The sequence below is a fragment of the Pseudomonas sp. LB3P25 genome, from assembly GCF_054897985.1.
On the sequence record NZ_CM142711.1, the window covers coordinates 4,921,928 to 5,034,954 of the forward strand.

Genomic DNA, 113,027 nt, shown 5'->3' on the forward strand with positions numbered 1-113,027 from the left:
CGGCATTCAGGCTGCGGGTGCCCTGCGGGTGGTATTTGCAGGCTCGAATGCTCTCGGCCAAGGGTTCGGGGCCTTCGATCATCGGCAAGACAATGCCCTGGGCGCCGCCATCGAGCAGGCGCAGCAGGGTTTTCGGGTTGAGGTCCGCCACCCGCACCAGCGGGGTCAGCGCGTAGCTCTCGGCGGTGCGGATCATGTTCTCCACGGTCTCGGGGTTGATCAGCACGTGTTCCATATCGATGATCACAAAATCGAAACCGGCCTCGGCAATCAGTTCGACGGCCGCTGGCGACGGAATCGAGCTGATCAGGCCGTAGACCGGCTCACCTGTTCTGAGCTTCTGCTTGAGCAGATTGGTCCTCAGCATGATTGCGGCCGGAAGGCGTGCAGCGGATTCGGCACCGATTTGAATCGACGTTCGCCGTCGCCCAGCAGACGGCGCTTGGTCAGCTCCTCCACTTCATAGAAAGGCGCGAAGACATCAAACGCTGCATAACGTGGGCGGTGTTGCGGATGGTCGGCCTGGTAAGCGGTGATGACCTCGGCAGTCATCTGCCAGAAACCGGCGTCCTCCAGTTGGTAGTGCTGATGCAGGAAGATAGCCATCTCGGCCAGAGCGATGAAAAAGAACGAATCACAGGAAAAATCCCGGACCGCATCCAGGTCGTCGGTGAGGATGAATGAGTTGCGGTTGAGCTTGGCGTGGCTGGCGGGCAGCGGCACCAGGGTCGGGCACAGTTCGGGGCGCCCCAGGTGCTGCGGCGAATAGCGCACGCCGTCATGGAAGTCTTTCAGGGCAATACGTTGCGGCCAACCCTGCTTCACGATCAGGACGATGTTCTGACCATGAGACTCCATGCCGATGCCTTCGGCGTACAGCATGTGAATGATCGGCGACACCGCGACCTGCAACAGTTGACGGGTCCAGGCGTGCAATCCGTGCTGAGCAATCCACGCATCGATGAACGGGGTCTGCTCACCCGATCCGTAGCGATTATCCACGGAACTCAAACCATTGAACGGCACCGCCTGTTCGTCGTCTTGCAGGTACTGGTGAATGCTCTCGCGCCACAAGGTGCCCATCGTGCCGTAGGCCTGGGACATCCGCGTGGCGGGCAGGTGATCGTAGTCAAAACTGACGCCGACCACTTCGCCGAGAATCACAAAGCCAAGGTCACGGGCAGTGCTGTCGCTGCCGATCAGCTGCTGTAACCAGTCGGTGATGATCGGGCCGTTCATCACCGTATGCCGGGCCAGAATTCGGGTGCTGGAGGTATTGGTCATGCTCAGCGCGAGCTTGACGTAAGGCCGCTTTTTCTCAGTGACGTTGGCCAGGGTGCGGATCGACTGCTGCGCCTGATAGCGATCATCCGTGGTGCCCAGATAGATCACTTCACCGCTGACCAGTTCTGGGTAGAACACGGGAACGATGACGTTTTCCCACTGCCATGGGTGCACCGGCATCAGCCAGTAATCGCCCATCGCCTTGCCTTGGTCGGTGAGGCTCTCAGCCAGTTGCTGCCAGCGTTGAAGTCCGAATTCCTGCTGGATAAATCCGTCGTAATCCAGGTGCTGCGAGTTGTTCATCGCCCCGCAGGATTTGGCCACGGCCAGCCAGACAATGGCGATGGGCGCGGCAAATTCCGGCCCGTAACGGGCGTTGTCCTTGAGCGAGAAACCGATACGCGATTTGTAGCAAGGGTGATAGCTGTGGGCGTCCATGAAGTGCTGTTCCAGCGCATCGACATCCAGCTGATACGGCGGTTTGACCGCTTGATAGCCCTGACTGCGCGATTGCAGATCCTTGAGCATCGTTTGTTCAAGCTCATGGGTGAAGCGTGGCAGGTGCGGGCTGTCCTGAAGTTCGTTCAGCAGCTCTGCCAATGCTTGATGAAGGTGCGGCCGGCTGCGTGCGCCCAACGCATCTACGCGTTCGAGACTGGCATAGTCGAGGCGGATCAGCTCGAAGCTGGCGCTGAGCAATCCGCTGCAGTGGTACTCCACCGGTTGTTGCTGCGCATCGAAGCCGCTGACAACAAAACGGTACTGGCCGTCATCGAGGGGCGAATGGCGATACGGCAGGACGTTTTCATACAGCAGCGTTTGCAGCAGTTGGCCCACCACGCGCTGCTCCACTTGCTGATAGTGGCGGGGATCGGCCGTCGTCAGCCAGACGCCTGGCGCTGAATCCGCAGCCTGATGTGTTGCCTGTGAAGAAGTCGCCATAGTCATAACCTTGTCGGTGAAAGAATTAACGGTGTTCGAGGGCTGAGGGCAATGCCTCGGCCGGCTCGTCGGATGCGGGAACTGGAAAACGCCAGGCACAGGGCAATGCCAGCAGGATGAGGATGCCGGTGGCCATGAAGACCTCGCTGATCGCCCCCGGGGTCGCCACCGAAACAACCCCGCCGCCCGTCTCGGCGGCCAGGCGAAACTCCAGCCAGAGCGAGGCAATCACGATGGCCAGTGACGAGACGAGACGACGGGAAATGTTGTTCATCGCCGCGCCCTGGGTGACCATCGGTTCAGGCAGTGCATCGAGCCCGGCGGTGGTGATGGGGATATAGGACAGGCCCAGCCCGGCACCGCGGACCATCATCAGAAAAAACACCACACCGATTGAAGCGCCAGCCCCCAGCAGGCCCAATCCCAACGTGGCGCCCCCGGTCAGCAGCAACCCCCAGAGCACTACGCCGCGCGGGCCGTGCCGGTCCAGCCACTTGCCGCCGAGATGCCCGAACAGGCTGGCGAACATTGCCGTGCACAGCAGCGACAGACCGGTCCAGATAGCGCTGTAGCCCATCACCACTTGCACCAGCAGCGGCAGCAGCACCAGGCATTCGAACATGCCGACCGACTGCACCACGGCGATGATCACGCTCAAGCGATAACCACGCAGGGCAAAGATGCGCAGGTTGAGCAACGGCGCGGCCCGGTTCAGTTCCAATCGTACAAACGCGACCAGGCACAGGATGGCCGCCAGCAACAGACCGAGGTTGAAAGGGTCGGTCAGGGCCTGGGCATGACGCAGACGGCCAACGGCGATCATCAGCAGGCCGATGCCCGTCGCAATCAGCAGGTAACCCGCCAGGTCGAAAGGTTTACGCTCTGACGCTTCAGAGGCCGGAAGCACACCGACACCCAGGATCAGCGCCAGCAGGCCAATCGGCACATTCATCAGGAACAGCGAGCGCCAACTGAACCACTCCAGCATCAGGCTCCCGCACAAGGGCCCCAATGCCGGCGCCAGCATGACCGCCGCGCCCCACAGGCCGGTGACCCTGCCCCGCTCGCCCTTGGCGTACACCGAAAAAATGATCGCCAGCGATAGCGGAATCATCAGCCCGCTGGCGATGCCTTGCACCACGCGCGCGGCAATCACCAGCGCGATGGAGTTGGCCAACGCCCCGAGCAACGAACCGCAGACAAACAACGCCACGCCCCACAAATAGAGGGATTTGCGCCCCACCCGCTGGCTGAGAAAACTGGTGAGGGGCATGGTCATGCCCATGCTCACCATGAACGCCGCCACAATCCAGGTGGCCAACAGCGGACCGATCTGAAAGGCCTCCATTAACGCCGGCAACGCCGGGTTGAGGGAGCTGTTGTTCAGGCTGACCGTCAGCGTGCCCAACAGCACGTTAACCACCACCAGCCAGCGCGGCACGGCAAACGTCAATCTCACGGGGCGACTCCGGCCTGTTGCACAAACACCTGCGGCGGTCGCGGGTGACAGAGGAAGTCAGCGTGGGAGATGTTGTAGCCATAGGCCCCCGCCAGCGGCAGAACCAGCATGTCGCCGACTTCGACGCCCGTCAGCGGGCAATCGCGGCTCAGCACATCCTTGGGCGTACAGAGCTGCCCCACGACGGTCCAGTCCTGTTTTGTCGCCGCTGACGTTACGTGATGCCGGGGCAGATGAACGACCGGGTGATCATGTCCCTGAGCAACCGGCAAACGGAACTGATGGGTGCCGCCGCGACAGACCAGGAAGTGCTTGCCGTGACTGGTTTTCTTGTCCAGCACCTCAATGGCGTAGTAGCCGCAGAAGGCGCTGATGAAACGACCGGGCTCGAAACGCACGATCGGCGCATCGGCACACGTTGCCAGGGACTGGCCCAAATGCGTACACAAGCGCTGCCAGTCGAATTGTTGCGGCCCGAGGTAATTGACCCCGATGCCACCGCCCACATTGAGGTGGGTGATCGCCGCGGGATCGGCCGACAACGCTTTCCATTGCGGCCAGCGCTGCAGGTACAGATCGAGTAATTGTTCATGTCGCTCCACCCGCGACTGATGGGACATCGCATGCACATGGAAACCCTTGAGCCGCAGGTGGCTGGCGTTATCGACCCAACTGACCGCCTGAGCCAGTTCCGACTCATCAATCCCGAACGGTGTGGCTGTGCCGGCCATCGCCAGTTTGCTGGAGAGCGGCGAAGGCAGTTCGGGGTTGATCCGCAGCAATACGTCTTGCACGCGTCCCGCTTCCAGTGCCAGCCGCTGCAATCGGACGATTTCATTCAGGCTTTCGATGTGAATCGCTTCGACCTGATGTTGCAGCGCCGAACGCAGATCGGAGTCCAGTTTGCCGGGGCCGGAGAAGATGAACGGCTTGCGCGTCGGGCAGGCCTGGAGACGATCGATCTCGCCGCCGGAGGAAATCTCGAACCCGTGCACCAACGGCGCGACGGCGGCCAGGATTTGCGGTTCGCTGTTGGCTTTGATCGCGTAGTAAAGCTCTACACCTTTGGGGAGTGCCGCCATCACCTGCGTCACGTGCTGTTTCAGCGCGTCCAGGTCATAGATGAACAGCGCCAACGGATCTTCGTGTTGCGTGCGGGCTTCGTCGATAGCGGCCAATACTGCGGCGGGCAGCTTATCCATGTTTGGCCTCCTTGCCCCACGGGGACACCAGACTGACGTAGCTGGCTTGGCGATCAGCCTTGGCTGCCAGACGGACTTTCAGGTTGGTTTTGCAGGCAATCGGTTCACCGGAGATCAGTGCGTCCAACTCCGGCGCAGCGCGGGTCAATTCGGCGCGGATGCTGATCAATTGCTGCTCCACCCGTTGCCACATCAGCGGCGCCAGGTGCGGACGCTCCCAGCTCAGGGCCAGCACAGCCTCGGACAAGTTGTTGACGAACAGGCAATAGACGATGCGATTCCAGCCTTGCTGGCGGGAATAGAGCAGCGACTCACGCACCCGTGGATGAACGTCTGCGTCGATCCGGGAGGCCCCCAGTTCGTCGGTCAGTTTGACCCCTTCGAAATCCCGCAGCAGCAAGCGCTGTGGACGACCGTTGTCATGCACCAGCACGCTGTTCTGCAAGTGCGGTTCCATCACGATGCCGTGATTGAAGAACAGCGCCAGCACCGGCCGTAGCAGCAGCGCCTGATAGTCGTCGAACCAGCTCAGCAGCTGTTGATCGTCGATGTCATTGCCGTTGAACCGACTCAGGAACTCATGCACCAACGGCGGTAAATGCAGGCCACGAGCGAACAACGTACCGGCCATGATGCTGCAGTCGGTGCCGGTGTCGAGGCAGAAGTTTTCCCGCAGGATCGCCCCGGTCTGTTCACGGAACCAGTGGTTATCGGCTTCGCTGGCCTGTTGCGGCGCCCAGCTCAGATTGCCCGGCTCGGCCACCACCGAGAGCCCGCCAAGGGTTTCAGGCCGGGTCAGTTGGAGGTTACGAAAGACTCGGTCGATCATCAGTGCGCTTTCCAGTTCGTACCAGGCGTTTTTCCTGACACAGTTGGTGATGCGCACGTTCAGCGAGCCCTTGATGAAAAACTCATGGCCCTCGATGTACCAGGTTCGGATGGACGCAGTGGGGTTGGCCATCAGCCCTGTGGCGCCAAGATCGACGATGGCCGTGGATTTCAGCAGACGCTGCACACGACCGTCCTGCATGAACAACTGCGCCTGAACCGGGTGCATGCAGATAACGGCGTGGCCTGGCCGCGCCTGCGCTTGATCGGCAAAACCAGCCAGCACTTGGGCTTTGCTCAGGCCGTTGGCCCCGACGCTCAATCCTTCCAGCGGCACCTCGAACAGGTGCAACGGCGTGCGGGCCTGGAATTCCGGGGCGTAGGTTTCCTGGGCCAGATGAGCTGGCCACAGACGCGCCTTGGGTGCCGGGTGGTTCGGATGACCGAACCACAAGCCCTGCTCGCTGGCGAGGTAACCGCTGAGCGGTGCCGGGTGCTGGCCGTCCATGTTGTGGCCGACGATGGCCGCGGTCAGTAACTGGCTTTGCAACACCTGATCCAGCAACTCGTCGTTGCTGGCGCGGGTCATGTATTCGCAAGCCGCGAGCAACTGCTCGACGAACTGGGCAAACCTCAGGCACGACCAGTCGCCCTCGCCCCGTCGGGCATAGACGTCCGACAGGTAACGGTGACTGCCCAGACCATCACGACGGTCCACCATCACAAAGAACTGCTGCTGGTTGGGCAGGTTGATGGTCAGGGGAATGCCCTTCCATTCCAGACCCTCGAGGTAACTGCCCGGGGCGATACCTTGCATCTGCGTCGGCCAACTGTAACGAAGGCAGTTTTCCGGCAAGGCGAACTCTTTGATCAAACAATTAAGCAACGCGCGCGTCGTCGCCAATTCACTGACCATCTTCGATAAAACACTACGATCTGGATGATTCATGGGTGCTCCACAGTAGCCCATCAGGTCACTGAATACGTTGTCTCGCGGAAAAATTAGTTGCTGTACGACCGATTTAACAGCCGACAGAACCCCACGTAACGACATCACATCGCTAAACCTTTTAAACAATCAGACAACTATAAAAGTTACCGGCGCCAACCCCATCAAACTGCAACTCGGCGGAGTGTTAACGCAACTTCGATTGACTCGCTCAAGGGCGCAACTGCAATAACGCCGCCGCCATCGCGTTATCAAAACGCTGGATCACTTGCTGGCATTGTTCATCATCGATAATCAATGGCGGCAACAAGCGGATGACATTGCCCTTACGCCCGCCACGTTCAAGCAACAGGCCTTGTTTGAAGCACTGTTGCTGAATGGCCACGGCCAACGCCGGGTCCATCGGGAAATGCCCGTGACGATCAGCCGGCTGGCGCTCGTCGACGATCTCGATGCCCAGCATCAGGCCGCGACCGCGCACCTGCCCAAGGGCCGGATAATGCGCCTGCAACTCGACCAGTCGGTCCTTGAGCCACTGGCCTCGTCGCTCGGCCTGGGCGGCGAGGTTTTGCTGTTGCAGCACCTGCAACGTGGCCAGCCCGGCGGCCATGGCCATCTGGTTGCCGCGGAAAGTGCCGGCGTGGTTGCCGGGCTCCCAGGCGTCGAATTCACGACGGATGCCCAGCACCGCCATGGGCAAACCGCCACCGACTGCTTTGGACATGACGATCAGGTCCGGCTCGATGTCGGCGTGTTCGAAGGCAAACATCTTGCCGGTGCGGGCGAAACCGGTCTGCACTTCGTCGAGGATCAGCAGGATGCCGTGCTTGCGCGTCACCTCGCGGATCGCCCGCAGCCAGCTCGCCGGGGCACAGTTGACCCCGCCCTCACCCTGCAACGCTTCAAGGATCACCGCCGCCGGCAGTGACACGCCGCTTTCGACGTCTTCGATGAACTGGGTGAAATAGTGGGTCAAGGCCTCGACCCCGGCCTCACCGCCAATGCCCAGCGGGCAACGGTATGCGTGGGGGTACGGCATGAACTGCACCCCGGGCATCAGGCTGGCGATGGCATTTTTCGGCGCGATGTTGCCGGTCAGGGCCAGGGCGCCATGGGTCATGCCATGGTAGGCCCCGGAGAAACTGATGATGTTGTTGCGCCCGGTGTAGGTTTTGGCCAGTTTCAGCGCGGCCTCCACCGCATCCGCCCCGGACGGCCCGCAAAATTGCAGGCAGTAATCACGGCCCTGGTTCGGCAGCAGGCTGAGCAGCGTTTCGCTGAAGGCGTCCTTGACCGCAGTGGTCAGGTCCAGGGTGTGCATCGGCAGGCCTGAGGCGAGGAAACTGTCGAGGCTGGCCATGATGGCCGGGTGATTGTGCCCCAAAGCCAAAGTGCCGGCGCCGGCCAGGCAATCGAGGTAAGTATTGCCCTCGACGTCGGTGACCCAGACCCCGTGCGCCTTGGCGATGGCCAGCGGCAACTTGCGTGGATAACTGCGGACATTAGATTCGAACTTGCTTTGTCGAGACAAATAGTCGGCATTGGTTTTTTGCAAAGGATTAGAGTGCAATACGCCATCATTCAACATCGTTTCACCCTCGTTAAATTCGATATGCAACTTATTCTCATTAACAAGTTGTTGCAACTAATTCTTACAACCGATTTGGAAATTTACATATAGCGATTTGAACTATTTTAAAAATAATCAGACACGCAAAAAACCAAGTTAATGAACCTGGTATAAACTCCGGAAGTGCCATGATCTAGCCATGATCTTTTAATGCAACTGACAACTTCGGTATAGGCTACCGACAGATAGCGACTTATACGCAAGTGTCTTGAATGTTCACTAACTGATGGGGTGCATATGTCCTTCCACTATATGAAACAGGTCATGGTCCAACGATGGCGCCCCGATCCCTGGGGCGCATGACACGGGTGGATCAGAAGTCAACGGTCGCCGAAAGGAGGTAGGTGCGCGGGGTCGACAGCGTCAAGCCAGGCTCGCTGTCATCCGAGGCCCCGGCCGAACTCCAGTAGCGCTTGTCCGCCACGTTCTCGACATTGGCACGCAGGGTGATGTTCTTTTCCTCGACCTTGAAGGCGTAACGTGCGCCCACGTCGAAACGCTCCCAGGAGTCGATTTCCTTGTTGTTGGACTGGTCCAGATACTGCGAGCTGGAATAGATGCCGCGGCTGGTCAAGGTCAGGCCCTGCACGGTCGGCACGTTCCACTCGGCGCCCAGGTTGACGTTGTATTTCGGCGTGGCCGGCGCCCGGTTGCCGTCGAAGGTGCCATTGGTGGTGTTGCTCAGCTCGCTGTCGATGTACATGACACCACCGAGCAGGCGGAAACCATCGAGCGGTTCACCGAACACACTCAGTTCCACACCGGTGTTCTCACGCTTGCCGTTCGGGCCGAAGACACGTGTCGTGGCGTTGGTCTCGTAGGCTGGCTGCTTGATCCGGAACACGGCGGCGGTGACGGCGAACGCACCGGCGTCATACTTGGCGCCGACTTCGACCTGGCGGCTGATGAACGGCGGGAAGATCTCGTCTTCGTTCACCGAGGTCGACGGCGCGATCTTGCCCTGGCTCAGGCCTTCCATGTAGTTGGCATACAGCGACAGCTTGTCAGTGGCCTTGAACAGGATGCCGCCCGACGGCGAAACCTTTTCCTCGTCGTAGGCGGTGTCGCCTCTGACGTTATCGGTCCAGTCGTCAACCTTCACGCGCTGCCAGCGGGCGCCGAGGGTCAGCAGCAGCCGGTCATCGAAGAACCCCAGGGTGTCGGACAACGCCACGCCGGTGGAGCGGTTCTCGGTATAGACCTCCGAATCCTGTCGAGTGGGTCTGACAGGCGTTGGTGTTTCAACGGGGTTATAAATGTTGCTGTTGGCCGCAGCATAACGGGCGCCGCCGTTTTCAAAGTCCATGTAGTAATAGCTGGCAGCCAGGTTGACTTCATGGCTTACCGGGCCGGTATGGAACCAGTTGCGCACTCCCGCCGTGGCTGTCCGGACATTTTCGTCACGGGTGAAGTCACGGGGTAGAACGCTGAAATTGCCGGCGTCGTTGGTGACCGAAACCGCATGGCGGAGGAAGTCATGGTTACTTTTGCGCGCGCCCACGCCGCCGTACAACATGACGGAATCGTTGACATCGAATTCAGCGTTCACCGTGCCGAACGTGTCGTTGGTACTCGCCTTGCTCCAGGGCTGCGCATAGTTATGGCGCACATCGCTGGCATGCGGAACCTGCGCGTTAGGGCCAACCTGTACGCGCTCCTGCGGTGCGTCGGTATCACGCTCGGTGCGCCCGATGTCCGTCGAGAGTCGCAGGCGTTCACCGCGAAAATCCAGGCCCAGCACGGCCATCTCGCGGTCGACATTCTGGTGATCCCATTCGGTGTCGCCGGACTGCTTCACGCCGTTGAAACGAAGGCCAAACTTATTGTCTTCACCGAAGCGCCGGCCGACATCCACGGCACCACCGACCTGACTGTCGGACGCATAGCTGCCGGTGAATGAAGTGATGGGCTTATCGGTCGCGCGCTTGGGCACCACGTTGATCCCGCCACCCACGCTGCCACGCGGCGAGATGCCGTTGATGAGCTGGCTCGGGCCTTTGAGGACGTCGACGCGGTCGGCCATCTCCATGTCGATCGTATAGGTCGGCAGGACGCCGTAGAGACCGTTGTAGGAAACATCACTGTTGAACAGGCTCAACCCACGAATGGTGAACTGCTCATAGCGCCCACCCGCCGGGTTGGTGGCGCGAACCGAGGGATCGTTGGCGATCAGGTCGCCCAAGGTACGCGCCTGCTGGTTTTTGACCACCTCACTGGTGTAGGTGGTCATGCTGAACGGCGTTTCCATAAAGTCTTTCGAGCCTAGCAAGCCTTGCGACCCGCGACGCGCGACCTGGCCGCCGACATACGGATCGCCGTGTTCCGAGTCAGTGGCACCGACAATCGAGGTGGCGCCCAGTTGCAGGCTGCCGCCTTCTGGCGCCGGGGTCAGGATGTACGCCTCTTCGCCTACCGGCTGCAGTTGCAGACCGGAACCCTGCAACAGTCGGGTAAAGCCCTCCTCCACCGCGTACTCGCCGGAAAGTCCAGGGCTGGTGCGACTGCCCACCAGCGCCGGGTCCACTGACAGATTGACCCCGGCCAGCCCGGCGAAACGGGTCAGCGCTGCGCTGAGGCTTCCTGCCGGCACCTGATAACTGCGTCGAGGCGCGTCTTCGGCCCAACCGGCAGTGATGAACAACGGACAGGCACTCAGACTCAATATCAGACTCAAGTGCAACAACGGGCGCAGCCTGGAAGAACCCAGACGCGTACTGCAGGGCATCACTACGGGCATTGAGAATCTCTCTGATTTCGTTTCACCTGCTTTGAATGACAAGCGACGCGAAAAAAGGGGACAGACCTCAGACACTATTTTTGCGCGGCAGTAACGTAACCCAGTAGCGGGTTCGCTTATGCACCTCCAGCGGCAAGCTGGCCGCCAGCAACGTCAGGATGCGATCGGTGTCTTCCAGTCGGAAACTGCCGGTGACTCGCAGGGATTCGAGCTCCGGTTCCCAGCGCAACAATCCCGGACGATAGCTGCTGAGTTCGCGTAGAAAATCGCCCAAGGGCTGGTTCTGCGCCATCAGCACACCGTCCCGCCAGCCTGGGGCAAGCATATCGAAAGGTTCGACGCGTCCGGCCCCCATCGCCTGAAGGCTGACTTGCTGGCCTGTGCGCAATGAAAAGACCGGTCCGCGCATAGGCTGCAACTGCACCGCGCCTTTAAGCACTGACACCTTGCAACCCATCTGCCCCTGACGAACGCACACTTCGCTCTGACTGACGAGCACTTGCCCGAAGTGCGTCTGGATCGTCAGCGGCGAGGTCCCGGGCACATTCAGCGCTATTTCGCCTTCCACCAGTGACAGTCGCCGGTTCTTCAGGTCGATATCGACGGCACTCGCGGTATTCAATTGCAGCGAGCTGCCATCGGCCAACTGGACTTTTTTGCCCTCCCCGGTTGCGGTTCGCAGGTCGGCGCGCCAGACATCCAGAGGTAGCTGCCGGCTGATCAGCCAAGCGGTTGGCACCAGCGCCACCGCCCCGATGGCGCGTTTGAGCACCGTGCGCCGACTCGTCTGCGGCCGATCCAGGCTGGCCATGGCCAGTGCCGATGGCAGGTCGGCAAAGCGCTGGCGCAGGAGTTGAGCTTTCTGCCAGGCCTGTTCATGACTGGGGTGGCTGTCACGCCAGTGCTGCAGATTGGCATGATCGCGTTCATTGGCGGCGCCTGATTCCATGAGTGCCAGCCATTGAGCGGCAGCCCGCACGACTTGCCGGTCTTGTGCCGAAGGTGCCGAACCGATCACAGATCCACCAGCAGGCAATGCTCATAGGCTTGCGCCATGTAGCGCTTGATCGTGCGCTCCGAGACTTGCAGGCGTTCGGCGATCTCGTGATAACCCAAGCCCTCCAACTGACTCCAGAGAAACGCCCGTCGCACCGCGGTCGGCAATCCATCGAGCAATTCGTCCAGGGCTTGCAGGGTTTCCAGCAGCAACCAACGTTGCTCGGGGGATGGCACGCAGTCCTCGGGCAGCAGCGCCAAGGCGTCGAGGTAGGCCTGCTCCAGGCTGCGGCGCTTATAGAAGTTGGTCAGCAGCCGTTTGCCGACTGTCGCCAGATAGGCGCGGGGTTCTTGCAGGTCAGCGATGTGCTGGGAGCTGGCGAGTAAACGCACGAACGTATCCTGGCTCAAGTCCGCCGCATCATGGCCATTGCTCATGCGTCGTCTCAACCAGCTTTCGAGCCAGCCACGATGGTCGCGGTACAGGTCGTGGAAGGTTTGCGCCGCCGGCATCGCTGCATCACTCATCTAAAGGAACCCTGCGCGAAGAAATATTTTAAATGCGACTCATTCTAATTAGTGTTGAGACTTCAAACCAAGCGCTTTGTGCGTTTTGCCCCCAGGAAAAATTTGAACAGGCGAATGAAAGACAGGTGTTTCTGCCACGCAGCCACCGGTTAATCAGGGCTGAGCGTTATTGAGGGAAATCGTCGAGAAGAGGAAGAATTCGATGCTCGGCCGCATTTGGCCAGCAGACACGAATGCCCGTGGTTACGGGTCAAACATGAAAAGCCAAATCGCAGACACAAAAAACCCCGGTCTTTCGACCAGGGTCTTTGCTATCGACTCGAAGCAGACACTGGCTTTACCAGCGGCTTACTTCGTAGCTCCAAGGCGTTCAGTGGGCCTTGAGGCAGATATGGCGCAGCGGACGGGACTCGAACCCGCGACCCCCGGCGTGACAGGCCGGTATTCTAACCGACTGAACTACCGCTGCGTATCGCTTTGGACTTACGTCCAAGTAACTCGTCTGACTGGAAAGCTTCGAGGCTTTTCAATCTCGAGGCAGGCGAACCTGACTCGGAAAATATGGCGCAGCGGACGGGACTCGAACCCGCGACCCCCGGCGTGACAGGCCGGTATTCTAACCGACTGAACTACCGCTGCGCGTCGGTGGAGGCTTTTAAAAGCTTCCATCTTGCTTTCGCAAGACTCTCGGAAGTGGTGGGTGATGACGGGATCGAACCGCCGACATTCTGCTTGTAAGGCAGACGCTCTCCCAGCTGAGCTAATCACCCGTTTGCATCTCCGAGGCCGCGAAATTTACGCAGGTACCGAAGCTAAGTCAATACCCCGCTTGAAGTTTTTCTGAAAAAGACAAAATCGTTGCATTCCACACCAAGGTCGCAAACCGTCAGACCGCTTTCGCGAGCAGGCTCGCTCCCACAGTAGACCGCGTTTCGTCAGGCAACATGCTTTCTAAATGTGGGAGCGAGCCTGCTCGCGAAGGCGGCACATTCAACCTGAATGCTAAAGACAGCACCCCTGCCCTATTACTCGCTGTAAATCATCTTCTTGGTCATGCCGCCATCGACCACGAACTCCTGGCCCGTGACGAAACCGGCGTTCTTCGACAACAGCCAAGCAACCATCGCCGCCACGTCCTCGACCGTCCCTACCCTGCCCGCCGGATGCTGGGCATGGTCGGCATCGGTCAGTGGTTCGGCACGACGTGCGGAGGGATCCCGCGCATCGATCCAGCCCGGGCTGACCGCATTGACGCGAATTTCCGGTCCGAGGCTGATCGCCAAGGCATGAGTCAGGGCCAACAGGCCGCCCTTGCTCGCCGCGTAAGCCTCTGTGTCCGGTTCCGACTGCCCGGCACGGGTCGAGGCCAGATTGACGATGGCGCCGCTGTGAGCGCGCAGGTACGGCGCACAGTGCTTGGCCAACAGCATCGGGCCGCTGAGGTTCACCGCCAGCACTCGATTCCAGTAGGCCAGATCGAGGCTTTCAAGGGTGATGTTGTGCGGATCGGCAACCGCCGCGTTGCACACCAGCGCATCCAGGCGCCCGAACTGCCCAAGCACCTCGGCGACGCCCAACGCCACCTGCCCTTCGTTCGCGACGTCCATGGCGATGAACCAGGCGTTATCGCCGAGCACCTTCGCCACTTTCGAACCGCGCACCCGATCAAGATCAGTCAGTACCACCTGCCAGCCTTCGCTGATGAGCCACGCCGCGATACCCAGACCAATGCCGCGTGCAGCACCCGTGACCAGTGCAACGCGGCCATTGGTGCCAGCAGACGGTGTAGACAACTCGATCACAAAGCAGCCAACCCGCGCGCCAGATCGGCTTGCAGGTCGGCTACGTCTTCCAGACCGACCGCAATGCGGATCAGGCTGTCACGAATGCCCGCTGCTTCACGCTCTTGCGGCGCCAAACGGCCGTGAGAGGTGGTACTTGGGTGCGTGATGGTGGTTTTGCTGTCACCGAGGTTGGCGGTGATGGAAATCAGACGGGTCGCATCGATAAAGCGCCAGGCGCCCTCTTTGCCGCCCTTGACTTCGAAACTCACGACCGCACCAAAGCCTTTCTGCTGACGCAGGGCCAACTCGTGCTGCGGATGGCTTTTGAGACCGGCGTAATGGACTTTCTCGATGCCTTCCTGCTGCTCCAGCCATTCGGCCAGTTGCTGGGCATTGGCACAGTGAGCCCTCATGCGCAGGCTCAGGGTTTCCAGGCCCTTGAGGAAGATCCAGGCGTTGAATGGGCTCAGGGTCGGCCCGGCAGTGCGCAGGAAACCGACGACTTCTTTCATTTGCTCGCTGCGACCGGCCACAACACCGCCCATGCAACGGCCCTGGCCGTCGATGAACTTGGTCGCCGAGTGCACGACGATGTCCGCGCCCATCTTCAGCGGCTGCTGCAACGCAGGGGTACAGAAGCAGTTGTCGACCACCAGCAACGCGCCTTTGGCGTGAGCGATTTTCGACAGCTCGGCGATGTCCACCAACTCAGCCAGTGGATTGGACGGCGATTCGACGAAAAGCAGTTTGGTGTTGGCCTTGATCGCCGCATCCCAGCCGGACAAGTCCGCCAAGGGCACATAATCGACTTCGATACCGAAGCGTTTGAAATACTTCTCGAACAGGCTGATGGTCGAACCGAACACGCTGCGCGACACCAGTACGTGATCGCCGGCGCTGCAGAGGCTCATCACCACCGCCATGATCGCGGCCATGCCGGTGGCCGTGGCCACGGCTTGCTCGGCGCTTTCCAGCGCGGCAATGCGCTCTTCGAACGCGCGCACGGTCGGGTTGGTGTAGCGCGAGTAAACGTTGCCCGGCACTTCACCGGCAAAGCGTGCCGCCGCATCAGCAGCAGTACGGAATACGTAGCTGGAAGTGAAGAACATCGGATCACCGTGTTCGCCTTCCGGCGTGCGGTGCTGACCGGCGCGTACGGCCAGGGTATCGAACGCTACGCCTTCGAGGTCGCTGTCCAGCCGACCGGCATCCCAATCCTGACTCATGCTGTCACTCCTTGCCCTGCTCTTGATTTAGAGAGTCTTTAGTAGATACAAAACCGGCCCCTCAGGGCCGGTAGTTACTCAGTTGTTATACAGATCAATGATCGCACTGACTGCCTGCGTCTTGACCTTGGAGGCATCGTTACGTGCCTGCTCGATCTTGTTCAGGTAAGCCTCGTCGACGTCGCCGGTCACGTACTGGCCGTCGAACACCGCGCAATCAAACTTCTCGATCTTGATCTTGCCGCCACCGACCGCTTCGATCAAGTCAGGCAGGTCCTGATAGATCAACCAGTCAGCGCCGATCAAATCAGCTACGTCCTGGGTCGAACGGTTGTGAGCGATCAACTCGTGAGCGCTCGGCATGTCGATGCCGTAGACGTTCGGGTAGCGAACGGCCGGTGCCGCGGAGCAGAAATAAACGTTCTTGGCGCCGGCTTCGCGGGCCATCTGGATGATCTGCTTGCAAGTCGTGCCGCGAACGATGGAGTCATCCACCAGCATCACGTTTTTGCCGCGGAATTCCAGCTCAATGGCGTTGAGCTTCTGGCGTACGGATTTTTTCCGTGCAGCCTGGCCCGGCATGATGAAGGTCCGGCCGATGTAGCGGTTCTTCACGAAGCCTTCGCGGAACTTCACGCCCAGGTGGTTCGCCAGCTCCAGGGCCGCAGTGCGGCTGGTGTCCGGGATCGGGATGACCACGTCGATGTCGTGTTCCGGACGCTCGCGCAGAATCTTCTCGGCGAGCTTCTCGCCCATGCGCAGACGGGCCTTATAGACCGAAACACCGTCGATGATCGAGTCCGGACGCGCCAGGTACACGTGTTCGAAGATGCACGGGGTCAGGGACGGGTTGGTCGCGCACTGACGGGTGTGCAGCTTGCCGTCTTCAGTGATGTAGACCGCTTCGCCCGGTGCCAGGTCGCGAATCAGGGTGAAGCCGAGCACGTCCAGGGAAACGCTTTCGGAGGCGATCATGTACTCGACGCCTTCGTCGGTGTGACGCTGACCGAAGACGATCGGGCGGATGCCGTGCGGGTCACGGAAACCGACGATGCCGTAACCGGTCACCATCGCCACGACCGCGTAACCGCCGACGCAACGGTTGTGCACGTCAGTGACGGCCGCGAACACGTCTTCTTCAGTGGGCTGCAACTTGCCGCGCTGGGCCAGTTCGTGCGCGAACACGTTGAGCAGCACTTCCGAATCGGAGTTGGTGTTGACGTGGCGCAGGTCAGATTCGTAAATCTCCTTGGCCAGCTGTTCAACGTTGGTCAGGTTACCGTTATGCGCCAGGGTGATGCCGTAAGGCGAGTTGACGTAAAACGGTTGAGCTTCGGCCGAAGTCGAACTGCCCGCGGTCGGGTAACGCACATGGCCAATACCCATGTGGCCGACCAGGCGCTGCATGTGACGTTGATGGAACACGTCACGCACCAGGCCATTGTCCTTGCGCAGGAATAACCGGCCATCATGGCTGGTCACGATACCGGCAGCGTCCTGGCCGCGGTGCTGGAGGACGGTTAGCGCGTCATACAGCGCCTGATTGACGTTCGACTTACCGACGATACCGACGATGCCACACATGCGACGCAACCCCTACTTAATGGATCTGAACTGAACACAACTCACTGAGGCGTTTTGACCATCGGCAAGAGGTGCTCCTTGAACGGTATCTCAGCGGGTACGCTGATACCGCTGGCAAGCCACTGACTGCTCCACCCAAGAATCAGGTTTTTGGACCAGTCTGCGACCAATAGAAATTTTGGCACGAGCTGTGACTCTTGCCACCACCCGTCCTGCTGTACCGGCCCCAGGCTCAACAGCCCGACCGCCACGACCACCAGCAACACGCCACGCGCGGCGCCGAAGGCCATGCCGAGGAATCGATCGGTCCCGGATAGCCCGGTGACGCGAACCAATTCGCCGATAAGATAATTGATCATTGCGCCTACGATTAACGTGGCGACAAACATGATGGCACAGCCCGTGATCACACGAGCCGACGGCGTTTGGATGTATCCGCCGAGGTACTCGGACAATGAACCACCGAACATCCAGGCGACGACTCCTGCGATGATCCAGGTCACCAGCGATAGTGCTTCTTTGACGAAGCCGCGGCTCAGACTGATCAATGCGGAGATGGCGACGATTGCAACGATCGCCCAGTCAACCCAGGTAAATGGCACAGTGCAGCCTACAGACGGATAAGGCGGCGCATTTTAGCAGAGCCCATGCTTATCGGTAAGCTGCGATTGTCAGTGCATTTCAAATAGGGCCAATAGTTTTAACCCCTATAGAGGCTGCACCCGTCCCTGTAGCAGCTGGCGAAGCCTGCGTCTGGCTGCGCAGCAGCCGTAAAATCAGGCAATTCGGTCTATCCGGCACACCGTGCAAGCAGGGTTTACGGCTGCTTCGTCCGAACGCGGCCCGAGCCTGACGCAGCCTCGCGGGCTCGGCAGCTGCTACATGAAGCTGATTGACGAATCGTTAGCCACGCTCAGGCTGAAAACGCACCACAAAACCCTTGAGGTTCTGCTGGCGACCCAACAAGTCACGCAGACGATCGGCTTCTGCCCGCTCGATCAGCGGCCCGACAAACACCCGATTCTTGCCGTCGGCAGTACGAATGTAAGCGTTGTATCCCTGGCTACGCAGGGATTTTTGCAGGCTTTCTGCACTTGCACGGCTCGACAGGCTGGCCAATTGCACCGACCAGCTGACCGACAGGCCATTGGCATCGACGCGGCTTTGAGTTGTGTCCGGCTTGCCCGGTGCGGCCGTGATCGGTTGAGTAGGCGCTGTCGCAGACTTGGCGACCGGAACAGGAGCCGGAGCAACCGGTTTGGCGGCAGGCGCAGGCGCCACCGGGACACTTGGGGCAATCGGCGTGGACAGTGCTTCTTGCTGAGCGATTTCATCATCACTCGGCACAGGTTCCTGAGGCAGCGCTTGCGGCTCAGGCACCGCCACCGGCTCGACCTGCACTTGCGGCACCGCAGGCGCTTGCGGCGCAGCCGGGGCTTCTACCGTCACTTGACGCTGCTCATCCTGACGGGAAAACAGCATCGGCAGGAAAATCACCGCCAGCGCCACCAAAACCAGGGCGCCAACCATGCGCTGTTTGTATGCCTTATCCAGCAATGCCATTTGCCGCTTCCTCCGTGGAGCGCCGGGCCAGCCATTCAAGGGCCTCGGCGACACAATAAAATGATCCGAACAACAGAATCTCGTCGTCGCTCGTCGCCAGCGCGCACTGCCCTTCCAGGGCGGCGGCCACGCTGTCATAGGACGTTACCGAGGCGCCAAGGTTCTGCAACGCCCCGTGCAAATCGGCAACCGGGCGTGCTCGCGGTGAATCCAGCGGCGCGACGGCCCAATGCTGGACACTAGCATTCAATTCACCGACAACACCATCCAGATCCTTGTCCGCCAACAATCCGAACACCGCCAGACGTTTGCCGGCCGGTGGTCGACTGGCCAGACGGCGAGCCAGATACTCGGCCGCATGGGGGTTATGCCCGACGTCCAGCAACAGGTTCAGGCGCTTGCCCTGCCAGTCGAACTGACGGCGATCGAGACGACCAACCACCCGCGTCGCTGTCAGCGCCTCAATAATCTGTGCATCCACCCAAGGCAACCCGAGCAACAGGTAAGCCTGCAGCGCCAGCGCGGCGTTTTCCATCGGCAGATCGAGCAACGGCAGATCATGCAGCTCGACCACACGCCCTTGAGCGTCGAGCCCTCGCCATTGCCAGTTGTGATCGGTGATACCGAGATCAAAATCACGCCCACGCAGGAAAAACGGGCAATTGAGCTCGCGTGCTTTATCCAGCAGAGGCTGTGGAGGATTCAGGTCGCCACACAGCGCAGGCGCGTCCTGGCGGAAGATGCCGGCCTTTTCGAACGCTACGGACTCACGGGTATCGCCCAGATAATCCGCGTGATCGACACCGATGCTGGTGACCAGCGCCATATCGGCATCGACCACGTTGACCGTGTCCAGACGCCCACCCAGCCCGACTTCCAGCACCACCGCATCGAGACTGGCGTGTTGAAACAGCCAGAACGCCGCCAGGGTGCCCATTTCGAAGTACGTCAGGGAAGTGTCGCCACGGCCCGCCTCGACCGCTGCAAAGGCTTCGCACAGCTCGGCGTCAGTGGCTTCGACGCCATTGACCTGCACCCGCTCGTTGTAACGCAGCAAGTGCGGAGAATTGTAGACACCGACGTTCAGGCCCTGCGCCCGCAGCAACGAAGCCACGAATGCGCAGGTAGAACCTTTGCCGTTGGTGCCGGTGACCGTGATCACCCGAGGCGCCGGCTTGCCCAGTCCCATGCGGGACGCTACCTGTTGCGAGCGCTCCAGGCCCATGTCGATGGCCGAAGGGTGCAACTGCTCAAGGTAGGCGAGCCACTCGCCGAGGGTACGTTCGATCATATGTTGGCGGGTACCGGTGGAACGACGATTGGCTCGATTGGCGCGGCGACGAACTTCGGCGTCGGCAGGCCCATCATTTGTGCCAGTAGATTGCCCAGACGCGGACGCAGTTCCTGACGGTGAATGATCATGTCGATCGCACCGTGTTCCAGCAGGAATTCGCTGCGCTGGAAACCTTCCGGCAGTTTTTCACGCACGGTTTGTTCAATAACGCGCGGACCAGCGAAGCCGATCAGGGCTTTCGGCTCACCGACGATCACGTCGCCAAGCATCGCCAGACTGGCGGAAACACCACCGTAGACCGGGTCAGTAAGTACGGAGATGAACGGAATGCCTTCTTCACGCAGACGCGCCAGCACCGCAGAGGTCTTGGCCATTTGCATCAGGGAGATCAGGGCTTCCTGCATCCGCGCACCGCCGGAAGCGGCGAAGCAGATCATCGGGCAACGGTTTTCCAGCGCGTAGTTGGCGGCGCGAACAAAACGCTCACCAACGATGGCGCCCATCGAACCACCCATGAAGGAGAATTCGAAGGCCGACACCACTACCGGCATGCCCAGCAGGGAACCGCTCATGGAGATCAGCGCGTCTTTTTCGCCGGTCTGCTTCTGCGCAGCGGTCAGGCGATCCTTGTACTTCTTGCCGTCGCGGAACTTCAGACGGTCAACCGGCTCCAGGTCCGCGCCCAGTTCGGCACGACCTTCAGCGTCGAGGAAAATATCGATGCGGGCGCGTGCGCCGATACGCATGTGGTGGTTGCACTTGGGGCAAACGTCCAGGGTCTTTTCCAGCTCCGGACGATACAGCACAGCCTCGCAAGACGGGCATTTGTGCCACAGACCTTCAGGCACCGAGCTCTTCTTGACCTCGGAACGCATGATCGAAGGGATCAGTTTGTCTACTAACCAGTTGCTCATGCTTTCTTTCTCCAGTACCGGCGGCCCGAACACTCTGGTTCGCAGCCCCGCGTATGCCCTTGAGCTAAATTCATGTGTGTGGCGATGATCGATGGGTTGCCGGATCAGCGAAACGTGACCTGCGTACACCCCAAAAACCCTCAGCCATGCCTGTGGACGGCGGCAGTGTGCCAGCCGTCACATCAGCTACTGCGTACCGCTTTAATGAATGCCTGAATCTTTGCATGATCCTTGATGCCCTTGCTCGCCTCTACCCCACCACTGACGTCCACGGCGTAAGGCCGAACCCGGGCAATCGCCTCGGCGACGTTGTCCGGCGTCAAGCCACCCGCCAGGATGATCGGTTTGCTCAAGCCTTGCGGTATCAGAGACCAGTCGAACGCTTCACCGGTTCCGCCGGGTACGCCTTCAACGTAGGCGTCGAGCAGGATACCGCTGGCACTTGGAAACGCATCGCACGCAGCCGCGATATCGTCACCGGCCTTGACCCGCAGCGCCTTGATGTACGGACGGTGCCAGCCTTCGCACTCGGCCGCGGTTTCGTCGCCATGGAACTGCAACAGGTCCAACGGCACGGCGTCGAGGATTTCCCCCAACTCGCAGCGGCTGGCGTTGACGAACAGCCCCACGGTGGTCACGAACGGCGGCAACGCCTTGATGATCGAGCGTGCCTGCTGAAACGTCACCGCCCGCGGGCTTTTGGCGTAGAACACAAATCCGATCGCATCAGCCCCGGCCTCAACCGCTGCCAACGCATCTTCTATGCGGGTAATCCCACAAATCTTGCTGCGAACGGCCGACATGTCGATAGAACCCCAAGGTAAATCCGAGAAAGTCCCGGATGGTAACAAAAGCGTTCGAGGGCGTCAGCCGTCAAGTTCCGAGAAGCCGGTCAGGAAGTGCGGCCCGATGTAACGCTCGGGCAATTGGAACTCATCACGGTACTCGACCTGCACCAGATACAGGCCGTACGGATGCGCCGTCACCCCGCCGGACCGGCGAATGCGGCTCTCCAGCACTTCTTTCATCCACTCCACCGGGCGCTCGCCGGCACCGATGGTCATCAGCACGCCCGCAATGTTACGCACCATGTGGTGCAGGAAGGCGCTGGCACGGATGTCCAGCACGATCATCTTGCCGTGGCGCGTGACGCGCAGGTGATGCAGCTCCTTGATCGGCGACTTGGCCTGACACTGGCCGGCACGGAAAGCGCTGAAGTCGTGGGTGCCGACCAGGTACTGCGCCGCCTCGGCCATGCGCTCGACATCCAGTGGACGGTGGTTCCAGGTGATTTCTTCGTTCAGGTGCGCCGGGCGGATCTGATCGTTGTAGATCACGTAGCGATAGCGCCGGGCAATCGCCTTGAACCGCGCATGAAAATGCGCCGGCATGACCTTGGCCCAGCTGACACTGACGTCGTGGGGCAAATTGATATTGGCGCCCATGACCCAGGCTTTCATCGAACGCTCGACCTGAGTATCGAAGTGCACAACCTGACCGCACGCATGCACACCGGCATCCGTACGCCCGGCGCAGAGCAGCGACACCGGTGAGTCGGCGACTTTGGACAAGGCCTTTTCGAGGGTTTCCTGCACCGTGAGCACGCCAGAGGCCTGGCGTTGCCAACCGCGATAACGCGAGCCTTTGTATTCAACGCCCAACGCGATCCGGAAAAAGCCGTCGGCCGCCATTTCGGCGGCCGGGTTATCTATATTTGCCAAGGAGTGACAGCCTGCTGATGTACGCAAAGGCGGGCATTATAAGGCCGCCGGACGGGGATGCCAGAGGCGTGTGTTTTTTGTGCTCTGCCGGGTCGAGAGTTATGTTGGAAGTGCCGGCCTCTTCGCGAGCAGGCTCGCTCCCACAGGGGGTTTGTGAACACCACAGATCCAATGTGGGAGCGAGCCTGCTCGCGAAGGCGGCCCGACAGACGCCAGCTCATTCCCACTGAAACAAAAACGGCAGCCTCAATGGGCTGCCGTTTTGTTTACGCCTTACCGATCAATCAAGCCAGACGCGACAGCAGTTCCTTGGCTTCGCTCTTCTGACCAGCATCACCCTCGGTCACCACCTCGTTGAGGATGTCCCGGGCGCCGTCGGTGTCGCCCATGTCGATGTAGGCCTGGGCCAGATCGAGTTTGGTCGCGACTTCGTCGGTGCCGGAAAGGAAATCGAATTCCGGCTCCTCAGCTGCGGAGGCCATGGCGTCTTCCGCCGTGAAGCTCGGCTCGCCAAGGCTCTGGGACAGACGATCCAGTTCGGCGTTGACGTCATTCAGTTCGGCGGCAAACGCGTCCGGAGCGTCAGGGGCGTCCATTTCGTCAGCCAGCGACAGGTCGAAATCGGCTGGCAGCTCCAGATCGTCCAGCGCAACCTCTGGAACAGCCGGTGCTTCAGCGGTAGGTAAATCCAAATCCTTGACGCCGTCATCCAGGCTCAGCAGGAAGTCGTCTTCGGCCAGGGTCGCCGGCGAGGCATCTCCACCGAGATCCATATCCAGGTCGAAGTCCGACAGGTCATCAAGGTTTTCCTTGATGTCGGTCTGCTGCTGCAACACCGACTCGAAGCTCAAGTCGTCGTCCAGCGGGAAATCTTCCAGCTCAGATGTAGTCTCTGGCTTTGGCTCTGGCTCTGGCTCTGGCTTTGGAGCAACCACCGCAGGAGAGGCAGTTTCCAGATCATCCAGGCTCAAATCGAAGGCACTGTCGAAGTCATCCAGCTCTGGCCCTGGTGCAGCCACCGCAGGAGAGGCAGTTTCCAGATCATCCAGGCTCAAATCGAAGGCACTGTCGAAGTCATCCGGCGCTGCCTCTGCCTCTGGTGCAACCACCACAGGAGAGGCAGTTTCCAAATCATCCAGACTCAAATCGAAAGCACTGTCGAAGTCATCGGGCACTGCCGGTGCCGGCGCTTCAGGCTCGTCCAGCAGCAGATCCTTGACGTATTGCGCGTCCAGTTCGGCTGCGATCGCAGCGGCGGCGATACCACCGGCTGCCGCAATGACCATGGCCGGGAAGCGGCTCTTGAGTTTTTCGACCTGAGCAAAGTTGTCACCGTTGGCCACCAGTTGGCGTTCCTGGGCAACGAATGCATCGCGGTCGCCTTGCTGACCGTAGACTTCCATCAGCTTGAGGCGCAAGTCACTGCGTTGCGGCTCTTGCTTGATCCCGTCTTCCAGCAACGCAGCCGCCTGATTCAGACGACCGGCGGTGATGTGCGACTGAGCCTTGCTCAGTACGTCGTCATCGCGCTCGGCAGCAGGCGATACCAGTGGCGCGGCGATCGGCGGCGTTACCACAACCGGAGCAATTACCGGCGCCGGCGCGGGTGCAGGGGCGGGTGCAGGCGTTGGGGTTGGCGCGGTAGCGAGCTTCACGCTCGGCGGCGGCACATCCAGGTCCTCGAAGATGCTTTTTGGCAGGTCGAGCTCAGCGGAGAACGCCTGCTCCTCGGCCAAATCACGGGCCATGCGCAAATGCTTCTCGGCTTCTTGCTGGGCTTTGCGGCGACGCGCCAGCAACAGCAGCAGGAACAGCACCACCACCGCCCCGCCACCTGCCAGCCCCAGTAGCCACGGATTGGTCAGCAGTTCTTTGAATTGCTGATCGTCGGATGCTGCCGGCGTCGGCTCGACAGACTTCTCGACCGGAGCCGGAGTGGCCTCAGGCGCAGGTGCAGTCGGAGCCGCGTCCGCAGGCGTTGTTGCCGCAGGGTTGGCCGCCAGTTCGGCTGACATTGCCGGAGCGGTCGCACCTGGTGCCGGCGCACCCGCCGCACCTTCCGCCTGCAACTTGGCCAGTTGATTGTTCTTCAGCTCGATCAGGCGTTGCAGCTTGTCCAGCTGACTTTGCAGATCGGTCATGCGGCTTTTCAGTTCGGCGTTGTCACGACGGGTCGTGTCGAGGCTTTCCTGGGTCACGGCCAGCTTGTTGCTCAAGTTCTTGGCATCGCCCGCGGCGCCTTTGCCACCGGCCTTGCCGGACTCGGCAGAAACCAGGCTCAGCTTGTCTGCCGCCGTTTGCGACGAAGAGCCTTCGCCGCGAGCGCGCTTGGTGGCGTCGAGCTGCTGCTGTCCGGTCCCGGACTTCGCCACATAGCGACGACCTTGACGCCACGCGGTGTTCTGCGCGGAGACTTCGGCAATGGCCTTCGGTTGCGGCAGGCCGGTGCTCTGCGCCTGATCCGGCAGACGCAGCACCTGACCGGCTTTCAACCGGTTGATGTTGCCATCGATAAAGGCATCCGGGTTCAACGCCTGGATGGCCAGCATGGTTTGCTGGACCGAGCCGCCATTGCGCGCCTTCGCAGCGATGTCCCACAGGGTATCGCGCGGCGCGGTGGTGTATTGGGTTGGTTTGGTGCCACCGGTCACCGGTGCGGTGACGGTTTGCGTCGGTGCAGGCTGCGCAGCCGCATCAGCGGTTTGCGGCGAGAATTTGGACGGATCGAGCAGCATGCTGTAATCGCGCAGCAGGCGACCGTTAGGCCACATCACCTGAACCAGGAATTTCACCATGGGTTCGGAGAGTGGTTTGCTGGACGTCACACGCAGGATGCTTTTGCCGCTGGCGTTGAGTACCGGGGTAAAGGTCAGGTCATTGAGAAATGCCTGGCGATCGACACCGGCCTTGGCGAAATCTTCGGGCGAAGCCAGGCTCGGCACCACTTCGGCAGCGGTGAGGTCCTTGACGTCGAGCAACTCGATTTCAGCCACCAGGGGCTGGTTCAGCGTCGACTTCAGGGTCAATTCCCCGAGCCCGAGGGCATGCGCCATACCGGAGGACAGCGCCGAGGCGGCCGCTATTGCTAACACCAGTTTGCGAACTTGAACCATAGCCTCATCCTTTGTTTGAACATTCCTCGGCCAGCGAGAAGGTGTTGATAGTCGCTGCCGTAAGGCATTGCGTGCGGCGACGAAGAGTCATCGCGCGCGATCATTTCATTCATGCCAAGCAAAGCCCCGCAGGGTGGCCCGCCTTCAGCAGTCCGGCCAAGCATAGCGCCCGGCCAGATTCATTCGACAAATTGTTGCCAAGTATCTTTTACAGCAGGTCTTTTATCAACAATTCAGCCACCTGCACAGCATTGAGCGCGGCGCCTTTGCGTACGTTATCTGACGTCAGCCACAAATTAAGTTCCGACAGGTCGTCGATCCCGCTGCGAACCCGACCAACGTAGACCACGTCCTGCCCTACCGCATCGCCTACCGGCGTCGGGTAATCGCCGGCTTCAACCAGCTCTATACCGGGCGCGTCTTCCAGGGCGGCGTTGACTTTTGCCAGGTCGATGTCGCTCGATGACTGCAAGGTCACGTTAAAGCTATCGCCAAAAAACACCGGGGCTTGAATGCAAGTGACGGAAATCTTTAATAAAGGCAGCGCCATGACCTGACGCAGCTCGCGTACCAGGCGTTTTTCCAGCAGCGTGTGCCCCTGATCATCGGGCTTGCCAACTTGCGCCAACAGGTTGAAGGCCATCTGCCGATCGAAGAAGGTTGGCTCCAGCGGACGCACGTTGAGCAGCTCGGCCGTTTGCCGTGCCAGCTCGGTCACGGCTTCGCGCCCCTGGGCGGAGACGGCCAGACTGGCGGTCAGATTGATGCGTTGCAGGTCGAGCAAGCCGAGCAATGGCGCCAGCACGACCGCCAGTGTGGTGGCCGAAGGGCTTGGACTGCTGACCTGGAACGGCTTTTTCAAACCGGCCAGTACCTGCGCGTTGGCCTCGGGCACGACTTGAGGCGCCTGATCAGCCGGCAAGGCGCCGGACAGGTCGATCAGCGAGCAACCGGCCGCCGTGGCACGCGAAGCGAAACTCAGGGTCACCGCCGGGCCGGCCGCGAAGAACACCAGCTGGACTTTACTGAAGTCGAACTCGTCGACTTCCCGCACCCGCACGTTCTTGCCGCGAAACGGCACCGAATGCCCGGCCGATTCACTGCTGGCGAGCAGGTGCAGATTACCTACCGGGAAGTCGCGCTCTTCGAGAATCTGCACGAGCGTTTCGCCGACAGTACCGGTGGCGCCGATCACGGCGATATCAAAGGACTGGCTCATGGTTCTACCTCTGGCGAAACGGGGGGGAGCGGCACTTTACCGGGTGGTTGGGATGCAGGCAATTCGGCGGGGATATGCGGTGGCAGAACCGGCCCCTTCGCGAGCAGGCTCGCTCCCACAAGGAGATCACCAAACCCTGTGGGAGCGAGCCTGCTCGCGAAGAGGTCGGCACAGGCAACAGATCAACACCAGACTGCCGGACATCGGCATAGGGGACGGCCTTCATAGGCCGTTCCCCTGCCACACCACCCGGCATGCGGGTCCGCACCGGGCGGTTCGAGAGATTGAGGTCAGGAGAGACGCGGTAAACCCGTTCTGTCGAACCACGCTATATCGAGCACTCGGTTGAGTTCAAGAGCGCTATTGCGCCACCAGCAGCGAGAGCTTCCCGCCACTTTGCGAGCAGTAGCCTCACTTGCACCCAACCTGCGCAGCTCTCGATAGATCGTTGAACTACGCCGCCATTGCTTGAGCTGGATTGCTCGTAGTCGGTGTCGTATCCATTCATCTAACTCTCGCCAGATTCTGGGAGTTTGCGACAAGCCGAAATATCCCTTCCAGCCAAGCATGTAGGGCCTTAATCGGTCGACAACTTGTTGCAAGCTGCGGCCACCTGAGCGCCGGGTAAACCAGCGGATGCACTGTTTGAAGCGCTGACGCGCTTTGACCGCTACTGTCCTTTTGACGCCTTGTGGAGAAGCCCAGAACGCGTACCCCAGAAACTTGCGACCAAATACACTCGCCACCGCACTCTTGCTCTCGTTGACGCTCAAGTGCAGCTTTTCATACAGACGCTTGAGCAAGGCCATCACTCGCTGCCCGGCCTTCTTGCTGCGAACATACACATTCGCATCGTCGGCATAGCGCACGAAGCAATGACCTCGACGTTCAAGTTCCCGATCCACTTCGTCCAGCAGCACGTTCGCCAGCAACGGCGACAGCGGGCCGCCTTGCGGCGCCCCGCAGCGGCTTTTCTCGACTACGCCATTGATCTGCGTTCCCGCATCCAGATACGCCCGAATCAGCCGGATAACCGCCCGATCCGCAATCCGCTTGCGTAAACGATCAATCAAAATATCGTGATCGACCCGGTCGAAGAACTTCTCCAGATCAACATCCACCACCACTCTTCGCCCTGAAGACACATGGCGCTGAGCCGCCAAAACAGCATCCTGCGCGCAACGTCCCGGGCGAAAGCCGTAGCTGTGTTCACTGAAAGTCGGATCGAGTTCTGGTTGCAAGACTTGCAGCAACGCTTGTTGGATCAAGCGATCGGTGACCGTTGGAATTCCCAACTCGCGCTGACCGCCGTCAGGTTTGGGGATGACCACACGTCGTACCGGGCTGGGCCGGTAGACGCCTGAAAGAAGCTGTTCGCGAATCGCCGCCCACTGGCTCAGTAGATGTTCGGCGGTCTGTTCAATATCCAGACCATCGACGCCCGCTGCTCCCTTGTTGGCCTTGACCCGCTTCCATGCCCGCTTCAGGTTTTCTCTCGCAAAGGCCCGATCCAGCAGCCCTTGCCCTGCGTTGTCGGATTCATCTTGCGGGCGATTGACCTCGTCGCTGATGGGGCTTCTCACGGTTTCACCGCTCGCGTCCTCACATCCGCCCCGCGTTTGGCAGGCATCTGACTTCCGGTCGTTCGCATCAACATGGCCTATAACGCTTTCTCTCGTTCGGCCCTTCGTCAAAAAAAAAAAAAAGACTACTACGGCCTCTGCTGACTTCTCGCTCCGGCTTGCACCGTCGCCCTTTCAGGCACAAGGCGAGATCTCCCCAGGTAAGAACGCAATCCTTCACCACACAACCGCCGGATTTACGCAACCTGATCCTTGACCACAAGAGCTTCGCGGTTTTATGCCCGCTCGCCCTGATCGGCTTCGCCTTCTATCCGGTTCTTGTACATCGGCTCATGGCTTCGATCCACGCTTCCTCCCCACACTCGGTCGCCCTCATGCAGTTGCGCTTCACTTCGTTCGCTGTGGTCAGCTTACGGCGGGACTTTCACCCACAAGATTGCGCCCATGCTGGGCGCACATAAAAAAACCCGCACCTCTTTCAAGGCGCGGGTTCTTTTATTACTTCAATCGATCAACGCTCAAGCAAGATCCGCAGCATGCGACGCAGCGGTTCGGCCGCGCCCCACAGCAGTTGGTCGCCGACGGTGAACGCGCCAACGTACTGCGTGCCCATGTTCAGCTTACGCAGACGGCCAACCGGTACGTTCAGGGTGCCGGTGACTTTCGTCGGGCTCAGTTCCTGAATGCTGGCTTCGCGGTTGTTCGGCACCAGTTTGACCCAAGGGTTGTGCTGGCTGATCAGCCCTTCGATATCGGCGATCGGCACGTCTTTGTTCAGCTTGATGGTCAGCGCCTGGCTGTGGCAACGCATGGCGCCGATGCGCACGCAGATACCATCGACCGGGATCGGGCTCTTGAAGCGACCGAGGATCTTGTTGGTCTCGGCCTGGGCCTTCCACTCTTCGCGGCTCTGACCGTTCGGCAGTTCTTTGTCGATCCACGGGATCAGGCTGCCGGCCAGCGGTACGCCGAAGTTTTCGGTCGGGTACGCTTCGCTGCGCATGGCCTCGGCAACACGGCGGTCGATGTCGAGGATGGCGCTGGCCGGGTCGGCCAGTTGATCGGCGACAGCGGCGTGGGTCGCGCCCATTTGCTTGATCAGTTCACGCATGTTCTGCGCGCCGGCACCGGAGGCCGCCTGATAAGTCATGGCGCTCATCCACTCGACCAGGCCGGCTTCGAACAGACCGCCCAGGCCCATCAGCATCAGGCTGACGGTGCAGTTGCCGCCGATGTAGTTCTTGGTGCCCGCGTCGAGCTGCTGGTCGATGACCTTGCGGTTCACCGGGTCCAGAACGATCACCGCGTCATCCTGCATGCGCAGGCTGGAAGCGGCGTCGATCCAGTAACCCTGCCAGCCAGCTTCGCGCAGCTTCGGGAAGACTTCGCTGGTGTAGTCGCCACCCTGGCAGGTCAGAATCACATCGAGGGTTTTCAGCTCTTCAATGCTGTAAGCGTCCTTGAGCGGAGCAATGTCCTTGCCCACGGACGGGCCTTGGCCACCGACATTGGAAGTGGTGAAAAACACCGGCTCAATAAGATCGAAATCCTGCTCTTCCAGCATCCGCTGCATGAGCACGGAACCGACCATACCGCGCCAACCGATCAGACCTACACGTTTCATCGCAACTACACCTTCTTTAAAAAGTGGGCCGCTGCTTTCAAGAGTGAAAGTTGCAGCGGGCCCGAGAGATTACAGATTCCGCAGCGCGGCGACTACTGCGTCGCCCATTTCCTGCGTACCGACTTTAGTGCAACCGGCCGACCAGATGTCGCCAGTGCGCAGGCCCTGGTCCAATACCAGACTGACGGCTTTCTCGATGGCATCGGCCGCATCCTGCAGATTGAAGCTGTAACGCAGCATCATCGACACCGACAGAATAGTCGCCAACGGGTTGGCAATGCCCTTGCCAGCGATGTCCGGTGCCGAACCATGGCACGGCTCGTACATGCCTTTGTTGTTGGTGTCCAGGGACGCCGACGGCAGCATGCCGATGGAACCGGTAAGCATCGACGCTTGGTCGGAAAGAATGTCGCCGAACAGGTTGTCAGTGACGATCACGTCGAATTGCTTCGGTGCACGCACCAGCTGCATGGCGGCGTTGTCGACGTACATGTGGCTCAGTTCGACTTCAGGGTAATCCTTGGCCACTTGCTCGACGATTTCACGCCACAGTTGGCTGGAAGCCAATACGTTGGCCTTGTCCACCGAGCACAGCTTCTTGCCGCGCACCATGGCCATGTCGAAACCGACACGGGCGATACGGCGGATTTCACTTTCGCTGTACGGTAGCGTGTCGTAAGCCTGACGCTCGCCGTTTTCCAGAGTGCGGGTACCGCGTGGCGCGCCGAAGTAGATACCGCCGGTCAGTTCACGGACGATCAGGATGTCCAGGCCAGCCACGATTTCAGGCTTCAGGCTCGAAGCCTCGGCCAATTGCGGGTACAGGATCGCCGGACGCAGGTTGCCGAACAGGCCCAGTTGCGCACGAATCTTCAGCAGGCCGCGCTCAGGACGGATGTCACGCTCGATGGTGTCCCATTTCGGGCCGCCCACGGCGCCCAGCAGTACCGCGTCGGCGGCTCGTGCACGCTCCAGGGTTTCGTCAGCCAGCGGCACGCCGTGCTTGTCGATGGCGGCGCCACCGATCACGTCATGGCTCAGCTCGAAGCCCAGGCTGTACTTGTCGTTGGCCAGCTCCAGCACCTTGACCGCTTCGGCCATGATTTCCGGACCAATACCGTCACCTGGGAGAATCAGAATCTGCTTGCTCATGCTTTCCTCATGTCATCAGTCGGTGCGCCCTTGGCGCACCCGGAAAAAGTCTATCGCTTGGCGGCTATCGTTCAGAGCTTATCGTTCAGCCATCAGCACCAGCACATCGGTACTGAACGAACCATCGGCCTCAATCTCAAAATATTCGCGTACTTCATTGCCCATCGACTGCTGCAATTCGCGGATCGCCGCGCGCATCACCTCTGGTGTGCGCATGCGCTCGACCCAGGAGGTGTACTCCAGACGCAGCCGTTGACGGGTGGTGCTACGGGTATGCAACCCCGCTTCGCTGACCTGACGCAACCACTCACCCGCGGAATAATCACGCACATGGCTGGTGTCGCGCAGCACTTCGACACTTTGCAGGTAAGTGTCGAACAACGGACTGCCCGGTGACAATACGTCGATGAACGCCGCCACGCCGCCCGGCTTCAGCACCCGGCGAACTTCTCGCAGGGCCAGGCCGAGATCGCTCCAATGGTGCGCCGAATACCGGCTGAAGACGAAATCGAATTCGCCATCGGCGAACGGCAGGCGTTCGGCGGCACCCAGCACGGTGGACACGTTGGTCAGACCACGATCGACGGCGGCATCGGCCACCACGTCGAGCATCTGCTGTGACAAATCGTAGGCCACCACTTCCTTGACCAGCGACGCTACGTGGAAACCTACGTGACCCGCGCCGCAGCCCAAGTCCAGCACACGGGCATCGCCCTGCCCTGCCAGTTCAGCCTGTAGCAGCGCGAACTCGGTGCCTTGCGCGTGAACGGCGCTGCTCAGATAGGCCGAGGCCTGTTCACCGAATTGCTTTTGTACGACTTGGCTGTGCTGGGCGTTGCTGGTCATGGGACTTCCTTTTTGGGGTGAGTCTTTGTGTTGTTTATTCGGGCCTCATCGCGAGCAGGCTCGCTCCTACAGGGGAACGCATTTCAAATGTAGGAGTGAGCCTGCTCGCGATGGCGTCATTCGCCATACGCGAATTATGCGTCGCGAAACAACCACGGCTGGCTCGCACGGTGTTTAGCTTCAAACGCCGCGATCGCCTCATGGTCCTGCAAGGTCAGGCCGATGTCGTCCAGGCCGTTGACCAAGCAATGCTTGCGGAACTCGTCAAGTTCGAAGCTGTAGACCTTGCCGTCAGGCCGAGTCACGGTCTGGGCTTGCAGGTCGATCTTCAACTCGTAGCCAGGATTCGCCTCGACCTGCTGGAACAGCTCATCCACTTCAGCGTCGCTCAAGACGATCGGCAACAAGCCGTTCTTGAAGCTGTTGTTGTAGAAGATGTCGGCGTAGCTCGGCGCGATGATGCTGCGAAAACCGTACTCTTCCAGCGCCCACGGCGCGTGTTCGCGGCTGGAGCCGCAACCGAAGTTCTCGCGGGCCAGCAGCACGCTGGCGCCTTGATAACGCTCGGCGTTGAGCACGAAGTCCTTGTTCAGGGGACGCTTGGAGTTGTCCTGGTAGGCATAGCCCACATCCAGGTAGCGCCATTCGTCAAACAGGTTCGGGCCAAAACCGGTGCGCTTGATCGACTTCAAGAACTGCTTCGGAATGATCTGGTCGGTGTCGACGTTGGCACGGTCCAATGGCGCGACCAAACCGGTGTGTTGGGTAAAAGCTCTCATGTGCGGTTCCTCAGATCAGTTCGCGAACGTCGATGAAACGACCGTGGACGGCAGCCGCCGCGGCCATGGCCGGGCTGACCAGGTGCGTACGGCCACCGGCGCCCTGACGCCCTTCGAAGTTGCGGTTGGAGGTCGAGGCGCAATGCTCGCCCGACTCCAAGCGGTCCGGGTTCATCGCCAGGCACATCGAGCAACCCGGTTCACGCCACTCGAAACCGGCTTCGAGGAAAATCTTGTCCAGGCCTTCGGCCTCGGCTTGCGCCTTCACCAGACCCGAGCCCGGCACCACGATGGCTTGCTTGATGGTCGAAGCGACTTTACGGCCCTTGGCGATCACCGCCGCAGCGCGCAAGTCTTCGATCCGCGAGTTGGTGCAGGAACCAATGAACACGCGGTCCAGTTGAATGTCAGTGATCGCCTGATTGGCGCTCAAACCCATGTATTTCAAGGCGCGCTCGATGGAACCGCGTTTGACCAGGTCCATTTCCTTCGCCGGGTCCGGCACGTTCTGATCAACCGCCAGGACCATCTCGGGCGAAGTGCCCCAGCTGACTTGCGGCTTGATCTGAGTGGCGTCGAGCTCGACGACGGTGTCGAACACCGCATCGGCGTCGGAAACCAGGTCTTTCCAGGCTTCGACCGCCATGTCCCATTCCGCGCCTTTCGGGGCAAATGGACGGCCCTTGACGTAAGCCACGGTTTTTTCGTCCGCAGCCACCAGGCCAACACGAGCGCCGGCTTCAATGGACATGTTGCAGATGGTCATGCGGCCTTCCACGGACAAGTCGCGAATGGCGCTGCCGGCGAACTCGATGGCGTGGCCGTTACCGCCGGCGGTACCAATCTTGCCGATCACCGCGAGCACGATGTCCTTGGCCGTCACGCCGAACGGCAACTTGCCCTCGACCGACACCAGCATGTTTTTCATCTTCTTGGCGACCAGGCACTGCGTGGCGAACACGTGCTCGACTTCGGAAGTCCCGATGCCGTGGGCCAATGCGCCAAACGCGCCGTGAGTCGAGGTGTGCGAGTCGCCGCAAACCACGGTCATGCCCGGCAAGGTAGCACCCTGCTCCGGACCAATCACGTGAACGATGCCCTGACGCACGTCATTCATTTTGAATTCAGTGATGCCATATTCGTCGCAGTAGTCATCGAGGGTCTGAACCTGCAAGCGCGAGACCTGGTCGGTAATCGCTTCGATGCCGCCCTTGCGATCCGGCGTGGTCGGTACGTTGTGGTCCGGGGTCGCGATGATCGAGTCGACGCGCCAAGGCTTGCGCCCGGCCAGACGCAGGCCTTCGAAAGCTTGGGGCGAAGTCACTTCATGGATGATGTGGCGGTCGATATAAATCAGCGACGACCCATCGTCGCGCCGTTTCACTTCATGGGAATCCCAAAGCTTGTCGTAAAGCGTTTTGCCGGCCATCAGACGGTCCTCATCAGCTTGTTTCTATGCCGGAGAGGTCTGTGTAGCGAGTCTTGTTAGTCAACTTCGGCGCCAGTAGCCCATATCCTGCGTTGCTGCTCCTCGCCACAGCGCGCTATGACTCGTCGCAGCGCCTTGGCTATGGACTTCTGGCATCCGAGTTTGAACTAACAAACTCGCCACACAGACCTCTGGGTTTTGAACAACTCAATAACCCCTTGGCTTGTGAGGTCGATCCTAGGGGGTTACATTAAATAACTCAAATTCATATTTTTTATGCTTTGGATAACCAACTGGAATACTGCAATGGACCTCGCCAACCTCAATGCTTTTATCGCGATTGCCGAGACCGGCAGCTTCTCCGGCGCTGGTGAACGGCTGCACCTGACGCAACCGGCCATCAGCAAGCGTATCGCCGGATTGGAGCAGCAATTGAAGGTGCGCCTGTTCGATCGCCTGGGCCGTGAAGTCAGCCTGACCGAGGCCGGACGCGCCTTGCTGCCGCGGGCCTATCAGATTCTGAATGTGCTGGACGATACCCGCCGCGCCCTGACCAACCTGACCGGCGAAGTGACCGGCCGCCTGACGCTGGCCACCAGCCACCATATCGGCCTGCACCGCTTGCCCCCCTTATTAAGGGAGTTCACCCGACGTTACCCGCAAGTGGCGCTGGATATTCAGTTCCTCGATTCGGAAGTGGCCTACGAAGAAATCCTCCATGGCCGCGCCGAACTGGCGGTCATCACCCTGGCGCCGGAGCCCCACGCACTGGTCAAGGCCACGCCGGTGTGGGACGACCCGCTGGACTTCGTGGTCGCCCCGGAGCACTCGCTGATCAGCCACGGCCCAGTCAGCCTGTCGGACATTGCCCTGCACCCGGCGGTATTCCCCGGCGGCAACACCTTTACTCACCACATCGTCCGGCGTTTGTTCGAAGCCCAAGGCCTGACGCCCAACATCGCCATGAGTACGAATTACCTGGAAACCATCAAGATGATGGTCTCAATCGGCCTGGCCTGGAGTGTGTTGCCGCGCACCATGCTTGATGATCAGGTTGCTCGAATACCTTTACCGGGCATACAACTGACTCGCCAGCTAGGCTATATCCTGCACACAGAGCGGACGCTGTCGAATGCGGCACGGGCCTTCATGGCCTTGCTGGATGCACAAATCGATCTGCCAGGGACTCTCGGCTAAGCTGTGCTACTTCTATAGAGCCTCGAGTTACTGTCACTAACACCCCACTCAGCCAAGGCTTGCCAATGCCGAAATCTGTCGACCGTATTCCGCCGATGCCGCGTATACAGGCGCTTGACCCAAAACGGTCCGAGCAGAGCTGGGAAAGCGCCCCACAATTGCTGGCCGCCCTCAACGGTGCACGTTTGGGCGCCTGGTATTGGGACATCGAACGTGGGCAGATCAGTTGGTCGCGGGGCACTCAGGCATTGTTCGGCTTCGATCCCCGGCAACCGCTGCCGGCGGACCTGGAATACCTCGACTTGCTGCCGCCAGAGGATCGGGCGAAAACCATTCGCGCCTTCGACGCGGTGATCGCCGGCGCTCCGCTGGAACAGGCGATGCACCACCGCATTCGCTGGCCCGACGGCAGCCTGCACTGGCTGGAGATCAATGGCAGCCTGCTGCCGGACAAACACGGCCGGCCACGGATGATTGGCGTGATCCGCGAAATCACCCACCAGCGCCAGCGCGAACAGGCGTTGAGCAGCTCGGAAAAGCGCTTCGCCACGCTCTTCCACCTGTGCCCGAACATGGTCCTGCTGACCCGCCAGGAAGACGGCCTGATTAGCGAAGCCAACCAGTATTTCGAAAGCCTGTTTGGCTGGCCAGTACAGAACGCTATTGGTCGCACCACCCTGGAACTGGGCCTCTGGGTGCATCCGGAGCAACGGGCGCAACTCGTCACAGCCACCAAGGCCAAGGGCGAACTGGTCAGCATGGAGGTGCAGTTTCGTGCCAGCAATGGCCAGGTCCATGACGGCATTCTCAGCGCGCAAAAGGTCGAGCTCGAAGGTCAGCCTTATCTGCTGAGTACGTTTCTTGACACCACCGAACGCAAAGCCGCCGAACATGCCCTGAAAGACAGCCAGGAGCGCCTCGACCTGGCGCTGGATTCAGCGCAACTCGGCACTTGGGACTGGCACATTCCCAGCGGCATGCTGTACGGCTCGGCTCGCGCCGCCCAGCTGCACGGGCTGGAAGCCATACCTTTCCATGAATCCTTCGACGAGTTTTTCGAAGGTGTGCCCGTCGAAGAGCGCGGCACCATGCGCGACGCCTATCGCAGCCTGCGAGAAGGCCCTGCCGGCAATTATCAACTGACCTACCGCGTGCAACTACCGGACGGCAGTTCGCGCTACCTGGAAAGCCGCGCCCGACTCTATCGCGATGAAAACGGTGTCCCGCTGCGCATGGCCGGCACGCTGCTTGACATCACCGATCAAGTCGAGCGGGAGCAGCTGCTGGTGGCGTCTGAAGAGAAGTTCGCCACCCTGTTCCAGGTCAGCCCGGACCCGATTTGCGTGACCCGTCAGGACACCAGCCAATTTATCGAGATCAACTCCAGCTTTACCCAGACCTTCGGCTGGAGCACCGCCGACGTGATTGGCCGCAGCGCCGACGAAATCGGTCTATGGGACGCTTCGGCGCAAAGCCTGCGACGGATCGAGCAGGTCATCCGCGAACAGGGTCTGAACAACGTGGCGATCCTCGTTCAGCACAAAGACGGGCAAGCCCTGACCTGCGTGATTTCCAGCCGCCAGATCAGCGTCGGCGATCAGCCGTGCATCGTCACCACCCTGCGCGATATCACTCAGCAGCAACGCTCGGAAGCAGCGCTCAAGGCCAGCGAAGAGAAGTTCGCCAAGGCCTTCCACTCCAGCCCCGACGCCATCACCATCACCGAGCGCGACACCGGGCGTTATCTGGAGGTTAACGATGGCTTCTGCCGCCTGACCGGCTACCGCGCCGATGAAGTGGTCGGTCGCACGGTGTATCAGGTCGGCATCTGGGCCGAGGAAAAACAACGTTCGGCGCTGCTCGCCGAACTCCAGATCAAGGGCCGCGTGCATCACCAGGAAATGCTCGGGCGCAATAAACGCGGCGAGTTGCTGACCGTCGAAGTCTCGGTAGAACCGATCACCCTCAACGAAACCGCCTGCCTGCTGCTGACCGCGCGGGACGTCAGCCTGCTGAAAAACGCTGAAGCACAGATCCGTCACCTGGCCTACCACGACCCGCTGACCAACCTGCCCAACCGCGCCCTGCTGATGGATCGCCTGAGTCAGCAGATTGCCTTGCTCAAGCGCCACAACTTGCGCGGCGCTTTGATGTTCCTCGACCTCGACCACTTCAAGCACATCAATGATTCGCTTGGCCATCCGGTGGGCGATACCGTGCTGAAAATCATCACCGCGCGCCTCGAAGCCAGTGTGCGCATGGAGGATACCGTCGCCCGCTTGGGCGGTGACGAATTCGTGGTGTTGCTCAGCGGGCTGGAAGGCTCGCGCAACGAGGTCAGCGAGCAGGTTCTGGAACTGGCGGACACCTTGCGTGAACTGCTGTCGGAGCCGATGTTCCTCGACGGCCAACGCCTGCAAGTGACCCCGAGCATCGGCATCGCGCTGATTCCCGATCACGGTTCGACCCCGACCGACCTGCTCAAACGCGCCGACATCGCCCTCTACCGGGCCAAGGATTCAGGCCGCAATACCACGCAGATGTACCACAACACCATGCAGAAGGCGGCGAGCGAACGCCTGCGCATGGAAACCGACCTGCGCCTGGCCCTTTCCCGGGGCGAGTTCCGCGTGCACTACCAGCCTCAGGTGGACGCCCGGAACGACCGCATCGTCGGTGCCGAGGCGCTGGTGCGCTGGAACCATCCGGAACTCGGCGCGCAATCGCCCACCGAGTTCATCAAGGTGCTGGAGGACAGCGGACTGATTTTGGAAGTGGGTACCTGGATCGTCGACGAAGCCTGCAGCGCCTTCAAACAACTGATCGCCAAAGGCCTGGTCGATCCGCTGGACTTCAGCCTGTGCGTCAACATCAGCCCGCGGCAATTTCGCCAGAACGACTTCGTCGAACGCATCGAACACAGCCTCGTCAGCCACGGTCTGCCCTGCTCGCTGCTGAAACTGGAAATCACCGAAGGCATCGTCATCCAGAATCTGGAAGACACCATCAACAAAATGCGTCGCCTGAAAAAACTCGGCGTGAGTTTTGCCATGGATGATTTCGGCACCGGTTATTCCTCGCTGACCTACCTCAAGCGTCTGCCGGTCGACACCCTGAAAATCGACCAATCGTTCATCCGCGACGCCACCACCGACCCCAACGACGCCGAGATCATCCGCGCCATCGTTGCCATGGCCCGCAGCCTGGAATTGAAAGTGATTGCCGAAGGGGTAGAGACGCCGGAGCAGCTGGAATTCTTGCAGGGGCTGGGCTGCCATTTTTATCAGGGGTATTTGCACAGCCCGCCGCTGCCGGTGGAAGATTTTCAGAAACTGCTCAAATGAAGCGGACCTTGTAGCAGCTGCTGAGCAGCGCGAGGCTTCGTTCGGTTTAGGCCGCATTCGGACGCAGCAGTCGTGAATTCTGCCTGCATGGTTTTCCTGAATAACCGCGAACTCTGACTTTACGACTGCTACGCAGCCGAACGCAGCCTCGCGCTGCTCGGCAGCCGCTACAAGCATGCGCAATGCTTGAAATCATCTGGATAACGGGCACAAAAAAGGGCGCCAGTGGCGCCCTTTTCATTGCTCTGCCTTAGTGCTGCAGCGCTGGCTTTTGCGTCCCGTTGATCGGGATGCGTTTGGCTTTCGCCTCTTCCGGAATCACCCGCAACAGGTCGATGCTCAACAAACCGTTGCTCAGACCAGCGGCCTTGATTTCGATATGGTCCGCCAGACGGAAGGACAGTTTGAAGGCACGCTGTGCGATGCCTTGGTACAGATAGGTGACGTCTTCGTTCGCGTCACGCTTGCCGCCACTGATGGTCAACACACCTTTTTCCACTTGCAGTTCCAGGTCTTCTTCCTGGAAACCGGCGGCCGCTACGACGATGCGGTATTGGTCGTCGCCGTGTTTTTCCACGTTGTAGGGTGGGTAGGTGCTGCCTGGCTCGTTGCGCAGGGCAGTTTCGAACAGGTCATTGAAACGGTCGAAACCTACCGAGGAACGGAACAGTGGTGCCATGGAAAATGCAGTACTCATGATTCAAATCTCCTGAAAACAATCAGCAAGTTTTTTTGTCTCCGCGACCCGAATTCGGCATCGCGTAATCCTTAAATAAGGACCGCTGATTACTTTTCAAGAGATTATTTACAGATTTTTTTCAGGCTGCTTCGGACACCTGCAAACCCAGTAAACGCGAGACCTGATCCAGTTCGGTCTCTCGACGCAAGACAGTGAACAGCTCGACCGCTTCGGGATAATTGCGGGTCAGCATCGCCAGCCACTGCTTCAAGCGACCCGGCGATTGGCGTGGCGTCATCTGCGCCTTGGCTTGCAGCCAGAAGTCCTGAATCAGCGGCAGAAGTTCGGCCCAGGTCATCTCGACGACGTCCTCACCGGCCCGCGCCGCTGCGATTTGCCGCGCCAGGTCTGGGCGCGAAACCAGGCCGCGACCGAGCATGATGTCCTCGACGCCGCTGATTTCGCGGCAACGACGCCAGTCTTCGACGCTCCAGATGTCGCCATTGGCGAACACTGGAACCTTGACTACATCCTGCACCCGGGGGATCCATTCCCAATGGGCTGGCGGCTTGTAGCCGTCAGTTTTGGTCCGCGCGTGAACCACGATGTGCGCCGCGCCACCTTCGGCCAGCGCCGTGGCACAAACCAGCGCGCCGTCCGGGCTATCGAAACCGAGGCGCATCTTGGCAGTCACCGGAATGTGCGCCGGAACGGCACGACGAACATGTTCGACGATCTGGTTCAGCAGCTCAGGCTCTTTGAGCAGTACCGCACCGCCACGGGACTTATTCACAGTCTTGGCCGGGCAGCCGAAGTTCAGGTCGATGACCTCGGAACCCAGTTCGCAGGCCAGCGCGGCGTTTTCTGCCAGGCATACCGGATCGGAACCGAGCAACTGCACCCGCAGCGGCACGCCGGACGCGGTGCGGGCGCCGGTCAGTAGTTCTGGGCCGAACTTGTGGTAATAGGCAGGCGTGAGCAGTTGATCGTTGATCCGAATGAACTCGGTCACGCACCAATCGATACCGCCCACACGGGTCAGCACGTCCCGCAGGATGTTGTCGACCAACCCCTCCATGGGCGCCAAAGCAATTTGCATGAAAAACACACTCAACGAAAAACGTGCGGCAGTTTACTGGATTGTGCGAAGAATCTGCAGAACATCGCAGATCCCCTGTGGGAGCGAGCCGGCTCCGGGCGGCGTTCCGACGAAAGCGGTGTGTCAGTCGAAACATAAGTTGTTTGACACGCCGCCTTCGCGAGCAGGCTCGCTCCCACATTAGATTTTGGTCGTATCCAACATCTGCAACGCCGGGCCGTAGCCGTCGATAAACTCTGTCGGCATGCGCTTGGGCTTGCCGGTCGACAGCTCGATGCAGACAAAGGTGGTTTGGGCTCGCAGCAACGTGGTGTTATCGCTGGGGCGCTTCAACTGGAAGTGTCGGGTCATTTTCAGACGCTGGTCCCAATCGACGATCCAGGTCGCCAATTGCAACTCATCGCCTTCATAGGCGGCTGCCAGGTAATCGATCTCGTGCCGCACCACCGCCATCGCCCGATCCAGCCGACGATACTCGACCAGATCCAGGCCAAGTCGCTGGGAGTGGCGCCAGGCACAGCGTTCGAGCCAGGTCACGTACACCGCGTTGTTCGCGTGACCCAGGCCATCGATGTCCTCTGCGCCGACTTCCAGATCAATGATAAATGGTGTTGCCCGATCCCAGCCCATGCCCCACTCCCGGTCAGAAAATTTTCACCGGGGCAGTGTAACGGATGCTCAGGCCGATTGGCGCGCTTGCAGACTGCGACCGGCCAGCAGCGAGAGAACACCTTCGATCACCCGAGGGTCAGCCAGAACCCGTTGATGACCACCCTCTTTCAGGCGCAGTAAACGGCTGTCGAACCAGGCTTCGTTGATCAGCTGCGATTCCTTGACCGGAACGTAGCAGTCATCTTCGGCGTGAACGATCAGACCGGGCATGTCGAGCTGATAGTGCGCGACATCCAGTGCCGCAGCGCGCATGCCGACGTCTTTCTCGACCTGACGAATGAACGCCGAACGAGCCTTCGGTGGCAGCCGCACGTAGCGGGCAAAACCGCGCAACACGCCGAGAATCCGAGCAGGTGCGGCGATTGTGACCAGGGTTTCGGTGCGCAAGCCCAACTGAACGGCGAGCATGGCACTGGCGCCGCCCATGGAGTGACCGATGACCGCTTGTAGCGGCGGCAACTCGGCAGCGGCTTCAAGCATGGCTCGGGCGAACAGCACCACATTGGCTTCGCGACCCGGCGAGCGACCGTGGGCCGGGCCGTCCAGCGCAACCACGGTGTAACCGGCATCGACCAGCGCGGTGATGAGAGTCGCAAACTGCGTCGGCCGACCTTCCCAACCGTGCATCAGCAACACCGCAGGGCCTTGCCCCCAACGCAGCGCCGAGAGGCCGAAGCGCAGGGTGATTCGCTCGGACTTCGCCAACAGCGGCAATTCCCAATCACGCGGCGGCAGTTCCCGCGGTGTCATGAATGCCAGTCGCATTTTGCTCGCAACCAGTTTCGGTGCGAACCAGCCCAAGGTGCCATTAACGCCACGAACCCACTTCAACGTGCTCATCGCTCTCACTCCTCAGACTAATGCCTTTAGGTCACAGCACCGCAGACTTGGCGGCGCGCAGCAATCGATCGGACAATTCTCCCGGCCCCAACGCGCGAGCCAAAGCCAAACCACCGACCATCAAGGCCATGTCGGCCAAGGCTTTATCGGTGTCTTCCGGGCTGGCCGCCAACTGCGCGACCATCATTTCCACATGCTCATTCAGCGCCACACGAAATTCGTCCGGCAGACGACCCAGCTCACCGACCGAAGCCGGAATCGGGCAGGCTGACTCAGAGGAATCACGGTGTTTGCGCGACAGGTAAAACGCAGCAACCAACGCACGACGCTCTTCGCCGGTCAATTCGGCGTCCATGTCGGCGATCAAGCCACGACGCTGATCCAGCAGTTGCTTGAACGCTTCCAGCATCATCGCGTCCTTGCTTTCGAAGTGCGCATAGAAGCCACCGACGGTCAGGCCGGCCGCGCCCATCACTTCGCCCACGCTCGGTTCGGCCGGGCCGCGCTGAATCAGCGCTGCGCTGGCAGCCTTGAGGATGCGTTCGCGGGTTTGAGCTTTTTTATCGTTCATCGTTGCCTCCGAATATTACGACTAGAATATTATTCTCATAATAATTTTCCGCAAGTCGTGGATGTGACCGCTGGTCTGAAGAACAGTTTGAAAGAATTAGGGGATTTGGCCAAACGCCAGACAAACAAAAGGGCCATTCAATAATTGAATGACCCTTATAAAATCCCGCAGAGCGGGTAATCGTGGCGTCCCCTAGGGGACTCGAACCCCTGTTACCGCCGTGAAAGGGCGGTGTCCTAGGCCACTAGACGAAGGGGACGCAAAACCTTCTATACAACTGATCAGTGCTGAGAGCTGATCGATTCAAGGCCGGTGTGGCCAGACCTTGAACTGTAAAATTGGTGGAGCTAAGCGGGATCGAACCGCTGACCTCCTGCATGCCATGCAGGCGCTCTCCCAGCTGAGCTATAGCCCCGGATTTTTCGCCTCGCGGCGGAGCGACATCTTGCAACATCGCTTCTGTAAAACTGGCGTCCCCTAGGGGACTCGAACCCCTGTTACCGCCGTGAAAGGGCGGTGTCCTAGGCCACTAGACGAAGGGGACGCAAACCCTTCTATACACCTGATCAACGCTGAGAGTTGATCGCTTCAAGGCCGGTGTGGCCAGACCTTGAAGTGTAAATTGGTGGAGCTAGACGGGATCGAACCGTCGACCTCTTGCATGCCATGCAAGCGCTCTCCCAGCTGAGCTATAGCCCCTCATCGCTGAGGACGGGGCGAATCTTAATGGCGCATCGGAAAGCTGTCAAACTTATTTTTAACAATTTCCAAAATTTTTTGTCGCCATAACAATCACTTACCGCCCTCCCCCGTAAATCCGGGGGTGTATCCGTTCCTGTAGCAGCTGCCGCAGGCTGCGTTCGAGTGCGCAGCACTCGTCATTCGGCAACCATGTCCTTTCAGACAAATGCATATCAGCCATTGAGGGCCGCTGCGCAGCCCAACGCAGCCTTCGGCAGCTGCTACAGGGGGACGGTGTGAATCAGGCGATGTTGCCCAAGAGTTTTTCCCACTCCTTGTTTTCCTTCTTCGACACGCCACCCAGCAAGTCGATCGCCTGGCGCAGACGGAAACGGGTCAGGTCCGGGCCAAGGATTTCCATCGCATCGAGCACCGATACCGAACTGGCCTGACCAGTGATCGCGGCAAACATCAGTGGCATGGCATCACGCAACTTCAGTTCCAGGGATTCGACCACCGCTTGAATGGTTGCGGTGATGCTGTCCTTCTCCCACTGGCGCAAGCTTTCCAGCTTCCACAAAATCAACTGCATCAACTGACGCACCTGATCACCCGACAGTTTCTTGGATTCAAACAGTTTGGCGTCCGGGTTCACGCCACCGGCGAAGAAGAAACCGGCCAGCGGTGCGACCTGGCTGAAGGTTTCAACCCGACCCTGCACGTGCGGCGCGATCTTCATCATGTATTCCGGGTTCAACGCCCATGTTTGCAGGCGCGAAGCGAACTCTTCCACCGGCAGGTCACGCAGCCATTGGCCGTTGAGCCACGACAGCTTCTCGATGTCGAAAATCGGCCCCCCGAGGGAGACGCGGCTCAGGTCGAAGTGGTCGACCATTTCCTGCAGCGAGAACTTCTCGCGCTCGTCCGGCATCGACCAGCCCATGCGACCGAGGTAGTTGAGCATCGCTTCCGGCATGAAGCCCATGCGCTCGTAGAACGTCACCGAGGTCGGGTTCTTGCGTTTGGACAGCTTGCTCTTGTCCGGGTTACGCAGCAGCGGCATGTAGCACAGCTCGGGTTGTTCCCAGCCGAAGTATTCGTACAACAGAATCAGTTTCGGCGCCGATGGCAGCCACTCTTCGCCACGCAAAACGTGAGTGATGCCCATCAGGTGGTCATCGACGACGTTGGCCAGGAAGTACGTCGGCAGGCCGTCGGTCTTCATCAGCACTTGCATGTCCATGCGATCCCACGGGATCTCGACGTCGCCACGCAGCATGTCCGGCACCACGCAAACGCCTTCGCTCGGCACTTTCATGCGGATCACGTGCGGTTCGCCGGCGGCCAGGCGACGATCGACTTCTTCCTTGGACAGCAACAGCGCACGGCCGTCGTAACGTGGGGTTTCGCCGCGGGCCATTTGCTCGGCGCGCATCTGGTCGAGTTCTTCAGCCGTACAGAAGCACGGGAAAGCGTGGCCCATTTCGACCAGCTGCTGGCAGTACTTCTGATAGATGTCGCCACGCTCGCTCTGACGGTAAGGACCGTGCGGGCCGCCAACGTCCGGGCCTTCGCTCCAGTCGATGCCCAACCAGCGCAGGGCGTCGAAAATCTGTTGTTCGGACTCGCGGGTCGAACGCAATTGGTCGGTATCTTCGATCCGCAGGATGAACTCACCGCCGTGCTGCTTGGCAAAGCAGTAGTTGAACAAAGCGATGTAAGCGGTACCTACGTGGGGATCCCCGGTAGGCGATGGCGCGATGCGAGTGCGGACGGTGGTCATGGCAAGTCTCGAAATGAAGATAAAACAAAGGGCGAATGGTAACAGGCGTTGCCCGCCCGGCTCCAGTGAGCAGGGCATTTAAGCCAAGGTTGCGTCTACAACGGGCTCTAGCCTCGGTGAATGGCCGATTATCAGCCGATGGCATTTACCCATCATTCGCTGTATGCCAGATTCGACCGCTGATAACTTCCTTACAATTTCTCGACTACAGTCTGCCCATGCCTGCCCAACTCAAGCGTCGCCTGTTTACTTTCCTGCTGCTCGTCCTGCTAGTAGCCGGGGGCTTTTTCGCCCAGTGGTTTTTCAAGGGGCGCTTTTATGAAAGCACCGACAACGCTTATGTCCAGGGCGAGATCACCCGCGTGTCGAGCCAATTGGGCGCGCGCATCGATCAGGTGCTGGTGCAGGACAACCAGCACGTCGAGAAAGGCCAGTTGCTGATCAAGCTCGAAGGTGATGACTTCCACCTTGCCGTCGACCGCGCCAACGCCACCCTCGCCACCCGCCAGGCCGAACGCCTGCAAGCCCAGAGCAAACTCACTCAGCAAGCCAGCCTGATTGCCGCCAGCGACGCGCAAGTCGCGTCCAGCCAGGCCAGTCTCGGTCGTTCGCAGATCGATTTGTCCCGAGCCCAGACCTTGCGCAAACCTGGCTATGTCTCGGAAGAACGGGTGACCACCCTCTCCGCCGATAACCACATCGCCCGCTCGCAAGTGACCAAGGCCCAGGCGGACGCCCAAAGTCAGCGCCAACAAATCAACTCCCTGGCCGCCGAGATCAAACGCCTCGACGCCATGATCGCCAACGCCAAAACCGATCTGGCCCAGGCCGAGCTGAACCTGACCCGCAGCGAAATCCACGCGCCCATCAGCGGCCTGATCGGCCAGCGCGCTGCCCGTGAAGGCCAGTATGTGCAGGCGGGCGCCTACCTGATGTCGATCGTCCCGGATCAGGACATCTGGATTCAGGCCAACTTCAAGGAAACCCAGATCGGCCACATGCAGCCCGGCCAAACAGCCGAACTGACTTTCGATGCGTACAGCAACACGCCCATCGACGCGCGGGTAGACAGCCTGTTCGCCGCCTCGGGCGCACAGTTCAGCCTGTTGCCACCGGACAATGCCACCGGCAACTTCACCAAAGTCGTACAACGGATTCCGGTAAAACTGACCTTCGCCGCGGACAATCCGCTGCAAGGCAAGATTCGTCCGGGCATGTCGGTCACCGCCAAAGTGAACATCGAAGACGCCCCTGACGATGGCCGGTGATCAACTGATCCGTCCGGCCGGCGAACCGACCCGGCGGGACTGGATCGCGGTAATGAGCGTGATGCTCGGCGCCTTCATGGCGGTGCTCGACATCCAGATCACCAACTCGTCGCTCAAGGATATTCAAGGCGCGCTGTCGGCCACCCTGGAAGAAGGCTCATGGATTTCCACCTCGTACCTGGTGGCGGAAATCATCATGATCCCGCTGACGGCGTGGCTGGTGCAGCTGCTCTCGGCGCGACGGCTGGCAGTGTGGGTGTCCCTCGGATTTCTCGCTGCCTCCCTGCTCTGCTCCATGGCGTGGAGCCTGGAAAGCATGATTGTCTTCCGCGCCTTGCAGGGCTTCACCGGCGGCGCGCTGATCCCGCTGGCGTTCACCCTCACGCTGATCAAACTCCCCGAGCACCACCGCGCCAAAGGCATGGCGATGTTCGCCATGACCGCAACGTTCGCGCCCTCCATCGGCCCGACGCTGGGCGGCTGGCTGACCGAGAACTGGGGCTGGGAATACATCTTCTACATCAATATTCCTCCAGGGCTGATCATGATCGCCGGTCTGATGTACGGCCTGAAGAAGAAAGAAGCCCACTGGGAACTGCTGAAAAGCACCGACTACCTGGGCATTCTCACGCTGGGCGTCGGCCTCGGTTGTTTGCAGGTGTTTTTGGAGGAAGGCCATCGCAAGGACTGGCTGGAATCGAGCCTGATCGTGACCCTGGGCAGTATCGCGCTGATCAGCCTGATCACCTTTGTGATCGTGCAGACGTCCAAACCCAATCCGCTGATCAACCTCGGCATCCTGCGCAATCGAAACTTTGGTTTATCGAGTATTTCCAGTGTCGGGATGGGAGTCGGATTGTACGGCTCGATCTACTTGTTGCCGCTGTACCTGGCACAGATCCAGAACTACAACGCCTTGCAGATCGGCGAAGTGATCATGTGGATGGGTGTGCCACAGCTGTTTCTGATTCCGCTGGTGCCGAAGCTGATGAAGTACGTCTCGCCAAAATGGCTGTGCACGTTGGGTTTCGGGCTATTTGGATTGGCGAGTTTTTCATCGGGCGTACTGAACCCGGACTTCGCCGGGCCGCAGTTCAATCAAATCCAGATCATCCGCGCGCTGGGCCAGCCGCTGATCATGGTGACCATTTCGTTGATCGCCACAGCGTACATCCTGCCGCAGGACGCGGGGTCGGCGTCGAGCCTGTTCAACATCCTGCGCAACCTCGGCGGCGCGATTGGCATCGCCCTCCTCGCCACGCTGCTGGATGCGCGAACCAAGACTTACTTTGATTATTTACGTGAAGCGATTGTGCCGACCAACCCGCAGGTGGCTGAGCGGATGGCGTCTTTGACGGATCGGTTTGGCAGTGAGACGGCTGCGCTGGGCAAGCTCAGTGAAATTGCGCATCAGCAGGCGTCGATCATGGCTTACAACGATGCGTTTCACTTTGTCGGGATTGCGCTGGGGATCAGCATGCTGGCGGTGTTGCTGACCAAGGCGTTGCCGGCGGGATTGAAGGCCGGGGAAGCACACTAAACCGAGGCGCCCCTTTCGCGAGCAGGCTCGCTCCCACAAGGTCCAGCGTAATCCCTGTGGGAGCGAGCCTGCTCGCGAAGAGGCCCTCTCAGGCGCTAGAGATCAAACAGTGATCAACCGCTCCCGCAGCTTGCCAATCTCATCGCGCATCTGCGCCGCTGCTTCGAATTCGAGGTCGCGGGCGAGCTGGTACATCTTCTCTTCCAAGGCTTTAATGCGCTTGGCGATTTCACCTGGCGAGCGCAATTCCGCTTCGTACTTGGCGTTTTCCTCGGCGACCTTGGCCATGCCTTTGCGCTTCTTGCTGCGCGAGCCCGGCACGGTGGCGCCTTCCATGATGTCGGCAACGTCCTTGAACACGCCCTTGGGCGTGATGCCATTGGCCAGGTTGAAGGCGATCTGCTTGTCGCGACGACGCTCGGTTTCGCCGATCGCCCGCTCCATGGAACCGGTGATGCGATCCGCGTAGAGAATTGCCCGACCATTGAGATTTCGCGCCGCGCGGCCGATGGTCTGGATTAGCGAGCGCTCGGAACGCAGGAAGCCTTCCTTGTCCGCATCGAGGATCGCCACCAGTGAGACTTCCGGCATGTCCAGGCCTTCACGCAGCAGGTTGATCCCCACCAGTACATCGAAGGTACCCAGACGCAGATCGCGGATGATTTCGACCCGCTCAACGGTGTCGATGTCCGAGTGCAGATAACGCACCCGCACGCCGTGGTCGGCCAGGTAATCGGTCAAGTCTTCGGACATGCGCTTGGTCAGCGTGGTGACCAGCACCCGTTCTTCCAGCGCCACGCGCTTGCCGATTTCCGAGAGCAGATCGTCGACTTGCGTCAGCGCCGGACGGATTTCGATTTGCGGGTCCACCAGACCAGTCGGACGCACCAGTTGCTCGACCACGCGACCGGCGTGTTCCGCCTCGTAATTGCCCGGTGTGGCCGAGACAAAAATCGTCTGCGGGCTGATGTTTTCGAACTCGTCGAAGCGCATCGGCCGGTTATCCAGCGCGGACGGCAGACGGAAGCCGTATTCCACCAGCGTCTCTTTACGCGAGCGGTCGCCCTTATACATGGCGCCGACCTGCGGCACGCTAACGTGAGATTCGTCGATCACCAGCAAGGCGTCGGCCGGCAGGTAGTCAAACAAAGTTGGTGGCGCCTGGCCGGACTCGCGGCCCGACAGGTAGCGCGAGTAGTTTTCGATACCGTTGCAGTAACCCAGCTCGAGGATCATCTCCAGATCAAAACGGGTGCGCTGCTCCAGACGCTGGGCTTCCACCAGTTTGTTGTTGGTTCGCAGGTAGTCCAGGCGCTCCTGCAACTCGACTTTGATCCCTTCGACGGCACCCAGCAGGGTTTCTCGCGGGGTTACATAGTGGCTTTTCGGATAGAAGGTGAACCGCGGCAGCTTGCGGATCACTTCACCGGTCAGCGGATCGAAGGCGGACAGGCTCTCGACTTCGTCATCGAACAGCTCGATGCGGATCGCTTCGAAATCGGATTCCGCCGGGTGGATATCGATCACATCGCCACGGACCCGGAAGGTCGCACGGGCAAACTCCATGTCGTTGCGGGTGTATTGCAGGTCTGCCAAGCGACGCAGCAACGCACGCTGATCGAGCTTGTCGCCGCGGTCCACGTGCAGAACCATCTTCAAATAGGTTTCCGGACTGCCCAGACCGTAGATGCACGACACCGTGGTGACGATGATCGCGTCTTTGCGCTCCAGCAGTGCCTTGGTCGCCGACAATCGCATCTGCTCGATGTGATCGTTGATCGAGGCGTCTTTCTCGATGAACGTATCCGATGACGGCACGTAGGCTTCGGGCTGGTAGTAGTCGTAGTACGAAACGAAGTATTCGACCGCGTTGTTCGGGAAGAACGCCTTGAACTCACCGTACAACTGCGCGGCCAGGGTCTTGTTCGGCGCCAGCACCAGGGTCGGACGCTGAATCTGGGCGATCACATTGGCGATGCTGAAGGTCTTGCCCGAGCCGGTCACACCGAGCAACGTCTGGTGCGCCAGCCCGGCTTCGATGCCCTCGACCATCAGGCGGATGGCTTCCGGCTGATCGCCGGCGGGCTCGAAACGGGTGACTAGCTGGAATTCAGACATGAAATACCTCTCGGTTTTCGAAGCAGGAGTCGCGCCTTGTACGGTCACACCGGACAGCAACGAGAAAGACCGCAAACGACCGATGTCGCCCGAGGAAAAAACTGGATTGTGCTCAATGTGGCGTCGATTGCCCGCGCTTTCAAGGCAAACGTCCTACATCGGGTAAAACCTTTGACGATACCAATCGACTAACGGTCGAAAAATAATCGGAAAAACTTACGCTAAAAGCTGATTCGTCTGTCGCCATCGCTCGCGGATGGCCTCTATACTAGCTCCCCGTTTGTGCACCGCTCTAGTGCATTCGGCTGGAGCGCGACACGTCCCTCCACTCTCCATTCAGAGCCGCCGCAAAATGAGCCTGTTCTCCGCTGTCGAAATGGCACCACGCGATCCAATCCTGGGCCTCAACGAAGCATTCAACGCCGATACCCGTACCAACAAGGTCAACCTGGGGGTCGGTGTTTACTGCAACGAGGAGGGGCGAATTCCACTCCTGCGCGCCGTTGTCGAAGCCGAGACGATTCGCGTCGCTCAACACGCTTCCCGTGGCTACCTGCCAATCGATGGTATTGCCGCCTACGACCAGGCCGTGCAAAAGCTGCTGTTTGGCAATGACTCGCCACTGATCGCCGCTGGCCGCGTCATCACCACCCAAGCCGTTGGCGGTACTGGCGCGCTGAAAATCGGTGCCGACTTCCTCAAGCAATTGCTGCCGAACGCCGTCGTGGCGATCAGCGACCCGAGCTGGGAAAACCACCGCGCACTGTTCGAAACGGCCGGTTTCCCGGTGCAGAACTATCGCTACTACGACGCCGCGACCCACGACGTTAACCGCGCCGGCCTGCTGGAAGACCTGAACGCCCTGCCGAACGGCTCGATCGTTGTGCTGCACGCGTGCTGCCACAACCCGACCGGCGTGGACCTGAGCCCGGCGGACTGGAACAACGTGCTGGACGTGGTGAAAGCCAAAGGTCACGTGCCGTTCCTCGACATGGCCTACCAGGGCTTTGGCGATGGCATCGACGAAGACGCCGCGGCTGTACGTCTGTTCGCTGAATCGGGCCTGACCTTCTTTGTCTCCAGCTCGTTCTCCAAATCCTTCTCGTTGTACGGCGAGCGCGTGGGCGCCCTGTCGATCGTCAGCGAATCGAAAGAAGAAAGCGCGCGCGTGCTGTCGCAAGTCAAACGCGTGATCCGCACCAACTACTCCAACCCGCCGACCCACGGTGCAAGCATTGTCGCCGCTGTTCTGAACAGCCCGGAACTGCGTGCTCAGTGGGAAGAAGAACTGGCTGAAATGCGTCTGCGGATTCGCGGCATGCGCATCCAGATGGTCGACCTGCTGGCGAAAAACGCGCCACAACGTGATTTCAGCTTCGTCGGTCGTCAGCGTGGCATGTTCTCCTACTCCGGCCTGACGGTTGAGCAAGTGACCCGCCTGCGCAGCGAGTTCGGTATCTACGCCCTGGACACCGGCCGCATCTGCGTGGCCGCGTTGAACCAGAGCAACATCGACGTTGTGACCAAGGCCATCGTTGCGGTGATCTGAGTCGTCGAGCGGTAAAAAAACGGGAAGCCCTTGGGCTTCCCGTTTTATTTGCCTCAGATAATTCCCAGCGCAGCGAACGACCGCTCTAGACTGCACGCAGATCAAATGTGGGAGCGAGCCTGCTCGCGAAGGCGTCGTGTCAGCCAACATCAATGTTGAATGTAATACCCCCCTTCGCGAGCAGGCTCGCTCCCACAGGTTTTATGTACACCCCGAAATTCTGACGAGAGCCCACATGAAAAACGATGACCTACGCGCCGACCGCGATGAGCTGGACCACTTCGCGCCTCGCACCCCGGCCAAACGCAGGAGTAACCTGGTGATGCAAGTCGCTGCTGGCGTGTTTCTCGGCGGCCTGGCCTTGTGGCTGGTGCAACTGGCCGCAACGATGCTGTACGCCAAACTGATGCTCGCCACCGTCACCTTCGGCGGTTAGGCCAGTTCGGTTGCGCGCTGGCTGGCAGCGTCGTCATAGGCGACGTAGAGCGATTCGGCGACCTGGCTTTTGATGGCCTTGGTGCTTTCCAGGCCCAGGACAAACCCTTCGGCCTTGCCACCGGCACGGTTCAATTCGTCAGCGGTGCTGGCCTGAGTGATTGCGTCGAACAGTTTTTCGGCGTGAGGGCCGACGCCTTTGGGCAGGCTGATCTGAGCGATGCTCATGCGAACACCCCGTTGTGGCGAGGTGTGTTGGTTGGGTGATTCATGGCGCGTACCTTTTCGGCGAATGGCCGGCAGCGCGTGTAACCACTTCCGGGCGGCCATGGTAGACCTCTGAGGCGATTCTGGTAACCGCCCACGGTCGATAAACCACCGTCCGTCCCCATGAACCCGTCAAGTTGCTAACAGGTGCTTGACTTCTCTTTTTGAATCAGTAACATACACGCCATTCCGCGATAGCTCAGTTGGTAGAGCAAGTGACTGTTAATCACTGGGTCCCTGGTTCGAGTCCAGGTCGTGGAGCCAGACAGCAATATCGAAAAGCCCCTGAATCGAAAGGTTCAGGGGCTTTTTTGTGGCCAAAAGATCGCAGCCCCGCTTCACTCGACAGCTCCTACAGAGAATTGCGTTCCACTGTAGGAGCTGTCGAGTGAAACGAGGCTGCGATCTTTTGATCTACCAGCCTTTTAAGCGAATACAACTGTCAGACATGCTCACTGCTTTTGGCATGAGCCGCTCGATGCTCGCTCGACTCATGGCCCGCCTCCACCACCGGAATCTCATTCCCGTCGCAGTCACGCAGTTTGCCTTCGCTGAAATAATCCCCTTCGCGCAACGCTGCCAGATCCTGATAACGCAGGACGCGCTCAGTACCGGCCGCGAACACCGACTGTTGATCCGAGTTACCGGCAGTGAGGTGGTTGAAGGTCAGGTTCAGCACGATGGCCATGATCGCCGAGGAGCTGATGCCAGAGTGGAAGATCGTCGCGAACCAGCTTGGGAAGTGGTCGTAGAAATTCGGCGCAGCGATGGGGATCATGCCGAAGCCGATGGAGGTGGCGACGATGATCAGGTTGACGTTGTTTCGGTAGTCGACCTTGGACAGCGTGCGAATACCGCTGGCCGCCACGGTGCCGAACAGCACGATACCGGCGCCGCCGAGCACCGAGGTCGGCACAGCGGCGATGACCCGGCCCATAAACGGCAGCAAACCGAGGATTACCAGAAACAAACCACCGGTAGCGACCACGAAGCGGCTCTTGATGCCGGTCACCGCCACCAGCCCGACGTTCTGGGCGAAGGCGCTTTGGGTGAAGGAGCCGAAGATCGGCGCGATCATGCTCGACAGCATGTCGGCGCGCAGGCCGTTGCCCAGGCGTTTGGAATCGACCTTGGTGCCGATGATTTCACCCACCGCCAGGATGTCGGCTGAGGTTTCCACCAGGGTCACCATCACCACGATGCACATCGACAGGATCGCGGCGAAGTGGAAGGTCGGCATGCCAAAGTGGAACGGCGTCGGGAAGCCGAACATCGGGCCTTGAGTGACGGACGAGAAGTCTGCCATGCCGAGGAACACCGCGATCACCGTACCGATGACCATGGCCAACAGGATCGACAAACGAGAGATGGTCGCGCTGCCGATCTTGCTCAACAGCAGCACCAGCACCAGCGTCACCGCCGCCAGACCAATGTTCGCCATGCTGCCGAAGTCCGGGGCATGGCTGTTACCACCCATGGCCCAGCGTGCAGCCACTGGCATCAGCGTCAGGCCGATGGTGGTGATCACAATGCCCGTGACCAGCGGCGGGAAAAACCTGGTGATTCGCGAGAACACCGGCGTGATCAACAGGCCGATCAACGACGCGGCAATCACCGCCCCGAGAATCGATTGAAACCCGCCCTCCCCGCCGCTGCTGACAATCGCCACCATCGTCGCGACGCCAGAGAACGACACGCCCTGTACCAGCGGCAATTGGCAGCCGAAAAACGGTAAACCCAGGGTTTGCAGTAATGTCGCCAAGCCCCCCGCAAACAGTGAAGCAGCAATCAACAAACCGATGTCCGCCGGCGAGAGCCCGGCAGCTTGGCCGATGATCAAAGGCACCGCGACGATGCCGCCGTACATGGTCAGAACGTGTTGCAGGCCGTAAGCCATATTCGCGCCGACCCCGAGATTTTCATCCTCAGGCCGTTGGTGTGAAACATGGGGCGTTTTCATGGTTTGGGGGGTTCCCTGGTTTTTGTTGTGCGCACACTGTATGCAAGACTCAAGACAAATGTCTATAGAGTTGTATACAACCAATCAGTCAGATTATGGACACGTGTCCATGCGGTCCTTTTCCTGAGCAGCCTCTCCCCTCCAAAAACTTTTGAAATACATCCTTCCTTTGCCTCCTCCCTCGCCCGCTAGTCTTTGCAGTTCCAAGCGACCGCCGGCACGGACGCCTCTCGCTTATACATATAAAGTATGCATAATGAAGCCATTCGAGATTCAGTATCACAAGGCAAAGAACGCAGCTAACAAATTAAAGCATCAAGGGATCAGCCTCGCGGAAACGGAGGCCGTGTTTTATGACGAGAGAGCCCTCTCGTTGCAAGACAACCATCACGATGAGCAGCGGTGGATCATCATGGGGCTGGATGCCAAAGGTCGTTTGTTGGTCGTTGCGTACACCTATCGCGATCCGAATTTTGTTCGAATCATTTCTGCGCGCATCGCCACCAAAAACGAGCGTCGGAGCTATACAGAGGTTTGATCAATGAAAGACGAATACGACTTCAGCAATGCCAAGCGCGGAGCAGTTGCTTCCGGCAAAGGCAAAACCCGAATTACCATCATGCTGGATGATGTTGTCATAGAGGCTGCTCGCTCTATGGCCGAGAGCGAGGGATTTGGCTATCAGACGGTGATCAACAACACCTTGCGCCAGGCCTTACTGACCGATAAAGGCAAAACGGCGGAGCCGGATCAGTGCACCGCTGTGGCGAACGCGGGACATTTCAAAGAAGGGATTACGTCCTCCGAACTGCGCAGTCTGGAGAAAAAACTCTCAGAGGTACTCAGCGAAATCCATCGAGTGATGGAGTCTTGATCCTGCCTCATGAGCACTGTCGAGCGATTCACGCCCGAGTGCCGCTGCGTGGTACTAAAGATGAGCTAGCTTGATTCAATCAGCCCTTCAAACACCCGCTTCAACCCCGCATGCACCGGCACCCGAATTCCGAACTCACGCTCCAGTAACCCGATCAACTCATCCACATCCGTCACCTGCCGCCGTTCAGTTTCACTGCCGATCCGATGAATCGCAAAACTGCCGTTGTTCAGCGTGCGCCGCCACCCTTCGCCGGTGCGCGCCACCATCAGTTGTCTGGCGAAAGACGATTCGGGATGAGTCGAGACATACCAATTGCCGACGGCGTAATCGATGTCTTCCTGGCGCTGCAAATCGAAAATGTACATCGCCCGCCATTCACCGGCGACGTTGGCGCGCAGGGTGTAGCCATCCTGGTGCTGTTCGATGCGATAGGGTTCGTGGGGGGTGAGCTGTTCGGCCGGGGTATCGAGCATCAGCGGTGCGGTGGGCACCATGCCGCCGAAGCCGACGTCGGTGATGTAGCGCACTCCGCTCAGGGTGACCAGGCTCAAGCGGTGCGTACGGGCTGTCCACGCGCCTTCGGGCTGGCCCATGACCACTCGGCCGGAAATTCCGCGAGCGTCGAAGCCCAGTGCCTGGAGCAAGGCCAGGAACAGGTTGTTGAGTTCGTAGCAGTAACCGCCACGACCGTCGTGCAGGACCTTTTGTTCGATGGACGGCAGGTCGATGAGTACTGGCTGGCCCGACAACGTGCTGAGGTTTTCGAACGGAAAGGCACCGGTGTGGCGCAATTGAAGTTGGTGCAGGGTTTCCAGGGTCGGCGCCGGCGGCGCGTCGAAGCCCAGGCGCTGCAGGTACAACGCAAGATTCGTCAGGTGTGTCTCGCTCATTGCTCAGTCCTTATGCAGAGGGCCGCGGATCTCTCCGCTGACGAGCGCCATGTATAAGGGAAAAAGCGGTTCGACCGACAATTGATTTAACCAATCGCCGCACACGCCAATATCAACGCCGCTTGCGCGAACTCAACCGAATCCACGTCGGCGCGTGATCGCTGGCATGCGGCTCGTTGCGAACCCAGGCATCGACTCCGGCCTCGTGCAGATAAGGGCTCAGCGCCGGGTTAAGCAACAGATGATCGATGCGCAGCCCGGAGTTTTTCTGCCAGTGCTGGCGAAAATAATCCCAGAAGGTATAGAGCCGATCCTCTGGATACAGATGGCGCAAAGAATCGGTCCAGCCCTGGGCCAGCAGGCGCTGATAACACTCGCGGCTTTCAGGTTGCAGCAACGCGTCCTTCAGCCAGGATCGCGGGTTGTAGATGTCCAGGTCGGTGGGCACCACGTTGTAGTCACCGGCCAGCACCACGGGATGCTCACTGGCCTGAAGTGTCTGCGCGTAATGGATCAGCCGTTCGAACCACGCCAGCTTGTAATCGAACTTCGGCCCCGGCTGCGGGTTGCCATTGGGCAGGTACAGGCAGCCCACCAAAATCCCATGCACGGCGGCCTCTAGATACCGGCTATGGGTGTCGCTGTCATCGCCCGGCAGGCCTCGACGACTCTCCAGCGGCTGCGCATCCCGCGCCAGAATCGCCACGCCGTTCCACGAAGACTGACCTTGCCAGATCGCGCCGTAGCCAGCGGCCTCAAGCTCGGCGGCGGGGAATGCACTGTCGATCGACTTGAGTTCCTGCAAACAAGCGATGTCCGGTTGCTCTCGCGCAAGCCAGGCCAGCAAGTTCGGCAGTCGGGCACGCATGCCGTTGACGTTGAATGTCGCGATTTTCAGGTTCTTCATGTTCCAACGCTCGCAACGCAGGATCGATATCCAGTTGTGACCGGGGGGGCACCCCGGCAGTTGCCTCTACGAGCGAGACAGGCGACTAAAGGCACGCCCCTACACTGGAAACTCGTCATGCGACGCCTTGAGCAATGGCAGCAACGCCTGCTTTTCCATAGGCCGACTCAAGTAAAAACCCTGCACCTCATTGCACTGGTCCGAGACCAGGAAGTCCAGTTGCTCCAGGGTCTCGACGCCCTCTGCCGTCACGGTCAGCCCCATGGCTTTACCCAGGTTGATGATCGCCTGCACCACGGCGCGGTCATTGCCGCCGCCGCTCATGGACGAGATGAAACGTTTGTCGATCTTGATCCCGTCGAACGGGTACGTGCGCAGGTAACCCAGGGACGAATAGCCGGTACCGAAGTCGTCCATGTTCAACCGCACGCCCAGCTCCTTGAGCGCATTCATGGTCGCCAACGCGCCCTCCACATCGATGAGCATCACGTTTTCGGTGATTTCCAGCTCCAGACGACTGGCCGGTAAACGGGTCTGGATCAATGCCTCCCTGACGTCCTCCACCACATCGCTGCGGGCAAATTGAACAGGCGACAAATTGACCGACACCATCAACGCACCGGGCCAGGTCAGGGCCGTTTCACAGGCTTCGCGCAACACCCAACGCCCCAAAGGCACGATCAGTTCAGTCTGCTCGGCCAAAGGGATAAACTCGTCGGGGCTCAACAGTCCCTGTTCCGGATGCTGCCAGCGCAGCAACGCTTCCACCGAGACGACCTGCTTGCCGCCCATGTTGTAGCGAGGCTGATAATGCATCACGAACTCATTGTTCTTGATCGCCCGGCGCAGGTCGTTTTCCAGTTGCCGACGGTGCTGGATCTGATCGTTCATATGCGGCGCAAAGTAGCACCAGGTCTTCTTGCCGTCGGATTTAGCCTGATACAACGCAATGTCGGCACACCGGATCAGCTCATTAGGGATGTGACCTTGACGCCGACTCAAGGCGACGCCGATGCTCGCGCCGATGTGCAGCGTGTGATGCTCGTAATGAATCGGCTGCTGCAGGCTCTCGAGCAAGCGCTCGCAGAACCGGTCGATTTCGGCGTGGCTGTCCATGCCGTTGAGCACCAGCACAAACTCATCACCACCGAGCCGGGCGACCAGATCTATGTCCCGCGTGCACTCGCGCAATCGGGTGGCCACTTCCAGCAGCACGGCGTCGCCGGCCGGGTGACCGAGGGAATCGTTGATCGGCTTGAAGTTATCCAGATCGATCATCAACAGCGCCAGCGCCGCCGAATGCCCTTTCTGCGCCAGGGCCTCATCGAGGAAACGCGCCAGTTTGTTGCGATTCGGCAGCCCCGTCAGGGCATCGTGCAACGACAGATGCTGGATCTGGGCATGGGCGGCGACTTCATCGGTGATGTCGCTGGCCGTTCCGCGATAGCCCAGCACCGCGCCCTTGCGATGGATCGGTCGTGCCGAAACCCGGCAAATACGCTGTTGCCCCGACTGATCGCGATAGGAGCAGCGCAAATGGCTGACGGGTTGTTCTTCATTGAGCTTATGCAGCCACAACGACAAGGGCAGCGTATCGCAATTGAGCAGTTGCCCGATGTCCTGCCCTATCCATTGCTGATCGGAAAAACCAGTGACGGTGGCGAAACGTCCTGACAGATAAGAGATGCAATGCTTGTCGTCGATCTCCCAGATCCAGTCGGAAGCAGCCTCAGCCACTGCACGAAAACGTTCTTCACTGGCTTCCAGCGCCTGGTTCGACAAATCGAGGTTGGTGTAGCTGGCATCCACGTGCCCGGACGTGCGTAAGACATACCGGAAAAAATAAGCCGTTAACAACGCCAGCACCAACAGCGCGCCGCCCAATGGCGGCAGCAGTGACCAGAGCAACTGATGACCCGGTTGCTCAAGTCGGGAAACCAGGCTGTAGCCGGTGTTCGCCAGTGCCACGGCTGGCCTGCCGGGCGAGATGGCGTCATCAGGTACCAGGTTTAAATCATGCAAGCCGTAATCGGCGCTCAAGGCGCTGAGCTTGTCAGGGCTTAATTGGTCGACGAACACCAGCACCGAGGTGCTTTGGGGGTCGGCCGCCGGCCTTTCGTCATTGGGGACGATCGCGGCAGCCGTCAGCAATGCCGGTTTGCCCTCGAACAGCGTGAACTGGCTGACGGGATCAATGAGGCTTTCCTGACTCTGGACAGCCTGTATCAGCGTCTCTATTGATGCCGAAAGATAGCGGGTCGCCGCCTCCTGCACCTGTAGCCCGCGCACCACTGCGTATTTGGTTTGCTGATGATCGACCACGAAGACGCCATCGTAGTGATCGATGCTGAACAAGGTTTTGCCCAGGTTCTGCTCGACGTAAGCCCATTGCACATCGACCTTGCCGTTCAAGTGGTCGTAGGCGGACGTCCAGTTTGCATAACTGGCGACGTAGCTTTTCGAGGCGGTGATGCGGTTTTCCAGCGCACGCTGGGTGTAAAAAGTGGTCTTGGCCAAGTCCTGGGTGTCCAGCCGCCCGGCAATGTTGAACAAGGCCAACAGGGCGATCAGCACACCCAGAACAAACAGCAAGCCGACGACAAACACCAGGTTGCGAGTGATCGGCGTATGACGGGGAGCGGCGACGGTGGTAATAGAGGTCATATCCATACACTTTCCTGTCAATCGATTGCCTGATCGGGATGCGACGCATCGCGATGCTTTGTTACCAGGGCACTGGCCGAACGCTCACTGACCATAGCAGCCATGCTGGGCCTTGGCGCCGGGATAACACAAGTCATTGCCGCAATTAAAGAGCCGTCCACACAACCCTTGCCAATCGACGGCCGCGGCCCTGTAATTGCACGCATCGCCCGCGTACCTTTTCATGCCGAGAATGCCTGCTCATGGACACACTGGAAGGTCAACGAATCAGCCTGCGCCCCCTGCAATTGATTGATGCTGATGCGCTGGTCAATGCCGCGCAGGACGGTGAACTGTGGAACCTGACCGTCACCGTTGTGCCCTCCCCGACCACCGTCGACAGTTACCTCAAGAAAGCCCTCGACGGCCGGGATGCCGGCACGGTGCTGCCCTTCGTCATCGTGCTCAAGGACACCGGCGAGGTCATCGGCTCGACGCGCTTCTGGAAAATCGACCGGCTCAACCGCAAGCTCGAAATCGGCAGCAGCTGGATCTGCGCCCGCTGGCAGAAAACCTTCGTCAACACCGAAGCCAAATACCTGATGCTGCAATACGCCTTCGAAACGCTGGATTGCGTGCGAGTGCAATTCACCACCGACGAAAACAACCAGCAGTCGCGCAACGCGATCCTCAGACTCGGCGCACAGCAGGAAGGCATCGTGCGCCACGAACGGATCATGCCGGACGGACGCAAGCGCAATTCGGTGCGGTTCAGCATCATTGATGATGAATGGCCGCAGGTGCGGCAGAACCTCGAACGGAAGCTGGCCGAATAAAACCTTCGCTGACACCTGCACGTGGACGACTCATCTTTGGAGACGCACCATGATGATCATCAAAATGACCTCGCTGTTATTGGCTGGAGTGCTGTGCGTCGCATCCATGGTCACACTTGCAGCCTCCGGCGATGGCGCTGACACCACCGGAACCAAGCCTGGCTCAACCGGCGGTTCGACAATGGCGCCCAACAACAACCTGGCCGAACCTTCAGGCGGACACAACGTTGACGGCGGTAATAGCGGGCCGGGCTCGTCGCGCGGCGGAAATGGTGGCAATGCCGGGAACAGCGGCTCCGGCGCGGGCGGCGGCACGGGGGCTGCTGGCGGCGGGACTGGCGGAGCCGGAGGCGGGACGGGCAGTTGGACGCGTAAAAGCAGCCGATGATTAGAGATCGTCGGCTGCTGTCAGTTGGGTACTCCCTCAAAACGCATGGTCAGATTGATCCACCCCTTCTGCTACCGTTGACCACGCGAGCGAGGGTTGGAACCTTCCACGTCATCAGTGTCTGCGCGTCTTCGGGCACGGTCTGAAGCGCTGCTTTGATTTCAGGCTCCAGCGCATCCATATTGAACGATTTTCCGGGTTCGATACCGATACGCTTCATCTGCGCCAGGATTGGTTGATCGGTGATGTGCGCAGGGTGCATTTTGAGCAATTGGACGGCGTAGGCGAAATAGTCGGCCACCGACATTGTGTCGACCTGAATCTTTGGCGGGGTCTTCAGGTCCTCGGTCGGGTCGTCTTTCACGCTGGCCGGCTCTGGGCTTTTACCCAGCAAGGACAACGGTGTCACGGTGTAGCCAGCCTGAATTTTGTGCAATGCCGCGTAGTCCGCGGCACCGTCAGCCTTGGTGCGGCCAATGCCCCAGACAAAGGGTGTAGGCGCCGGCAGATGGTTCAGCCCCGCAGGCACCGTCCCGGTCCAGTCCGGCGGTGTCACCAGAAACTGCCCCGCTTGTGTACCCGTAGTGAGCCAGCCCGGTGAGTCGAACACATCGGTCAACATGTCGAGCATCGGCAGCAAGTAGAAACGCCCGGCCGTATTGGGCGCTGCGATTACCAGCGGCTCTTTGGTCAAATCCAGCCAGGCAATGGAATACACGGTGTCGACGTCCGAGTGCACCACGCCGTTGAAGTCTGCGGGAGGATACTGCGGCACGCTGACAAAAGTATTCATCGGACCTTTACCGAATTCCTTGCCCGGTTCGATGTTGGTGAATTGCTTGCGGGTGATGTCCATGGTCAACAGCGGGTAAAAATAAAGGTAGGCATCCACGCCGATGGCGTGTGCTTCTTCGGCTGTGACTTTCGATTGAGCGTGGCTCGCGAGCGGAAAAATGGCGGTGACTGCAACGGTTAGAGCAACGGCTGTCAATGCTTGAGTAATCAACATTTTGACGATCATCCGTGCGGTGGGGGGATCTGCCGGGATCGGCAGCGCTACCGCAACTCTAGACGATCAATTCAAGAGGATCTGACAGGCAGACAGCCGGCTGGCCGGGGTGTTGCACGGGTGAAACACCCTCGAGACACACCTCAACGATCCGAACGCATCAGTGCCTCGACACCGCCCTCCATCGACAGCACCGCCGAGCGGTTTCGCCCCGAATGCTTGGCTTGATACAACGCCGCATCCGCACGCTCGATGAACACTTCCATGCTGTCCCGCCCCGTCGGCACAAACGAATAACAGCCAAGACTGACCGTCACGAAGCCCGTGGGTGAACCGCTGTGGATGATGTTCTTGTCCATGACGCTGCGGCGGATCTGCTCGGCAATCACCATCGCGCCGTGAATGTCGGTGTCGGGCAGCAAAACCGCAAACTCCTCACCGCCGTAACGCACAGCCAAATCGGCTTTTCGATGGCAGCAGCCCTTCACCGCCCGCGCCACTTCAGCCAGGCAATGGTCCCCCGCCACGTGGCCGTAAGCGTCGTTGTAGGGCTTGAAGTAATCGATATCGAGCATGATCAGGCTCAGCGAACTCGACTGCCGGGCGCCACGGCCGAACTCGATGTCCAGCGCCCCCTCGAACAGCCGGCGATTGCCCAGGCCGGTCAGGCTGTCGTGGGTCGCGATCAGCTTCAGTGCTTCTTTCGCCTTGCGCAAATCCGCCTCGACCCGTTCGCCAACACGCACCTGATAAAGGAACATCCAACCGAACAGCCCCACGCCCAACACCACCAGGCCAACGATGACCGTGGAGCGAGACGCCGTGTCGTTCCAATCCTTGAGAATCGAATCCCTGGACGAGGCGGCAGACACGACCAGCGGATAAGTGTCGAGCTGACGGTAGCCATACAGCCGAACAACACCATCGACCAGCGAGCTGAACATTGCGTTACCGGAAGGCGCGTTGGGCAGCAATTTCTCAAAGATCTCGCCCTTGGCCAGTGATGTGCCAATCAGCGATTCCACAAACGGCCGTCGCGCCAGCAGCGTTCCGTCGGTCAGCCCCAAAAACATCGATCCGTTGTCATCAATGCTGAAGCTTTTGAAGAACTGATCGAAGTAGGCCATTTTGATTCCGGCCAACAAGACGCCCTGGAAATTGCCATTCTTGTCGTTCACCCGTTTGGATATCGGGATGATCCACTCGCCATTTTCCCGACTGCGAATCGCTGGCCCGATGTGCGCCAGGGACGAGACGTTCTGCTGGTGAAACTTGAAGTACTCGCGATCCGCCACACCCGGGCCACGTGGCAGATTTTCAAAGGAGCTAACGATCCACTGCCCCTTCTGGTCGAACAGAAATATCCCGTGCAATTGATTCAGCGCCTGTACCCGCCGGGCGAATGTTTTCTGCAAGCGTGACTTTTGGGGCGCGCCGAAACCGTCAGCCTGAATCCAGTCTGTCAGACTGGTCAGCACCAGATCGGCTTGCATGAAGGTGTCTTCGGCCTGCTGCGCCATGGCCCGCGTCAGGTTTGAAGACGCCACTTGCGCCAAGGCCAGGTCATGCCGGCGCGATTGCTCCAGTTGCAGGTACAGCAAACCGCACAAACTCAGGCACACGACCGCTATAAACAGCACCGCTGCTTTGCGCAGAGGTAACCGTTTCAACGTGACGCCGGTGGCATTGTGCGGATCGTGAAGAGGGATTGGCAAAAGCGCGTCCTGTAAGGGTAAGGCATGGGCAACGCCCCAAATCCCTTATTTTTTGTGAGCTTAGTCTACGGGGGGGTGTGGGGCAAATGTCCTTTGGCCAGTCGCCGCATCGCACTGTGTAAATGCGCCCGAGCACTTTCGGCATCCCCCAGGCACATTTGCTCATAGGCCCGCAGGGCAATCTCATGGGGCACCGGTTTGAGTTCGCGCTGGGTCGCCATCGCCATCAACTGCACCTGGGCGGCACGTTCAAGGTAATACAGATCGTCCCAGGCTTCGGCGATGGTCGGCCCGGCGACGATCACCCCTGTGGTTCTTCAAAAACAGAATGTCGGCATCGCCCATGACGCTGGCAATCCGGTCGCCTTCAGACTCGTCAAGCGCGAGACCGTTGTAGTCCTCATCCACCGCCGTACGGCCGTAGAATTTCAACGCCGTCTTTGCCCCAGCCACAGCAACGGCGGGCGGCGTTGATCAGCCGGGAGGGCGCGCTAACCGGATTACAACGGGCGTTGGTGGAGTTTTTGCGGGACGAGCTGGGTCAGGCATGATCACAAAGAATGGGCATACCACGAACGCCCATTCCTTCACGATAATCACCATCAAGGCGTGAGCTTCAAATGCCCGTTGACTCTCCCGCTTGCAGGGTCGACAAACCAATACTCATTATTGGCGACCTTCACTTGGCTGCATTCGGTGGGGTACCCATTAGGTATGACGCAAACAACACCCTCTTTCAGAGTCCATCGTTCTTTTTCCGGCGCGTTGGGCGCCATCTCGAACACATCGACACCATTGGGTAAAAAACTGATCGAGTAGGGGTGACTGCCTTGCCGGGTAGTTCCATAAAACTTCTTGCCCACTAACGTGCTGGTGATTTGCCCATCATCAAGCGTTACCGCTGATGAAGGCACCGGTGGCGGTTCATAGTTGCTGGTGGTGACGCAGCCCGCCAAACAGACCATCAGGATCGACGCGCCGAACTTTAATAAAGTCATGCCACACCTTCCTTGTAAGCCCCGGAAGAATGTCCGGATAAATCAAAGCTTAGGCGACGCTTATTTGCAGATCCGACGCAGGTGCCGAACGGTTGACGATCGATAAATTGCAAACAAAAAAAATGGGCGCCCCGAGGGTAATGCCAGTCAGTTAACCAATTTGTGCAACGACTCACTCTTTGTAGCAGCTGACGAAGCCTGCGTTCGGCTGCGAAGCAGTCGTGAAATCCGACAATGCGGTGTATCAGGAAAGCCGCCTACTCAGCATTTACGACTGCTTCGCAGCCGAACGCAGGCTTCGCCAGCTGCTACAGATCGCATTACGGCTTAACTGACCGGCATTGGCCCCGAGGGCGCCCATTTCAATAAAGCACGAACAATCTTTAGATCATCTTGTCGATCTCATACAACGTCACTCGGGGAATGAGCTCACCCGAAATCCTTGAGGAACTGGACAGGTTGTAGACTTGAAAATCATCATCCACGACGTACTTCGACAAGATCTCGAACGACGGCAGGATTCTCGTATAAAAATGCTGATCGAGCTGGCATGGCGACACGAACGTGTCGGCCCCTTCGTAAAAACGGCTCACTGACTGATACAAATCGACACCGACCAAAAACACCTTGGTAAACCCCACGTGATAGGCAATCTGCAAAGCCAGATAGGCCACCGTACGGGCATCAAAAAAACCGCGTTTAAGGTTCTTGCTGAAACCAAGGGTTCTATTGCGGCCATTTCCGAGCTTGCGACTTCTGACGAGTTCTTTATCGGCCCTGAAAACCAGGTCCGTCCAGGAGAGCTTGGGTGCTCGGCCGAGTAAATACAGTTCGCCCTCAGGCGCTACCGTCGTATGCCAGATGTGCTCTTGCCACAGTGCAACCCGCTGACTGATGCGCATGGCTTCTGAAAAAAATTCAGGCTGCTGTTGGGAAAAACCTTGATCCGTACAGGCATAAAAGAACGGTTTGATACCCGACCCGGAGAACATGGAGATGGCGCCATTCATCGTGATCATCGGAACGTCTGCAAACTTTTCCAGCGGAAAATCTTTAGCGGACGCCCCCGAGGCAATGATAAACACGGCACCTTTTTGGATGTTGCGGCACTCATCCAGGTCATGCACATCAAGCATACCCGTAATGAGTGACGATTTTTTTTGCGCATCATCCATCTTCAATTCCCTATCCCTTCCCGATGACCTGCCCTTTCCATACGGGCGACAAGTCCCAACTCCTTCATGGCTACTGCTGGTATTGCTCCATCGCGACAGCGGAAGTTCCTGCTCGTCGCACATCCAGAAGGGGCAGCTCCGAAGGCAGATTCAATCCCCGCAGTACCGCAGAATCGTATCCGTATACATCGGGTTTAAACATCACTCGACCATCGTTACTCAGGTCCACCGTCCAGTAAGCCAACAGCACCGGCACCTTGACGGGAAGCCGGATGTTTTCGGTCTTGCCGTTAGCCAACTGCGCTTGTATCCCGGCGCTATTCCAACGAACCGGGTCGTTGAACAACAGTTCTACCAACTGCAGCGGGTTCTCTACTCGTATGCAGCCTGAACTGGTGGCACGGCGCGATTGAGCAAACAACTCGCGATGCGGCGTGTCGTGGAGATAAATCGAATAGTCGTTGGGAAACCGAATGACCACCTGACCCAACGAATTATCCGGCCCGGCATCCTGTCGCAGCGTGATACCACGCGGGTTATCCCAGTCGACGGTCGACGGATCGAGTACATTCCCCTCTCGATCAAGGGCTCTTATACGGTTGGCGGCAAGGTAGCCAGGATCTCGTTGAATCTTCGGCAGCATGTCCTGGACGAGGATCGTCGGTGGCACGGTCCAAGTGGGGTTGAACGTTACATAAGTAATTTCGGCTTGAAACACCGGCGTACTGCGGAACGGCTTACCGACCTGAACCCGGGAACGCCATATCGCCTTACCGTCGCGATAGAGCGCAACTTTGTAACCCGCTATATCAACGATGACAAAAGTGCCCTGAAGTTTGTACAGCAACCAACGCGCGCGCTCCATGTTTACCCGAACCTGATCTATCCGTGCCTCTACGGGCACATTCAACGCAGCCAGTGTCGCGGCCCCCGCCACGCCATCCGCCCCCAGGTATTGCTCGGTTTGATACTTTTTCACCGCCGCGGCGACGCTGTCGTCGTAATCAGTGCGTTGCTTCTTTGATGGGGCCAGATAACCACCCGCCACCAAGCGTGCTCGCAACTGCGCGACAGAGGCGTCATCCATGCCTGGCTTGAGCGATTGGCCTTCGGCAATCTTCGGCCAGCCGCCAGCGTCCCGAACCTTGCGCAGTTGCGCCAGGCCCACGCGCAGGCTGCGGTAAACCGCCTCTTGGGGTGGCGCCTGTGCGAAGGCGCGCGCCACGTCATGAGCATCGAGCGCGGCGAACAAGTTATTCATGTCTCCACGAGGGTCGGCGCCGACGGGGTCGAAGTTCCAATGGATGTCCAGACGCGAAGGGTCAACCTTGCCGCGACTCAACTGCAGCAGCGCCGTGATAAAGGTCCGGGTGGCCGCGATATCGAACGCCGCCCGTTGCGCCACCGTCGGCTCTGTTGCCTGCATCGACGCCCTGGCGTTCGCCAACTCATCAATATGAAAGTCCGCGGGGTCCAGCCCGTCGGCCTGGGTGTCACTCAGGCTTTTCAATAACTGAATGACATCGCTGTCGTTCGCCCAGGCTGAGCGATAACCGCGATGCACGTAAAAATCCATGACCACGCGACTCGGATCCAGCCGTTGATGGCCACGTGAAGTGAGCAAGGGTGGAAACGCTGAACTCAATGGCTCAAGTGCCGCCTGAATCGTTTGAGCGACGAAGTCGTCGGGTGCGGCGCCAGGTCTGCTGATGACTGGAGATACCGGCTCAATCGGCGAAGTTTCTGCGATCGCTGCGCCGCTGATCAGAAAGCCCATAAAAAAGATGCGGCTTATGACGAATAACCTTGTTAACTGCCCCATGGATAATCCTTAATCGCCCCGTATTCAACGGCTAGCATCCTGCACACTGCTAGACTCGAAACATTAATGTGAGACTTACATATGGCGCCAGACCGCTTTGGTTTTCTATTCACGGCCTTGCTGCTGACGTCAGTTTCGGTACCGGCAGCCTACGCCGATTCACTTGAAGCCGCGCTGCTCAAAGCAGCACCAGGCGCTAACGCCAAAGTCATCGGGCTGGCCGTACGCGCTACCCAATGCAGCTTGGCCCAAGGTAAAGCACCTGTCCAAAGACTTGCCGTCATCGATTACTCACTGCCTTCGACCGAACAACGGTTGTGGGTGTTCGATCTGAAGAAACGTAAATTACTGTTCCATGAACTGGTTGCCCACGGTCGCAACAGCGGCGAGAACATGGCGGTCAAGTTCTCCAACCAGAATGAAAGCTTTGCCACCAGCCTTGGTTTGTACCGCACCCAATCGAGCTATGTCGGGCAGAACGGTTATTCCTTGCGTATGGAAGGACTGGAACCGGGCTTCAATGACAACGCATTTGAGCGGGCGATCGTTATTCACGGGGCGCCCTATGTCAGTCCGGTTCTTGCCCGAGCGAATGGCCGGATTGGTAGAAGCCTGGGGTGTCCGGCTGTGCGGCCGGCGATTGCGCATAAGTTGATTGATTCGATGAAAGATGGACAGTTGTTGTTTTCTTATTATCCGGATCAGCGTTGGTTGAAGTCGTCTTCGTATATCAATTGCGGTGGCAGCACCGTAGCCGCAGCCTCAACGCCCGATACACGCCAATAAATACGGCATGAACCTGTCAAAACTGTAATCCCCGCCTCAGCCTGCTGAAAGGCACCGCCCGTTAGCCTCGTCGTCAATCTCTTCACGCTGACGGACCGGGAAAACGGCATGCATTCCAACACATCAAGACGCACCTTCGTGAAGGGGCTGGCCGCGGGCGGGCTCCTCGGCGGCCTCGGGTTATGGCGCACGCCTGTCTGGGCGGTCACCAGCCCTGACGAGCCTCAGGTTTTGGCGGGCACCGATTTCGACCTGCTCATCGGCGAAACCCCGGTCAACTTCACCGGCAACCCGCGAACGGCGATGACCATCAATGGCGGTATTCCCGGCCCCCTTCTGCGCTGGCGAGAAGACGACACCGTTACATTGCGGGTGAAGAACAAACTCAAGGACAACACCTCCATTCACTGGCACGGCATTTTACTGCCGGCCAACATGGACGGTGTGCCGGGCCTGAGCTTTCACGGCATCGAACCGGGTGGGATGTACATCTATCAATTCAAGGTTCGGCAGAACGGCACTTACTGGTACCACAGCCATTCGGGTTTTCAGGAACAGTCCGGCGTTTACGGGCCGTTGGTGATCGATGCGAAGGAGCCGGAGCCTTTCCAGTACGACCGCGACTATGTGGTGATGCTGACCGACTGGACCGACGAAGACGCCGTCGACCTGATGAAGACGCTGAAAAAACAGTCCGATTACTACAACTACAACAAACCCACCGTGGGTGATTTCATCCACGACGTCAGCGAGAAGGGTTGGGGGCCCACAGTCGCCGATCGAAAGATGTGGGCCGAAATGAAGATGAACCCCACGGACCTGGCCGATGTCAGCGGCGCGACTTACACCTACTTGATGAACGGCCAGGCGCCGAACTCGAACTGGACGGGCATGTTCCGTCCGGGCGAGAAATTGCGCCTGCGCTTCATCAACGGCTCCGCCATGACGTATTTCGACGTGCGCATTCCCGGGTTAAAAATGACGGTGGTCGCTGCGGATGGGCTGCACGTCAAACCGGTGAGTGTCGATGAGTTTCGCATTGCGGTGGCGGAGACCTTCGATGTGATCGTCGAGCCAACGCAAGAGGCTTACACCCTCTTCGCCCAATCGATGGACAGAACCGGCTATGCGCGCGGCACCCTCGCGGTAAAGGTCGGCTTGTCTGCGCCAGTGCCGCCACTGGATCCGCGGCCGCTGGTGACCATGGATGACATGGGCATGGGCGGGATGGATCACGGCAGCATGGCGGGCATGGATCACAGCGCCATGGCCATGCCCGGCATGCAGTCTCATCCCGAGACGGAAAAAGACAACCCGCTGGTGGACATGCAAGCCATGAGCACCGCCCCCAAACTCGACGACCCCGACCTGGGCCTGCGCAACAACGGCCGCCGCGTCCTGACCTATTCCGACCTGCGCAGCACCTTCGAAGACCCGGACGGCCGCGAGCCCAGCCGTACTATCGAACTGCACCTTACCGGCCACATGGAAAAATTTGCCTGGTCGTTCAACGGCGTGAAGTTCTCCGATGCCGAACCTGTGCGCCTCAGATACGGCGAGCGGGTTCGGGTGGTGCTGGTCAACGACACGATGATGACCCACCCGATCCATCTGCACGGCATGTGGAGCGACCTCGAAGATGAGAACGGCGAGTTCATGGTGCGCAAACACACCATCGACATGCCGCCTGGTTCCCGACGCAGCTATCGGGTGACCGCCGACGCACTCGGCCGTTGGGCCTATCACTGCCACCTCCTGTATCACATGGAAATGGGCATGTTCCGTGAAGTTCGCGTGGAAGAATGAGGCGCTACCCATGACCAGACTCACTCCAATCTCATTGGCACTCGTGACCGCGAGCCTGACGCTCTCTTCGGCGATGGCCGCCACCGACGACATGCAGAACATGGATCACAGCCAGATGCAGGGCATGGACCCTAGCCAAATGCAAAGCATGGACGACGGCCAGATGCAGCCCGCCGCGCCGACCGAAAGCCGCACGCCGATCCCGGCCCTGACCGATGCCGACCGCGCCGCCGTGTACGCCAGCCCGACCGGCCACGGCGTGCATGACACCGCGCTCAACTATTACTTGCTCGCCGACAAACTCGAATGGCAGGACGCTGATGACGGCAGCACCCTGGCCTGGGATCTCTCCGGCTGGATTGGCGGCGACATCGATCGCCTGTGGCTGCGCTCCGAAGGCGAGCGCACCAACGGCAAAACCGAAGACGCTGAAATCCAGGCCCTGTGGGGCCACGCCATCTCCCCTTGGTGGGACGTGGTGAGCGGCGTTCGCCAGGACTTCAAACCCGGCGACCCGCAAACCTGGGCCGCGTTCGGCGTGCAAGGAATGGCGCTGTACAACTTCGAAACCGAAGCCACCGCCTTCATCGGCGAAGGCGGCCAAACCGCTGCGCGACTGGAAGGCGACTACGACATCTTGCTCACCAACCGACTGATTCTGCAGCCGACCGCCGAGCTGAATGTCTACGGCAAAAACGACCCGCAACGCGGCATCGGCTCAGGACTATCCAACACCGAAGCCGGCCTGCGGCTGCGCTATGAAATCCGCCGGGAAATCGCGCCCTATATCGGCGTGACCTGGAACCGTACCTACGGCAAAACCGCCGACTACGCCAACGATGAAGGTGAGGATCGCAGCGAAGCACGCCTCGTTCTTGGCGTTCGGCTGTGGTTCTAAACGTATTAACTCAACAACCAAAAAAACAACCGCTTCGCGCGGTAAAGAGGCCTTGCATGCGCACAATCAAAATCACCGCTGTTGCCCTCGGATTGCTGATGAGCACACTCGCTCAAGCGCACCCGAAACTGCTTTCCTCCACTCCGGCCGAAGGCGCGGATGGCGCAGCACCCGGCACCATCGAACTGCACTTCTCGGAAAACCTCATGACCCAGTTCTCCGGCGCAAAATTGGTCATGACGGAAATGCCCGGCATGGCGCACTCCCCCATGCCCATGAAAGCCAAAGTCTCTGGTGGTAGCGATCCGAAAACCATGGTCATCACACCGCTTTCGCCATTGCCCGCCGGTGGCTACAAAGTCGAATGGCGCGCGGTGTCTTCGGACACCCACCCGATCACCGGCAACGTCACGTTCAAAGTGAAGTGATCAATGAGCGACTTGGTCAGCATTGCGCTGCGCTTTGGGTTGTATGTGGATTTGATGTTGCTGTTTGGCCTGGCGCTGTTTGGGCTGTACAGCCTGAAAGAACGGGAACGGGTGTCAGGCGTAGCACTGCCGTTTCGGTCGATGTTGACGTGGACGGCGGTGCTGGGTGTGCTGTTTTCTGCTGCCAGCATGGTGATGATGGCGAGCGCCATGAGCGGTGAGACGGACTTTGCCGAGCTGCGTCCGCATATCGAGATGATGGTGTTTGAGACGGACGTGGGGTTGGCCTGGGTCGTGCGCATCATCGCGCTGGTTATCGCCAGTTTGGCAGTGATGCTCAATCAACGCGCGCCCGGATTCAGCCTGCTGATCGCGTCTTTTGTCGGCGCTATCGCCTTGGCCAGCCTGGCCTGGAGCGGTCATGGGGCGATGGATGAAGGCAGCCGTCGTTATTGGCATTTCATCACTGACATCTTGCATCTGTTGGCTTCGGGGGCCTGGCTCGGTGCGCTGGTCGCGCTTGCCTTGATGGCAAAGATCAACGATCTGCAAACCGAGGAACGCATCAGATTGCTGGCTCGGGCTGTCAGCCGATTTGAATGGTTGGGCGCGGTGATCGTGGTCGTCATCACGGTCACGGGAGTCGTGAATTACCTGTTCATCGTGGGCCCAAAGCTCGACGATGTGTTGCTCAGTACCTACGGGATTTTGCTGTCCATCAAGATTGCGCTGTTTGCCGGGATGCTGGCACTCGCCGCGCTGAACCGGTTTCACCTGGGACCGTTTTTGGAGCGGTCGTTGCGTGAGGGTCAGTATCGGGTGGCGGCGAATACGTTGCGGCGCAGCGTGGTGGTTGAATTGACAGCGGCGGTGTTGATTGTGGGGTTGGTGGCTTGGTTGGGGACGTTGAGTCCGGAAATGGAGATGACGGGGCAATAGTTCTTGCGGCGACACTCGAAAAGTGCGACGCCTGACGGATGAGCAACACGCGTGGATTATCGACTACTGCAAATACCGGTTGGGAATCGAGACTGATTTGAAAACTCAGGATGATGTTGAGCGCTGCAGTAAAAAATAAGTACTCTCAGCCCCCACTCCATCATGGAAGCCGGATAACAATGAACAACCTAAAAAGCACAATGATGCTCGGTGGCCTGCTCGCTCTATCGTTTGGCGCTCAGGCAGAGCAATCGCATCTGGACAGCGTCATCCAACAAGGCCAACTGCGCGTGTGCACAACAGGCGACTACAAACCCTATACCGTCAAAGCCGAAGACGGCGAATACTCGGGCATCGACATCGCCATGGCCCGCTCGCTGGCCGACAGCCTGGGCGTCAAAGTCGAGTGGGTGCAGACCACCTGGAAAACCCTGATGCCCGACATGCTCGCGGGCAAATGCGACATCGGCGTCGGCGGCATCTCGGTCACGCTGGAGCGCCAGAAAAAAGCCTTCTTCAGCACCACGCTGGACGTCGACGGCAAGATCCCGCTGGTGCGCTGCGAGGAGCAGGCGTTGTACCAGACCGTCGAACAAATCAACCAGCCTTCGGTTCGCTTGGTCGAACCGGCCGGCGGCACCAACGAAGCCTTTGTTCACGCCTTTCTACCCAAGGCGCAATTACGGCTTCACGACAACGTGACCATCTTTCAGGAGCTGCTGGACAAGAAGGCTGACGTAATGATCACCGATGCTTCGGAAGCGCTGTATCAGCAGAAGCTTAAACCCGGTCTGTGCGCGGTGAACCCGAAGCAGTTCATGCAATACGGCGAAAAGGCTTACTTGCTACCGCGTGATGACATGACTTGGAAGTTGTACGTCGATCAGTGGTTGCACCTGGCCAAAGTCACGGGCAACTACCAAAAAGTTTTGGGTCAGTGGATAGCGACACCCGAGCCCAAATAACCGCCACGCACACACTCCCAGTAGCAGCTGGCGAAGCCTGCGTCCGACTGCGCAGCAGTCGCCAACCCAAAGCACACGGCACATCAGGCAAAACGCAAAACGGCGGAAACACTTCCGCCGTTAATCGTCGTGCAACAACCCCGAACTGTACTCGCCGAAGCTGTTGCCGAGCGCACTGCCATGGAAATTCATCTTATTGGGGTTGTTGGTAGGCCCCGGACCAAAACCGGCAGACGGCAGGGTGGCTTCCGAATATTCGCTATGGGTGCTTGCACCCGAACAGGCGCTCAATAGCAACGCACCACCGATCAGCACGACTTTTAAGAGATTCGAGATCATTTTTCAGTTCCCTGTGGGTTAGAAGCACGGTGACCTTAGGTCCTTATCCTATGCCACAAGACCACAAGGAATTATGAAACTTTGCTCGGCGACAGCATTGGTTCAGGTACTGATTGCTTGAGGCAAAAAAGGGCGTTCCCCAGACAAACTGTCAAAAGAGCAACGTCCTACACGACTCTGGGAATTGTCCGTACACTTGCGCATTGCTGTGCTTTTGTCACGAGGCCTATAGTCCACCCAACGCCAAAATGGCGTGTCGGGTTTGGCGACTCGATGGCAATTGAACTGAATCCTTCGACTATTTTCGAAGCGTTTCGGAACGCACTTAGCTGCCTGTTTTATGGTGGCTGTGCGCGGGAGACCTTAGGGTCTGCCGGTTTCTCCATTGCCCGGTTCGCCAACCCGCGTACGGCTACCACCCATTCGTTTGGCGACGATTGAGTAGTAGTTTTCACAAATTAATGGAGCTTCACATGAAAGAATTTATGGCTTTAACCAGCAACGCCGACGACCTTCCCTCGCTGTATGTAAACACCACCCAACCGCTGCACTCACTGCTTAGCACCGCACGCTACCGAATTGGCGCGGTAACGCAGATCCTGGAAAACCTCGCGATGCGCGGCGATATCACCACGGACTCGGTGATACTCAGCGATTTTGCAATGCTTTGCTGCATACCGTTGCGCGATGGCTGCGATGTGCTGGATGTCATTGCGCGACGTATGGATGCTGAACCGTCCTGACGTCACAAAGGGGCGCCCACCCGGACGCCCCTCCGCCCTCACAGGGGGTTGGCAGCATAAGCCGTCCTGTTTACCGCTCTTGCGGTTTGCCCGAGTACTATCAATCACATTAACTAGTCAGCATAAATACGCACCCTTCGGAATCTCCGATGACCACTACCAAAAAAACCGATAAACGCTACAGAAAAGTCATTCGTAAAGAATTGACGTTCCTGGATATTCGGGAAGCAGTACGTGATGGGCAGAAAGTGTTCGATACGTTTGTGATCACTGGCAAGCTTCCTAGTACAAAGTAGGCCTGAATGCCGGTTACGAAAAATTACGAAAAATAAATCCGTCCCCTTTTCTGTTCACTGTTCCACGTCAGCGCCGGCGCTCCTGTCGACGCAGCACTGGCAATGGCTTCAGATCTACTATTCCTAGCAAAGGCGCTTTCAAAGGATGCCGCCTATGACAGAGAAACTGACCGTTTTTCGTGGGCCGCGCACTATTTGACGGCTCTGGGGAAAGCGGTGAGTGATGATGTGGTCAAAGCGGTTACGCCTCGACCTGTTAGGCCGAGTATGAAAGTCGCAAAATAGCGGCCATTCACTCCAGATGTTTGCCCCGACCTTGTCGGGGCCTCTGAACAAATGCCGCAGTGCATGAGCAACGACCCTACCTGAAACGCCACATTTACTTTTTCGCGCACATCTCGACGTCAGCCTGCGTCTTCACTTCCGTTTCAATGCCCAATCTGTATTTGCAATAGTCGATGATGTCCTGGCGTAATTCATCGTTCAGCTTCTCTACCTTCCGGTAGTCACCGTCGTTGGCGTGAATATTGAAGAACTTCATTCTCAACGTAGGCGTCTTTTTCACGAAGAAGATGGTGTTGACCTCACCGTCTGCAACCTCGTTGTAGTAGCCAATATTTTGAACAAAGGGGACGGATCTATTTTTCTCATAGAAAACAAATCCGTCTCCTTTAGCTTCTAAAAGAGGGGCACATCTAAACTGGATATGGCCCTCTTTTTTATTTACCCCCGGACGAGACTTGTTAGCCCGTCGGCAATGGCCCACACGGCTCAATGCGGCGACTGTCGGTGCGACTGCTATCAATCTCACCCTGTGGCCCAATGTAAATGTCAGTATTAGGCCATGTCGGTTTGACGCGGATGCAGTGCGATTTGCCTTCGTTGTTCCAGTCAAACTCCATGAAAAACTTCTTATCAGGGAAGATGTGACCGGGACCTCCAGTCACTTCGCCGGGGTAAATTTCGCCCTTGGAGATGTCGTGCTGGACATTCAAGATGTAGCCAAGCCGACCCTGGCCTTTCTCGGAAAAGTAGAAATTCACCTGAGGCGTAGCGAAATACCAAAAGATGATGGGCGCCAGGAACAGCATGATAAGCCAGCGCCAGATGTGCCGCGGGCGGGATTTACTTACAGATGTGGTCACGGATGCCATCCCCCCAGCTTGAGCGCGGTAGAGCTAACACTTCGCTCATCAACATTTTCGCTGTTATCCCGCCGTTTGGGTGCTGCCTGTAGAGTTTGACGCCGATGCTGATAGACACTCTGTCTCCAATATCATCCCACGCCCGCATCCCTTCGATGTCTGCCGACCGGTGCGGCCCCTGTCTTTTATCCCACTTTTGAATTTTGCGGATGGAGTCCGAGGCGATCTGCTCAACACCTGCGCCATCCAGCAGAACGCCTTCGGAAAGTCCTCCCGCCATGCCGACGTATCCGTAATGTACGTTCGACCAGATGTCATAGAAATAATCAACCTTGCCCTGTTTCTGCCAAGGCCCGCCAAACTGTTCTCCTATCGTAACTTTGTGATCCCACGGTCTGTTCTGGCCAACCCGCTCTGCCCAAAGAGCCATTGCGGCGCCCTTGTTCCCAAGTTCCATGGCTTCGAAGTTGGGCGGAGACAGGCGGGCATACCAGGCCTTTTGCTGAAGCTTCTTATATTCAGTAGCAGCGTCAAAGCTGTTGAGCTTCTTCATCTTCACCACTGACGGGTGAGTAATGTTGCGGTTCATTTCACCAGCAATGTAACTCGCGACCTCTTCCATTAAGTCAGGGTCTTTGCAAACGGCAGGCTCCGGTTTCTTCTCTTCTACCTTAGGTGCGAAAGGTGGGGTTGCCTGAGCAGCAGGGTCTACCAAAGCATTCGCAGCAGAGGCCTTCTCTGTCAGCTTCGGATCAGCCAGCAGGGTTGCCATGCGTTCTTCATCCACGGAGCCATCAGGACGGATTGCACCCAGGACGGCAAAGTTGATGATTGATGCACCAGGAGCGGCCCCCATGACAAAACCACCGCCGACATCGCCTGATCCGGTGATGATGGTTCCACCATGGCTGGTAGGGCTACCCAAGTGCGCCATGGGGCGCCCATTCACTTGAATGGAAGGAAACCCTGTAGTGATAACAGCGCCACAGCCGCAGGTATCACCAACACGGGCCGAGCCCATGAAGTTAATGTTCGTGTCAGCGCTGGCGGAGGCAATGGGCGTAGTGCCGTGTCCCGGCAATGGGCAGACATGCTTATCGCCCAGTCGTGCAGAAGAGATCATTCGTCGTCCTTGATACATCTTTGAATCCCGGCCTGAGGCTGGGGGCAGCTTCACATTACTGGGAACTCCAAGTGCTGACTGTAGGGAAATTCCTAAAAGCCACCCTCGATTCCCTGCTCCATGTCATTGATGAGGTGAATGATAACCGCTCTGGTACGGCGCGTTGAATGATGGCAGATCGCTTTCCGCGAATCGGAATCAATGTTGTCCATTTCTGATGACCCCGGCTGGCTCCTCCACTGAAAAATGGGGACAGACTTATTTACTCATAGCGATCCAGTCGATTTCCTCCCATACCGTTGCTCAGATTTCCTGAACAATCACAGTAAGCCTCGCCTAAACCCCACAACCCCAATCCTGATAAACTCCCCACCTCCCAGCCTCACCCATTTCAGAACCGCCAATGCCCCCAATCACCGCCACACCCGCCCCGCTCTCCCGCCGCTTCTCCGTCGCCCCGATGATGGACTGGAACAACTTTCCACACTGCACCAGTAAATAAAGGCCTAAAGACGCATTCCTAAACCCATGACCAGCATCGTACCAGCAACATTTACACCCCCTCGAATCCCGGCCCCTCTCTCATCCGCTAAAGCAGATTTTAAGCAACCGCTTTCGGCTCCAATCCTGGGCATTGTCGCTGCTATGCTTGGATTTTCTCGAAAGGAGTCGACGTCATGCCTGATGACTATTCACTGTCGGATGTACTGCAAAGGATTTACCAGAACCAACTGGCGCTCGAGGCAGCAGTGATGGAGCTGACGTTACGAGTGGAAAAGCAGGGGGTGGCCGAGATTGGTGACAATGTGCGCGGAGCACTTCAAACCATCAGTGAAAATGCAGGCCATATCAAACAAGGCCTGGCACGACTGAAGAGACGGGATATCGATTAGCAGATTGCGCATAAGAGGCTTGCCAGCTGCTTCAGGGACGAGCTGATTGGACTGCAACTGGCGAGGCGCTTGCCTGAAGCTGATGGATCGGGACTGACCCACAGCGTTTCAAAGCCGCGAGAGGAAAATGATCTGCCCCTTCGGGAGCTCAGGTCTAAACTTTAATATGGGCTCCTGCGATGAGCTTAAAGAGACTATCAAGCACCTGCTTTCCGGACGCTTTTTCAACCCAGCCTGACAACAGTCATATGGCTGACTCCGTCGAGGTACGCCGCCATGTTATCGACTCTAGAACTACGCCACCTCGTAGAGCAAAGCTTCCTCCCGATCCGCTGCGAATGTACTGTGGACGTGCCGGCAGCGCTGACCGTTCGTTTTTATCAAGGCGCCTCGAATCAAGAGGTCCTCATTGTCACCGGGATCTCGATTGCCCAGTTCAACAACGGTTATGCCATCGAAACCCTTATCGCGGATCTGCGATCCGACCTCGAACGTGTCAGTTCTGCTCCTCTTTACACATTCCGTGAATAGGTAGCCGCGCAGCCAGCGCCCCCCTACTACCCCACGCTACCAAAATTACCCTTTGCCATGCCTTTCCTGAAAAAAGCTTACACTGGACATTCAAACCCACGGTTAATCCGAAGAAGGAGTCCTCAGTGACCGTGAATTGGGATGATGTGCCTACCGCTCGACACGTGGTCATCATTGAGGACGAACCGATGGTTCGGATGCTTTTGCAAGAATCGCTAGCTGAGATTGGCTTTTCATCAGCGACTTTTGACAATGCTGTCTCAGGACTAACTCATCTGTTCCGCGTACAAGGCGATTGCTGCCTGATCATTGCAGATCAGGGACTGCCTGGAGGGATAGAAGGCACCGAGTTTATCCGCATGGTCAACGAAAGGTGGCCATCCATTCCATCGATACTCACCTCTGGTTACTTCGTAGAAGAGCAACTGATCCCGCCATCGACTGCTTACCTGCATAAGCCTTACACCCTGAAGCAGTTAGAGAAGAGCATCGCTATTGTCATGCGTCACGAATAAAGCTGGCGTTAGCTTCGCTGATATACGCCACCTTGTCCCTTAGCTATTCGCAAACCCGAACGGTTCTGGAGGCTTGGATGCATCAGGCCCACGTCCGCAGCGAGGGCTTCTTGTTTCCGACCCGGTTGCACGACTCAGACCATCTCTCCACCTGACAATACGCTCGAATAGTCAACGCGTGGGTGACCGTCATTGGCCTTGACCCAACCATGTACGGTACTCACACACTACGGCGAACCAAGGCATCGCTGATCTATCGCAGGACGAAGAACCTGAGAGCTGTCCAGCTCCTGCTTGGTCATACGAAGTTTGAAAGCACCGTCAGATACCTGGAAATTGAGGTCGATGATGCCCTGGAAATGGCGGAACAGACGGAAGTCTGACCACCCACCGCGACGGTCTATTTTAGATCGTCGATGTCCGGCCATAAGCGGTCGCCCCAATCACACCACTCATACGGCCTGGAGAGAAATGTCAGTTTCTCGGACGAGTCGCTCAACGAAGAACTCCATATGCCCTCTGGGGACAGTCAGCAAAGGCCAAGTGTCGACCTTTAAAGCGATATTCTGAAATGCTTGGGCGCACTTGGAACGCGGAAAGTGTTCGTAGACTGCTCGCTGCTTCTGCACTGCCCTACGCGCACATTCATCGTACGGAACCGCTCCCACATACTGCAGGGATACGTCGAGGAAGTGATCGGTGATCTTGGTCAATTTAGCGAACAGGGCGCGACCTTCCTGCGGGCTCTGCGCCATATTGACCAGCACCCGGAAACGGTCCATTCCGTAATCACGATTAAGCAGTTTGATCAGTACATAGGCATCGGTGATCGAGGTTGGTTCATCGCAGACCACCAGCAGGACTTCGTGGGCCGCCCGGACGAGACTGACCACCGACGCGCCGATGCCCGCAGCTGTGTCAATCACCAGCACATCGAGACTGTCACCGATTTCACTGAAGGCCTGGATCAGGCCGGCGTGCTGAGCCGGAGACAAATGCACCATGCTCTGGATGCCTGAAGCCGCGGGGACGATTCGCACCCCGCCCGGACCGCGCACAAGTACATCGGATAGCTCACAGCGACCTTCGATTAAATCGGCAAGCGTGTACTGCCGGGAGAGCCCCAACAGAACATCGATATTCGCCAAGCCAAGATCGCCATCAAGCAATACGACTCGCCTTCCAAGTTTCGCCAGCGCCAATGAAAGATTCACTGCCACAGTCGTCTTGCCGACGCCGCCCTTTCCGCCGGTCACAGCGATAACTTGTACAGCACGCACACCATCCATGTTATTGATTCCCTTCCATGTGCAACAGGTGCGAGTAGTCGGCTCCAAAGCCCTAGACTGCGTCGCTACGGTTTGTAAAACAAACCCAATTAAAGCAGGTGATCTCTCTTTAGCAATGATTACCGTTGGCCCACCGGGGCTGGAGATTTCGACCCCGAGAAACCGACACGTGCAAATGGCACCAGAACCTCCCCGCTTCGCTACGCGTGGGGCCTGTTTCTGGTCCTCGATATTTTTCCCAACTAGACTGCACTATCGACGCAGGGCCTCTGGATTGACGCAATGCCGGGCATTTGCCCGGAAGGAGATTCACCTATGCAGCGCCTCGTCAACTCGCATGAGCGGCGTGACCCACGGCCCGTGCGCCTGCCGACCCCTGCCCTGCAACGCGCTTGGCAACACGCGCAATTAGGCATAGATCGTTCCACGAATACGCTGCTGATCCTGCACCATGTATCAATCGCCCAAGGCTTTGTCTGGGCCGTGCAGATTAGCGATCTGGTGACTGATGACGAGGCCCGGGAGATGAACGTGGCCATCAGTCACGCCGAGCGCGCCGCCTTCTGGCGCCTCGCGGGAGGCGAACGACAACCGGCCGTGACCGTGGATGCCGCCGCGAACGAGTGACCATGCGTTACCCATAACGGCGTTTATGTCAAACAGGCCTCTACACTTTGCGTCGGTGTGGGGCCCTTTTTTTGCCGCGCGGTAACCATGGCCCCCGGCACTGGTCTACCGAGACACGGCCCTCTGGTTTGACGCAGAGGGGGGGGCACTGATTAAAAAGGGAGATTCGTTCATGGCGCACACCATGCTTCCCCAGCACTACTATCGCGCCGTCCAGGACGGGCATGACCAGTTCATCGCTGGCCATTTTTACAACGGGCGGTTTTACGATCGCCATCAATTCATCGGGCAGATCGATGACGACGGCGCCTTCCGTTATTTCGAAGGCCAGGACAACGGCCGGCCGACCTTCCCCGAACACATCGCCGGCCACGTTCAGGGCCTGGTGTTGATGCTCAAGGATGGCACCCTGTTTAACCTGGTCGAGGTGGATCGTCATAGTTTGGAGGCGCCATGAGTGCGCATGAGCGGGACGCGGCGCGGCAGCGGTTGAATGAGGGGGTGCAGGCGTGGACCGACCGCTGGGGGATGGTCAATGGTGTGCTGATCTGCGTCAAGTGCGGCACCCGGCAAAGGCCCAGCGAGGCGAACGTCCCGTTTTCGCATTCTATAACCTGCGCGCTGCGCGATGACCTTGCGTATCGGCAGCCCTGGCTAAAGCTGGCCGACCTGTTGCGCGATTTACCCGCGGGCGCGGGCGCATGATCGGCGCAGGCCTTCATGAGGACGCGCTCGCGCACTTGGTGGGCGTCAACGCGGTGCGGGAATTCATCGTCGGCCGTGACGCCAGTGGCACCAAATGGACCGTTTCGGTGCGCTTGGGCGGGCCGTCGTCGCGTCTGGTCCCCATACGCTCCCGGCGCGAAGCGGTGCGCACCTGGGCCAGCCTGACGGCCGTGGGCAAGTTCGCCGACCACCTCGGCCTCAAGGGCTTTGCCGTCGAGTTGTGAGCCGCTTAGACGCCCAGGGCTGGCGCCGCTGGGGCCACGGCGTCGACGACCCGCCGACTCGGATTGACTTACAGCGACTGCTCGTCGCCTCCCTCTCGCCACGGCCATCACGCTTCGATTACTGTATATAAAACCAGTATTGTACAGCGAACCCGTTTTCATGAATTTCGACCAGGCTAAAGCGCTGAGACTTCAGCAGTGGCGCTCGACCCTCGACGACCACGATTTTCGCATGCAGAACCCCGAGGCCCACCGCCAGACCCTTCACGAAATGAGCACGGCCCTTGTCACCGAGGGGTTGATCGATGAGCTCCAGCGGTTCGACCTAAACGAAATGACGAACGCCGCCTACTGGCACGCCGTGGAAGAATTGCAGAGCACACCGGGCCGCTACTGCGGCGCCTCGGCCTACGATGTCATGCGCCACGGCTGCACCGAACTGTTTGGCAAGATTGGACAGTCAATTTTCTATGCCGCGAGTACGCTGGCCGACGGTGAGCGATCCGCCTATGACGGGAAGATTTACCGCGATGCCACGGGAGCGAACCTGGTGTTCACCCCGTCCGGGGCTGTGGCGAGAATTACCGGGCTGACGTTGACCCTGCGGGATGGGCAGCAGTACGACCTCATCGAAACGGGAAGAACAGTCGAGGGCGTCACCCACGAGCCGATCGAGGATCCGGACCTCTACCGCGCCTTGGTGGACGCCGCCCAAGTGGCCCAGGAGGGCCGCGACCTGCGCACCTTCGAAAGAGTGCGACCGCTTATCGACTTGGCCAGGTTTGGCACCTGTCCGGCCTGCCTCGATCGTTTTGACCGGTGTGAAGATTGCCCGACCTGCGCCGGCCGAGGTTTTGTAACGAAGCCGGCGCCCCCTGGTCTACCCTGAATACACAGCCGGAGGGTGCAATCATGTGCGGACGCCTTTCCCAGTACCGGGGCATTCACGACTTCGTCGCGGCGCTCAGCATCCCCAACGCCCTGCTCAACTATGCCGGCGACCAGCCTTTCGAGCGCTATAACGCCGCGCCGACCACGCAGCTCGCCCTCTTGCACCGGGATGGTGAATACCTGCGCGCTGACATGGTGCGCTGGGGTTGGCGTCCGCACTGGGCCAAAGACCGCGCCGCGCCGATCAATGCTCGGGTGGAGAAGGTCGCCCACGGGCCATTCTTCAAAGCGATCTGGCCGCACCGAGCCATCATCGCGATCGACAACTGGTTTGAGTGGGTTTACGAAGGCGGACCGAAGAAGCAGCCCTACCTGATCCGCCATCGTGACCGGACGCCGATCCTCTGTGCTGCGATCGGTCAGTATCCCATCGGCGAACATGAGCCCGGCGAGCATGACGGTTTCGTGATCATCACCGCCGACAGCGCCGGCGGTATGGTGGACATCCATGACCGGCGGCCAGTGACGTTATCGCCGGAACTGGCCCGGGAATGGCTGGACCCGGGCACGCCCAAGGAGCACGCCGAACAGATAGTGCTGCTTCAGGGAGAGCCGACCGAGGCGTTCGAGTGGTACCCGGTGGACCGGGCGGTGGGCAATGTGCGGAATCAAGGGCGAGAACTGATCGAACCGGTAGGAGAGCTAGAAAGCGGCCAACAGCCTTGACTGCAAAATAAGTAGCCGCTGATGCAGCTATTTTTTCTTCGGTGTTGTCGGTTTGGGTATCGTCTCTACTGTCGTAGTTTTCGGATTTTTTTTAGCTTGATCAACAGGAATAAACTGTCCACTTCCCGAGTCTCTTCCGCGTTTGTTCGCAGGCATACAAAGCTCCCTTGATGTTGGCTGTAGTCATCTTCGACCACCGCTACACAGCGTAGCCCACGCCGCGTTGAACGCGACCTAGAATAATCCTCCCAACGCTGCCGGCTCCCAGTTCGTGATCACCAGTTCACCACTGATCTCGGCCTTGCCCTGCCGCTGATTGGTGTTGCAATAGCGGATGTCCAGCATCTCGAAATGAAACCCCTCAAACACCCGCCGAATGTCTGGATGGTCATTGATGCTGACCATCACCTTGCCTTTGCAGCGCCGCATGAAGTCAGCCATGCGTTCGTAGTTCTCAAACGGAAAATCGACGCCATAGCCGGCGGTCTGCCAGTAAGGCGGGTCCATGTAGTGGAAGGTATGGGCACGGTCATAGCGTTCCGCGCATTCAAGCCAGGGGAGATTTTCGACATAGGTACCGGACAGACGCTGCCAGGCAGCCGAGAGGTTTTCCTCGATCCGCAACAGGTTGATGGCCGGGCCAGTGGTGGCGGTACCGAACGTCTGCCCGGTGACCTTGCCGGCGAAGGCATGGTGCTGCAGGTAGAAAAATCGGGCGGCGCGCTGGATGTCGGTGAGGGTTTCGGGGCGGGTCATCTTCTGCCACTCGAACACCTGGCGTGAGCTGAGCGCCCATTTGAATTGGCGCACGAACTCTTCCAGGTGGTTCTGTACGACGCGGTACAGCGTGACCAGGTCGCCGTTGATGTCGTTGAGGACTTCAACCGGCGCGGCCTGGGGTCGCATGAAGTACAGCGCGGCACCGCCGGCAAAGACTTCGACGTAGCATTCGTGCGGTGGGAAGAGCGGGATGAGGCGGTCGGCCAGGCGGCGTTTACCGCCCATCCAAGGGATGATGGGTGTAGACATTGAGAGCAAGACCTTTACTGTATGGATAAACAGGTGCTAGGCTCGCCGCGCTTCGTGCACGGAGTAAGAGCCTTGGCTGGACTTGCAGGGGCAATCTGCAGGGACGGCGACTGGGTTGGATGTTGACGCATCCACCCCAGTCGCTCTTTTTCACTTCGCTGTTGAGACTTCTTTGGCGTAGGCCTGACAGGCCGCGAGGGCGATCAGTCCTTGGTCGCCGGCATCGGTGATGCCGATAATTCGTTGAGCATGCGCTGGGTCAAGTTGGAATCTTGTGGGGCCATGAACCACGCCGCCGGTTGGGGTGGCGGCTGACACTGTGTCTCCCCTGGCTGCATCGGAGGCGTCAAGTAGGACTGACAGCCGCAGATCAGCAGTGGCAAGGCGATCGCGCAGGCGAGCCTGGTTGGTTTGAGCATCACTCAGTTCCTTGTAGTGGGTTTGTTCACTGTTCGACAGCCGCTGTTCCAGTGCCAGGCGCTTGTCCTGTGCCGTGCGCACCTGGGCAGCGGCGGCGTTGCTGATGGCGATCAGATCGTCCTTGTGCAGTCCGGCCTGTTCAGCGAGTTGCTGGCCGTAGCGCCAGTCCTGAACCTTCCAGGCCGACGCGGCAGATCCGCCGACCAATGTGGTCAACAGCACACCAACGGCTAGCAGCCGGTACGGTGCGGGGATCAGGTCGACGACACGCATAGCACTGCCCTCGCCCGTTTCCACAGCTGCAGCCGATCTTGCAGGCCGTTGATTCCACCGTTGATCTTGCGGGTGATCGCCTCGAACTCATCCCGATCTGCCAGGGCATTCAGCTCTCGCACCCACCAGAACCACGCCGCCGACTCGGCCGCCCATTGCGGCAGTTCGAGTAGCTCAGGGGTGCGCAGCAAGCGTTCGTCACCGAACAGCGCCAGGCTGCAGCGCAGGTAGTTGCTATGACCAGTCACCTGGATCAGACCGCGCCCGCGATAGCGCTGGCCATCTCCATCCGGTTCCAGGGTGTTGCCCAGTTTCGCGGCCAGGTTGCCGGTGTCGTATTTGCTCAGGTACTGATCGCCGCCCAGCTCTCGGACGTACTGCAGCTGGCCAGACTCGTGGCCGACCTGGGCCAGAAACGCAGCCTGCCGCGTCGGTGTGTTGATCTGCCGATGCGCCATGGCCGCATTGAGGGCGGATACAAAAACGCCCGCTTGGCGGCGGGCGTTCGGGAGGATTCGCAGCAATTGCTGTTCCGTGATGGACATACAAACTCCTGGTATAAAAAAACCGCACGCAGCGGGTTATTGGGGACGCGATAGCGTTAGGCGAGACTGACGACCTTGACCGGCTTCACCTCCTTCTTTTTCTTGCCCTTGGCTTTGGCTTTGCCCTTGTTGCCGCCGTTGCACTCGACCGTGGTCGACCAGCCGGCTTGGGTGTAAGTCTGCTCCACCGAATCCGCCAGATACTCGCCATCGAGCCCGACCTTGAAGCCCTGGGCGTTGATCGGCCGCTCGGCAAACAGGTCCGTGCGACCGGGCATTTCGAAGCGCACCCCCGCGCCGGAGCGGTTGAACGCGGCCAAGCGCGCTTTGGCCGCCGACTCGGCGGCGGTCTTGTTCGGGTGAATGTGCCGATCGGTATGCACCGAGGGCAGGCCGGCCGGCGCGTCCTCATTGTCCAGGGACACCACCGCGAGCTTGCCGCCCTTCTTGTCTTGGTGCTTGGTGGCCACCTTGCCGTGCGTGTTGCGATCGCCCAGGCGGAACTGCCAGCGGCTGACGTCCTGGCGGGTGATGGTGATCGCGCCGAACGCCTTGCCGCTCGCGCTCTGTCCGCCCTGGCGCGGCATCACCAACAATTTGCCATCGGCGACCTTGGCCGTGCAGTCGTACTGCTTAGCCAGGCGCGTGATGAAATTAAAATCGGACTCGCTGAGCTGGTCCGCCCGCGCGACCTTGGTGGCCACCGGACAACTCGGCTCCCAGCCGTTACGTGCGGCGATATCGCCCACGATTTTCGACAGTGGCACATCCTCCCAGCTCCCGCTGCGAATGGTCTTGCCACTGCCGCGCATGTCGCTGGCCTTGCCCTTGATCACCAGCGTGTCCGGCGGACCCGATACCGTGATCTCGTCGACCACGTAGCGACCCAAACGGGCCAGCCCCGTCTCGACATAGCCCAGGTAGATCTCGATCCCAGCACCGCGCCGGGGCAGCGTCACCAGCCCGTCACGGTCATCAATGCGTAACTCGAACTCGTCGGAATCCATCCCGGGTTTGTCGGTGGTGCTGAGCTGGATCAGCCGATCATTGATCAGGCCGGTGATGTCGGCACCATCGGCGACGACGCGAAACATGGGGGTCATGGGGATATCCAAAAGAAAACCCGCGCAAGGCGGGTTTAGGGAAGGAGCGTTACGCGTAACGCCATCGAGCGCCGGCGGCGACTCCGGACGGGGTCAGTCCCAGAGCGTGACGGCCTCGGTGACCGGGCTCGGCAGATCCGGCAGAACGATGATCAAGCCGGCGCGAAACGGCTGCTCTTCCTCGGCCAGCCCCTGATTGGCATCAAGTACCGCCTCGACGCTGCCATTCAGGTGGCCGTAGTAGTTATGGCAAAGGGTGTCCAACAGATCCCCCTCAGATGTTCTGCATGTCATCGCCATAGCGTCCGAACTCCAGGGTGAACTCTTGTTTACGCGGAATCCCGCCTTGCATCAGCGCGCTTTGATCTTCGTCGACGCTCTTCAGGCACCAGGTGCCCAGCACGTCGCCATAGCCGGTGGTCAGCGTCAGCGGCTGAAGCCGGCCGCCGATCGAGCGCAACGTGTCGAGCTGCTTCAGCCCACCCTTGAAGCCCGGGAAAATCTGGCCCTTAAGGGTGATTTTCTCGTCGCCCATGCCGACGCCCTGCTGCGCCGGCCGGCGCGACAAACGCTCCTGCGAGGCCCAACGGAATTCGGTCGAGCGGCGCAACGAGTCAAAGGCCGCCGTGTCGAGGTTGAAGTAATACGGCTGCGCCTTGGGGTCGAGCGGCTGAATGATCAGCAGGTGCGGGAATGGCTTCACCGCCTCCGGTGCTGGCGTGCCATCGGTGACAAATGCCCACGACGGCAACACATTGGTCAACGCCGGACGGGGCTTGCCGGCGATCTTGCTGATGGCCGCCGCCGCCAGGGCCGCCTGCTCCTTCAGCACCCCCACGCGCTCGTCAATTTGCGACACCGCCCGCGAGGCCTTGTTGTAGGTGGCCACCACCTGCCCGACCTTGGCCTGAGCCGCCTGCACCCCACGCATCACGCGCTGAAGCTTGGCCCCGACCGCCGGCCCGACAAAGGGCAAATCTTTCAGCTCGGACGCCGCGCCGGTGATGTCGCCGATCGCGCCATTCACGGGCCCCAGCATGCCGTCCAGGCTACGCCGGCCGGTTTCCCCGGCCGAGGCCAGGTACTTCAAGCCCGACTGTAACTGCTGCAATGCAGTCTTTTCCTGATCAGACATATGCCCTCCCGATTAAACATGCGGTTCGTCGTACAGCTTGCTACTGCCCACCTGCTTGGCCATGTCGCGATAGTGCTGATCGAGCAACGGCTTGAGCTGGTTATAGAGCGTTGCCGCGTCCTTCACGTCGCCGTTCACCACCAGCGAAAACGGCGCCTGAACGTCCACTTTCGATTCGATGGTGGTCGGTGCCGGCTTGGCCACCATCGCCAGCGGCCCGGCCGGCAGGCCCGCGTCCGCACTGGCCGGGGGCAACATCATGGCCCGGGCGGCGTCACCCGGTTGCGGCGCCGGGGCTTCCAGCCCGGAGCGAATGACCTTGGGCCGACGCAGCTCCGAACCCGGAAAGCGCACCTTGTTGGCAAAGTGCGGCAGCAGCATGGCGTCTTTGGAGTCGAGGTCGCGCGGGTCATACGACACCGGCGGCGCCGGTGGCGGCTCAAACGCTTTCGGCACCGTGTCGAACGATTTGGCGATGTCGCCCATCACCGGCGGCACGTTCTTGCCGGCATTGGCCATCATCAGCGGCCCGGCCGCCGGCATGCTCTTCAGCGCTTCGTCCGTGCCGAACATCGACTTGCCGAGGTAACCGCCCAAGGCGTCGCCGCCCATGTTGCCGAGAACACCGCCGACCAGTCCGCCAATAGCGGTGCCAATGACCGGCAAAAGCATCGTGCCGAGAGCGGCCCCAGCCGCAGCCCCGGTCAACGTTCCAGCCAAACCACCCGCCGCCCCGCCATAGCCTTCGGCTTTCTCGTCCCGCGTCTCGGCGTTCTGGTAAGTGTCGTAGGCCTTAAACCCGGCATCCACCACCGCGACTACCGCCGCGGCTTTTACCGCCGAGCCGACACCGAGACCTCGACCACTGCCGCCACCCTTGCCACCTTTTTTGCCCTTCTTGCCATCGGCATCGAGGTCGCCGGCACCTAGGCCGTCACCGCCGCCCAGGGCCCCCATGTTGGTCACGATCACCTTTTGCGGGATGTTCGGATTGCCCATCAGCGAGCCACGACCGATGTTCAGCAGGCCCTTGGCGATCTTGAAGGTACTCATGGCCGACTGGAAGGCGATCACCGCCGCGACGGCCGCACCGATGCCGGTCACCACCTTAGGCGATTCGTCCGACAGCTTGCTCAGCCCCTTGGTGACGTAGGTCAGCCCGTCCGCCACCTTATCGGTCACCGGCCGGAAGGCATCGCCGATCGCGCGCATGGCGTCGTCCATGGACTGGGCCATTTCCGACCACTTCTGCGCCGACGACTGCCGACGTTCCTCCAGGTTCTTGTCCAAGATCCCGGTGGCATTGGCCGACTCCGATTTCAGCTTGGTGTACAGATCCTTATTCTGCATGAACGCGGTCAACGCGCCCTTGACCTGCATGTCGGCGAACAGGTCGCCGGTGCGCAAGGCTTGCTCCAGGGACGCAATCATGGCCTTGGCTTTTTCCGGATCGGTCTCCTGGCTGATCTCGGCCGTGGCCTTCGCCATGGCGGCGGCCTTCTTCGGATCGGTCGCCGCAATGTATTTCTGGGCCAACTCAAAGCTGGATTCCAGCGTCGATTTGCCATTCTGCAGCCCGGTGTTCATCGACGCCTGATAGTCAATTCCGGCGTCCTTATAGGCCTTGACCGTGTCGCCCGAACCGATCTTTTCCATCCAGTTCTTGAGGTTGCCGGCCGCCTCATCCGAGCCGCCGGCGGTCTTCATTTGCACCTGAAGCATGGCGCCCAGTTGCGTCACCGAATCCATGCCGGTAATGCCCAGCTTGCCCATACCGGCCAGCAGCTCGGGGAACCAACGCGCCATGTCGGCCGCCTCGAAACTGCCCGCTTGCCCTTGGTAGGCGATCGCCTCCAGGGCCTTTTGCATCATGGCCGGGTCGGTGATCTTGGCGTTCTGCCCCAGAGCATTGATCATGCGCGCCGTTTCGCCGCCGTCCGAACCCTGACCCACGGCGAACTTCGCCGCCGTCGGGGCGTATTGCAGCGCCTTGTCCAGCTCCATGCCGGCGCCCACCAGGGCGTTGACCACCTCGGCCACCTGATTGCGCGCCATGCCCGTGTCGCGTGACGTGTCGATGATCTTCCTCGACATGTCACCCTCTTCGGGCTTGTTGGCAATGTTCGACTTGATCGCAATGTCACGGATGATCGCGCCATAGTCCGCGCTGACCTTGGTCGGAATCGCCATCGCCGCCGTGGCGGCCACCGCTTGGCCGACGCTGCTTTTGAGCTTCTGTTTGCCTTCGTCGAGTTGCTGGTGACCTTTGGCCTTCAGCTCGGCCTTGTTCGCCGCCTGACCCATGGCCGTGTAGGCCTTGGTCAGATTGCGCACTTCCACGCCTTCTTTCTTCAGGCTGCTGAGATTGCCCTCAAGCTGTTTCAGCAGGGCGCCGGCCCCCTTCTCGCCCGCCATGTGTGCCTTGCGCCACTCTTCGCTCAGGCGAATGGTGTCGCCAATGGTCTTTTCCAGTACCCGGGCTTTTTTGCCTTCCGTCTCCAGGCGCTTGATGCGACTGGTGACATCCTTGAACGCCGAGCCCACCGTGGAGCTGACCGCCCCGCCAATGACCAGGCCGAGCGCGAGTTTGTTCGCCATGTGCGTGCCCTATACGTCGGATCAATCAAAGGCGGCTCAATCCGTGAGCCACCACACCATCTCAGAAAACGGCATGGCCTTGATCTCGGCGGCCGAGAAACCAGTCTCTTTTGCCAAGCGTCGGGCCAGTGCCTTGAGGGTGGTTTCGTTACACGTCGTCTTCTTCAACCAGACGAAAATAGCCGGCCTGCAAGCGGTTGTAGTCTTTGATTTTCAGGGCCGCCAGATCCGTTTCGCTGGCCATGATCAAGCTGCAAAACAGGTTCTTTTCCATCTTGTCGTATTCGCCACCGCCGGCCGCCTTGGCGGCCTCCATGTCCTTCACGCTGGGCGCGCGCATCGTCACCTTGTCGACGAGAACGCTGCTGATATTGGCCTTGTAGGCCAGCGTTACGGTAACGCCGTCGGCGGTGAGCTCGAGCCACTTCGGCAACGGTTTGTTCAGGCTTACTTGAGTCATGTTCTTTAGTCCTTAGAGGCCGACGGCCGAGCGTTCTTCTGCCAGTTGATCGACACCGTCGACCACCTGAATCATGTTGAGCGGGTCGATTTCGTACATCACGCGACCGCCGATTTCGAGCTTGTAATAAACGGCCTTGATCGCGTGCTTGATTTCCGCCTTGTCGCCCGACTTCCAGTCGCCCATGTCGACCTCTTTGATACCGCCGCGCAGCGTCACCACGACCGGCGTCACCTCCCCTTTCAGGCCCCGGAAGGCGCCACGAAAGACGATGGCGCACGCGGTCTGATCGGCCAAGCCGAAGTACTTCAGCGACTCACGGCGCACGCCGTTGGTGGTAAACGCCGCTTCCAGCTTTTCCAGCCCAATGGCCATTTCAATCGGGGCGGACATGCCGCCACCCTGATAGTCGTCGGTCTTTTGCGTCAGCTTGGGCAGCGACAGGGTTGGCACGTCGCCGGCGAAACTCACACCGTCGACAAAGGCGTTCATGTTGGAGAGAACTTGAGGAATCATTGAGCGGCCCCTTAGGCGGTTTCAAGAACTTCGGTCAACCATTCGTTGGTGACTTCAATGAGGAAATTCGGGTTTTCGGCCGGCGGCACGTCAGTGAAGCGGATGCGCCAGTAAATTTTGCCCTGCTCGATTTGGCTGGCCGTGTTCTTTTCCTTGTCCGCGTAGACTTCGAAATTGATCACCGCGCCGGCGTTCTTCTGGTCGCGCATGAACGCCTGAAGCCCCTCGGTCACGTCCGCGACATAGGTCTTGGTGATCGAGCGATCGACCGCCCATTTATGCCCCGCCTGGATCGCATCCATGAGGATGTCGCAGGTCCGCACCCGGGTGACGAACGCCCATTTCGGGTCGCTGGACAACGTGCGGTTACCCCACAGGCGATAGCCACCATCCCGGATGATCGTCGCGATGTTCGCGTTGTTCAGCAGGTTGGCTCGACAGGTTTCGTCGCCGTCCAGGTACTCGATCGGGCGAGTGGTGCCGGTGATGCCGACAAACTCCTTGTTCGACGGCGATGCCCAGTAGCCGTAGTTGGCATCGGTCCAGGCAAACAAACCCGCGACCCAGGCCGAGCCGGGCGCGTCGACGGTCGCGCTCAAGATCGTGTCCCAGAACTGCACCCCCGGATCGACCATGTACAGGCGCTTACTGCCGAACTCCAGGGCGTAGGCCATGGCCGCCTCATCGGTGGTGTTCGGTCCGTCGAGAATGGCGATCGCACGCAACTTGCCGGCCAGGGCATCCATGGCGGTGGCCACCGCTTGAGTGGCGGAGTGTTTCGGCGCGATCAGCAGTTTCGGCTGGGCGTTGTGCTTGCTCTTGCCGTCGAGCAACGCCTGAAGGCCGGTACGCTGGCCACCGGCGAGAACGCCACCAATGATGGCCGACGTTTGCAGCGCAGCGTCCTCCAGCTTGGGTACGCCGACAGCGACAATCACCGCCTTGGCCCGCACATAGATCGCCGCTGCCGCCTTGGCAATCGCCGAATCCGCGCCGAACGCGGCGATGGCTTCACGCTCAGACGTGATCAGCTTCAGCTCGCCGGCCAGGGCTGTGCCGCCGCCGAGAATGCCGGGGGTGAAGGTGTCGCACAGACCGATGATCGACGACGACGGCAGCGAAATAGTCCGCGCACCGTTGTCGATCAACGTGGTGGTGACGCCGTGAAAGAAACTCATAAGGCTCAATCTCCAGAAACGAAAAAGCCCCGCATGCGCGAGGCTGGCAGGGATGTTCGAATTGCGCGTAACGGAAAAGAAAACGCCCCGTCAGTGCGGGGCGTTATTGGGCCAAGCTGGCAATCCATGCCGGGGGCTGGGGGCGGCCTGACTGATCAGGGAACAGCGTCACATCCGGCCAATCGCGCAACGCCTGGCGGTAGGCATACAGCTCGGATCGCTGCTCAGCGGTGATCGGATAATCCGGCATTGCCAGATAGTCAGTCGCGGCGACTTGTGCATTGCGCCATGCTCGCTCGCCCGCTTGCGCCGCTGCAATCTGCGCCGCCGCATCCAGAACCCAGCCCCCATCAGCCCACACATAGAACTGACTTGGCCAGGGTTTGGCGGTCAGTCCTTCGGGCAGAGCGCCAAGCTCGAAATGCTCTTCCTCGACACCGCTATCCGTGTGGTAAACCATGCCGCGATAGTCGGCCAATTGTTGCGGCTCCCCCTCGACCAGCGCCCATACGTGGCCAGCCTCGGGTTGGCTCAGAGGATTTTCCAGCTGAATGGTATTGCCCGGCAGATACTGGCCAAATCCAGGGACCTCTGGAAACTCTGACAACTCAAACGGCCCGGCCAGGATGCCGAGCGGGTCGAACACATAGATATTCATTAGCACCTCAGATCACTTTAATTCGGCCCGGATAGGCAATGTTTTTCGGAACCGTCTCAGCACCGCCAGCGGCGCCAGTGCCACCACCGGCCCAGGTGGCATAGGTGATGCTCCCGCCGCCCATTGCCTGCGTGCCGTAACCGCCGGAACCGACATAGTGGTTGTGACTCTTGAAGTCATCGAGACGATAGCTACCCGCAGGACGGCCCGGATCAATCCCGGCAGCCTCGTCAAGGGGTCGGAAGAATTTACCGCGCGCATCTGGACAGCGGAACGTGGTCGCACCATCGCCCGAGGTCCAGCCGCCCTCCATACCCGCGCGAGCGGCTTCCGTAGTCAGCATTCCCGACTGCTGAGCGTGGTCCCACAACCATGGCCAATCGGCACGAATAAAGACGGCATTGCCCAGCGGAGCGTGACCACCCGGATTCAATACGGTCGTCGTTTCAAACACGGGCCGCCCGAGTGCCGTACCGTCTAAGCGCGCAATCGGTATCCAGTTGCCCTTGCCATCACTGCGCAAATGCCAATAATCCCCGGCCCCCATCAGGTAAAAAAACGAATAGCCGGCCGCATTCAGATGGGTATGGAACTTGATTTTGTTGCTACCGGCCGCCTTGATCACCAACCGGTTAGTGGTGTTATCGACCCGGCGCACCACCACACTACGAACACCCAGCGCCGAGTTGGCATCAGGCAGATCAACCGTCAACGCCCCTGCGCCGGCATCAATCAGGACAAGCCCCAACTCGGCCGCCAGCAAGGACCTTGAGGTGTTGACCTCCACTAAAGGGATTTGGCCAGTGCCGTTAATCAAGTCGATTGTTTCGGTCTTGGTGAAGACGTCCGTGATCCCATAACCGGCCAGCGTGGTCGGGTTGGTCCCGCCTACCACCCGACCGTATTTGTCCACGGTTACACTGCGGTACGTTCCGGCATTGATACCGGTGCGCCCGGCCGCCATTTCAAACAGCAGATCCGTCACGCCCAGGACAATCGGTGCATCCGTCACCAGTTGCCAAATGCTGTCGCCGTTGGTGGTGCCGCGCTCGACATGCACCAACAACCCGGGCGTCACTTCCAGACTGCTATCGGCATCCGCGCTACGCGTCCACACACCCGCCGCCGACACGCTGTACAGGCCGTTGTCCTTGGGCACGGTCTGGTTTTTCACCAACACCCGCACGTCAGCGCTCAAGGCCACACCATCAATGGTCTGAAGGCCGCTTAGCACCACAGGGGCGGTGGTAGCCGCCCGCACCGAGTGCTTAAAGTCCTGCTTGCCCAGCTCCTCCAATACCTTTTGATCGACGTAGTCACGCGTCGCCAACACCACACTCGGATCGATCTTAAGCGTGATGTTGCCGGTACTGGTGACAATGAAGTTCATCCGCACAATCTGGGTGCGGCCTGAACCTTGCGACAGGATCGGCTTGAAACTCGGCGCGCAGTTGGCCACCGCGACCAGATCGCCGTCGATGTCATACAGACCAATTTCGCGAATCCACTTACCACCCTCATCGGCCGGAATAATCTGCTCGGCGATCAGCACCGCCGGGTTGGCCGGATCAGTCTTGAGCTGATTCAACGGCCGGCGGCGCCATTCGCTGATCAGGTGGGTTTGCGTTGCGCTGGGGATCGGGTCGGTGCCGTTGGCATCCCCGACGCCCATTTCGGTGATCTTCCAGGGAATGCCGAGCGCGTCGGCGTTCGCCTGTTTGGCCATCCCCACGTTTGTGAGGATCGCGAAAAACTGCGAATTCGCATCAATCATAATAAACGTCCAGGGTGTCTATGGAGTGTTCGCGGCCGACCACACCGAAGCGGCCCGTGACCTCAATGTCACGCATCACTGGCGGGTACACGTCGATTTCGTCGCCTTCGGAGAGGGAAACGGCAATGTTCAAAGCGCCTTGGGTTTCCAGGCTAATCGCCAGACCGGTCAGCTTGCGGCTGACGGGCTTGGCGTCATCGATCAGGCGATCCAGCTCCTGATACATTTCCTCGGTGATCCCGGTGTCCAGCACACCCACCTTCAGCGCGAAGGTGCCCGGCTCCCCTGTCGGCACCGTCTTGAACCATTCGACGACTTCGATCAGGTAGCCCAAGGGCTCGACCACCCGACGCAGCGCGCCGATGGTCCCCTTGCGGGCATGGATGTAATACGACGCGGCAATGGCGCTGCGCTTGGTCGCCTCCGACCATCGGTGATCCCAGCGATCGACTGACCACGCCCATGCCAGATGCGGCAGCAATTGGACTGGGCAGGTCTGAGGGTTGTAGAGGGTGCGCAGCGGGATGATCGTGCGCTCGTAAAACGCCGCTTCCAGGGCGCGCTCCAGTTGCGTGCTATTGCTCGGCAGCAGGCTTTTCATGTCGCACCCGCCATCACCACGCTGCAACCGGTACAGAACGCCGCCTGCGCCTTGCTCGGGGCCAGGTCGACCCATCCGGTCAACTCAACCCGGGAAACGCCAGCCACGTGTAGCTGAGCATCGACAGCCGAGCGCGCCACCTCCACCCCCAAGCGCTTGCGCGGGTTGATCCAGGCCGCCAAGCGTTTGGTGGCCTCGGTCAGACTGGCGTCGCCCTCCGGCCCGCCGCCGTTCATGTGCAAAATGGCGTCGACGCGATAGTGAATAATTTCGGCGCTTTGCACCGTCACGCGATCACCGAGCGGCCGCACGTCCTCATCATTGAGCCCCGCCGCCACGGTGGCCAACAACTCGGGACTGGCCAGCCCTTCTCCTTCCGAACTCAATACCGTTACCGTAACGCATGCGGCCGACGGGCTTTCCGCCGAGGCATCCGCCACCAGCCCCGAGGCGTTGCGCGCGTGCAGGATGTAGCTGTTACGCGGCCCCGCCGTGGTCAGCCCCTCAAAGGCCAACTGAATGCGCTCGCGAAACGGATCGTCCTTTTCCTTGATCTCCGGCACCGGCGGCACTGCCAGCAGATCCTCGGCCTGAATCACCAGGCGTTTCAGATTGACGTTGGCCCCCAGTTGGTCAAGGTCACTGCCGATGGCGTGCGCCAGTAGCAAGGCCTTGGCCGCGTCATTAACCCGGGCCCGATTACCCAGTTTGATGTAGGCCCCGACCTCGATCACCTTGGTGACCGGGTCGCTCTCCAGCGTGGCAGTCCAGTTGTCGCCCATGTAGCCGCGAAACGTTTCTAGCCCTTCCCCGTAAGTGTCTTCGAAGTCCAGAGGCTCCAGCACTTCCGGCGCCGGCAGCGCCGACAGATCCAAGCCACTCATACGCTCACCTCAAACAGAAAACCGTCGCCGAGGTATTCGCCGGCAATGCTCAGATTGATTTTCCCGCCCAGCACCGACAGCACGCGCACGCCCCCCAGCTTCAGGCGCGGCTCCCAGCGCAACAGGGCCCTGGCCGCCTCCGCCTGCACCGAACTTTTCCAACCGGCATTCACGGGTAAGTCGACAAAGGCGCTGAGCTTGCTGCCGTATTCCGGTCGTTGCCGGCGACTGCCGAGCGGCGTGCCCAAGACGTCGGCCATGGATTGCCGCAAGTGCTCGATGCCGGAAATGGGTTGGCCGGTGTGGCGATCCATTCCGATCATTTGATTACTCCGGCAATTGCTCCAGATCTGGATGCGCTTTCAAAAATGCATATTGATCGTCACCACATGCAGCGACACGACCAACAATAACTGGCAGCGTGCCGCCGCCGGGCATAATCAATGTCCGCGAGGTGAAAACCTTGTCGCGAAAAACGCGCAGCGGCCCGATGGGCTCAACAGCTTCTGCAGTTGCAGGGAAACCGAGCGGCGCCGGTTTCAATCCCGGCACGGCGATAGCTTCGGTGGTCTCGGTCAGATCGCCATCGGCTCTAGACTTACTCATAAGGCACGCTCCAGCTGTGAAAATGCCCGCGCTGGGCGGGCTGTATTGAGATGAAATTAATGCGTGTGGTGATTGCTGTTACCACTGGTGTCGAGGATCTTGCCGGCACTGGTGATGTCCTTCGTTACGTGTAACGTGCCGTCGATCAGCACCGCGCCGGTCAGCTTGATGGCCATCGACTTAAGCGTGGCTGAATCGGGTGTCAACGTCGCCTCGGTGCCACCGACTTGGGCCGTCACGGCGTTATCCGTAACGACCACCTGCGTGCTGCCGACCTTGATGGTGACCGTGCCACTCGGCAGGGTGATGGTGTAGCTCTGGGCATGCCAGTCGTAGACCAACGAGCCGCCATCGTCAAAACGCCAGACTTCCACATGATCGCGGTTATCCGGCTGGCCACCGGCATCCCCGTACAACCCCGGGATAAAGGTGCCCATGCCGGCTTGCCCGCTGGGGTTGAACAACACTCCCTGCTCGCCCAGGCTTGGTGCCCGCCAGTGCCGCGCCTTACCGGCCGCGAGGCTGTGCCAGCGCACCCAGGCGCTGGTCCATTCGCCATTCGACACTCGCACTGCCGGTGCCTCCAGATCCACCCCGACCACCACGCACGGCATCAACATGGCTGCAATCATGCGGTCATGCTCTGCACTGGCGTAGCTCACGGCAGATCCTCCGGTGAAACAGGCCCATCCCCCGGTTCAACATCAAGCACCAGCGAGCCCGGCGGTTCGTCCGGCCATGGCCATTCCTCAACGCCCAGGTAAATTTGGTGCGTCCATTCCACCAACCAGACCACGTAACCATCCAGCTCCGGCTTGGTCCAATCCTGCATTGCCCGGACAAACTCAGCAGGCTCGACCGCAACGCCCCAGGTTTGCATGCGCAGCAACACGGCCAATTGCGCCGCCAGGTGCGCGGCCTGCTGATGATGGTGAGGCTTGATTGGGTCGACAATGATCCGCGCCTCGAACTTGCAAATCAGGGTTGTCTCCCCGGTGCCGATGTCTTTACCAGGCTCCAACTCGGCCATTTCAATGAACACCACCGGCAGTGCAATCCGATCCTTGATGTTCGGCCAGGCCGTCACCGCTTTGATCCCCGATAGGCTGCTCAGCAGGTGCTGTTCAATCGCCTGATAGAGCTGATCAAGACTAAAAGGCTCGTCAGACATTGGCCGTCCCCTTCAAATACTTCTGCAGCTCAAAGTTGAACTCCTGCTGCAGGATTTCCAGCAAACGCGCATCAGCGCGTTTGACCCACGTGTCGAAGTGCGGACGCGCCTGCTCCAGTGACACCTTGGCTTTGGCCAGCGGAAAGCGATCGCCGTTTTCTGCGACCCATCCCGAACTGGCGCCGCCACCCGACGACACCGTGCTATCGGGATAATCGTCTGCGTTGAAATGCTTGCTCGCCGTACGAATCCAGATATCGGGCTTGTTGCCGTAAACCTTTTTCAGAAAGGCGCCCTGGTAACGCCGCCCAGCGACCGACACACCGCTGCCTGTCTGCCGTGCGCGGCCGATCCGGCTGGACTCAATCGCGTTGAGACCGAACCACAACTTGCCGCTGGTGGCCCCGCCGGAGACCGGGTAGCTGCGCAAGCGCTGACGAACCGCCGCGACGGCAATGCGTTCTTGCCGGCTGACGGCCCGCGCAATGTGGGTGCGCAGCCAACCCAACGTTTTATTGATCGCTCGACGTTGAGCCGAGGCGGCTGCTTTGGGCACCACCTTGGCAAACTCTTCGAAGGCTTTCAGATCCGCCGCAGAGGACTGGATCGAGATCATCCCGCCACCGGCTGATGGCTTGACGTAGCTACCAACACTCATGCGCGCATCCTCAGGATCAAGGCGACCAAACCGTCGCCACTCGGCTCCAGCTGCAGCAGGTCATACTCGCCACCGCCGTCCAATGCCGGCAGATCGATGGTAACCAACAGGCCCTGCTCCAGGCCCTGCGAATCACTGACGCGTATCTCAAATCGAGGCTCGCGTAATCCGGTGTTGAGCTTGCCGAACTTCGGCTGCAACCAGGGGGCTGCGAACATGCCGAGAACCGGCTCGTCGCGACCCTCAATCCGAGCGGTGTCGCCCAGCGTTTCGAACACCACCGCGTCGACCTCGGCGATCAGATCGCGAAAGCCCACGGTCAGAGCTCCAGGAGGATCTGTGCACGCGGTCGAGTGCACAGGTGCAACGGGTTGGACTGGGCTTCACCGGCCATGCCTTTGTTGAACGGCAGTGGCTCGATCATGCTGTAGTACGGAATGCCCTGAGTGTTGACCGTCTCCATGTAATCGGCCGGAGCGAACACCGAGATGTACAGATCCGGCACCCCCTCAGGGACCAGCAACGCCTTGTCGTCGTGGACGAAAGACACCCCGGCGACTTTGCCACGGTAACGTTCCCAGATAATGCCGCCGAACTCGAAGCTCTCCCGGGCATCACCACGCAAGGCCGCCGCCTGTTGGCTGTTGAGGTAGGTTTCCTTGACCGTCTTATGAACGATCAACTTGTTCCAGAAGTTCTTGCCGCAGAAGGCGCGAGAGCCGGTACTGGTCACACTGCCCAGCGCGTCCTCCTGCATATCCAGTGCTTCGCCGCACTTAACCCGCAGCTCCGTGCTAGGGTCCGCCAAGCCCATGGGCAGCTTCTGACGCTGCACACCGAAGCGGTCGTAAAGGTCCAACAGCACCGTCGAACCATCAGCATCGAGGATCAGACCATTAAGTGCGCCCATGCGCTGGAACTCATGGGTCGCGTCCAACTGACGGCGCGCTTTGGCCAGGCGGGCATTGACCACATCCTGCACCGCCTGCAGCTCGGTGCGAGTACCGAAAGCACGAATGCCCTGGATCTCGTCGGCCTTGATGGTGAAGCGCTCCGGCAGGTGGACGGTGTTGAACGGTATCAGGTTGCGCTTGCTGGCCGCGACTACCAGGCCAGAGCCACCCCGCTCACCGGCAGGCACCAGTGCCAGGGTGTCGCCGTCCTTTTCGATCTGTACGGTCAGGGTGGTGATACCTTCCTCGCGAAACAGACCCAAAGCGCTGATGCGCCCTGGCAAATAGGGTTGATCGTTGAGTGCAGCAGTCAGCGCAGTAACGGTAAACGCTTCGTCGTCAAAAATGGCGATCTCGGCCATGGGGACTCTCCAGAAATGAAAAAACCCGCTCAAGGCGGGCTGGGTAAACGCGGCTGATGGTCCTAGCGGACGATCAGGAAATGGGTGGCCAGATCCTTTTCAGCCTCAGGATCAAGCCCGGTCAAATGCACTTCGCTGACTTCAGCCAAACGCACCACAGCGCGACCACGGCGCACGATGTCCGACTCTCCCAGCTGCCCGTAGAGGATCGCCACGGCAGCCTGAGTACCGTCTTCGGCGGCTGGGTCATACGGCGCAAACTCGCCCGTGGCCGTCACCAGACCGAGGACTTGGCCGGGATTCAGCGCAGGGCCAGCGGCAACGTTGATCGTTTCCCGCGAAATGTTCCCGGCGCCCTCAGACAGGAGAAACTCACCCGCGTGGATCGGCTCTTTTTTGATGGTCATGGTCTTGTTCCTTTAGCGCCGTGCGCAGTTCCAGATTGAGCCGCTTGTCGCGAAGCCCAGATCGAGGTGGGATCAGGTTGTTTGGCCAGCACCTTAGGTGCTGGGTCGTTGTCCAGCGGCAGGCTGTTGTCGATTTCAAAGCCCTTGCCGCTGGTGACGATTTTGTCGAACAGACGCGCCCGGACCGCCGCAGCGTCCAGCCCCGCTGAAACGTACTCGGCGCTGAACTCCGGCAAACGCGCCGCCACGCAAAGGTCATTCACCGCCTTGGCGCGTGCCAGGCCGGCCAGAACAATCTCTTCGCTTTCGAGCTGGGTCGAGTTGAGCAGCGGCTCGACCAGGTTGCTGATGCCCGCTGCCGTGCAACGCTGGGTGATCATCAGTGCCAACTTGGCCGAGTCGACCACCACCGGCACTAACGGCGGATCGATCGGCTCCAGCTCCGGATCCGGCTCGGGTGGCTCGTCGAGCTGAGCCAGCAGTTCAGCCGGTGCGTGCTGGTAACGCTGCAGCACGCCACCTTGGCCGAGACAGGCCTTGACCTTGATCCCATCGCCAATTTCATCGGCTAGCCCCAGGGCCAGAGCTTCATTGGCGGTCAGCCAGGTTTCAGCGGCGACCAGCCGCCGCAACTCGGCCTCATCAATGTTCGGTGCCTTCGCCTTGTAGGCCGCGATGATGGCCTCCATCGTCTGGTCAAGGACGTCAGCCACCTTACGGAAGTCTTCGGCGTCACCCGCCGCGTAGGTCCAGGGGTTATGGATCATCAGTATCGCGCTTTCGGCGATGACGACCTTGTGCGCGCCGCACACCGCCACGCTGGCCGCACTGGCGGCCAAGGCATCAATGCGCCCGGTACACCGCGCGCCCAAGCGCCTCAATGCATTGTGCATGGCCAAGCCGTCGAACAGGTCCCCACCAACGCTGTTGAACGCGGCGATCACCTCCGAAACACCGTCGTCCATGGCACGCAGGTCCTGCACGAACTGATTAGCGGTGATCCCCCAGGCGCCGATCTCGCCGTAGACGAAGACTTCGATCACTCGCTCGACAGCCTCCCCGCTGGCGTGCACGGCGTACCAGGTTTTGTCCTGCACCTGCACCTGCTTGCCTGCGCGGTTGTAAATGCGCGGTCGCGCTTTCTTGCTCATGGTTGCTCCTTGTCGTCGTTGGTGACGACGGCGTCGAGGGTGTTGTAATTAAGGCCAAGGGTCGTGGCTCGTTGCAGATCAGCAGCGTTTTCCGCGTCGACCGTTTCCGCGTCATAGCCGGTGCGCAGCACCATCTCGCTGCGTGAAGCGAAGCCCGCCTGTACTTCCATGCGCCGCGCCTGTACGTCCTGTACGGGCTGGATGTAGGCCCAACCTTGCGGCACCCAACGAGTACGCAGGTATTCACGGCGCCGCTGGGTGTAGTCCTCCAGCACCAGGACACCCGACAACACGGCCATGTCCATCCAGGCCGCCCGCACTGGGCGGCAGAGTTGGTGCACGTAGACACCGAATTGCAGCTGCTCAAGCCGACGCCGAAACTCGTTGAGCACCACACGCAGCGCCCGGTCGTTGACCTCGCGCATGTCGCCGGTGAGAATCTCGTAAGGCGTGCCCGTCCCCGCCGCCGCAGCCATCAGCTGCTGCCGCATGAAGTCCGGATAGTTGTTGCCCGCATCCGGCGGTTTGGAGAACTCCACCTCTTCACCCGGCCCCAGCTCCTGCATGGTGCCGGGCTCCAGCGCGACCATCGGCGTGAAGCCGTCGCGATCGAGATCCAGAAGTTGGCCGGTGACCGGATCCCGTGGTGTCTGCCCCGAGTCCGGTGCCGGTCGACTGATGAAGCCGGCAAATAGGTTGGCCACCTCCTGGCGAAACAACACCGCGTCGTCGTAATTGTCGAGACTGCGCAGGCGCTTCAGCACCGGTGACAAGCGCGGCACACCGCGCAACTGGCCTGGCTCGACCGGCTCAAAAATATGCAGTACCTGCGAAGCCGGCACGCGCACCAACTGGTTGTAACCGGCGTTCAGCGACGATGCATCACGCGGGTGCGACAGGTACATCCAGTACGCCACCCGCTTGCCACCCGGCGTGAACTCAATGCCGGCGCGGATGATGTTGCCGGTTTTGGTGGTTTCAAACTTGTCATGCGGTACGAACTCCGGGGCCAGGATCTGGAGCTGCAGCGGTACCGCGAGGCCTTCGTCCAAAGCGCGAGGTCGTAGCCGCACAAAACATTCACCCGAGGTTTCTACCGTGCGCGCCGCCAGCGCCTGCTGGCCGTAGAAGTCGGTGCGCTCATCGGCATCCGACTCATCGACCCAGTCGTCCCAGAGTTCCTGCAGCAATTTGCGCAGGACTTCGTCGTCGGTTTTCGGTCGCGGCGTGAGGCCGGTGCCGATCAAGTTGCTGACGCGCTTATCGATTACGTTGAAGGCATACGGGTCATTGCGAACTGCTGCCCGGGAACGTGAGCGCAGGTTGCGCAGTGCCGGGGTGTTGATGCTGTTGATACCGTTGTCGGGCGCATCCCAGCCAGTGGATCGACGGCCCTCGCCGGCACCTTCGTAACTGGCCTTGATGTTCGACGGCAACACGAATCCGTTGCGGGTGAGCGTCGGAAAGTGACGGGCCATTAGAGTCCTTTGCCTCCGTGGGTCAGCCGAACCACCCGCGAGCGCGGCCCGGCTGCGCTGATCAGTGACGTACGGATTTCTTCGCGCGCCTTGAGCAGTTCGGCGATGGTGCGGTATTCCACGGTACGGTCGGTGTAGCGCACGACTTTTTCACCGCGTGCGATGGCCGCCTCAACCGCGTCGAGGTGCTTCTGGGTAAAGGACATATCAGCGTCTCTTCAAATAACCGCTGGTGGAGCTGCGGCGTTGAGGTGGCGGTGCTGCCGGTCGCGATTGCACGATCGGAGCAGTAGGTTGTGGAGTCGATTGCGGTGCAGCAACTGGTGTTGCTGGTCCGGTAACGCGTTCGCCTTGAACAGGTTTGATGCCCAATGCGTCGTCGAACAGACCGGACTGCGCCAGGGACTGACGCACTCGCTCCCAGTCGTGTTCCTTGTAACGGTTGAGGCCCAGGTAATGCGCCATGGCCAGGCAATACACCATCAAGTCGAGTGCTTCGTTACGCTCGGCCTTGCCCTTGACCCACTCAATGCGCTTGTGTCCGCGTATGTAGCGCGCAACCTTGCGCTCCGCGACACACTGGTCGAAGAAGTCATCCGGTAGGTCATTGGCAAAGTGCAGTGCACCCGGGCCAAATTCGAACGGATAGCGGTTGTAGATCCAGTCCTTGGCCGTGTCGGTACCGACGAACCACAGCTCGGCGCCGTTGCGTTCGGTCTGGCCCTTCCAGGTCACGTCGACCATCGACGGGCGCTGAGCAATCACCGGCTTACCGGGTTTGCTCGCACCCTTGATGGCGAACACATTCCGCCAGCGGCGAACGCGGCAGAACTGGTAGACCTCATCGGTGTGGTGGCCCCCGGAGTCGACGGCTACCGCGAGAATGCCAAGGCCTACACCACACGGGTGGCGGTATTTGGCCTTCAGCAATTCGTCCAGTGCAGCCCAGGTGCGTTCGTCTGAGGGATCCCCGGAAACCACCTGGTAGTCGACAACCCAGCGCTCCATGCCGACGCCCCATCCCATGGCCATGAACTCCAGGCGGTTGGCCTGAACGTCGACGGATCCGGTGATCATCAGCACGGCAGCCGACAGCGAGCCTAGGGTGAAGTCTTCCAGCCGCGCTCGTTTTCTCAGCACATCGGCTTTGGTTTGCTCTTGGGCTGCGTCCCAGACCTTCGCCAGACGGGTGTTGTAGAACACCTGCATCGGTTCAAGATCGCCCTTCGCCTGGGCCTTTTTGGCTTTCTCAAATTGCTTGGCCAGTGACTTCCAGTCCATCCAACCTAGCGGCGAATACAGCGCATTGAGGTGAAAGCCGATCGTCTCACCGTCGCCCTCGGCATGGGCACGCCATTCGCCTTTGGCAAGCATCTCGCCCTTGTGGTACTCCTCGATCAGAACGTCACAATCAGGACCTGCGCACTCGTAATGCACAACGCTGTAATCTTTCGAGTAATGCAGTCGCTCCCACTCCAGAGTCTGCATATGTCCGCAGCTCGGGCACGGGACGTAGTAGTAACGCTGGTCGCTTCCCTCGAACAGATCATTGATCCGTGATGCGCCTTTGATCGTCGGCGAGCTGGAAAAGTAGAACTTCGCGTTGCGGCCGAAGGTACTGCCTCGAGTTTCGGCTAGCTCAATTGGGTCACCCTCTTCACCGATGTCTACTTCCCAACGATCGATCTCGTCGCCGTACACGTAGCGCGCCGACAGCTCGGCCAGGTTGGCCGCCGAGCCGGCAGTCGTGACGTACAACGACCCGCCCTCGAATTCCTTGGTGTCCATGGTGTTGCGCGAGTCTCGCGATCGGCTGGACGCCACACGCTCTCGCAATACAGGTGTGGCCTTGATCGTCTTGCTGATCCGCGAGGACACCCGCTTGGCCAGGCCAAGGCTTGGCAACAGAGTCAGGATGTTCGACGGTGCCATATGGATCAGCCCGCCGATCCAGTTCAATGCGATCTGCGTTTTCATCAACTGCGAGGCCACCATGGTGACCACGCGCTTACAGGGGTGAGCCGGCGACAGGCAACGCATGGGCTCGCGGGCGTACGGCGTGCGCGAGGTACGGTACTTACCGGGCTCAGCGGCGCCGGTGTCACGCGGGATCCGCATGTATTCGTCGGCCCACTGATCGATCCAGACATCCGGGTCGGGCCGCAGCCCACGGAAATACGCCTCGCGGTACACCTCTGCACCGTCAGGATATTCCGTGGGCATGGGCTTAACTCGTGGTCAGTGCTTGTTCAAGGTCCGCTGAAGACATGCGTTCAGCGTCTTCCAGTGAGCGACGAATCGCCGCCGTAAGATGCTTTTCGATTTCCCAAGGGTCTGTCATGGACGCCAGTTCGGGAGCGAGTTGTGGAGGCATTCCGAGCAGTTGGTCGCGCAGCATGCGGCCGGCATTGTAGGCGCCGGTTTTAACCGCTGACAGGGCGACCAGCGAGCCCTTCGCCTTGTGCAATTCGATCTCTGCGAGCTGAGCCAGGTTGTGTTCGCGGAGTGCCCGGGCCTTTTGGAAGTCGGGCAGTTGCCCTGCAGGGATGAAAGCGGGCGGCGGCGCAGCCGTTGAAGTTGACTCGACTTGACTGGATAACTGGCTGTAAACGTCACGCTGAAGCCGGTCTTGGTGGTGCCGGTCAGCGACGGCGGCCTTGCTGGGGTCAGCGGTATTGCGAATCAACGCTTCGCTGGCCATGACATCGACCTGCTTTCCGTCAGCGGTCAGCACCAAGCGGTTGTTGTTTTTCAACCAGGTGATGTAACTGGGCGCCCTACCGATCCGAGCCGCGAAGGCGCTCTTTGACAGGTACATTGGTTCTGCCATAAGCCCTCCTTTTCACCGGCTTTTCACTGGAAACCTTTCAATTTCAATGGATTGAATTTCAGTAAGCTGGCCACCCTGCCGCTAACAACTTCTCGCGGGTTTCCGACCCCGTACCCCCCGAATAACCCCAGGGTCCCCGGCGGTTTTCGGCGTCCCGCCGCAGTTCCTCACCCCTGTTCGCCACTGGCAGGAGGCCCATCGGAGACGCCCAGCCGCTTGACGGCCCAGCGTTCGTACAACCCGATGGCGACATCAGCGCCGGCCATCGCGGTCAGGCAACCCAAGCTGCCGGCCGTCCAGATCGTCATGCCCGCGCCGATCATCAGCATCATCGCCGACACCCCGCAGACAATGCAGGCACCAGACCGAAGCGCGAGTCGTCGCAACAACGCCCAGCCACGCGCCCCGTCCTTGTCGGCGCGCCACATCTCTCCCGACACGCCACCGACCAAGGCCAGGACGATCACTAACCAGATTGGCATCTCTGCCAGCGCTTGCTGCTCGTTCGTCATCGCCCTACCCCATAAACGCAAAAACCCGGCGCAATGGCCGGGTTTGGTGTGTGGTGCCTGCCGCTCTCTGCGGTCGCACCTATCGAAGATGGGTACTTTTTACAGGTGGATTTTACTGGCAGCAAGCTAGTTTTAATGCCATGGAGCAATACGGGTGCAACGTGGGTGTGACGCAGGTACAACAGGGGTACAACGCATTCAATCGGCTATCGCTTCTGTTGCCCTGTCCTACCTGTCCCACTATGCAGAGTCGAAGTAGGACAGCTACAGGCGCCTAAATTCGGGGCTCTGCCCTACTGTCCTACTTTATTTACTCTTTTCTTGTGTATAGAGAGAAAACTAAAAGCACGCGTGCGCGCCATAGGCGCGACTACGTGCCCGCTATGCTTACGTGTGCATGGGGCGGGCAGAGGTTGGACAGTAGGACAGCCCAGCAACGACGTGGCCTGCACCTGTCCGACTGCACTAAATGGCAGTCGGACAAGGCCGGACAGTAGGACAGCGGCACGCGGAGTGATGCCAGGGTTCATGCAGCCTTACCCATCAGCATGCCCTGAATGAACTCATGGGCTTCGTGCAACCGCATGTAGTAGGTTCGAGAGCTGCATGCACAGTGCAGTAGCTTCTGCGAAAGGAAGCTTTCCTGGTTGCAATAGTGCTCCAACACAACCAAGGCAAGCCGGGGCGGCAAGTGCTTGTGAACAATCAGCTCGATATCCGCCGACTCATCCAGCAGCACCCGGCTGCCGCGAGTTCCGCGTATCAGCTCGCCCTTGCACTCCATCAACATGGCGATCATGTTGCCGCCAGTCGATCCGCCGTAGGTCACAGTCATCGGCGAATGCAGATCCTGCGCCCAGAGCTTAAGCATTTCATCAATACGCTTAATCAAAGCAAGGCTCCTCTACCAGGGGCGCCTGTAACGCAGACACACGCCCCCACGTGGCAGGCTTCTGATAGGCCCACTGCCGGATGCCGCTCTTTGCCAACGCCGGCATGCGCTTCTTCCGCCAGCCCAGACGGTGCATGATCGCGCCGACCCGCATCTGTTCGGGCTTACCCCAATGGCCGTAGTCCAACTTGAGGGCCTGGGTCAGGATCTCGTTGCCGGTGGCGGTTTCACCGATCTGCGACTCCTCCAACCAGGTCAGAATCGGACCTTCCCACTCGTCCACAACAAAGCGCTCGTCCTGTGCCTCGGCGAACATCCAAGACTCGTCCTTCGTCACCCACCAGATATCGCCGGCCTCGAAGCAGAACACCGCTTCAGCCCACAGCTGGTCGCGAATCTCACGCAGCGTTTCCAGGTCGACCTTGTTGCAGAACACTGGCCAGTAACGCCGGTTACCAGTGGCGTCCTTGAGGTATTCCTCTTGGTTGGTGGTGCCCACGAACACACACTGGCGTGGCACATCGTTCGTTCTGCGGCCGTAGCTTTCGCGGTAGGTATCAGTAGATGCGGAGAAGAACTGCTTGGCCTTGGTGCTTTCAGCCTTGTTGAAGCTGTCCAGCTCCCCCAGTTCGACGATCCACTTGCCGCGAATCGCCTGGAAGCTGTCCTTGTCGCCGAGGGCAAAAGGGGTGTCCATGAACCACTCGCCACCTAGAACGCCCATGGCCGTGGACTTACCTTCACCCTGCCCGCCTTCAAGGATCATCACCGAGTCGGCCTTGCAGCCAGGGCGCATCACCCGAGCCACCGCCGAGATCGGCCAGCGCTTACCTACTTTGGCTGAGTACTCGTTGGCATGGACCCCAAGCACGTCCGTCAGCCAGGTTTCTAGCCGAGGGACGCGGTCCCACTCAAGCTTCTCCAGATACTCACGTACCGGGTGAAAAGAATGGTCGTGGGCAACCACACTGACCGCCTCGATCACATGGGACGCTTTGACCCGCAGGTTGTATTGCTGCGCGAGCCATTTCATCACTCGCATGTCGTCGATGTCTGCCCAGTCGCCGGGACCGCCGCCAAAGGGCGCGGACCGCAGCTTGACGATCTTGGAGCTGAACACGCTGTAACCAATAACGCCTGCCCAGCGTTCGTCATTGCCCAGGATCAACTCAACGTTTTGCATGTGCGCGATCAGGGAACCGTTTTCAGTGCGGGCCAATTGATCCTTCCAACCACCAGCTGCAGGAGGTTTGACCACCGCCAATACTTGGCGGCGGACAGCCTCCAATCCTTCGGCAATGTGCAGGTCGTTGAAGTCGGTCCACTTGATCTCACGCTCGCCCGAGAAGACTGGTGCGACCACCTGGCCGCCGACGATCAACGCGGCGTTGTTGGCCTTTTCCTCACCAGGGTTCCAGGGCTCGCCATTCGGACGCTTGGTCTTCCAGTCATCATCCCGGCAGAGGATCAGCGGGCAACCGGGGAAACGCTCTCGCATGGCCTTGGAGACAGGTAGTAAGTTGCCCGCATCGAAGGCAATTGCGACCGTCAGAGAGGTCGCCATGTGCAGACTGGCGCCTGTGGCGTAGCCCTCGCACACGAGTACTGGCTCCCCCGGCTCAGGGTGCGGACCGATCAAATGGAAAGCGCCCTCTTTCGACATGCCGTAGGGCCAGTAGGCTTTGTCGCGACCGATGTCTTCTTGCTTTGCCGGGAAGATCACCTGCAGGCCGACGATCTGATCCCGCACGTTGCACATAGGCACCAAAAATGCGCCGGTACGTGGCGCATAGCGAACCTTGAACCCAACGATCTGCTTTCGATCCAGATAGGCACTCTTGCCCTTTTCCGGCATGCGCTTGAACAATCCAGCCGCACGGTTGGCTGCTCGCCGCGCCGCGTTGGCGGATACCTCTGCGGCCTTACGCTTGGCGTCTTCCTGCCGAGCACGCATGACTTCGCGCTCTTCCGGACTCATGCGCCCGGCCTTCACCTTGATCTTTTGAGACTCGCCCGAACGCCAGTCACCGAAGCTACCGAAGATCAGCGTTTCGTTCTTCTCAGTGTGATGCTCGTGGACGACGTACCAGCCATTTTTCTCCTTGCCCTTGTCCTGAGCGGTCTTGCACCTGGTGAGCTTGCCAAAGATCAGCGGCTGTTCAGGCTCAAGGCCGTAGTCTGCGAATTGATTCAATACCTCATCGAGCATGCCGGGCCTCCCGCGCTTCGTCGATGGACTGGCAGATCACACACTGGGTACAACCCGGCAGAGCCAACCGACGCGGCTCCGGAATAGGTCCGTCGCAGCCTTCACAGAACAAAAATGAATGCGCCGCCAAGGCAGGCTTGGCGGCGTTCCGTGCAGCCAGCGCCTGATCTAGAAGCTCCTGCACCAAGTCGTTAGCAAAGTCAGCAATATCAGCCACGATCAACACCCCGCGTCGTCTGATTGACGTAGGTAGCGCGGTTGAACATCCCCAGCAGCCCTTGAATACCGCGAAACACTTGGAAGCGGATCTCGGCCAGCTCACCATCATCGACCTTGCCATCGCCAATGCTCTTGGCCCAGGTATCAGCCAGGTCCGCGACTTGCCGGAAATAGGCGGCAATGCCGGTGGTCAAAGTCTCGGGCATATCGTTGGTGTATGCCTCAGCCAGCTCCTGCCAGGCGGTGTCTCCTACCATGGCGTGCACCGCATCCAGAATGCGGCGGTCCTTGGTCAGCTCCAGGATCTCGCCAAACTCCTGAATATTCACCGTGTGGCTGGGGTGGGTGGGAGACAGCTTGTGCTGCAGCGTGGTGGCGTTTCTGCCGGTGGTGGCGGCAATTGCAGCGGCGCCGCCGGGATAGTCCCGAGCAGCATGGTAAAGCGCTAGATCGAGCGGCAGGATTTCCCGCTGCGCCCGTTCTACAGAACTCAGAGCGATTCGGCTCATGGCATTAATCCTTATAAGTTGCCAGTGCCGCGCGACATGCAGTGGTGATACATTTGCCGCGTGGCTTGAAAGGGCCCAAACGCCGGATAGATCTTCGGGATCGATACCGGCACCGTGCCGAGGCAAACGATCCATCGTTTACCTCTGGCGCAACAGCTGCCCCATCTGTGGTGGAAAAGGCAGCAACACCAAGGCCTCCGTGCCTTGGAAAGCGCGGTAAAGGTCGACGGTTCGCATGTGGTGTGCCCGCCTATCTTTATCGCGACCCGACAGCGCTGTGGTGGTGCGTGCCGGGAGGAATCTGGCGACCCTTGGGTCGCCTTTTTTCTAAGCTGCTTTTGATGTTTCCTGCTCTGGAGGGAAAACATCGTCAAGTGAGCAAGCGGCCCCCAACTGATTCAGCGCTGAGGTGATTGCCCTGCACTCACTGAGGCCTGGCATTCTGTGACCAGACTCGTAGTTACTTAGCCTTGTCTGGGTCCAACCAAGCAGCTCACCAAGATCCCTTTGTTTTATCTGCGCCTCCTTTCTGAGGCAGGCAATTCGGTTCATGAATCTGACTCCTTTTGACGTCGCACACTCTAAACACGATGCGTGATTATTTCAACACGATAAGTGAGAAAAAAACATTTCATTACGTGATAAAAATTCCGAATGGAAACTTTAGGCTCCCGCATCAAGCGGCTCAGAAAACAAAAACGCTTCAGCCAGAAACAATTGGCTGAAGAGTGCGGCTGGTCATCACAGTCCAGGATAGGCAACTACGAGAGCGATCTCAGAGAGCCAAATCTCGCGGATCTGACACTGCTTGCGCCTGCGCTCGGCGTGTCCGTCGCAGAACTGATAAGTGGCACTGGCTCTCAACAGCTTTTTTCGGCACTGACCAATCAAGCTCCACACACCTCGACCTTGGCACCAATAAAGGTAGGAAGCGTTGTTAGGCCAATTGGCCCTACGAAGGAAGGAGTGGTGCCCGTGGTTGGCACAGCAAAGCTAGGGATGGATGGATATTTTGAGGCGTTAGATTTCCCGGTTGGCCACGGTGATGGCTATCTCCACATCTATAGCGATGACCCTAACGCTTACGGCCTCAGAGTCATCGGCGACAGCATGCATCCACGAATCAAAAGCGGTGAATACGTTCTCATTGAGCCCAACAAAATGTTCATCACCGGAGACGAGGTGATGGTTCAGACCCAGGATGGCCGCTCAATGATTAAAGAGTTCATCTACCTACGAGACGGGGTGTATCGATTTGACAGTGTCAACCAGGACCATAGCCCCCTTCACCTCGATCAAGATGAGGTATCCAAGGTCCACCTAGTGGGCGGGATACTGAAATCATCACGGTTTGCGCACGAAAAATCCGAATAACCACACTTCGTGTTGACAAAATAAACACAATACGTGATATTTGCCTCACTCTTCCACCACAGAGCGAGGCAATACCATGCACACCACAGCAACCCTGCATGTCCATCCGACTGCTGATGAACCCTTCCGCATCCTCGAAGTTCGCCGCATCGCGCGTAATTGCGGCTGCACGTTCATCCCTAGTAAATCAAAGCCCCAAGCCCGTACCGCGCTTGCTCCGTTCGATCCGAACGACGGAGGCCGGGCAGCATGAAAAAGTTCAAACTCGACAATCGCACCCTGCAATTGCTCAACGCCCAGGTCAATCTGAGCGGCACCTTCAACCATGTACTCAGGTCGCCCCCAAAGCGCGAATCCTTGGCGTTTCGCCTAAAGGTTGAACGCAACACGTCGAACACCCTCTTCGTCATCGAGCCAGGCAGCGAGCGCCACACACTGACCTTGCCGAATGAAAAAAAGATGCACCTCAAGCTGGCAGACTTTATTGAAGAGATCATCAACGGTCCGCTCGACGCCACCAGCACAGCCGATCTGCAGAACACTACCCACGCAAGCCGCCAATATGCTCGGTTCGATATCGAGCACAAACAGCGCGTGTTCGAGCTGGTGCGTACCGGTGGCGTGGTGAGCCTCGACATGGGTTTTGAACTGCCCATCCATGTGGCGATCCATCGAACCCAAACACGCACTGGCATCACCACCATCATGAGCATCGGCGTTAAACGCCCACGCACTAAGTGCTTCACCGTGTGCGGTACCGATGCCGAGATCTACGAAAAGGTTGCCGAATCCATTAACCACCTGGCTGCCGTGGCGACTCCCGCCGCGCATGCAGCCTAAGGAGGATCCATGGATCGCACTCTCGCCCAAACCGCCAAACACCTGGGAATCACCCGCCCCAAGCTGATCAGCCTCATGCGAGAAAAGTCGCTGCTCAACTTGCAAAACCTTCCGGCTTATCCGAATCGGGATCGTGAGTATCT

110 protein-coding genes, 8 tRNA genes and 3 pseudogenes (2 of these 121 running past the window's edge) are annotated in these 113,027 nt (G+C 59.4%); 32 read left to right on the plus strand and 89 right to left on the minus strand.

Annotated elements, in window-relative coordinates; genetic code table 11:
- The 29 genes from ACYZTW_RS22605 to leuC all read right to left on the minus strand — a co-directional run.
- A protein-coding gene (locus tag ACYZTW_RS22605) for an HpcH/HpaI aldolase family protein (protein WP_462001880.1) crosses the window boundary here: on the minus strand, positions 1 to 367 show its 5' end (the start). 407 nt of this gene lie to the left of the window's left edge; 367 of the gene's 774 nt are visible here — the first part of the coding sequence; its start codon is at positions 365 to 367; its stop codon lies off the left edge, out of view.
- Positions 361 to 2,232, minus strand: a complete 1,872-nt coding sequence (locus ACYZTW_RS22610) for an IucA/IucC family protein (protein WP_462001881.1) — start codon at positions 2,230 to 2,232, stop codon at positions 361 to 363. Before ACYZTW_RS22610 ends, ACYZTW_RS22605 begins: the two co-directional genes overlap by 7 nt.
- 19 nt (positions 2,233 to 2,251) lie before the next feature.
- Positions 2,252 to 3,679 carry a DHA2 family efflux MFS transporter permease subunit gene (locus tag ACYZTW_RS22615; protein ID WP_462005822.1) on the minus strand — a complete coding sequence of 476 codons (1,428 nt, stop codon included), beginning with the start codon at positions 3,677 to 3,679 and terminating at the stop codon, positions 2,252 to 2,254.
- Between the two features lie 2 nt (positions 3,680 to 3,681).
- Complete coding sequence (locus tag ACYZTW_RS22620; protein ID WP_462001882.1) at positions 3,682 to 4,887, minus strand: type III PLP-dependent enzyme; 1,206 nt, start codon at positions 4,885 to 4,887, stop codon at positions 3,682 to 3,684.
- A complete protein-coding gene (locus ACYZTW_RS22625; protein ID WP_462001883.1) occupies positions 4,880 to 6,664 on the minus strand; it encodes an IucA/IucC family protein in 1,785 nt (594 codons plus the stop codon). Before ACYZTW_RS22625 ends, ACYZTW_RS22620 begins: the two co-directional genes overlap by 8 nt.
- Before the next feature lie 211 nt (positions 6,665 to 6,875).
- Positions 6,876 to 8,252: a diaminobutyrate--2-oxoglutarate transaminase gene (locus tag ACYZTW_RS22630; protein ID WP_462005823.1), complete on the minus strand. Its 1,377-nt coding sequence runs from the start codon at positions 8,250 to 8,252 to the stop codon at positions 6,876 to 6,878.
- 355 nt (positions 8,253 to 8,607) lie between these two features.
- Complete coding sequence (locus tag ACYZTW_RS22635) at positions 8,608 to 11,031, minus strand: TonB-dependent siderophore receptor (protein WP_462001884.1); 2,424 nt, start codon at positions 11,029 to 11,031, stop codon at positions 8,608 to 8,610.
- Positions 11,032 to 11,098: 67 nt separating this feature from the next.
- Complete coding sequence (locus ACYZTW_RS22640; protein ID WP_462001885.1) at positions 11,099 to 12,049, minus strand: FecR domain-containing protein; 951 nt, start codon at positions 12,047 to 12,049, stop codon at positions 11,099 to 11,101.
- On the minus strand, positions 12,046 to 12,555 hold the full coding sequence (locus tag ACYZTW_RS22645) for a sigma-70 family RNA polymerase sigma factor (protein WP_134421312.1): 510 nt from the start codon (positions 12,553 to 12,555) through the stop codon (positions 12,046 to 12,048). Before ACYZTW_RS22645 ends, ACYZTW_RS22640 begins: the two co-directional genes overlap by 4 nt.
- 392 nt (positions 12,556 to 12,947) lie before the next feature.
- Positions 12,948 to 13,024, minus strand: a tRNA-Asp gene (locus ACYZTW_RS22650).
- Positions 13,025 to 13,117: 93 nt separating this feature from the next.
- Positions 13,118 to 13,194 (minus strand) — tRNA-Asp (locus ACYZTW_RS22655).
- A gap of 55 nt (positions 13,195 to 13,249) precedes the next feature.
- A tRNA-Val gene (locus ACYZTW_RS22660) sits at positions 13,250 to 13,325 on the minus strand.
- A 255-nt stretch (positions 13,326 to 13,580) separates the two neighbouring features.
- Positions 13,581 to 14,357, minus strand: coding sequence for an SDR family oxidoreductase (locus ACYZTW_RS22665; RefSeq protein WP_462001886.1), 777 nt, complete (start codon positions 14,355 to 14,357; stop codon positions 13,581 to 13,583).
- Positions 14,354 to 15,565 carry an O-succinylhomoserine sulfhydrylase gene (locus tag ACYZTW_RS22670; RefSeq protein ID WP_462001887.1) on the minus strand — a complete coding sequence of 404 codons (1,212 nt, stop codon included), beginning with the start codon at positions 15,563 to 15,565 and terminating at the stop codon, positions 14,354 to 14,356. Before ACYZTW_RS22670 ends, ACYZTW_RS22665 begins: the two co-directional genes overlap by 4 nt.
- Positions 15,566 to 15,643: 78 nt before the next feature.
- Positions 15,644 to 17,149 carry an amidophosphoribosyltransferase gene (gene purF, locus ACYZTW_RS22675; protein WP_010456022.1) on the minus strand — a complete coding sequence of 502 codons (1,506 nt, stop codon included), beginning with the start codon at positions 17,147 to 17,149 and terminating at the stop codon, positions 15,644 to 15,646.
- A gap of 41 nt (positions 17,150 to 17,190) precedes the next feature.
- Entirely contained in the window at positions 17,191 to 17,751 is a 561-nt protein-coding gene (locus ACYZTW_RS22680; protein WP_282481709.1) for a CvpA family protein, read from the minus strand.
- 301 nt (positions 17,752 to 18,052) lie between these two features.
- Positions 18,053 to 18,712 carry an SPOR domain-containing protein gene (locus ACYZTW_RS22685; RefSeq protein ID WP_462001888.1) on the minus strand — a complete coding sequence of 220 codons (660 nt, stop codon included), beginning with the start codon at positions 18,710 to 18,712 and terminating at the stop codon, positions 18,053 to 18,055.
- Entirely contained in the window at positions 18,696 to 20,003 is a 1,308-nt protein-coding gene (gene folC / locus ACYZTW_RS22690) for a bifunctional tetrahydrofolate synthase/dihydrofolate synthase (protein WP_462001890.1), read from the minus strand. The genes ACYZTW_RS22685 and folC overlap by 17 nt, the downstream gene beginning before the upstream one ends.
- The gene (gene accD, locus ACYZTW_RS22695; RefSeq protein WP_033061847.1) at positions 20,000 to 20,920 is read right to left on the minus strand and encodes an acetyl-CoA carboxylase, carboxyltransferase subunit beta; all 921 of its coding nucleotides are present in this window, start codon (positions 20,918 to 20,920) and stop codon (positions 20,000 to 20,002) included. Before accD ends, folC begins: the two co-directional genes overlap by 4 nt.
- Before the next feature lie 182 nt (positions 20,921 to 21,102).
- The gene (locus tag ACYZTW_RS22700; protein ID WP_462001891.1) at positions 21,103 to 21,723 is read right to left on the minus strand and encodes a phosphoribosylanthranilate isomerase; all 621 of its coding nucleotides are present in this window, start codon (positions 21,721 to 21,723) and stop codon (positions 21,103 to 21,105) included.
- A 63-nt stretch (positions 21,724 to 21,786) separates the two neighbouring features.
- Positions 21,787 to 22,611 carry a tRNA pseudouridine(38-40) synthase TruA gene (gene truA, locus ACYZTW_RS22705; protein WP_077750385.1) on the minus strand — a complete coding sequence of 275 codons (825 nt, stop codon included), beginning with the start codon at positions 22,609 to 22,611 and terminating at the stop codon, positions 21,787 to 21,789.
- A gap of 314 nt (positions 22,612 to 22,925) precedes the next feature.
- Complete coding sequence (locus ACYZTW_RS22710) at positions 22,926 to 25,754, minus strand: FimV/HubP family polar landmark protein (RefSeq protein ID WP_462001892.1); 2,829 nt, start codon at positions 25,752 to 25,754, stop codon at positions 22,926 to 22,928.
- 208 nt (positions 25,755 to 25,962) lie between these two features.
- Positions 25,963 to 26,973, minus strand: a complete 1,011-nt coding sequence (locus ACYZTW_RS22715; protein WP_415764845.1) for an aspartate-semialdehyde dehydrogenase — start codon at positions 26,971 to 26,973, stop codon at positions 25,963 to 25,965.
- Positions 26,974 to 27,263: 290 nt separating this feature from the next.
- The gene (ltrA, locus tag ACYZTW_RS22720) at positions 27,264 to 28,556 is read right to left on the minus strand and encodes a group II intron reverse transcriptase/maturase (protein ID WP_462001131.1); all 1,293 of its coding nucleotides are present in this window, start codon (positions 28,554 to 28,556) and stop codon (positions 27,264 to 27,266) included.
- Between the two features lie 511 nt (positions 28,557 to 29,067).
- Positions 29,068 to 30,180 (minus strand): aspartate-semialdehyde dehydrogenase, encoded by a 1,113-nt coding sequence (gene asd, locus ACYZTW_RS22725; RefSeq protein ID WP_462001893.1) that lies wholly within the window; start codon positions 30,178 to 30,180, stop codon positions 29,068 to 29,070.
- 69 nt (positions 30,181 to 30,249) lie between these two features.
- On the minus strand, positions 30,250 to 31,332 hold the full coding sequence (leuB, locus tag ACYZTW_RS22730) for a 3-isopropylmalate dehydrogenase (protein WP_462001894.1): 1,083 nt from the start codon (positions 31,330 to 31,332) through the stop codon (positions 30,250 to 30,252).
- 78 nt (positions 31,333 to 31,410) lie between these two features.
- Complete coding sequence (locus ACYZTW_RS22735) at positions 31,411 to 32,178, minus strand: class I SAM-dependent methyltransferase (protein ID WP_462001895.1); 768 nt, start codon at positions 32,176 to 32,178, stop codon at positions 31,411 to 31,413.
- 134 nt (positions 32,179 to 32,312) lie between these two features.
- A complete protein-coding gene (gene leuD / locus ACYZTW_RS22740; RefSeq protein ID WP_462001896.1) occupies positions 32,313 to 32,957 on the minus strand; it encodes a 3-isopropylmalate dehydratase small subunit in 645 nt (214 codons plus the stop codon).
- A gap of 10 nt (positions 32,958 to 32,967) precedes the next feature.
- Positions 32,968 to 34,386 (minus strand): 3-isopropylmalate dehydratase large subunit, encoded by a 1,419-nt coding sequence (gene leuC, locus ACYZTW_RS22745; RefSeq protein WP_008151269.1) that lies wholly within the window; start codon positions 34,384 to 34,386, stop codon positions 32,968 to 32,970.
- 306 nt (positions 34,387 to 34,692) lie between these two features.
- Between leuC and ACYZTW_RS22750 the strand changes: the two genes are divergently transcribed.
- Both ACYZTW_RS22750 and ACYZTW_RS22755 read left to right on the plus strand, forming a co-directional pair.
- Positions 34,693 to 35,583, plus strand: a complete 891-nt coding sequence (locus tag ACYZTW_RS22750; protein ID WP_462001897.1) for a LysR family transcriptional regulator — start codon at positions 34,693 to 34,695, stop codon at positions 35,581 to 35,583.
- Positions 35,584 to 35,648: 65 nt separating this feature from the next.
- Positions 35,649 to 38,927, plus strand: a complete 3,279-nt coding sequence (locus tag ACYZTW_RS22755; RefSeq protein ID WP_462001898.1) for an EAL domain-containing protein — start codon at positions 35,649 to 35,651, stop codon at positions 38,925 to 38,927.
- Between the two features lie 250 nt (positions 38,928 to 39,177).
- Here ACYZTW_RS22755 and ACYZTW_RS22760 read toward each other — a convergent pair whose 3' ends face one another.
- The 10 genes from ACYZTW_RS22760 to gltX all read right to left on the minus strand — a co-directional run bounded on the left by ACYZTW_RS22760 (position 39,178) and on the right by gltX (position 45,252).
- Complete coding sequence (locus tag ACYZTW_RS22760) at positions 39,178 to 39,624, minus strand: Hsp20 family protein (RefSeq protein WP_140893592.1); 447 nt, start codon at positions 39,622 to 39,624, stop codon at positions 39,178 to 39,180.
- A gap of 121 nt (positions 39,625 to 39,745) precedes the next feature.
- Positions 39,746 to 40,705 (minus strand): tRNA dihydrouridine synthase, encoded by a 960-nt coding sequence (locus ACYZTW_RS22765; RefSeq protein ID WP_150655386.1) that lies wholly within the window; start codon positions 40,703 to 40,705, stop codon positions 39,746 to 39,748.
- A 180-nt stretch (positions 40,706 to 40,885) separates the two neighbouring features.
- A complete protein-coding gene (locus tag ACYZTW_RS22770; RefSeq protein ID WP_462001899.1) occupies positions 40,886 to 41,335 on the minus strand; it encodes an acyl-CoA thioesterase in 450 nt (149 codons plus the stop codon).
- A gap of 48 nt (positions 41,336 to 41,383) precedes the next feature.
- Positions 41,384 to 42,217, minus strand: a complete 834-nt coding sequence (locus tag ACYZTW_RS22775; RefSeq protein WP_462001900.1) for an alpha/beta fold hydrolase — start codon at positions 42,215 to 42,217, stop codon at positions 41,384 to 41,386.
- A 31-nt stretch (positions 42,218 to 42,248) separates the two neighbouring features.
- Entirely contained in the window at positions 42,249 to 42,788 is a 540-nt protein-coding gene (locus tag ACYZTW_RS22780; RefSeq protein ID WP_462001901.1) for a TetR/AcrR family transcriptional regulator, read from the minus strand.
- 183 nt (positions 42,789 to 42,971) lie between these two features.
- Positions 42,972 to 43,047 (minus strand) — tRNA-Glu (locus ACYZTW_RS22785).
- An 80-nt stretch (positions 43,048 to 43,127) separates the two neighbouring features.
- A tRNA-Ala gene (locus ACYZTW_RS22790) sits at positions 43,128 to 43,203 on the minus strand.
- Positions 43,204 to 43,256: 53 nt separating this feature from the next.
- A tRNA-Glu gene (locus ACYZTW_RS22795) sits at positions 43,257 to 43,332 on the minus strand.
- A 79-nt stretch (positions 43,333 to 43,411) separates the two neighbouring features.
- Positions 43,412 to 43,487 (minus strand) — tRNA-Ala (locus ACYZTW_RS22800).
- A gap of 283 nt (positions 43,488 to 43,770) precedes the next feature.
- Entirely contained in the window at positions 43,771 to 45,252 is a 1,482-nt protein-coding gene (gene gltX, locus ACYZTW_RS22805; protein ID WP_283183830.1) for a glutamate--tRNA ligase, read from the minus strand.
- A 218-nt stretch (positions 45,253 to 45,470) separates the two neighbouring features.
- On the opposite strand from gltX, the gene ACYZTW_RS22810 reads away from it, so the two are divergent.
- Positions 45,471 to 46,520, plus strand: coding sequence for an HlyD family secretion protein (locus ACYZTW_RS22810; protein ID WP_462001902.1), 1,050 nt, complete (start codon positions 45,471 to 45,473; stop codon positions 46,518 to 46,520).
- Positions 46,510 to 48,060 (plus strand): MDR family MFS transporter, encoded by a 1,551-nt coding sequence (locus ACYZTW_RS22815; protein WP_462001903.1) that lies wholly within the window; start codon positions 46,510 to 46,512, stop codon positions 48,058 to 48,060. Before ACYZTW_RS22810 ends, ACYZTW_RS22815 begins: the two co-directional genes overlap by 11 nt.
- A 102-nt stretch (positions 48,061 to 48,162) precedes the next feature.
- Here the strand turns inward: ACYZTW_RS22815 and uvrB are convergent, their stop codons facing one another.
- Positions 48,163 to 50,178, minus strand: coding sequence for an excinuclease ABC subunit UvrB (gene uvrB, locus ACYZTW_RS22820; protein ID WP_462001904.1), 2,016 nt, complete (start codon positions 50,176 to 50,178; stop codon positions 48,163 to 48,165).
- A 352-nt stretch (positions 50,179 to 50,530) separates the two neighbouring features.
- Between uvrB and ACYZTW_RS22825 the strand changes: the two genes are divergently transcribed.
- Both ACYZTW_RS22825 and ACYZTW_RS22830 read left to right on the plus strand, forming a co-directional pair.
- Complete coding sequence (locus tag ACYZTW_RS22825; protein ID WP_462001905.1) at positions 50,531 to 51,727, plus strand: amino acid aminotransferase; 1,197 nt, start codon at positions 50,531 to 50,533, stop codon at positions 51,725 to 51,727.
- Positions 51,728 to 51,962: 235 nt separating this feature from the next.
- Complete coding sequence (locus ACYZTW_RS22830; protein WP_462001906.1) at positions 51,963 to 52,163, plus strand: hypothetical protein; 201 nt, start codon at positions 51,963 to 51,965, stop codon at positions 52,161 to 52,163.
- On the opposite strand, the gene ACYZTW_RS22835 is transcribed toward ACYZTW_RS22830, so the two are convergent.
- The gene (locus ACYZTW_RS22835; protein WP_008007186.1) at positions 52,160 to 52,390 is read right to left on the minus strand and encodes a hypothetical protein; all 231 of its coding nucleotides are present in this window, start codon (positions 52,388 to 52,390) and stop codon (positions 52,160 to 52,162) included. The two genes, ACYZTW_RS22830 and ACYZTW_RS22835, sit on opposite strands and share 4 nt — an antisense overlap.
- 227 nt (positions 52,391 to 52,617) lie before the next feature.
- Between ACYZTW_RS22835 and ACYZTW_RS22840 the strand changes: the two genes are divergently transcribed.
- Positions 52,618 to 52,693, plus strand: a tRNA-Asn gene (locus ACYZTW_RS22840).
- Between the two features lie 178 nt (positions 52,694 to 52,871).
- On the opposite strand, the gene ACYZTW_RS22845 is transcribed toward ACYZTW_RS22840, so the two are convergent.
- Positions 52,872 to 54,389, minus strand: a complete 1,518-nt coding sequence (locus tag ACYZTW_RS22845; RefSeq protein ID WP_462001907.1) for a nucleobase:cation symporter-2 family protein — start codon at positions 54,387 to 54,389, stop codon at positions 52,872 to 52,874.
- A gap of 256 nt (positions 54,390 to 54,645) precedes the next feature.
- Between ACYZTW_RS22845 and ACYZTW_RS22850 the strand changes: the two genes are divergently transcribed.
- Both ACYZTW_RS22850 and ACYZTW_RS22855 read left to right on the plus strand, forming a co-directional pair.
- Positions 54,646 to 54,927, plus strand: a complete 282-nt coding sequence (locus tag ACYZTW_RS22850; RefSeq protein WP_462001908.1) for a BrnT family toxin — start codon at positions 54,646 to 54,648, stop codon at positions 54,925 to 54,927.
- Positions 54,928 to 54,930: 3 nt separating this feature from the next.
- On the plus strand, positions 54,931 to 55,263 hold the full coding sequence (locus tag ACYZTW_RS22855; RefSeq protein ID WP_462001909.1) for a BrnA antitoxin family protein: 333 nt from the start codon (positions 54,931 to 54,933) through the stop codon (positions 55,261 to 55,263).
- A gap of 65 nt (positions 55,264 to 55,328) precedes the next feature.
- On the opposite strand, the gene ACYZTW_RS22860 is transcribed toward ACYZTW_RS22855, so the two are convergent.
- The 3 genes from ACYZTW_RS22860 to ACYZTW_RS22870 form a co-directional block, all read right to left on the minus strand.
- On the minus strand, positions 55,329 to 56,156 hold the full coding sequence (locus ACYZTW_RS22860; RefSeq protein WP_462001910.1) for an arylamine N-acetyltransferase family protein: 828 nt from the start codon (positions 56,154 to 56,156) through the stop codon (positions 55,329 to 55,331).
- A 112-nt stretch (positions 56,157 to 56,268) separates the two neighbouring features.
- Complete coding sequence (locus ACYZTW_RS22865) at positions 56,269 to 57,063, minus strand: exodeoxyribonuclease III (RefSeq protein ID WP_462001912.1); 795 nt, start codon at positions 57,061 to 57,063, stop codon at positions 56,269 to 56,271.
- Positions 57,064 to 57,162: 99 nt separating this feature from the next.
- On the minus strand, positions 57,163 to 59,733 hold the full coding sequence (locus ACYZTW_RS22870; RefSeq protein WP_462001913.1) for a bifunctional diguanylate cyclase/phosphodiesterase: 2,571 nt from the start codon (positions 59,731 to 59,733) through the stop codon (positions 57,163 to 57,165).
- 236 nt (positions 59,734 to 59,969) lie between these two features.
- Between ACYZTW_RS22870 and ACYZTW_RS22875 the strand changes: the two genes are divergently transcribed.
- Together ACYZTW_RS22875 and ACYZTW_RS22880 are read left to right on the plus strand one after the other, a co-directional pair.
- Positions 59,970 to 60,542: a GNAT family N-acetyltransferase gene (locus tag ACYZTW_RS22875; RefSeq protein WP_462001914.1), complete on the plus strand. Its 573-nt coding sequence runs from the start codon at positions 59,970 to 59,972 to the stop codon at positions 60,540 to 60,542.
- A gap of 49 nt (positions 60,543 to 60,591) precedes the next feature.
- Positions 60,592 to 60,930: a hypothetical protein gene (locus ACYZTW_RS22880; protein WP_462001915.1), complete on the plus strand. Its 339-nt coding sequence runs from the start codon at positions 60,592 to 60,594 to the stop codon at positions 60,928 to 60,930.
- Between the two features lie 73 nt (positions 60,931 to 61,003).
- Here ACYZTW_RS22880 and ACYZTW_RS22885 read toward each other — a convergent pair.
- The 6 genes and pseudogenes from ACYZTW_RS22885 to ACYZTW_RS22910 form a co-directional block, all read right to left on the minus strand.
- Positions 61,004 to 61,939: pseudogene (locus ACYZTW_RS22885) on the minus strand (DUF1254 domain-containing protein); the annotation flags it as partial.
- 143 nt (positions 61,940 to 62,082) lie between these two features.
- A complete protein-coding gene (locus ACYZTW_RS22890; RefSeq protein ID WP_462001916.1) occupies positions 62,083 to 63,654 on the minus strand; it encodes a sensor domain-containing diguanylate cyclase in 1,572 nt (523 codons plus the stop codon).
- 65 nt (positions 63,655 to 63,719) lie between these two features.
- Positions 63,720 to 64,118 (minus strand): annotated as a pseudogene (locus ACYZTW_RS22895) (class II aldolase/adducin family protein); the annotation flags it as partial.
- A 138-nt stretch (positions 64,119 to 64,256) separates the two neighbouring features.
- Positions 64,257 to 64,652 (minus strand): hypothetical protein, encoded by a 396-nt coding sequence (locus ACYZTW_RS22900; RefSeq protein ID WP_462001917.1) that lies wholly within the window; start codon positions 64,650 to 64,652, stop codon positions 64,257 to 64,259.
- A 383-nt stretch (positions 64,653 to 65,035) separates the two neighbouring features.
- Positions 65,036 to 65,827, minus strand: coding sequence for a lipopolysaccharide biosynthesis protein (locus ACYZTW_RS22905; protein WP_462001918.1), 792 nt, complete (start codon positions 65,825 to 65,827; stop codon positions 65,036 to 65,038).
- 70 nt (positions 65,828 to 65,897) lie between these two features.
- On the minus strand, positions 65,898 to 67,649 hold the full coding sequence (locus ACYZTW_RS22910; protein WP_462001919.1) for a L,D-transpeptidase family protein: 1,752 nt from the start codon (positions 67,647 to 67,649) through the stop codon (positions 65,898 to 65,900).
- Between the two features lie 81 nt (positions 67,650 to 67,730).
- Between ACYZTW_RS22910 and ACYZTW_RS22915 the strand changes: the two genes are divergently transcribed.
- The 6 genes from ACYZTW_RS22915 to ACYZTW_RS22940 all read left to right on the plus strand — a co-directional run bounded on the left by ACYZTW_RS22915 (position 67,731) and on the right by ACYZTW_RS22940 (position 73,471).
- Complete coding sequence (locus ACYZTW_RS22915; protein ID WP_462001920.1) at positions 67,731 to 68,435, plus strand: murein L,D-transpeptidase catalytic domain family protein; 705 nt, start codon at positions 67,731 to 67,733, stop codon at positions 68,433 to 68,435.
- Positions 68,436 to 68,543: 108 nt separating this feature from the next.
- The gene (locus ACYZTW_RS22920; RefSeq protein ID WP_462001921.1) at positions 68,544 to 70,241 is read left to right on the plus strand and encodes a copper resistance system multicopper oxidase; all 1,698 of its coding nucleotides are present in this window, start codon (positions 68,544 to 68,546) and stop codon (positions 70,239 to 70,241) included.
- Positions 70,242 to 70,251: 10 nt separating this feature from the next.
- Positions 70,252 to 71,139 carry a copper resistance protein B gene (locus ACYZTW_RS22925; RefSeq protein WP_462001922.1) on the plus strand — a complete coding sequence of 296 codons (888 nt, stop codon included), beginning with the start codon at positions 70,252 to 70,254 and terminating at the stop codon, positions 71,137 to 71,139.
- 56 nt (positions 71,140 to 71,195) lie between these two features.
- Entirely contained in the window at positions 71,196 to 71,567 is a 372-nt protein-coding gene (gene copC / locus ACYZTW_RS22930) for a copper homeostasis periplasmic binding protein CopC (RefSeq protein ID WP_462001923.1), read from the plus strand.
- 3 nt (positions 71,568 to 71,570) lie between these two features.
- The gene (gene copD, locus ACYZTW_RS22935; protein WP_462001924.1) at positions 71,571 to 72,506 is read left to right on the plus strand and encodes a copper homeostasis membrane protein CopD; all 936 of its coding nucleotides are present in this window, start codon (positions 71,571 to 71,573) and stop codon (positions 72,504 to 72,506) included.
- A gap of 179 nt (positions 72,507 to 72,685) precedes the next feature.
- Positions 72,686 to 73,471, plus strand: coding sequence for a transporter substrate-binding domain-containing protein (locus ACYZTW_RS22940; RefSeq protein WP_462001925.1), 786 nt, complete (start codon positions 72,686 to 72,688; stop codon positions 73,469 to 73,471).
- Between the two features lie 120 nt (positions 73,472 to 73,591).
- Here the strand turns inward: ACYZTW_RS22940 and ACYZTW_RS22945 are convergent, their stop codons facing one another.
- A complete protein-coding gene (locus ACYZTW_RS22945; protein WP_283183810.1) occupies positions 73,592 to 73,810 on the minus strand; it encodes a hypothetical protein in 219 nt (72 codons plus the stop codon).
- Positions 73,811 to 74,283: 473 nt separating this feature from the next.
- Here ACYZTW_RS22945 and ACYZTW_RS22950 point away from each other — a divergent pair, with 473 nt between their 5' ends.
- Both ACYZTW_RS22950 and ACYZTW_RS22955 read left to right on the plus strand, forming a co-directional pair.
- Positions 74,284 to 74,553, plus strand: a complete 270-nt coding sequence (locus ACYZTW_RS22950) for a short-chain dehydrogenase (RefSeq protein WP_150655358.1) — start codon at positions 74,284 to 74,286, stop codon at positions 74,551 to 74,553.
- A 332-nt stretch (positions 74,554 to 74,885) separates the two neighbouring features.
- Positions 74,886 to 75,134: a DUF3077 domain-containing protein gene (locus ACYZTW_RS22955; protein WP_462005824.1), complete on the plus strand. Its 249-nt coding sequence runs from the start codon at positions 74,886 to 74,888 to the stop codon at positions 75,132 to 75,134.
- Between the two features lie 94 nt (positions 75,135 to 75,228).
- Here the strand turns inward: ACYZTW_RS22955 and ACYZTW_RS22960 are convergent, their stop codons facing one another.
- The 3 genes from ACYZTW_RS22960 to ACYZTW_RS22970 all read right to left on the minus strand — a co-directional run bounded on the left by ACYZTW_RS22960 (position 75,229) and on the right by ACYZTW_RS22970 (position 77,117).
- A complete protein-coding gene (locus ACYZTW_RS22960) occupies positions 75,229 to 75,465 on the minus strand; it encodes a hypothetical protein (RefSeq protein WP_462005825.1) in 237 nt (78 codons plus the stop codon).
- Between the two features lie 127 nt (positions 75,466 to 75,592).
- A complete protein-coding gene (locus tag ACYZTW_RS22965) occupies positions 75,593 to 75,994 on the minus strand; it encodes a hypothetical protein (RefSeq protein WP_462001926.1) in 402 nt (133 codons plus the stop codon).
- On the minus strand, positions 75,975 to 77,117 hold the full coding sequence (locus ACYZTW_RS22970; protein ID WP_462001927.1) for a polymorphic toxin type 44 domain-containing protein: 1,143 nt from the start codon (positions 77,115 to 77,117) through the stop codon (positions 75,975 to 75,977). The genes ACYZTW_RS22965 and ACYZTW_RS22970 overlap by 20 nt, the downstream gene beginning before the upstream one ends.
- Before the next feature lie 677 nt (positions 77,118 to 77,794).
- Between ACYZTW_RS22970 and ACYZTW_RS22975 the strand changes: the two genes are divergently transcribed.
- The 4 genes and pseudogenes from ACYZTW_RS22975 to ACYZTW_RS22990 form a co-directional block, all read left to right on the plus strand.
- Positions 77,795 to 78,010, plus strand: coding sequence for a hypothetical protein (locus ACYZTW_RS22975; protein ID WP_462001928.1), 216 nt, complete (start codon positions 77,795 to 77,797; stop codon positions 78,008 to 78,010).
- A gap of 276 nt (positions 78,011 to 78,286) precedes the next feature.
- Positions 78,287 to 78,541 carry a DUF1652 domain-containing protein gene (locus tag ACYZTW_RS22980; RefSeq protein ID WP_462001929.1) on the plus strand — a complete coding sequence of 85 codons (255 nt, stop codon included), beginning with the start codon at positions 78,287 to 78,289 and terminating at the stop codon, positions 78,539 to 78,541.
- 125 nt (positions 78,542 to 78,666) lie between these two features.
- Entirely contained in the window at positions 78,667 to 79,056 is a 390-nt protein-coding gene (locus ACYZTW_RS22985) for a response regulator (protein ID WP_462001930.1), read from the plus strand.
- A 71-nt stretch (positions 79,057 to 79,127) separates the two neighbouring features.
- A pseudogene (locus ACYZTW_RS22990) lies at positions 79,128 to 79,439 on the plus strand (tyrosine-type recombinase/integrase); the annotation flags it as partial.
- Between the two features lie 69 nt (positions 79,440 to 79,508).
- Here ACYZTW_RS22990 and ACYZTW_RS22995 read toward each other — a convergent pair.
- Positions 79,509 to 80,345: a MinD/ParA family protein gene (locus ACYZTW_RS22995; protein WP_462001931.1), complete on the minus strand. Its 837-nt coding sequence runs from the start codon at positions 80,343 to 80,345 to the stop codon at positions 79,509 to 79,511.
- A 315-nt stretch (positions 80,346 to 80,660) separates the two neighbouring features.
- On the opposite strand from ACYZTW_RS22995, the gene ACYZTW_RS23000 reads away from it, so the two are divergent.
- The 6 genes from ACYZTW_RS23000 to ACYZTW_RS23025 all read left to right on the plus strand — a co-directional run bounded on the left by ACYZTW_RS23000 (position 80,661) and on the right by ACYZTW_RS23025 (position 83,539).
- Positions 80,661 to 80,972, plus strand: coding sequence for a hypothetical protein (locus ACYZTW_RS23000; protein ID WP_462001932.1), 312 nt, complete (start codon positions 80,661 to 80,663; stop codon positions 80,970 to 80,972).
- A gap of 172 nt (positions 80,973 to 81,144) precedes the next feature.
- Complete coding sequence (locus tag ACYZTW_RS23005; RefSeq protein WP_462001933.1) at positions 81,145 to 81,429, plus strand: hypothetical protein; 285 nt, start codon at positions 81,145 to 81,147, stop codon at positions 81,427 to 81,429.
- The gene (locus ACYZTW_RS23010) at positions 81,426 to 81,677 is read left to right on the plus strand and encodes a hypothetical protein (RefSeq protein WP_462001934.1); all 252 of its coding nucleotides are present in this window, start codon (positions 81,426 to 81,428) and stop codon (positions 81,675 to 81,677) included. The genes ACYZTW_RS23005 and ACYZTW_RS23010 overlap by 4 nt, the downstream gene beginning before the upstream one ends.
- Complete coding sequence (locus ACYZTW_RS23015) at positions 81,674 to 81,922, plus strand: hypothetical protein (RefSeq protein WP_462001935.1); 249 nt, start codon at positions 81,674 to 81,676, stop codon at positions 81,920 to 81,922. The genes ACYZTW_RS23010 and ACYZTW_RS23015 overlap by 4 nt, the downstream gene beginning before the upstream one ends.
- Before the next feature lie 160 nt (positions 81,923 to 82,082).
- A complete protein-coding gene (locus tag ACYZTW_RS23020) occupies positions 82,083 to 82,811 on the plus strand; it encodes a hypothetical protein (protein ID WP_462001936.1) in 729 nt (242 codons plus the stop codon).
- Between the two features lie 23 nt (positions 82,812 to 82,834).
- Positions 82,835 to 83,539, plus strand: coding sequence for an SOS response-associated peptidase family protein (locus tag ACYZTW_RS23025; protein WP_462001937.1), 705 nt, complete (start codon positions 82,835 to 82,837; stop codon positions 83,537 to 83,539).
- A gap of 234 nt (positions 83,540 to 83,773) precedes the next feature.
- Here the strand turns inward: ACYZTW_RS23025 and ACYZTW_RS23030 are convergent, their stop codons facing one another.
- From ACYZTW_RS23030 to ACYZTW_RS23190, 33 genes are all read right to left on the minus strand, one after another.
- Complete coding sequence (locus tag ACYZTW_RS23030; protein WP_462001938.1) at positions 83,774 to 84,568, minus strand: DNA adenine methylase; 795 nt, start codon at positions 84,566 to 84,568, stop codon at positions 83,774 to 83,776.
- Between the two features lie 150 nt (positions 84,569 to 84,718).
- Complete coding sequence (locus ACYZTW_RS23035) at positions 84,719 to 85,261, minus strand: lysis protein (RefSeq protein WP_462001939.1); 543 nt, start codon at positions 85,259 to 85,261, stop codon at positions 84,719 to 84,721.
- The gene (locus tag ACYZTW_RS23040) at positions 85,243 to 85,806 is read right to left on the minus strand and encodes a glycoside hydrolase family 19 protein (protein WP_462001940.1); all 564 of its coding nucleotides are present in this window, start codon (positions 85,804 to 85,806) and stop codon (positions 85,243 to 85,245) included. The genes ACYZTW_RS23035 and ACYZTW_RS23040 overlap by 19 nt, the downstream gene beginning before the upstream one ends.
- Before the next feature lie 56 nt (positions 85,807 to 85,862).
- Complete coding sequence (locus tag ACYZTW_RS23045) at positions 85,863 to 86,909, minus strand: phage late control D family protein (protein ID WP_462001941.1); 1,047 nt, start codon at positions 86,907 to 86,909, stop codon at positions 85,863 to 85,865.
- 93 nt (positions 86,910 to 87,002) lie between these two features.
- Positions 87,003 to 87,209: a tail protein X gene (locus tag ACYZTW_RS23050; protein ID WP_462001942.1), complete on the minus strand. Its 207-nt coding sequence runs from the start codon at positions 87,207 to 87,209 to the stop codon at positions 87,003 to 87,005.
- A complete protein-coding gene (locus ACYZTW_RS23055) occupies positions 87,184 to 88,044 on the minus strand; it encodes a phage tail protein (protein ID WP_462001943.1) in 861 nt (286 codons plus the stop codon). Before ACYZTW_RS23055 ends, ACYZTW_RS23050 begins: the two co-directional genes overlap by 26 nt.
- 12 nt (positions 88,045 to 88,056) lie before the next feature.
- Positions 88,057 to 90,642 (minus strand): phage tail tape measure protein, encoded by a 2,586-nt coding sequence (locus ACYZTW_RS23060; protein ID WP_462001944.1) that lies wholly within the window; start codon positions 90,640 to 90,642, stop codon positions 88,057 to 88,059.
- Positions 90,643 to 90,790: 148 nt separating this feature from the next.
- Positions 90,791 to 91,102, minus strand: coding sequence for a phage tail assembly protein (locus ACYZTW_RS23065; RefSeq protein ID WP_462001945.1), 312 nt, complete (start codon positions 91,100 to 91,102; stop codon positions 90,791 to 90,793).
- A 12-nt stretch (positions 91,103 to 91,114) separates the two neighbouring features.
- Positions 91,115 to 91,618, minus strand: a complete 504-nt coding sequence (locus tag ACYZTW_RS23070) for a phage major tail tube protein (protein ID WP_462001946.1) — start codon at positions 91,616 to 91,618, stop codon at positions 91,115 to 91,117.
- An 11-nt stretch (positions 91,619 to 91,629) separates the two neighbouring features.
- Entirely contained in the window at positions 91,630 to 92,796 is a 1,167-nt protein-coding gene (locus tag ACYZTW_RS23075) for a phage tail sheath subtilisin-like domain-containing protein (protein ID WP_462001947.1), read from the minus strand.
- Between the two features lie 103 nt (positions 92,797 to 92,899).
- Complete coding sequence (locus ACYZTW_RS23080) at positions 92,900 to 93,454, minus strand: tail fiber assembly protein (RefSeq protein WP_462001948.1); 555 nt, start codon at positions 93,452 to 93,454, stop codon at positions 92,900 to 92,902.
- Between the two features lie 7 nt (positions 93,455 to 93,461).
- A complete protein-coding gene (locus ACYZTW_RS23085) occupies positions 93,462 to 95,228 on the minus strand; it encodes a phage tail protein (RefSeq protein WP_462001949.1) in 1,767 nt (588 codons plus the stop codon).
- Positions 95,221 to 95,829, minus strand: a complete 609-nt coding sequence (locus ACYZTW_RS23090; RefSeq protein WP_462001950.1) for a phage tail protein I — start codon at positions 95,827 to 95,829, stop codon at positions 95,221 to 95,223. The genes ACYZTW_RS23085 and ACYZTW_RS23090 overlap by 8 nt, the downstream gene beginning before the upstream one ends.
- Positions 95,826 to 96,713: a baseplate assembly protein gene (locus ACYZTW_RS23095; RefSeq protein ID WP_462001951.1), complete on the minus strand. Its 888-nt coding sequence runs from the start codon at positions 96,711 to 96,713 to the stop codon at positions 95,826 to 95,828. The genes ACYZTW_RS23090 and ACYZTW_RS23095 overlap by 4 nt, the downstream gene beginning before the upstream one ends.
- A complete protein-coding gene (locus ACYZTW_RS23100; protein ID WP_462001952.1) occupies positions 96,710 to 97,036 on the minus strand; it encodes a GPW/gp25 family protein in 327 nt (108 codons plus the stop codon). The genes ACYZTW_RS23095 and ACYZTW_RS23100 overlap by 4 nt, the downstream gene beginning before the upstream one ends.
- A 4-nt stretch (positions 97,037 to 97,040) precedes the next feature.
- Positions 97,041 to 97,319 carry a hypothetical protein gene (locus ACYZTW_RS23105; RefSeq protein WP_462001953.1) on the minus strand — a complete coding sequence of 93 codons (279 nt, stop codon included), beginning with the start codon at positions 97,317 to 97,319 and terminating at the stop codon, positions 97,041 to 97,043.
- A gap of 56 nt (positions 97,320 to 97,375) precedes the next feature.
- Positions 97,376 to 97,981 carry a phage baseplate assembly protein V gene (locus ACYZTW_RS23110; RefSeq protein WP_462001954.1) on the minus strand — a complete coding sequence of 202 codons (606 nt, stop codon included), beginning with the start codon at positions 97,979 to 97,981 and terminating at the stop codon, positions 97,376 to 97,378.
- Positions 97,978 to 98,490 carry a hypothetical protein gene (locus ACYZTW_RS23115; protein WP_462001955.1) on the minus strand — a complete coding sequence of 171 codons (513 nt, stop codon included), beginning with the start codon at positions 98,488 to 98,490 and terminating at the stop codon, positions 97,978 to 97,980. Before ACYZTW_RS23115 ends, ACYZTW_RS23110 begins: the two co-directional genes overlap by 4 nt.
- Positions 98,483 to 99,148, minus strand: a complete 666-nt coding sequence (locus ACYZTW_RS23120; protein WP_462001956.1) for a hypothetical protein — start codon at positions 99,146 to 99,148, stop codon at positions 98,483 to 98,485. Before ACYZTW_RS23120 ends, ACYZTW_RS23115 begins: the two co-directional genes overlap by 8 nt.
- Entirely contained in the window at positions 99,145 to 99,465 is a 321-nt protein-coding gene (locus ACYZTW_RS23125; protein ID WP_046047795.1) for a head-tail joining protein, read from the minus strand. Before ACYZTW_RS23125 ends, ACYZTW_RS23120 begins: the two co-directional genes overlap by 4 nt.
- A gap of 2 nt (positions 99,466 to 99,467) precedes the next feature.
- Positions 99,468 to 100,463 (minus strand): major capsid protein, encoded by a 996-nt coding sequence (locus ACYZTW_RS23130; RefSeq protein ID WP_462001957.1) that lies wholly within the window; start codon positions 100,461 to 100,463, stop codon positions 99,468 to 99,470.
- Positions 100,464 to 100,525: 62 nt separating this feature from the next.
- Positions 100,526 to 100,870: a head decoration protein gene (locus ACYZTW_RS23135; protein WP_108183289.1), complete on the minus strand. Its 345-nt coding sequence runs from the start codon at positions 100,868 to 100,870 to the stop codon at positions 100,526 to 100,528.
- The gene (locus tag ACYZTW_RS23140) at positions 100,867 to 102,021 is read right to left on the minus strand and encodes a head maturation protease, ClpP-related (RefSeq protein ID WP_462001958.1); all 1,155 of its coding nucleotides are present in this window, start codon (positions 102,019 to 102,021) and stop codon (positions 100,867 to 100,869) included. The genes ACYZTW_RS23135 and ACYZTW_RS23140 overlap by 4 nt, the downstream gene beginning before the upstream one ends.
- Positions 102,018 to 103,499 (minus strand): phage portal protein, encoded by a 1,482-nt coding sequence (locus tag ACYZTW_RS23145; RefSeq protein WP_462001959.1) that lies wholly within the window; start codon positions 103,497 to 103,499, stop codon positions 102,018 to 102,020. The genes ACYZTW_RS23140 and ACYZTW_RS23145 overlap by 4 nt, the downstream gene beginning before the upstream one ends.
- The gene (locus tag ACYZTW_RS23150; protein ID WP_462001960.1) at positions 103,499 to 103,705 is read right to left on the minus strand and encodes a phage head-tail joining protein; all 207 of its coding nucleotides are present in this window, start codon (positions 103,703 to 103,705) and stop codon (positions 103,499 to 103,501) included. Before ACYZTW_RS23150 ends, ACYZTW_RS23145 begins: the two co-directional genes overlap by 1 nt.
- Position 103,706: 1 nt before the next feature.
- Positions 103,707 to 105,722 carry a phage terminase large subunit family protein gene (locus ACYZTW_RS23155; RefSeq protein ID WP_462001961.1) on the minus strand — a complete coding sequence of 672 codons (2,016 nt, stop codon included), beginning with the start codon at positions 105,720 to 105,722 and terminating at the stop codon, positions 103,707 to 103,709.
- A gap of 4 nt (positions 105,723 to 105,726) precedes the next feature.
- Positions 105,727 to 106,329 carry a terminase small subunit gene (locus tag ACYZTW_RS23160; protein WP_462001963.1) on the minus strand — a complete coding sequence of 201 codons (603 nt, stop codon included), beginning with the start codon at positions 106,327 to 106,329 and terminating at the stop codon, positions 105,727 to 105,729.
- Positions 106,330 to 106,496: 167 nt separating this feature from the next.
- Positions 106,497 to 106,841: a phage holin family protein gene (locus tag ACYZTW_RS23165; protein ID WP_462001964.1), complete on the minus strand. Its 345-nt coding sequence runs from the start codon at positions 106,839 to 106,841 to the stop codon at positions 106,497 to 106,499.
- A gap of 526 nt (positions 106,842 to 107,367) precedes the next feature.
- The gene (locus ACYZTW_RS23170) at positions 107,368 to 107,733 is read right to left on the minus strand and encodes a PA0613 family protein (protein WP_069971017.1); all 366 of its coding nucleotides are present in this window, start codon (positions 107,731 to 107,733) and stop codon (positions 107,368 to 107,370) included.
- Positions 107,726 to 109,942 carry a VapE domain-containing protein gene (locus tag ACYZTW_RS23175; protein WP_462001965.1) on the minus strand — a complete coding sequence of 739 codons (2,217 nt, stop codon included), beginning with the start codon at positions 109,940 to 109,942 and terminating at the stop codon, positions 107,726 to 107,728. Before ACYZTW_RS23175 ends, ACYZTW_RS23170 begins: the two co-directional genes overlap by 8 nt.
- A complete protein-coding gene (locus tag ACYZTW_RS23180; protein ID WP_462001966.1) occupies positions 109,932 to 110,159 on the minus strand; it encodes a TraR/DksA family transcriptional regulator in 228 nt (75 codons plus the stop codon). The genes ACYZTW_RS23175 and ACYZTW_RS23180 overlap by 11 nt, the downstream gene beginning before the upstream one ends.
- Positions 110,152 to 110,670 (minus strand): phage regulatory CII family protein, encoded by a 519-nt coding sequence (locus tag ACYZTW_RS23185; protein ID WP_462005826.1) that lies wholly within the window; start codon positions 110,668 to 110,670, stop codon positions 110,152 to 110,154. The genes ACYZTW_RS23180 and ACYZTW_RS23185 overlap by 8 nt, the downstream gene beginning before the upstream one ends.
- A 327-nt stretch (positions 110,671 to 110,997) precedes the next feature.
- Entirely contained in the window at positions 110,998 to 111,222 is a 225-nt protein-coding gene (locus ACYZTW_RS23190) for a helix-turn-helix transcriptional regulator (RefSeq protein WP_086945408.1), read from the minus strand.
- Between the two features lie 102 nt (positions 111,223 to 111,324).
- On the opposite strand from ACYZTW_RS23190, the gene ACYZTW_RS23195 reads away from it, so the two are divergent.
- The 3 genes from ACYZTW_RS23195 to ACYZTW_RS23205 all read left to right on the plus strand — a co-directional run.
- Positions 111,325 to 112,044, plus strand: coding sequence for an XRE family transcriptional regulator (locus ACYZTW_RS23195; protein ID WP_462001968.1), 720 nt, complete (start codon positions 111,325 to 111,327; stop codon positions 112,042 to 112,044).
- Between the two features lie 249 nt (positions 112,045 to 112,293).
- Entirely contained in the window at positions 112,294 to 112,884 is a 591-nt protein-coding gene (locus ACYZTW_RS23200) for a hypothetical protein (RefSeq protein WP_462001969.1), read from the plus strand.
- A 9-nt stretch (positions 112,885 to 112,893) separates the two neighbouring features.
- Positions 112,894 to 113,027, plus strand: the 5' end (the start) of a protein-coding gene (locus ACYZTW_RS23205; RefSeq protein ID WP_462001970.1) for a phage antirepressor KilAC domain-containing protein. It continues 151 nt past the right edge of the window; only the first 134 of its 285 coding nucleotides appear in the window; the start codon lies at positions 112,894 to 112,896; the stop codon falls past the right edge of the window.

Bases quoted from the DNA above. Each gene is read 5' to 3' on its own strand.
- ACYZTW_RS23060 (WP_462001944.1), bottom strand. From the start codon at position 90,642: ATGGCGAACAAACTCGCGCTCGGCCTGGTCATTGGCGGGGCGGTCAGC.
- accD (WP_033061847.1), bottom strand. From the start codon at position 20,920: ATGAGCAACTGGTTAGTAGACAAACTGATCCCTTCGATCATGCGTTCC.
- uvrB (WP_462001904.1), bottom strand. From the start codon at position 50,178: ATGTCTGAATTCCAGCTAGTCACCCGTTTCGAGCCCGCCGGCGATCAG.
- ACYZTW_RS22850 (WP_462001908.1), top strand. From the start codon at position 54,646: ATGAAGCCATTCGAGATTCAGTATCACAAGGCAAAGAACGCAGCTAAC.
- ACYZTW_RS23165 (WP_462001964.1), bottom strand. From the start codon at position 106,841: ATGACGAACGAGCAGCAAGCGCTGGCAGAGATGCCAATCTGGTTAGTG.
- ACYZTW_RS23020 (WP_462001936.1), top strand. From the start codon at position 82,083: ATGAATTTCGACCAGGCTAAAGCGCTGAGACTTCAGCAGTGGCGCTCG.
- ACYZTW_RS22670 (WP_462001887.1), bottom strand. From the start codon at position 15,565: ATGAGTCAGGATTGGGATGCCGGTCGGCTGGACAGCGACCTCGAAGGC.
- ACYZTW_RS23195 (WP_462001968.1), top strand. From the start codon at position 111,325: ATGGAAACTTTAGGCTCCCGCATCAAGCGGCTCAGAAAACAAAAACGC.
- ACYZTW_RS23065 (WP_462001945.1), bottom strand. From the start codon at position 91,102: ATGACTCAAGTAAGCCTGAACAAACCGTTGCCGAAGTGGCTCGAGCTC.
- ACYZTW_RS23150 (WP_462001960.1), bottom strand. From the start codon at position 103,705: ATGTCCTTTACCCAGAAGCACCTCGACGCGGTTGAGGCGGCCATCGCA.
- ACYZTW_RS22995 (WP_462001931.1), bottom strand. From the start codon at position 80,345: ATGGATGGTGTGCGTGCTGTACAAGTTATCGCTGTGACCGGCGGAAAG.
- leuB (WP_462001894.1), bottom strand. From the start codon at position 31,332: ATGAGCAAGCAGATTCTGATTCTCCCAGGTGACGGTATTGGTCCGGAA.
- ACYZTW_RS23025 (WP_462001937.1), top strand. From the start codon at position 82,835: ATGTGCGGACGCCTTTCCCAGTACCGGGGCATTCACGACTTCGTCGCG.
- ACYZTW_RS23085 (WP_462001949.1), bottom strand. From the start codon at position 95,228: ATGATTGATGCGAATTCGCAGTTTTTCGCGATCCTCACAAACGTGGGG.
- ACYZTW_RS23035 (WP_462001939.1), bottom strand. From the start codon at position 85,261: ATGCGTGTCGTCGACCTGATCCCCGCACCGTACCGGCTGCTAGCCGTT.
- ACYZTW_RS23075 (WP_462001947.1), bottom strand. From the start codon at position 92,796: ATGAGTTTCTTTCACGGCGTCACCACCACGTTGATCGACAACGGTGCG.
- ACYZTW_RS23045 (WP_462001941.1), bottom strand. From the start codon at position 86,909: ATGACCCCCATGTTTCGCGTCGTCGCCGATGGTGCCGACATCACCGGC.
- ACYZTW_RS22900 (WP_462001917.1), bottom strand. From the start codon at position 64,652: ATGACTTTATTAAAGTTCGGCGCGTCGATCCTGATGGTCTGTTTGGCG.
- ACYZTW_RS22845 (WP_462001907.1), bottom strand. From the start codon at position 54,389: ATGAAAACGCCCCATGTTTCACACCAACGGCCTGAGGATGAAAATCTC.
- ACYZTW_RS22765 (WP_150655386.1), bottom strand. From the start codon at position 40,705: ATGCAAATTGCTTTGGCGCCCATGGAGGGGTTGGTCGACAACATCCTG.
- ACYZTW_RS23140 (WP_462001958.1), bottom strand. From the start codon at position 102,021: ATGAGCAAGAAAGCGCGACCGCGCATTTACAACCGCGCAGGCAAGCAG.
- ACYZTW_RS22905 (WP_462001918.1), bottom strand. From the start codon at position 65,827: ATGGATGATGCGCAAAAAAAATCGTCACTCATTACGGGTATGCTTGAT.
- ACYZTW_RS23155 (WP_462001961.1), bottom strand. From the start codon at position 105,722: ATGCCCACGGAATATCCTGACGGTGCAGAGGTGTACCGCGAGGCGTAT.
- ACYZTW_RS22825 (WP_462001905.1), top strand. From the start codon at position 50,531: ATGAGCCTGTTCTCCGCTGTCGAAATGGCACCACGCGATCCAATCCTG.
- ACYZTW_RS23030 (WP_462001938.1), bottom strand. From the start codon at position 84,568: ATGTCTACACCCATCATCCCTTGGATGGGCGGTAAACGCCGCCTGGCC.
- copD (WP_462001924.1), top strand. From the start codon at position 71,571: ATGAGCGACTTGGTCAGCATTGCGCTGCGCTTTGGGTTGTATGTGGAT.
- copC (WP_462001923.1), top strand. From the start codon at position 71,196: ATGCGCACAATCAAAATCACCGCTGTTGCCCTCGGATTGCTGATGAGC.
- ACYZTW_RS23120 (WP_462001956.1), bottom strand. From the start codon at position 99,148: ATGAGTGTTGGTAGCTACGTCAAGCCATCAGCCGGTGGCGGGATGATC.
- ACYZTW_RS22835 (WP_008007186.1), bottom strand. From the start codon at position 52,390: ATGAGCATCGCTCAGATCAGCCTGCCCAAAGGCGTCGGCCCTCACGCC.
- leuD (WP_462001896.1), bottom strand. From the start codon at position 32,957: ATGAGAGCTTTTACCCAACACACCGGTTTGGTCGCGCCATTGGACCGT.
- ACYZTW_RS23010 (WP_462001934.1), top strand. From the start codon at position 81,426: ATGAGTGCGCATGAGCGGGACGCGGCGCGGCAGCGGTTGAATGAGGGG.
- ACYZTW_RS22710 (WP_462001892.1), bottom strand. From the start codon at position 25,754: ATGGTTCAAGTTCGCAAACTGGTGTTAGCAATAGCGGCCGCCTCGGCG.
- asd (WP_462001893.1), bottom strand. From the start codon at position 30,180: ATGAAACGTGTAGGTCTGATCGGTTGGCGCGGTATGGTCGGTTCCGTG.
- ACYZTW_RS23100 (WP_462001952.1), bottom strand. From the start codon at position 97,036: ATGATCGGAATGGATCGCCACACCGGCCAACCCATTTCCGGCATCGAG.
- ACYZTW_RS22980 (WP_462001929.1), top strand. From the start codon at position 78,287: ATGTTATCGACTCTAGAACTACGCCACCTCGTAGAGCAAAGCTTCCTC.
- ACYZTW_RS22770 (WP_462001899.1), bottom strand. From the start codon at position 41,335: ATGGGCTGGGATCGGGCAACACCATTTATCATTGATCTGGAAGTCGGC.
- ACYZTW_RS22970 (WP_462001927.1), bottom strand. From the start codon at position 77,117: ATGATCTCTTCTGCACGACTGGGCGATAAGCATGTCTGCCCATTGCCG.
- ACYZTW_RS22830 (WP_462001906.1), top strand. From the start codon at position 51,963: ATGAAAAACGATGACCTACGCGCCGACCGCGATGAGCTGGACCACTTC.
- ACYZTW_RS23200 (WP_462001969.1), top strand. From the start codon at position 112,294: ATGAAAAAGTTCAAACTCGACAATCGCACCCTGCAATTGCTCAACGCC.
- ACYZTW_RS22620 (WP_462001882.1), bottom strand. From the start codon at position 4,887: ATGGATAAGCTGCCCGCCGCAGTATTGGCCGCTATCGACGAAGCCCGC.
- ACYZTW_RS23005 (WP_462001933.1), top strand. From the start codon at position 81,145: ATGGCGCACACCATGCTTCCCCAGCACTACTATCGCGCCGTCCAGGAC.
- ACYZTW_RS22865 (WP_462001912.1), bottom strand. From the start codon at position 57,063: ATGAAGAACCTGAAAATCGCGACATTCAACGTCAACGGCATGCGTGCC.
- ACYZTW_RS23050 (WP_462001942.1), bottom strand. From the start codon at position 87,209: ATGGCGATGACATGCAGAACATCTGAGGGGGATCTGTTGGACACCCTT.
- ACYZTW_RS22870 (WP_462001913.1), bottom strand. From the start codon at position 59,733: ATGGATATGACCTCTATTACCACCGTCGCCGCTCCCCGTCATACGCCG.
- ACYZTW_RS23070 (WP_462001946.1), bottom strand. From the start codon at position 91,618: ATGATTCCTCAAGTTCTCTCCAACATGAACGCCTTTGTCGACGGTGTG.
- ACYZTW_RS23190 (WP_086945408.1), bottom strand. From the start codon at position 111,222: ATGAACCGAATTGCCTGCCTCAGAAAGGAGGCGCAGATAAAACAAAGG.
- ACYZTW_RS22945 (WP_283183810.1), bottom strand. From the start codon at position 73,810: ATGATCTCGAATCTCTTAAAAGTCGTGCTGATCGGTGGTGCGTTGCTA.
- ACYZTW_RS23145 (WP_462001959.1), bottom strand. From the start codon at position 103,499: ATGGCCCGTCACTTTCCGACGCTCACCCGCAACGGATTCGTGTTGCCG.
- ACYZTW_RS23055 (WP_462001943.1), bottom strand. From the start codon at position 88,044: ATGTCTGATCAGGAAAAGACTGCATTGCAGCAGTTACAGTCGGGCTTG.
- ACYZTW_RS22925 (WP_462001922.1), top strand. From the start codon at position 70,252: ATGACCAGACTCACTCCAATCTCATTGGCACTCGTGACCGCGAGCCTG.
- ACYZTW_RS23115 (WP_462001955.1), bottom strand. From the start codon at position 98,490: ATGTCTGACGAGCCTTTTAGTCTTGATCAGCTCTATCAGGCGATTGAA.
- ACYZTW_RS22735 (WP_462001895.1), bottom strand. From the start codon at position 32,178: ATGACCAGCAACGCCCAGCACAGCCAAGTCGTACAAAAGCAATTCGGT.
- ACYZTW_RS23080 (WP_462001948.1), bottom strand. From the start codon at position 93,454: ATGAATATCTATGTGTTCGACCCGCTCGGCATCCTGGCCGGGCCGTTT.
- ACYZTW_RS22910 (WP_462001919.1), bottom strand. From the start codon at position 67,649: ATGGGGCAGTTAACAAGGTTATTCGTCATAAGCCGCATCTTTTTTATG.
- ACYZTW_RS22630 (WP_462005823.1), bottom strand. From the start codon at position 8,252: ATGTTGAATGATGGCGTATTGCACTCTAATCCTTTGCAAAAAACCAAT.
- ACYZTW_RS23095 (WP_462001951.1), bottom strand. From the start codon at position 96,713: ATGAGTGGCTTGGATCTGTCGGCGCTGCCGGCGCCGGAAGTGCTGGAG.
- ACYZTW_RS23105 (WP_462001953.1), bottom strand. From the start codon at position 97,319: ATGAGTAAGTCTAGAGCCGATGGCGATCTGACCGAGACCACCGAAGCT.
- ACYZTW_RS22715 (WP_415764845.1), bottom strand. From the start codon at position 26,973: ATGAGCCAGTCCTTTGATATCGCCGTGATCGGCGCCACCGGTACTGTC.
- ACYZTW_RS22700 (WP_462001891.1), bottom strand. From the start codon at position 21,723: ATGTCGGCCGTTCGCAGCAAGATTTGTGGGATTACCCGCATAGAAGAT.
- ACYZTW_RS23015 (WP_462001935.1), top strand. From the start codon at position 81,674: ATGATCGGCGCAGGCCTTCATGAGGACGCGCTCGCGCACTTGGTGGGC.
- ACYZTW_RS22610 (WP_462001881.1), bottom strand. From the start codon at position 2,232: ATGACTATGGCGACTTCTTCACAGGCAACACATCAGGCTGCGGATTCA.
- ACYZTW_RS22775 (WP_462001900.1), bottom strand. From the start codon at position 42,217: ATGAGCACGTTGAAGTGGGTTCGTGGCGTTAATGGCACCTTGGGCTGG.
- ACYZTW_RS22975 (WP_462001928.1), top strand. From the start codon at position 77,795: ATGCCTGATGACTATTCACTGTCGGATGTACTGCAAAGGATTTACCAG.
- ACYZTW_RS22815 (WP_462001903.1), top strand. From the start codon at position 46,510: ATGGCCGGTGATCAACTGATCCGTCCGGCCGGCGAACCGACCCGGCGG.
- ACYZTW_RS23040 (WP_462001940.1), bottom strand. From the start codon at position 85,806: ATGTCCATCACGGAACAGCAATTGCTGCGAATCCTCCCGAACGCCCGC.
- ACYZTW_RS22625 (WP_462001883.1), bottom strand. From the start codon at position 6,664: ATGAATCATCCAGATCGTAGTGTTTTATCGAAGATGGTCAGTGAATTG.
- ACYZTW_RS23185 (WP_462005826.1), bottom strand. From the start codon at position 110,670: ATGAGCCGAATCGCTCTGAGTTCTGTAGAACGGGCGCAGCGGGAAATC.
- purF (WP_010456022.1), bottom strand. From the start codon at position 17,149: ATGTGTGGCATCGTCGGTATCGTCGGTAAGTCGAACGTCAATCAGGCG.
- ACYZTW_RS22940 (WP_462001925.1), top strand. From the start codon at position 72,686: ATGAACAACCTAAAAAGCACAATGATGCTCGGTGGCCTGCTCGCTCTA.
- ACYZTW_RS23175 (WP_462001965.1), bottom strand. From the start codon at position 109,942: ATGCTCGATGAGGTATTGAATCAATTCGCAGACTACGGCCTTGAGCCT.
- ACYZTW_RS22875 (WP_462001914.1), top strand. From the start codon at position 59,970: ATGGACACACTGGAAGGTCAACGAATCAGCCTGCGCCCCCTGCAATTG.
- ACYZTW_RS23160 (WP_462001963.1), bottom strand. From the start codon at position 106,329: ATGGCAGAACCAATGTACCTGTCAAAGAGCGCCTTCGCGGCTCGGATC.
- ACYZTW_RS23090 (WP_462001950.1), bottom strand. From the start codon at position 95,829: ATGAAAAGCCTGCTGCCGAGCAATAGCACGCAACTGGAGCGCGCCCTG.
- folC (WP_462001890.1), bottom strand. From the start codon at position 20,003: ATGATCGAACGTACCCTCGGCGAGTGGCTCGCCTACCTTGAGCAGTTG.
- ACYZTW_RS22760 (WP_140893592.1), bottom strand. From the start codon at position 39,624: ATGAGTACTGCATTTTCCATGGCACCACTGTTCCGTTCCTCGGTAGGT.
- ACYZTW_RS23135 (WP_108183289.1), bottom strand. From the start codon at position 100,870: ATGACCATCAAAAAAGAGCCGATCCACGCGGGTGAGTTTCTCCTGTCT.
- ACYZTW_RS22780 (WP_462001901.1), bottom strand. From the start codon at position 42,788: ATGAACGATAAAAAAGCTCAAACCCGCGAACGCATCCTCAAGGCTGCC.
- ACYZTW_RS22855 (WP_462001909.1), top strand. From the start codon at position 54,931: ATGAAAGACGAATACGACTTCAGCAATGCCAAGCGCGGAGCAGTTGCT.
- leuC (WP_008151269.1), bottom strand. From the start codon at position 34,386: ATGGCCGGCAAAACGCTTTACGACAAGCTTTGGGATTCCCATGAAGTG.
- ACYZTW_RS23000 (WP_462001932.1), top strand. From the start codon at position 80,661: ATGCAGCGCCTCGTCAACTCGCATGAGCGGCGTGACCCACGGCCCGTG.
- ACYZTW_RS22915 (WP_462001920.1), top strand. From the start codon at position 67,731: ATGGCGCCAGACCGCTTTGGTTTTCTATTCACGGCCTTGCTGCTGACG.
- ACYZTW_RS22920 (WP_462001921.1), top strand. From the start codon at position 68,544: ATGCATTCCAACACATCAAGACGCACCTTCGTGAAGGGGCTGGCCGCG.
- ACYZTW_RS22860 (WP_462001910.1), bottom strand. From the start codon at position 56,156: ATGAGCGAGACACACCTGACGAATCTTGCGTTGTACCTGCAGCGCCTG.
- ACYZTW_RS22750 (WP_462001897.1), top strand. From the start codon at position 34,693: ATGGACCTCGCCAACCTCAATGCTTTTATCGCGATTGCCGAGACCGGC.
- ACYZTW_RS22880 (WP_462001915.1), top strand. From the start codon at position 60,592: ATGATGATCATCAAAATGACCTCGCTGTTATTGGCTGGAGTGCTGTGC.
- ACYZTW_RS22810 (WP_462001902.1), top strand. From the start codon at position 45,471: ATGCCTGCCCAACTCAAGCGTCGCCTGTTTACTTTCCTGCTGCTCGTC.
- ACYZTW_RS22950 (WP_150655358.1), top strand. From the start codon at position 74,284: ATGAAAGAATTTATGGCTTTAACCAGCAACGCCGACGACCTTCCCTCG.
- ACYZTW_RS22685 (WP_462001888.1), bottom strand. From the start codon at position 18,712: ATGGCATTGCTGGATAAGGCATACAAACAGCGCATGGTTGGCGCCCTG.
- ACYZTW_RS22635 (WP_462001884.1), bottom strand. From the start codon at position 11,031: ATGCCCGTAGTGATGCCCTGCAGTACGCGTCTGGGTTCTTCCAGGCTG.
- ACYZTW_RS23130 (WP_462001957.1), bottom strand. From the start codon at position 100,463: ATGGCCGAGATCGCCATTTTTGACGACGAAGCGTTTACCGTTACTGCG.
- ACYZTW_RS22645 (WP_134421312.1), bottom strand. From the start codon at position 12,555: ATGAGTGATGCAGCGATGCCGGCGGCGCAAACCTTCCACGACCTGTAC.
- gltX (WP_283183830.1), bottom strand. From the start codon at position 45,252: ATGACCACCGTCCGCACTCGCATCGCGCCATCGCCTACCGGGGATCCC.
- ACYZTW_RS22755 (WP_462001898.1), top strand. From the start codon at position 35,649: ATGCCGAAATCTGTCGACCGTATTCCGCCGATGCCGCGTATACAGGCG.
- truA (WP_077750385.1), bottom strand. From the start codon at position 22,611: ATGGCGGCCGACGGCTTTTTCCGGATCGCGTTGGGCGTTGAATACAAA.